At 37.8% G+C, this 115,343-nt stretch carries 127 protein-coding genes, 5 tRNA genes, 2 rRNA genes, 2 riboswitches and 1 other annotated feature (2 of these 137 cut by a window edge); of the genes, 19 read left to right on the top strand and 115 right to left on the bottom strand.

Going from position 1 to position 115,343, the window contains the following annotated elements:
- Nucleotides 1-1,348, bottom strand: partial view of a glutamine--fructose-6-phosphate transaminase (isomerizing) gene (glmS, locus tag NTHER_RS01350; RefSeq protein WP_012446731.1) — the 5' portion only. 476 nt of this gene lie to the left of the window's left edge; the window shows 1,348 of its 1,824 coding nt (coding positions 1-1,348); it begins with the start codon at nucleotides 1,346-1,348; the stop codon falls past the left edge of the window.
- A 426-nt stretch (nucleotides 1,349-1,774) separates the two neighbouring features.
- Here glmS and NTHER_RS01345 point away from each other — a divergent pair, with 426 nt between their 5' ends.
- On the top strand, nucleotides 1,775-2,836 hold the full coding sequence (locus tag NTHER_RS01345) for an IS6 family transposase (protein WP_012446527.1): 1,062 nt from the start codon (nucleotides 1,775-1,777) through the stop codon (nucleotides 2,834-2,836).
- 77 nt (nucleotides 2,837-2,913) lie between these two features.
- Here NTHER_RS01345 and glmM read toward each other — a convergent pair whose 3' ends face one another.
- The 8 genes from glmM to NTHER_RS01300 all read right to left on the bottom strand — a co-directional run bounded on the left by glmM (nucleotide 2,914) and on the right by NTHER_RS01300 (nucleotide 11,591).
- Nucleotides 2,914-4,242, bottom strand: a complete 1,329-nt coding sequence (gene glmM / locus NTHER_RS01340; RefSeq protein ID WP_012446730.1) for a phosphoglucosamine mutase — start codon at nucleotides 4,240-4,242, stop codon at nucleotides 2,914-2,916.
- 97 nt (nucleotides 4,243-4,339) lie between these two features.
- Nucleotides 4,340-5,587: a CdaR family protein gene (locus NTHER_RS01335; RefSeq protein ID WP_012446729.1), complete on the bottom strand. Its 1,248-nt coding sequence runs from the start codon at nucleotides 5,585-5,587 to the stop codon at nucleotides 4,340-4,342.
- Entirely contained in the window at nucleotides 5,584-6,402 is an 819-nt protein-coding gene (gene cdaA, locus NTHER_RS01330) for a diadenylate cyclase CdaA (RefSeq protein ID WP_012446728.1), read from the bottom strand. The genes NTHER_RS01335 and cdaA overlap by 4 nt, the downstream gene beginning before the upstream one ends.
- A 156-nt stretch (nucleotides 6,403-6,558) precedes the next feature.
- Nucleotides 6,559-7,635, bottom strand: a complete 1,077-nt coding sequence (gene amrS, locus NTHER_RS01325) for an AmmeMemoRadiSam system radical SAM enzyme (protein WP_012446727.1) — start codon at nucleotides 7,633-7,635, stop codon at nucleotides 6,559-6,561.
- Nucleotides 7,619-8,170, bottom strand: coding sequence for an AmmeMemoRadiSam system protein A (gene amrA / locus NTHER_RS01320; RefSeq protein WP_041366798.1), 552 nt, complete (start codon nucleotides 8,168-8,170; stop codon nucleotides 7,619-7,621). The genes amrS and amrA overlap by 17 nt, the downstream gene beginning before the upstream one ends.
- An 11-nt stretch (nucleotides 8,171-8,181) precedes the next feature.
- Nucleotides 8,182-8,988 carry a class III extradiol dioxygenase subunit B-like domain-containing protein gene (locus NTHER_RS01315; RefSeq protein WP_012446725.1) on the bottom strand — a complete coding sequence of 269 codons (807 nt, stop codon included), beginning with the start codon at nucleotides 8,986-8,988 and terminating at the stop codon, nucleotides 8,182-8,184.
- Between the two features lie 38 nt (nucleotides 8,989-9,026).
- On the bottom strand, nucleotides 9,027-9,920 hold the full coding sequence (rocF, locus tag NTHER_RS01310) for an arginase (RefSeq protein ID WP_012446724.1): 894 nt from the start codon (nucleotides 9,918-9,920) through the stop codon (nucleotides 9,027-9,029).
- A 387-nt stretch (nucleotides 9,921-10,307) separates the two neighbouring features.
- Nucleotides 10,308-11,591 (bottom strand): IS110 family RNA-guided transposase, encoded by a 1,284-nt coding sequence (locus NTHER_RS01300; protein ID WP_012446723.1) that lies wholly within the window; start codon nucleotides 11,589-11,591, stop codon nucleotides 10,308-10,310.
- A gap of 476 nt (nucleotides 11,592-12,067) precedes the next feature.
- On the opposite strand from NTHER_RS01300, the gene NTHER_RS01295 reads away from it, so the two are divergent.
- Nucleotides 12,068-13,354: a cyclic 2,3-diphosphoglycerate synthase gene (locus NTHER_RS01295; protein ID WP_041367280.1), complete on the top strand. Its 1,287-nt coding sequence runs from the start codon at nucleotides 12,068-12,070 to the stop codon at nucleotides 13,352-13,354.
- A 73-nt stretch (nucleotides 13,355-13,427) separates the two neighbouring features.
- On the opposite strand, the gene NTHER_RS01290 is transcribed toward NTHER_RS01295, so the two are convergent.
- Nucleotides 13,428-14,231 carry an N-acetylmuramoyl-L-alanine amidase gene (locus NTHER_RS01290; RefSeq protein WP_012446721.1) on the bottom strand — a complete coding sequence of 268 codons (804 nt, stop codon included), beginning with the start codon at nucleotides 14,229-14,231 and terminating at the stop codon, nucleotides 13,428-13,430.
- Nucleotides 14,232-14,443: 212 nt separating this feature from the next.
- On the opposite strand from NTHER_RS01290, the gene NTHER_RS01285 reads away from it, so the two are divergent.
- A complete protein-coding gene (locus tag NTHER_RS01285) occupies nucleotides 14,444-14,998 on the top strand; it encodes a chromate transporter (RefSeq protein ID WP_041366793.1) in 555 nt (184 codons plus the stop codon).
- On the top strand, nucleotides 14,998-15,516 hold the full coding sequence (locus NTHER_RS01280; protein ID WP_012446719.1) for a chromate transporter: 519 nt from the start codon (nucleotides 14,998-15,000) through the stop codon (nucleotides 15,514-15,516). Before NTHER_RS01285 ends, NTHER_RS01280 begins: the two co-directional genes overlap by 1 nt.
- Nucleotides 15,517-15,616: 100 nt before the next feature.
- Here NTHER_RS01280 and rpsI read toward each other — a convergent pair whose 3' ends face one another.
- The 45 genes from rpsI to rpoB form a co-directional block, all read right to left on the bottom strand.
- Entirely contained in the window at nucleotides 15,617-16,009 is a 393-nt protein-coding gene (rpsI, locus tag NTHER_RS01275; protein WP_041366791.1) for a 30S ribosomal protein S9, read from the bottom strand.
- A gap of 71 nt (nucleotides 16,010-16,080) precedes the next feature.
- Nucleotides 16,081-16,512, bottom strand: a complete 432-nt coding sequence (rplM, locus tag NTHER_RS01270) for a 50S ribosomal protein L13 (RefSeq protein WP_012446717.1) — start codon at nucleotides 16,510-16,512, stop codon at nucleotides 16,081-16,083.
- A 108-nt stretch (nucleotides 16,513-16,620) separates the two neighbouring features.
- The gene (gene truA, locus NTHER_RS01265) at nucleotides 16,621-17,382 is read right to left on the bottom strand and encodes a tRNA pseudouridine(38-40) synthase TruA (protein ID WP_012446716.1); all 762 of its coding nucleotides are present in this window, start codon (nucleotides 17,380-17,382) and stop codon (nucleotides 16,621-16,623) included.
- A 12-nt stretch (nucleotides 17,383-17,394) separates the two neighbouring features.
- The gene (locus NTHER_RS01260; RefSeq protein WP_012446715.1) at nucleotides 17,395-18,192 is read right to left on the bottom strand and encodes an energy-coupling factor transporter transmembrane component T family protein; all 798 of its coding nucleotides are present in this window, start codon (nucleotides 18,190-18,192) and stop codon (nucleotides 17,395-17,397) included.
- A complete protein-coding gene (locus tag NTHER_RS01255) occupies nucleotides 18,185-19,057 on the bottom strand; it encodes an energy-coupling factor transporter ATPase (RefSeq protein WP_012446714.1) in 873 nt (290 codons plus the stop codon). The genes NTHER_RS01260 and NTHER_RS01255 overlap by 8 nt, the downstream gene beginning before the upstream one ends.
- A complete protein-coding gene (locus tag NTHER_RS01250; RefSeq protein WP_012446713.1) occupies nucleotides 19,051-19,899 on the bottom strand; it encodes an energy-coupling factor transporter ATPase in 849 nt (282 codons plus the stop codon). The genes NTHER_RS01255 and NTHER_RS01250 overlap by 7 nt, the downstream gene beginning before the upstream one ends.
- Before the next feature lie 99 nt (nucleotides 19,900-19,998).
- Nucleotides 19,999-20,340: a 50S ribosomal protein L17 gene (gene rplQ, locus NTHER_RS01245; protein WP_012446712.1), complete on the bottom strand. Its 342-nt coding sequence runs from the start codon at nucleotides 20,338-20,340 to the stop codon at nucleotides 19,999-20,001.
- A gap of 13 nt (nucleotides 20,341-20,353) precedes the next feature.
- Nucleotides 20,354-21,301, bottom strand: a complete 948-nt coding sequence (locus NTHER_RS01240; RefSeq protein WP_012446711.1) for a DNA-directed RNA polymerase subunit alpha — start codon at nucleotides 21,299-21,301, stop codon at nucleotides 20,354-20,356.
- A gap of 48 nt (nucleotides 21,302-21,349) precedes the next feature.
- Nucleotides 21,350-21,979: a 30S ribosomal protein S4 gene (rpsD, locus tag NTHER_RS01235; protein WP_012446710.1), complete on the bottom strand. Its 630-nt coding sequence runs from the start codon at nucleotides 21,977-21,979 to the stop codon at nucleotides 21,350-21,352.
- 27 nt (nucleotides 21,980-22,006) lie between these two features.
- On the bottom strand, nucleotides 22,007-22,402 hold the full coding sequence (rpsK, locus tag NTHER_RS01230; RefSeq protein WP_012446709.1) for a 30S ribosomal protein S11: 396 nt from the start codon (nucleotides 22,400-22,402) through the stop codon (nucleotides 22,007-22,009).
- 77 nt (nucleotides 22,403-22,479) lie between these two features.
- Entirely contained in the window at nucleotides 22,480-22,845 is a 366-nt protein-coding gene (gene rpsM, locus NTHER_RS01225; RefSeq protein ID WP_012446708.1) for a 30S ribosomal protein S13, read from the bottom strand.
- Nucleotides 22,846-22,943: 98 nt separating this feature from the next.
- Entirely contained in the window at nucleotides 22,944-23,057 is a 114-nt protein-coding gene (gene rpmJ / locus NTHER_RS01220) for a 50S ribosomal protein L36 (RefSeq protein WP_041366789.1), read from the bottom strand.
- Nucleotides 23,058-23,095: 38 nt separating this feature from the next.
- Entirely contained in the window at nucleotides 23,096-23,314 is a 219-nt protein-coding gene (gene infA / locus NTHER_RS01215) for a translation initiation factor IF-1 (RefSeq protein WP_041366787.1), read from the bottom strand.
- Between the two features lie 35 nt (nucleotides 23,315-23,349).
- Entirely contained in the window at nucleotides 23,350-23,631 is a 282-nt protein-coding gene (locus tag NTHER_RS01210; protein ID WP_012446705.1) for a KOW domain-containing RNA-binding protein, read from the bottom strand.
- A gap of 76 nt (nucleotides 23,632-23,707) precedes the next feature.
- Entirely contained in the window at nucleotides 23,708-24,457 is a 750-nt protein-coding gene (gene map, locus NTHER_RS01205) for a type I methionyl aminopeptidase (RefSeq protein ID WP_012446704.1), read from the bottom strand.
- On the bottom strand, nucleotides 24,454-25,098 hold the full coding sequence (locus NTHER_RS01200; RefSeq protein WP_012446703.1) for an adenylate kinase: 645 nt from the start codon (nucleotides 25,096-25,098) through the stop codon (nucleotides 24,454-24,456). The genes map and NTHER_RS01200 overlap by 4 nt, the downstream gene beginning before the upstream one ends.
- 19 nt (nucleotides 25,099-25,117) lie before the next feature.
- On the bottom strand, nucleotides 25,118-26,377 hold the full coding sequence (gene secY, locus NTHER_RS01195; protein ID WP_012446702.1) for a preprotein translocase subunit SecY: 1,260 nt from the start codon (nucleotides 26,375-26,377) through the stop codon (nucleotides 25,118-25,120).
- Nucleotide 26,378: 1 nt separating this feature from the next.
- Nucleotides 26,379-26,819 carry a 50S ribosomal protein L15 gene (gene rplO / locus NTHER_RS01190; protein ID WP_012446701.1) on the bottom strand — a complete coding sequence of 147 codons (441 nt, stop codon included), beginning with the start codon at nucleotides 26,817-26,819 and terminating at the stop codon, nucleotides 26,379-26,381.
- Between the two features lie 20 nt (nucleotides 26,820-26,839).
- Nucleotides 26,840-27,031, bottom strand: a complete 192-nt coding sequence (gene rpmD, locus NTHER_RS01185) for a 50S ribosomal protein L30 (protein WP_012446700.1) — start codon at nucleotides 27,029-27,031, stop codon at nucleotides 26,840-26,842.
- Nucleotides 27,032-27,043: 12 nt separating this feature from the next.
- The gene (rpsE, locus tag NTHER_RS01180) at nucleotides 27,044-27,550 is read right to left on the bottom strand and encodes a 30S ribosomal protein S5 (protein ID WP_012446699.1); all 507 of its coding nucleotides are present in this window, start codon (nucleotides 27,548-27,550) and stop codon (nucleotides 27,044-27,046) included.
- Nucleotides 27,551-27,579: 29 nt separating this feature from the next.
- Nucleotides 27,580-27,945 (bottom strand): 50S ribosomal protein L18, encoded by a 366-nt coding sequence (gene rplR, locus NTHER_RS01175; protein WP_012446698.1) that lies wholly within the window; start codon nucleotides 27,943-27,945, stop codon nucleotides 27,580-27,582.
- A gap of 28 nt (nucleotides 27,946-27,973) precedes the next feature.
- The gene (gene rplF / locus NTHER_RS01170) at nucleotides 27,974-28,510 is read right to left on the bottom strand and encodes a 50S ribosomal protein L6 (protein WP_012446697.1); all 537 of its coding nucleotides are present in this window, start codon (nucleotides 28,508-28,510) and stop codon (nucleotides 27,974-27,976) included.
- A gap of 28 nt (nucleotides 28,511-28,538) precedes the next feature.
- Complete coding sequence (gene rpsH / locus NTHER_RS01165; protein ID WP_012446696.1) at nucleotides 28,539-28,937, bottom strand: 30S ribosomal protein S8; 399 nt, start codon at nucleotides 28,935-28,937, stop codon at nucleotides 28,539-28,541.
- Between the two features lie 26 nt (nucleotides 28,938-28,963).
- Nucleotides 28,964-29,149 carry a type Z 30S ribosomal protein S14 gene (locus NTHER_RS01160; protein WP_012446695.1) on the bottom strand — a complete coding sequence of 62 codons (186 nt, stop codon included), beginning with the start codon at nucleotides 29,147-29,149 and terminating at the stop codon, nucleotides 28,964-28,966.
- Nucleotides 29,150-29,176: 27 nt separating this feature from the next.
- Nucleotides 29,177-29,716, bottom strand: a complete 540-nt coding sequence (gene rplE / locus NTHER_RS01155) for a 50S ribosomal protein L5 (protein ID WP_012446694.1) — start codon at nucleotides 29,714-29,716, stop codon at nucleotides 29,177-29,179.
- Nucleotides 29,717-29,744: 28 nt separating this feature from the next.
- Entirely contained in the window at nucleotides 29,745-30,068 is a 324-nt protein-coding gene (gene rplX, locus NTHER_RS01150; protein ID WP_012446693.1) for a 50S ribosomal protein L24, read from the bottom strand.
- 21 nt (nucleotides 30,069-30,089) lie between these two features.
- Nucleotides 30,090-30,458 carry a 50S ribosomal protein L14 gene (gene rplN, locus NTHER_RS01145; RefSeq protein ID WP_012446692.1) on the bottom strand — a complete coding sequence of 123 codons (369 nt, stop codon included), beginning with the start codon at nucleotides 30,456-30,458 and terminating at the stop codon, nucleotides 30,090-30,092.
- A gap of 35 nt (nucleotides 30,459-30,493) precedes the next feature.
- The gene (rpsQ, locus tag NTHER_RS01140; protein WP_012446691.1) at nucleotides 30,494-30,751 is read right to left on the bottom strand and encodes a 30S ribosomal protein S17; all 258 of its coding nucleotides are present in this window, start codon (nucleotides 30,749-30,751) and stop codon (nucleotides 30,494-30,496) included.
- 29 nt (nucleotides 30,752-30,780) lie between these two features.
- Entirely contained in the window at nucleotides 30,781-30,978 is a 198-nt protein-coding gene (rpmC, locus tag NTHER_RS01135; protein ID WP_012446690.1) for a 50S ribosomal protein L29, read from the bottom strand.
- Complete coding sequence (rplP, locus tag NTHER_RS01130; protein WP_012446689.1) at nucleotides 30,968-31,402, bottom strand: 50S ribosomal protein L16; 435 nt, start codon at nucleotides 31,400-31,402, stop codon at nucleotides 30,968-30,970. The genes rpmC and rplP overlap by 11 nt, the downstream gene beginning before the upstream one ends.
- Nucleotides 31,403-31,419: 17 nt before the next feature.
- Nucleotides 31,420-32,109, bottom strand: a complete 690-nt coding sequence (rpsC, locus tag NTHER_RS01125) for a 30S ribosomal protein S3 (protein ID WP_012446688.1) — start codon at nucleotides 32,107-32,109, stop codon at nucleotides 31,420-31,422.
- A 4-nt stretch (nucleotides 32,110-32,113) separates the two neighbouring features.
- The gene (rplV, locus tag NTHER_RS01120; protein ID WP_012446687.1) at nucleotides 32,114-32,455 is read right to left on the bottom strand and encodes a 50S ribosomal protein L22; all 342 of its coding nucleotides are present in this window, start codon (nucleotides 32,453-32,455) and stop codon (nucleotides 32,114-32,116) included.
- A gap of 29 nt (nucleotides 32,456-32,484) precedes the next feature.
- Complete coding sequence (rpsS, locus tag NTHER_RS01115) at nucleotides 32,485-32,769, bottom strand: 30S ribosomal protein S19 (protein WP_012446686.1); 285 nt, start codon at nucleotides 32,767-32,769, stop codon at nucleotides 32,485-32,487.
- A 39-nt stretch (nucleotides 32,770-32,808) separates the two neighbouring features.
- Nucleotides 32,809-33,639, bottom strand: a complete 831-nt coding sequence (rplB, locus tag NTHER_RS01110; RefSeq protein WP_041366783.1) for a 50S ribosomal protein L2 — start codon at nucleotides 33,637-33,639, stop codon at nucleotides 32,809-32,811.
- Between the two features lie 54 nt (nucleotides 33,640-33,693).
- Entirely contained in the window at nucleotides 33,694-33,975 is a 282-nt protein-coding gene (gene rplW, locus NTHER_RS01105) for a 50S ribosomal protein L23 (RefSeq protein WP_012446684.1), read from the bottom strand.
- The gene (gene rplD / locus NTHER_RS01100; protein WP_012446683.1) at nucleotides 33,975-34,598 is read right to left on the bottom strand and encodes a 50S ribosomal protein L4; all 624 of its coding nucleotides are present in this window, start codon (nucleotides 34,596-34,598) and stop codon (nucleotides 33,975-33,977) included. The genes rplW and rplD overlap by 1 nt, the downstream gene beginning before the upstream one ends.
- Before the next feature lie 48 nt (nucleotides 34,599-34,646).
- Complete coding sequence (gene rplC, locus NTHER_RS01095; RefSeq protein ID WP_012446682.1) at nucleotides 34,647-35,279, bottom strand: 50S ribosomal protein L3; 633 nt, start codon at nucleotides 35,277-35,279, stop codon at nucleotides 34,647-34,649.
- Between the two features lie 39 nt (nucleotides 35,280-35,318).
- Nucleotides 35,319-35,630 (bottom strand): 30S ribosomal protein S10, encoded by a 312-nt coding sequence (gene rpsJ, locus NTHER_RS01090; RefSeq protein WP_012446681.1) that lies wholly within the window; start codon nucleotides 35,628-35,630, stop codon nucleotides 35,319-35,321.
- A 91-nt stretch (nucleotides 35,631-35,721) separates the two neighbouring features.
- Nucleotides 35,722-36,924 (bottom strand): elongation factor Tu, encoded by a 1,203-nt coding sequence (tuf, locus tag NTHER_RS01085; RefSeq protein WP_012446667.1) that lies wholly within the window; start codon nucleotides 36,922-36,924, stop codon nucleotides 35,722-35,724.
- A gap of 27 nt (nucleotides 36,925-36,951) precedes the next feature.
- Nucleotides 36,952-39,027: an elongation factor G gene (gene fusA, locus NTHER_RS01080; RefSeq protein WP_012446680.1), complete on the bottom strand. Its 2,076-nt coding sequence runs from the start codon at nucleotides 39,025-39,027 to the stop codon at nucleotides 36,952-36,954.
- Between the two features lie 67 nt (nucleotides 39,028-39,094).
- Nucleotides 39,095-39,565 (bottom strand): 30S ribosomal protein S7, encoded by a 471-nt coding sequence (gene rpsG, locus NTHER_RS01075; RefSeq protein ID WP_012446679.1) that lies wholly within the window; start codon nucleotides 39,563-39,565, stop codon nucleotides 39,095-39,097.
- Nucleotides 39,566-39,645: 80 nt separating this feature from the next.
- Nucleotides 39,646-40,014: a 30S ribosomal protein S12 gene (rpsL, locus tag NTHER_RS01070; protein WP_012446678.1), complete on the bottom strand. Its 369-nt coding sequence runs from the start codon at nucleotides 40,012-40,014 to the stop codon at nucleotides 39,646-39,648.
- A gap of 72 nt (nucleotides 40,015-40,086) precedes the next feature.
- The gene (locus tag NTHER_RS01065; RefSeq protein WP_012446677.1) at nucleotides 40,087-40,335 is read right to left on the bottom strand and encodes a L7Ae/L30e/S12e/Gadd45 family ribosomal protein; all 249 of its coding nucleotides are present in this window, start codon (nucleotides 40,333-40,335) and stop codon (nucleotides 40,087-40,089) included.
- Nucleotides 40,336-40,389: 54 nt separating this feature from the next.
- A complete protein-coding gene (gene rpoC, locus NTHER_RS01060) occupies nucleotides 40,390-44,046 on the bottom strand; it encodes a DNA-directed RNA polymerase subunit beta' (RefSeq protein WP_012446676.1) in 3,657 nt (1,218 codons plus the stop codon).
- 100 nt (nucleotides 44,047-44,146) lie between these two features.
- Entirely contained in the window at nucleotides 44,147-47,671 is a 3,525-nt protein-coding gene (gene rpoB, locus NTHER_RS01055; RefSeq protein WP_012446675.1) for a DNA-directed RNA polymerase subunit beta, read from the bottom strand.
- 203 nt (nucleotides 47,672-47,874) lie between these two features.
- On the opposite strand from rpoB, the gene NTHER_RS01050 reads away from it, so the two are divergent.
- A complete protein-coding gene (locus NTHER_RS01050) occupies nucleotides 47,875-49,266 on the top strand; it encodes an ISNCY family transposase (RefSeq protein ID WP_202943851.1) in 1,392 nt (463 codons plus the stop codon).
- A gap of 182 nt (nucleotides 49,267-49,448) precedes the next feature.
- Here the strand turns inward: NTHER_RS01050 and rplL are convergent, their stop codons facing one another.
- The 20 genes from rplL to cysE all read right to left on the bottom strand — a co-directional run bounded on the left by rplL (nucleotide 49,449) and on the right by cysE (nucleotide 60,656).
- Nucleotides 49,449-49,829, bottom strand: a complete 381-nt coding sequence (rplL, locus tag NTHER_RS01045) for a 50S ribosomal protein L7/L12 (RefSeq protein ID WP_012446674.1) — start codon at nucleotides 49,827-49,829, stop codon at nucleotides 49,449-49,451.
- A 47-nt stretch (nucleotides 49,830-49,876) separates the two neighbouring features.
- On the bottom strand, nucleotides 49,877-50,416 hold the full coding sequence (rplJ, locus tag NTHER_RS01040; RefSeq protein WP_238526104.1) for a 50S ribosomal protein L10: 540 nt from the start codon (nucleotides 50,414-50,416) through the stop codon (nucleotides 49,877-49,879).
- Between the two features lie 12 nt (nucleotides 50,417-50,428).
- Nucleotides 50,429-50,605, bottom strand: a sequence feature (ribosomal protein L10 leader region).
- Nucleotides 50,606-50,654: 49 nt separating this feature from the next.
- Entirely contained in the window at nucleotides 50,655-51,356 is a 702-nt protein-coding gene (rplA, locus tag NTHER_RS01035) for a 50S ribosomal protein L1 (RefSeq protein WP_012446672.1), read from the bottom strand.
- 128 nt (nucleotides 51,357-51,484) lie between these two features.
- Nucleotides 51,485-51,910 carry a 50S ribosomal protein L11 gene (rplK, locus tag NTHER_RS01030; RefSeq protein ID WP_012446671.1) on the bottom strand — a complete coding sequence of 142 codons (426 nt, stop codon included), beginning with the start codon at nucleotides 51,908-51,910 and terminating at the stop codon, nucleotides 51,485-51,487.
- A gap of 75 nt (nucleotides 51,911-51,985) precedes the next feature.
- The gene (gene nusG / locus NTHER_RS01025) at nucleotides 51,986-52,510 is read right to left on the bottom strand and encodes a transcription termination/antitermination protein NusG (protein WP_012446670.1); all 525 of its coding nucleotides are present in this window, start codon (nucleotides 52,508-52,510) and stop codon (nucleotides 51,986-51,988) included.
- A gap of 44 nt (nucleotides 52,511-52,554) precedes the next feature.
- The gene (gene secE / locus NTHER_RS01020; RefSeq protein WP_012446669.1) at nucleotides 52,555-52,746 is read right to left on the bottom strand and encodes a preprotein translocase subunit SecE; all 192 of its coding nucleotides are present in this window, start codon (nucleotides 52,744-52,746) and stop codon (nucleotides 52,555-52,557) included.
- Between the two features lie 105 nt (nucleotides 52,747-52,851).
- Nucleotides 52,852-53,001, bottom strand: a complete 150-nt coding sequence (rpmG, locus tag NTHER_RS01015) for a 50S ribosomal protein L33 (RefSeq protein WP_012446668.1) — start codon at nucleotides 52,999-53,001, stop codon at nucleotides 52,852-52,854.
- A 147-nt stretch (nucleotides 53,002-53,148) separates the two neighbouring features.
- A complete protein-coding gene (gene tuf, locus NTHER_RS01010; protein ID WP_012446667.1) occupies nucleotides 53,149-54,351 on the bottom strand; it encodes an elongation factor Tu in 1,203 nt (400 codons plus the stop codon).
- 253 nt (nucleotides 54,352-54,604) lie between these two features.
- A tRNA-Met gene (locus NTHER_RS01005) sits at nucleotides 54,605-54,681 on the bottom strand.
- A 4-nt stretch (nucleotides 54,682-54,685) separates the two neighbouring features.
- A tRNA-Thr gene (locus NTHER_RS01000) sits at nucleotides 54,686-54,763 on the bottom strand.
- An 18-nt stretch (nucleotides 54,764-54,781) separates the two neighbouring features.
- Nucleotides 54,782-54,858: transfer RNA gene (locus NTHER_RS00995), tRNA-Met, on the bottom strand.
- A gap of 17 nt (nucleotides 54,859-54,875) precedes the next feature.
- Nucleotides 54,876-54,949, bottom strand: a tRNA-Gly gene (locus NTHER_RS00990).
- A 19-nt stretch (nucleotides 54,950-54,968) separates the two neighbouring features.
- Nucleotides 54,969-55,056: transfer RNA gene (locus tag NTHER_RS00985), tRNA-Tyr, on the bottom strand.
- A gap of 170 nt (nucleotides 55,057-55,226) precedes the next feature.
- Complete coding sequence (sigH, locus tag NTHER_RS00980) at nucleotides 55,227-55,868, bottom strand: RNA polymerase sporulation sigma factor SigH (protein ID WP_012446666.1); 642 nt, start codon at nucleotides 55,866-55,868, stop codon at nucleotides 55,227-55,229.
- A gap of 103 nt (nucleotides 55,869-55,971) precedes the next feature.
- Nucleotides 55,972-56,484: an NYN domain-containing protein gene (locus NTHER_RS00975; RefSeq protein ID WP_012446665.1), complete on the bottom strand. Its 513-nt coding sequence runs from the start codon at nucleotides 56,482-56,484 to the stop codon at nucleotides 55,972-55,974.
- 32 nt (nucleotides 56,485-56,516) lie between these two features.
- Complete coding sequence (rlmB, locus tag NTHER_RS00970; RefSeq protein WP_012446664.1) at nucleotides 56,517-57,260, bottom strand: 23S rRNA (guanosine(2251)-2'-O)-methyltransferase RlmB; 744 nt, start codon at nucleotides 57,258-57,260, stop codon at nucleotides 56,517-56,519.
- Nucleotides 57,261-57,450: 190 nt separating this feature from the next.
- A complete protein-coding gene (gene thyX, locus NTHER_RS00965) occupies nucleotides 57,451-58,143 on the bottom strand; it encodes an FAD-dependent thymidylate synthase (RefSeq protein WP_012446663.1) in 693 nt (230 codons plus the stop codon).
- Between the two features lie 38 nt (nucleotides 58,144-58,181).
- Nucleotides 58,182-58,607, bottom strand: coding sequence for a Mini-ribonuclease 3 (locus NTHER_RS00960; protein ID WP_012446662.1), 426 nt, complete (start codon nucleotides 58,605-58,607; stop codon nucleotides 58,182-58,184).
- Nucleotides 58,604-60,001: a cysteine--tRNA ligase gene (gene cysS, locus NTHER_RS00955; RefSeq protein WP_041367276.1), complete on the bottom strand. Its 1,398-nt coding sequence runs from the start codon at nucleotides 59,999-60,001 to the stop codon at nucleotides 58,604-58,606. The genes NTHER_RS00960 and cysS overlap by 4 nt, the downstream gene beginning before the upstream one ends.
- Nucleotides 59,988-60,656 (bottom strand): serine O-acetyltransferase, encoded by a 669-nt coding sequence (gene cysE, locus NTHER_RS00950; RefSeq protein ID WP_012446660.1) that lies wholly within the window; start codon nucleotides 60,654-60,656, stop codon nucleotides 59,988-59,990. The genes cysS and cysE overlap by 14 nt, the downstream gene beginning before the upstream one ends.
- 257 nt (nucleotides 60,657-60,913) lie before the next feature.
- On the opposite strand from cysE, the gene NTHER_RS00945 reads away from it, so the two are divergent.
- Nucleotides 60,914-62,113 carry an IS110 family RNA-guided transposase gene (locus NTHER_RS00945; RefSeq protein WP_012446659.1) on the top strand — a complete coding sequence of 400 codons (1,200 nt, stop codon included), beginning with the start codon at nucleotides 60,914-60,916 and terminating at the stop codon, nucleotides 62,111-62,113.
- A gap of 462 nt (nucleotides 62,114-62,575) precedes the next feature.
- On the opposite strand, the gene gltX is transcribed toward NTHER_RS00945, so the two are convergent.
- The 6 genes from gltX to NTHER_RS00915 form a co-directional block, all read right to left on the bottom strand.
- Complete coding sequence (gltX, locus tag NTHER_RS00940; protein ID WP_012446658.1) at nucleotides 62,576-64,042, bottom strand: glutamate--tRNA ligase; 1,467 nt, start codon at nucleotides 64,040-64,042, stop codon at nucleotides 62,576-62,578.
- A gap of 190 nt (nucleotides 64,043-64,232) precedes the next feature.
- Nucleotides 64,233-64,709: a 2-C-methyl-D-erythritol 2,4-cyclodiphosphate synthase gene (ispF, locus tag NTHER_RS00935; protein WP_012446657.1), complete on the bottom strand. Its 477-nt coding sequence runs from the start codon at nucleotides 64,707-64,709 to the stop codon at nucleotides 64,233-64,235.
- Entirely contained in the window at nucleotides 64,706-65,464 is a 759-nt protein-coding gene (gene ispD / locus NTHER_RS00930; RefSeq protein ID WP_012446656.1) for a 2-C-methyl-D-erythritol 4-phosphate cytidylyltransferase, read from the bottom strand. The genes ispF and ispD overlap by 4 nt, the downstream gene beginning before the upstream one ends.
- An 11-nt stretch (nucleotides 65,465-65,475) precedes the next feature.
- On the bottom strand, nucleotides 65,476-66,576 hold the full coding sequence (locus NTHER_RS00925) for a PIN/TRAM domain-containing protein (RefSeq protein WP_012446655.1): 1,101 nt from the start codon (nucleotides 66,574-66,576) through the stop codon (nucleotides 65,476-65,478).
- A 164-nt stretch (nucleotides 66,577-66,740) separates the two neighbouring features.
- Nucleotides 66,741-67,226 (bottom strand): CarD family transcriptional regulator, encoded by a 486-nt coding sequence (locus tag NTHER_RS00920; RefSeq protein ID WP_012446654.1) that lies wholly within the window; start codon nucleotides 67,224-67,226, stop codon nucleotides 66,741-66,743.
- A 162-nt stretch (nucleotides 67,227-67,388) separates the two neighbouring features.
- Nucleotides 67,389-67,928, bottom strand: coding sequence for a folate family ECF transporter S component (locus NTHER_RS00915; protein WP_012446653.1), 540 nt, complete (start codon nucleotides 67,926-67,928; stop codon nucleotides 67,389-67,391).
- A gap of 73 nt (nucleotides 67,929-68,001) precedes the next feature.
- Nucleotides 68,002-68,100, bottom strand: a riboswitch (THF riboswitch).
- Between the two features lie 299 nt (nucleotides 68,101-68,399).
- Here NTHER_RS00915 and NTHER_RS00905 point away from each other — a divergent pair.
- Nucleotides 68,400-69,254, top strand: a complete 855-nt coding sequence (locus NTHER_RS00905; protein WP_012446652.1) for a methyl-accepting chemotaxis protein — start codon at nucleotides 68,400-68,402, stop codon at nucleotides 69,252-69,254.
- 223 nt (nucleotides 69,255-69,477) lie between these two features.
- Nucleotides 69,478-69,876 (top strand): nucleoside triphosphate pyrophosphohydrolase family protein, encoded by a 399-nt coding sequence (locus NTHER_RS00900; protein ID WP_012446651.1) that lies wholly within the window; start codon nucleotides 69,478-69,480, stop codon nucleotides 69,874-69,876.
- A gap of 165 nt (nucleotides 69,877-70,041) precedes the next feature.
- Here the strand turns inward: NTHER_RS00900 and pssA are convergent, their stop codons facing one another.
- The 4 genes from pssA to NTHER_RS00880 all read right to left on the bottom strand — a co-directional run bounded on the left by pssA (nucleotide 70,042) and on the right by NTHER_RS00880 (nucleotide 73,556).
- Nucleotides 70,042-70,698 carry a CDP-diacylglycerol--serine O-phosphatidyltransferase gene (gene pssA / locus NTHER_RS00895; RefSeq protein ID WP_012446650.1) on the bottom strand — a complete coding sequence of 219 codons (657 nt, stop codon included), beginning with the start codon at nucleotides 70,696-70,698 and terminating at the stop codon, nucleotides 70,042-70,044.
- A 21-nt stretch (nucleotides 70,699-70,719) separates the two neighbouring features.
- A complete protein-coding gene (gene disA, locus NTHER_RS00890; RefSeq protein ID WP_012446649.1) occupies nucleotides 70,720-71,811 on the bottom strand; it encodes a DNA integrity scanning diadenylate cyclase DisA in 1,092 nt (363 codons plus the stop codon).
- A 4-nt stretch (nucleotides 71,812-71,815) separates the two neighbouring features.
- On the bottom strand, nucleotides 71,816-73,195 hold the full coding sequence (gene radA / locus NTHER_RS00885; protein WP_083762611.1) for a DNA repair protein RadA: 1,380 nt from the start codon (nucleotides 73,193-73,195) through the stop codon (nucleotides 71,816-71,818).
- A gap of 169 nt (nucleotides 73,196-73,364) precedes the next feature.
- The gene (locus NTHER_RS00880; RefSeq protein ID WP_012446647.1) at nucleotides 73,365-73,556 is read right to left on the bottom strand and encodes a small, acid-soluble spore protein, alpha/beta type; all 192 of its coding nucleotides are present in this window, start codon (nucleotides 73,554-73,556) and stop codon (nucleotides 73,365-73,367) included.
- A gap of 178 nt (nucleotides 73,557-73,734) precedes the next feature.
- On the opposite strand from NTHER_RS00880, the gene NTHER_RS14970 reads away from it, so the two are divergent.
- The gene (locus NTHER_RS14970) at nucleotides 73,735-74,670 is read left to right on the top strand and encodes a M23 family metallopeptidase (RefSeq protein WP_012446646.1); all 936 of its coding nucleotides are present in this window, start codon (nucleotides 73,735-73,737) and stop codon (nucleotides 74,668-74,670) included.
- Between the two features lie 68 nt (nucleotides 74,671-74,738).
- Here NTHER_RS14970 and NTHER_RS00870 read toward each other — a convergent pair whose 3' ends face one another.
- Genes NTHER_RS00870 through mnmM form a run of 3 tightly spaced genes read right to left on the bottom strand, consistent with a single transcriptional unit; the run spans nucleotide 74,739 to nucleotide 77,589 of the window.
- Nucleotides 74,739-76,127 (bottom strand): RtcB family protein, encoded by a 1,389-nt coding sequence (locus NTHER_RS00870; protein WP_012446645.1) that lies wholly within the window; start codon nucleotides 76,125-76,127, stop codon nucleotides 74,739-74,741.
- On the bottom strand, nucleotides 76,114-76,968 hold the full coding sequence (locus NTHER_RS00865) for a deoxyribonuclease IV (protein ID WP_012446644.1): 855 nt from the start codon (nucleotides 76,966-76,968) through the stop codon (nucleotides 76,114-76,116). Before NTHER_RS00865 ends, NTHER_RS00870 begins: the two co-directional genes overlap by 14 nt.
- Before the next feature lie 48 nt (nucleotides 76,969-77,016).
- Nucleotides 77,017-77,589 carry a tRNA 5-(aminomethyl)-2-thiouridylate-methyltransferase MnmM gene (mnmM, locus tag NTHER_RS00860; protein WP_012446643.1) on the bottom strand — a complete coding sequence of 191 codons (573 nt, stop codon included), beginning with the start codon at nucleotides 77,587-77,589 and terminating at the stop codon, nucleotides 77,017-77,019.
- A gap of 140 nt (nucleotides 77,590-77,729) precedes the next feature.
- Between mnmM and NTHER_RS00855 the strand changes: the two genes are divergently transcribed.
- On the top strand, nucleotides 77,730-78,041 hold the full coding sequence (locus NTHER_RS00855) for an MTH1187 family thiamine-binding protein (protein WP_012446642.1): 312 nt from the start codon (nucleotides 77,730-77,732) through the stop codon (nucleotides 78,039-78,041).
- 32 nt (nucleotides 78,042-78,073) lie between these two features.
- Here NTHER_RS00855 and NTHER_RS00850 read toward each other — a convergent pair whose 3' ends face one another.
- Nucleotides 78,074-78,832: an SIR2 family NAD-dependent protein deacylase gene (locus NTHER_RS00850; protein WP_012446641.1), complete on the bottom strand. Its 759-nt coding sequence runs from the start codon at nucleotides 78,830-78,832 to the stop codon at nucleotides 78,074-78,076.
- A 54-nt stretch (nucleotides 78,833-78,886) separates the two neighbouring features.
- Here NTHER_RS00850 and NTHER_RS00845 point away from each other — a divergent pair, with 54 nt between their 5' ends.
- Nucleotides 78,887-79,648: an MBL fold metallo-hydrolase gene (locus NTHER_RS00845; RefSeq protein ID WP_012446640.1), complete on the top strand. Its 762-nt coding sequence runs from the start codon at nucleotides 78,887-78,889 to the stop codon at nucleotides 79,646-79,648.
- A 73-nt stretch (nucleotides 79,649-79,721) separates the two neighbouring features.
- Here NTHER_RS00845 and NTHER_RS00840 read toward each other — a convergent pair whose 3' ends face one another.
- Nucleotides 79,722-81,980 carry a vitamin B12-dependent ribonucleotide reductase gene (locus tag NTHER_RS00840; RefSeq protein WP_012446639.1) on the bottom strand — a complete coding sequence of 753 codons (2,259 nt, stop codon included), beginning with the start codon at nucleotides 81,978-81,980 and terminating at the stop codon, nucleotides 79,722-79,724.
- A gap of 222 nt (nucleotides 81,981-82,202) precedes the next feature.
- Here NTHER_RS00840 and NTHER_RS00835 point away from each other — a divergent pair, with 222 nt between their 5' ends.
- The gene (locus NTHER_RS00835) at nucleotides 82,203-82,526 is read left to right on the top strand and encodes a YlbF/YmcA family competence regulator (protein WP_012446638.1); all 324 of its coding nucleotides are present in this window, start codon (nucleotides 82,203-82,205) and stop codon (nucleotides 82,524-82,526) included.
- A 94-nt stretch (nucleotides 82,527-82,620) separates the two neighbouring features.
- On the opposite strand, the gene NTHER_RS00830 is transcribed toward NTHER_RS00835, so the two are convergent.
- The 7 genes from NTHER_RS00830 to NTHER_RS00795 all read right to left on the bottom strand — a co-directional run bounded on the left by NTHER_RS00830 (nucleotide 82,621) and on the right by NTHER_RS00795 (nucleotide 91,323).
- Nucleotides 82,621-83,655, bottom strand: a complete 1,035-nt coding sequence (locus NTHER_RS00830; protein ID WP_012446637.1) for a 3'-5' exoribonuclease YhaM family protein — start codon at nucleotides 83,653-83,655, stop codon at nucleotides 82,621-82,623.
- A 127-nt stretch (nucleotides 83,656-83,782) separates the two neighbouring features.
- The gene (locus NTHER_RS00825; RefSeq protein ID WP_012446636.1) at nucleotides 83,783-86,227 is read right to left on the bottom strand and encodes an ATP-dependent Clp protease ATP-binding subunit; all 2,445 of its coding nucleotides are present in this window, start codon (nucleotides 86,225-86,227) and stop codon (nucleotides 83,783-83,785) included.
- Between the two features lie 30 nt (nucleotides 86,228-86,257).
- A complete protein-coding gene (locus tag NTHER_RS00820) occupies nucleotides 86,258-87,328 on the bottom strand; it encodes a protein arginine kinase (RefSeq protein WP_012446635.1) in 1,071 nt (356 codons plus the stop codon).
- A gap of 11 nt (nucleotides 87,329-87,339) precedes the next feature.
- Nucleotides 87,340-87,867, bottom strand: a complete 528-nt coding sequence (locus tag NTHER_RS00815) for a protein-arginine kinase activator protein McsA (protein ID WP_012446634.1) — start codon at nucleotides 87,865-87,867, stop codon at nucleotides 87,340-87,342.
- A gap of 34 nt (nucleotides 87,868-87,901) precedes the next feature.
- Nucleotides 87,902-88,366, bottom strand: coding sequence for a CtsR family transcriptional regulator (locus NTHER_RS00810; protein WP_012446633.1), 465 nt, complete (start codon nucleotides 88,364-88,366; stop codon nucleotides 87,902-87,904).
- 371 nt (nucleotides 88,367-88,737) lie between these two features.
- A complete protein-coding gene (ltrA, locus tag NTHER_RS00805) occupies nucleotides 88,738-90,165 on the bottom strand; it encodes a group II intron reverse transcriptase/maturase (protein WP_012446632.1) in 1,428 nt (475 codons plus the stop codon).
- A 450-nt stretch (nucleotides 90,166-90,615) separates the two neighbouring features.
- Nucleotides 90,616-91,323 carry an MgtC/SapB family protein gene (locus NTHER_RS00795; protein WP_012446631.1) on the bottom strand — a complete coding sequence of 236 codons (708 nt, stop codon included), beginning with the start codon at nucleotides 91,321-91,323 and terminating at the stop codon, nucleotides 90,616-90,618.
- 39 nt (nucleotides 91,324-91,362) lie between these two features.
- On the opposite strand from NTHER_RS00795, the gene NTHER_RS00790 reads away from it, so the two are divergent.
- Nucleotides 91,363-91,566, top strand: coding sequence for a hypothetical protein (locus NTHER_RS00790; RefSeq protein WP_012446630.1), 204 nt, complete (start codon nucleotides 91,363-91,365; stop codon nucleotides 91,564-91,566).
- 40 nt (nucleotides 91,567-91,606) lie between these two features.
- On the opposite strand, the gene ligD is transcribed toward NTHER_RS00790, so the two are convergent.
- On the bottom strand, nucleotides 91,607-92,533 hold the full coding sequence (gene ligD, locus NTHER_RS00785; protein WP_158438186.1) for a non-homologous end-joining DNA ligase: 927 nt from the start codon (nucleotides 92,531-92,533) through the stop codon (nucleotides 91,607-91,609).
- 142 nt (nucleotides 92,534-92,675) lie between these two features.
- Between ligD and NTHER_RS00780 the strand changes: the two genes are divergently transcribed.
- The gene (locus NTHER_RS00780; RefSeq protein ID WP_012446628.1) at nucleotides 92,676-93,659 is read left to right on the top strand and encodes an ATP-dependent DNA ligase; all 984 of its coding nucleotides are present in this window, start codon (nucleotides 92,676-92,678) and stop codon (nucleotides 93,657-93,659) included.
- A gap of 3 nt (nucleotides 93,660-93,662) precedes the next feature.
- On the opposite strand, the gene ku is transcribed toward NTHER_RS00780, so the two are convergent.
- The 4 genes from ku to NTHER_RS00760 form a co-directional block, all read right to left on the bottom strand.
- Nucleotides 93,663-94,442, bottom strand: a complete 780-nt coding sequence (ku, locus tag NTHER_RS00775; protein ID WP_012446627.1) for a non-homologous end joining protein Ku — start codon at nucleotides 94,440-94,442, stop codon at nucleotides 93,663-93,665.
- A gap of 103 nt (nucleotides 94,443-94,545) precedes the next feature.
- Entirely contained in the window at nucleotides 94,546-94,869 is a 324-nt protein-coding gene (trxA, locus tag NTHER_RS00770) for a thioredoxin (RefSeq protein WP_012446626.1), read from the bottom strand.
- A gap of 26 nt (nucleotides 94,870-94,895) precedes the next feature.
- Complete coding sequence (gene trxB, locus NTHER_RS00765) at nucleotides 94,896-95,825, bottom strand: thioredoxin-disulfide reductase (protein WP_012446625.1); 930 nt, start codon at nucleotides 95,823-95,825, stop codon at nucleotides 94,896-94,898.
- Nucleotides 95,826-95,936: 111 nt separating this feature from the next.
- Entirely contained in the window at nucleotides 95,937-96,569 is a 633-nt protein-coding gene (locus NTHER_RS00760; RefSeq protein ID WP_414628109.1) for a YigZ family protein, read from the bottom strand.
- Between the two features lie 176 nt (nucleotides 96,570-96,745).
- Between NTHER_RS00760 and NTHER_RS00755 the strand changes: the two genes are divergently transcribed.
- Genes NTHER_RS00755 through NTHER_RS00745 form a run of 3 tightly spaced genes read left to right on the top strand, consistent with a single transcriptional unit; the run spans nucleotide 96,746 to nucleotide 99,280 of the window.
- Nucleotides 96,746-97,321, top strand: a complete 576-nt coding sequence (locus NTHER_RS00755; protein ID WP_012446623.1) for a flavodoxin family protein — start codon at nucleotides 96,746-96,748, stop codon at nucleotides 97,319-97,321.
- Between the two features lie 49 nt (nucleotides 97,322-97,370).
- Nucleotides 97,371-97,934 carry an RNA polymerase sigma factor gene (locus NTHER_RS00750; protein WP_012446622.1) on the top strand — a complete coding sequence of 188 codons (564 nt, stop codon included), beginning with the start codon at nucleotides 97,371-97,373 and terminating at the stop codon, nucleotides 97,932-97,934.
- Nucleotides 97,931-99,280, top strand: coding sequence for a hypothetical protein (locus NTHER_RS00745; RefSeq protein WP_012446621.1), 1,350 nt, complete (start codon nucleotides 97,931-97,933; stop codon nucleotides 99,278-99,280). The genes NTHER_RS00750 and NTHER_RS00745 overlap by 4 nt, the downstream gene beginning before the upstream one ends.
- Nucleotides 99,281-99,361: 81 nt before the next feature.
- Here NTHER_RS00745 and NTHER_RS00740 read toward each other — a convergent pair whose 3' ends face one another.
- Entirely contained in the window at nucleotides 99,362-101,143 is a 1,782-nt protein-coding gene (locus NTHER_RS00740) for a M3 family oligoendopeptidase (protein ID WP_012446620.1), read from the bottom strand.
- A 181-nt stretch (nucleotides 101,144-101,324) separates the two neighbouring features.
- Between NTHER_RS00740 and NTHER_RS00735 the strand changes: the two genes are divergently transcribed.
- A complete protein-coding gene (locus tag NTHER_RS00735) occupies nucleotides 101,325-102,635 on the top strand; it encodes an FAD-dependent oxidoreductase (RefSeq protein ID WP_012446619.1) in 1,311 nt (436 codons plus the stop codon).
- A 15-nt stretch (nucleotides 102,636-102,650) separates the two neighbouring features.
- A complete protein-coding gene (locus NTHER_RS00730) occupies nucleotides 102,651-102,944 on the top strand; it encodes a ferredoxin family protein (protein WP_012446618.1) in 294 nt (97 codons plus the stop codon).
- A 129-nt stretch (nucleotides 102,945-103,073) separates the two neighbouring features.
- Here NTHER_RS00730 and nrdD read toward each other — a convergent pair whose 3' ends face one another.
- The 12 genes from nrdD to NTHER_RS00670 all read right to left on the bottom strand — a co-directional run.
- Nucleotides 103,074-105,284: an anaerobic ribonucleoside-triphosphate reductase gene (nrdD, locus tag NTHER_RS00725; protein ID WP_012446617.1), complete on the bottom strand. Its 2,211-nt coding sequence runs from the start codon at nucleotides 105,282-105,284 to the stop codon at nucleotides 103,074-103,076.
- Nucleotides 105,285-105,412: 128 nt separating this feature from the next.
- Entirely contained in the window at nucleotides 105,413-105,952 is a 540-nt protein-coding gene (gene nrdG / locus NTHER_RS00720; RefSeq protein WP_012446616.1) for an anaerobic ribonucleoside-triphosphate reductase activating protein, read from the bottom strand.
- A 190-nt stretch (nucleotides 105,953-106,142) separates the two neighbouring features.
- On the bottom strand, nucleotides 106,143-106,610 hold the full coding sequence (ribH, locus tag NTHER_RS00715) for a 6,7-dimethyl-8-ribityllumazine synthase (protein ID WP_012446615.1): 468 nt from the start codon (nucleotides 106,608-106,610) through the stop codon (nucleotides 106,143-106,145).
- A complete protein-coding gene (locus tag NTHER_RS00710; protein ID WP_012446614.1) occupies nucleotides 106,603-107,841 on the bottom strand; it encodes a bifunctional 3,4-dihydroxy-2-butanone-4-phosphate synthase/GTP cyclohydrolase II in 1,239 nt (412 codons plus the stop codon). Before NTHER_RS00710 ends, ribH begins: the two co-directional genes overlap by 8 nt.
- A 78-nt stretch (nucleotides 107,842-107,919) precedes the next feature.
- Entirely contained in the window at nucleotides 107,920-108,639 is a 720-nt protein-coding gene (gene ribE / locus NTHER_RS00705) for a riboflavin synthase (protein ID WP_012446613.1), read from the bottom strand.
- On the bottom strand, nucleotides 108,636-109,778 hold the full coding sequence (gene ribD / locus NTHER_RS00700; protein WP_012446612.1) for a bifunctional diaminohydroxyphosphoribosylaminopyrimidine deaminase/5-amino-6-(5-phosphoribosylamino)uracil reductase RibD: 1,143 nt from the start codon (nucleotides 109,776-109,778) through the stop codon (nucleotides 108,636-108,638). The genes ribE and ribD overlap by 4 nt, the downstream gene beginning before the upstream one ends.
- Nucleotides 109,779-109,876: 98 nt before the next feature.
- Nucleotides 109,877-110,001: riboswitch (FMN riboswitch) on the bottom strand.
- A gap of 173 nt (nucleotides 110,002-110,174) precedes the next feature.
- A complete protein-coding gene (locus NTHER_RS00695; RefSeq protein ID WP_012446611.1) occupies nucleotides 110,175-111,116 on the bottom strand; it encodes a glycine betaine ABC transporter substrate-binding protein in 942 nt (313 codons plus the stop codon).
- Between the two features lie 54 nt (nucleotides 111,117-111,170).
- Nucleotides 111,171-112,016, bottom strand: coding sequence for an ABC transporter permease (locus NTHER_RS00690; RefSeq protein ID WP_012446610.1), 846 nt, complete (start codon nucleotides 112,014-112,016; stop codon nucleotides 111,171-111,173).
- Nucleotides 112,003-113,112, bottom strand: coding sequence for an ABC transporter ATP-binding protein (locus tag NTHER_RS00685; RefSeq protein ID WP_012446609.1), 1,110 nt, complete (start codon nucleotides 113,110-113,112; stop codon nucleotides 112,003-112,005). Before NTHER_RS00685 ends, NTHER_RS00690 begins: the two co-directional genes overlap by 14 nt.
- An 81-nt stretch (nucleotides 113,113-113,193) precedes the next feature.
- Nucleotides 113,194-113,844 (bottom strand): ABC transporter permease, encoded by a 651-nt coding sequence (locus NTHER_RS00680; RefSeq protein ID WP_012446608.1) that lies wholly within the window; start codon nucleotides 113,842-113,844, stop codon nucleotides 113,194-113,196.
- A gap of 231 nt (nucleotides 113,845-114,075) precedes the next feature.
- A 5S ribosomal RNA gene (gene rrf / locus NTHER_RS00675) occupies nucleotides 114,076-114,192 on the bottom strand.
- Between the two features lie 125 nt (nucleotides 114,193-114,317).
- A 23S ribosomal RNA gene (locus NTHER_RS00670) occupies nucleotides 114,318-115,343 on the bottom strand (it continues 2,105 nt past the right edge of the window).

The raw sequence follows: 115,343 nt of genomic DNA, 5'->3' as shown, positions 1-115,343 counted from the left end.
CCTCTTTGAAGATCGCTTCTATATACTGGGATAAGTTAGATAGAGCTTGAACAAGTTTTTTCTGGCGTTCTTCTTCTATGGTTGCTTTGGCCTGGGCAAAATAAATACTTAATAAAGAAAAGACCACTAGCTGAGTTACATAAGCTTTTGTTGAAGCCACAGCAATTTCAGGACCGGCCCAAGTATAAATTACTTCGTCAGCTTCTCTAGAGACTGAGCTTCCCACTACATTAGTAATGGCTAATACTTTGGCTCCTCGTTTCTGAGACTCCCTTAGAGCCGCCAGGGTATCGGCAGTTTCTCCCGATTGACTGATAACAATTACTAAATCGTCATTTTTAATTAAAGGATCACGGTATCTAAACTCCGAGGCTATATCCACCTCTACAGGTATATTTGCCAGGCTTTCTATCATAGTTTTACCTACCAAGCCAGCATGATAGGCTGTGCCACAAGCTACTATTTTAACACTATTTAGCTGACTGATCTTATCGTAATTTAAGTATTTAAGTTCTTCAAAATTAACTTGACCATCTTTGATACGGCCCCTGATAGTTTCTCTGACAGCTTTGGGTTGTTCATGAATTTCTTTCAACATAAAGTGGTCATAACCACCTTTTTCGGCTTCTTCTGCATCCCAATTTATCTGTAAAGGTTCTTTTTCAATTTCTTTTTTATCACTATTGTATAGAGTTATATTATCTTTTTCTACCAGGGCTACTTCTCCATCATCTAAGATTAGAGCTTCCCTTGTATAGTCCAAAATTGCTGGTATATCAGAAGCTACTACATTTTCTCCCTCACCTTGCCCCACGATCAAAGGGCTATCCTTTCTAGCACAGATAATTTTACCAGGTTCATTTTTGTGCATAATAGCTAGAGCATAAGAACCTTCCAATCTCTCGATCACCTTAAAGACACATTCAAGCAGATCATCCTGATAATATTCTTCCAGTAGGTGGGCAATCACTTCTGTATCTGTCTGGGATGTGAACTTGTGTCCCTTATTTTGTAGCTCTGCCTTCAAATGTTGAAAGTTCTCAATTATCCCATTGTGAACAACTGCTATATTTCCAAAACAATCACTGTGGGGATGGGAATTGTCTTCTGATGGTTTTCCATGAGTAGCCCACCGTGTGTGACCAATCCCTTCAGTAGATGTAAATTGAGTATCTATTCGTTCTTCAAGGTCCGTTAGACGACCTTTAGTTTTAATGGTCTTGAGGTCATCTTTTTCCACAATTGCCACACCAGCGGAATCATAACCTCTATATTCAAGTTTCTTTAACCCTTTGATAAGTTCATCTATTGCAAGTTTATCACCAATATATCCAACAATACCACACATATATCTGTTCCCTCCATTTCTACCGTTAATAAGCTATATTCAATTATTAAGTTTTCATCACCCGGCACTTTTTGTCCCGGGAATCGCTTCCCGGTTTTATTATGTGCCTTTAACGGTGGTGATGGCACCGGGAGGCATCCGCCGATTACTCGATTAACCTCCACCTCGTCAACACTTTTCTCTTTATATCGAATATGGCAAGAGAAAAGTGCCCTGGCGCTTTTAAGTCAGTAAAGAACATTAAAAATAAAAACTTTTGTTGTTTTTACTGACCCAAGTTTACTGAACAGAATTTTTCATAGACATCACCTCCTTAAAGTTACTATAGTTCTGTTAAGTTATATGATATTTGAATCAGTCTCCGTCCCGGAGTTAAGATAGTTTTAGACAGAAATCAAAACCCTCCGGGAGAAAGGAGACTGATCCATGACTAAAGTTGTATGCCCTAGATGCAATAATAACTGCTCTGACAAGTTTTATAGGTTTGGTTTTGATAATCATGGTCATCAAAAGTATCAATGTCAAGAATGTTTTAGTCAGTTTGCACCTAAGACACTTTCTAAAGGCGGGGATAAAAGAGGTCCTAATAAACCTCGTAAATATCCCTCTTGCCCTAAATGCGGTAAAGCTACATTTTTACATCACGACTATGAATTTTATTCTAATTTGAGGTGTTGGGACAAAAGCTGTAATCATTCTTTCTATGTCCCTAAACCTCAAAGTATTCCTGAACCTTCGCAACTTGATATTGACGGCAAAGTAGACTTCTCTAACATGAGACATTCTCTTCATACTGTTATTCGAGCTCTTTACCTGTACTTTATCAATGGTAGCTCTACTAGAGGTGTCTCACAGTTCCTTATTGATTGTGAAGGAATTAAAGTATCTCATGTTACTATTGCTGACTGGACTAAAAAGTTTGCTCCTCTGTTTCTTTATATCTCTAGATATCTAAAGCCAATAGATCTTGACTCTTCTGATGAGTGGCATGTCGACGAAACTGTAATTAAAATTAAAGGCAAAAGATTCTACGCCTGGACTGTTATTGATGCTGAAACTAGATTTGTGCTTGCATTTCATCTATCTCCTTACAGAGATAGCCAGGCTGCTTTTAAAGTGCTGAACTATGCTAAGAAACATTTTGGACAGCCTCATAGTATCGTTACAGATAGATACTGGGCTTACAATGCTCCAATTAAAGTTCTGTTTCCAAACTCTAATCACATCAGAGTCGAGTCTTTTCAAGATGATATCTCTAATAACTTAATTGAATCTTTTTTTCAGATTTTCAAAAGCTGGGTTAAGCAACGCAGAGGATTTGCTTCTTTCCAGTCAGCCAACAAGTTGATTGCGGTATTTGTGTTTGCTTTTAACTTTGTTAGGACAAGCAATGTTTTGAATCAGTCTACTCCTGCTCAAGTTGCTGGGATTAATTACTCTAATCGTAATAGGACTTTTTGGCTTTTACATAGTAATAATGCCGCTTGACTGCCAAATCTTTTGAAATCTTGCGAGCAAATGAGCTTATTTTTCATAACAACTTAACAGACTCGTTACTATTTCCTCTATTCAGCTGCTTTTTTAATCACCTGAGTTAAGTGATTAGCCACCTCATGTAAAGTCTCTCTGTTTTCACCTTCAACCATGACTCTAATCACTGGTTCTGTTCCTGAAGGACGAATTAGTACTCGGCCTTTACTGCCTAGTTGCTTTTCCACTTTAGATTTTTCTTCTTGAACTTTCTGTGAATTAATAGCAGAATCCTTGTTTGAAACTTTTACATTTACTAGTAATTGAGGAAGTTCTTCCATTATTGAAGCCAATTGCTTTAAAGATTGACCAGTGTCAATTAAGACCTTCATCAATTTCAGGCCAGTCAAGACACCATCACCGGTTGTGTTATCTTGGAGATTAATTATATGTCCTGATTGTTCTCCACCTAAAACACAGTCCTGCTCCCTCATTCGGTTAAGGACATTGCGGTCACCAACCTTGGTCTCTTCCAATGCTATACCTAATTCTTTTAAAGCTAATTTTAAGCCAAGATTACTCATAACAGTGGCAATTAATTTATCATTCTTTAATTCTCCACGACTTTTCATATCTTTGGCAAGAATAGCCATGATTTTGTCACCATTGACCTGGTTCCCCTCTTCATCTAGGGCAATAATTCTATCACCGTCACCATCGAAGGAGAACCCTAAATCTGCTCCTTCTTCCACTACTGTTCGAGAAGTCAGTTCTGGATTAGTAGAGCCACATTCCACATTGATTTTTTCTCCTCTATTTTCTGCATGTAAAGGTATTATCTCGGCACCAAGTTTTTTAAATAGACGTGGTGCTATCTGATAAGTGGCTCCGTAAGCACAATCCAGGACAATTTTATAATTACTCAAATCCAGTGGATATTTGTCAATTAATTCTTGGATATAATTTTCAATTAGTTTGTTGTTTTCGGGTAAAACTTTTCCTATATCAGTACCTGTAGGTCGTGATAATTCCTTTTCTAAATAATTTTCAATCTGCTCTTCGTGACTTTCAGCGAGCTTATATCCCTTATTATCAAAAAACTTAACTCCGTTATCAGGAACAGGGTTATGAGAAGCCGAAATCATAGCACCTCCGGCTACATCTTCTCTACTAGCTAAAAATGCAACTGCAGGAGTTGTAACTATCCCAAGGCGCTCTACTTTTAAACCTACTGAAGCTAAACCTGCTGAAAGGGCAGCTTCCAACATAGTGCCTGATAATCTAGTGTCTCTTCCAACCAAGACAGTGTCTCCGTATGATTTTAAATATTCCCCTGCTGCTCTACCAATTTTTAAGCAAAGCTCTGGGGTTAAGTCTTCATTAGCTACTCCTCTTACTCCATCTGTACCAAACAATTTTGGCATCAGTTTCACTCCCTTTCGTAGTAAATCAGTTCTCACAAGTTAAAAATCAGTTAAAACCCATAGATTTTTTGTACCAAAAAATATTTGTCATTATATTTTATTCTTCACCCTTAATTAGGTTGACTTTTAACGGATCTACTTTTACTAGTCTTAAATTATCGTTTTGTAACTGCACTTCTACATCCAATTCTTCTACTAGTTCCTCAACTGCCTCTGATTCCTCAACTGTCTCTAGATCCTCTTCTGGCACATCGTCCATTGTTAAATAGACTTCAATATCATTTTTATCTAGAGCGGTCATATCTTCTGGTTCACCAGCCACAGAAACTGTAATAATTTCGGGCTCAATTTCCCATTGGCTATTTGCTAGTTCATTCGCTAATTCCTCTGGTAAATCAACAGGGATTTCAAAGCTTTCCTCTTGTGTTTGTGAAATTTGTCCCTCTACTATCACATTTTGATCTGAAATTTCCTTTATACCTTCGGGACGTTCCAGTGAAGCTACCACTGTTTCTTCCTCTAGGAAACGATCTAAACCAATCGTCTCTGTTTTAATATATTCAAGTTCATTAATAACACTTTCCCATCCACCAACTTCAACTTGTTCTGGAGAAATTTCCACTGATTCCAAATAGAATTCCGGTAAATTATCCTCAATATCGACTTCTACAGGGACTTCTTTTTCAGGATAGTTCATGGGGATTTTAACTTCCACCATACCTGGACTAACTTCTAGTTCTTCCATGATTTCACCGTTTTCATCATAAATATCAACTACAATGCCCTTTTCCAAGTAGTCTACAGTTCCTGTAATATCAACTCGTGCCACAACCCTTTCAACCTGTTCAATATATGTTTTGGCTCCAGAAATAGTTACAGTTGAAGGATTAATTTCAGGCTCCAGTGCTTGCAACCCTTCATCAGGTGTTCCAATGACATCATGGTCGACTGCAAAGGTTTCCTCTATTCGTTCATCAAGAGTAATTTCAACTTCCGATGGTTGAATATCAGTTACATCAAATTGAGGCACACTGGAAGATACCGGGACTCGGTGCGTACCCGCTTCCAAACCCTCCAAATCAACATAAAACACCAGTTCATCTTTTTCAACTCGGTTCAACATGGTGCGAGTACCTCTCAATGACGCTGATACTGTCTGGGGATCACCTACTAAGATCAAATCAGGATCCTGATTGCGAACTGAAGGCTGGATACCATCATATCTTCTACTAATTTCCCTGGTGGCCATATCATCGGCATCGGTGCTTACAAACATCCATAACAATAAAGCTAGAGCAATTGATAATAACTTCAAAAGCCCGTTCTGTGAAAATAATTGTTTCAATTTCCTAACCTCCATTGCCAAAAGCTCTTAGATTGGTGTTCATGACCTCCCCACAACTTGATCAATAAACTTTCCAGTTCGTCTTCATCTAAATAACGCGTTAATTTTCCACCTTCCGCCAGGGAAATAGCGCCCGTTTCTTCACTTATGATCAAACTAATGGCATCAGAATTCTCTGTGATACCTATAGCTGCTCTATGTCGGGTTCCTAACTCTTTACTTAAGTCTGGTTTTTCTGTTAAAGGCAAATAACAACCAGCGGCTTTTACATGATTTTCTCTAAGCACCAGGGCACCATCGTGCAAAGGACTTAATGGCATAAAGACATTGATTATAAGCTCTGCACTGATTTTGCCATTTATTTGTATACCTGTTTCTGTAATATCTGAAAGTCCTGTTTTTCTTTCAATCACTATTAAAGCTCCAATTTTTCGGGTCTGTAATACTTTAGCAGCTTTTTTAAGTTCTTTGATAGCCTGAGTTCTGTCTTCATCTCCTGAAAACAAACCGTCTCCAAAGAACTTTCCTCGTCCTAATTGTTCTAAAGCTCTTCTCAATTCAGGCTGAAATACGATAGGTATGGCAACAATACCTACTGTCATGGCTTGTTCTAATAAAAAATTGATGGTAGTAAGTTGCATTCGATCACTGAGAACCATAGCTATTAATAATACAAATAGACCTTTTAACAGTTGAATAGCCCTAGTTCCTCTGATTAATAGAGTTAATCTATAAAATAAGAAAGCAACTAGGGAAATATCAAAAATATCTATAAAGGTAATTTGAGCAAATAAATTTGTAAGCCCCTCCCACATGAGATAGCCACTCCATTCTTTCCGGTGATATGCACATTCTACTTGATTACGCTTTGATTCTAAAATACAAGATTTTTATCCTAAATCTATCTGTTTTACATAATTACTCACAAAGTATTCGACATATTCCTTAAAAAACCTTTTAAATATCTAGAGTTAATAGTAAATAAAACATCCAGCAATTTTATACTGACAATAAGGACATTCGTCGCCTTTCAGTTTATTAGAAACAGCAAAAACGCTTCGCCGGATTACAACCCCTTCACATTCAGGACAATAAGTAGATTGATACTTTTCCTGACCCAAGTTTCCTAAATACACATAATTTATATATTGCTTAGCTATATTGTAAACTTCAATCATTTTTTCTACGGGAGTAGGAGATGCTTGAGCTTGATAACTAGGAAAATATCTACTAAAGTGTACCGGAATATCAGGGCTAACTTCAGAAACCCACTTTAAAAAACTTTTTATTTCTTGGTCTTTGTCATTAAATTCGGGTACAATTAAATATGTCAATTCGACGTGAATACCACTAGCATGTAGGTCTTCTACAGTTGATTTTACAGCTGTTAAAGAACCTCCTAAATGGCGATAATTTTCTTCAGAAAATGATTTAACATCAATATTAGCACCATCAAGGAGAGGGGACAGTTCTGATCTCACTTCTTCTGTCACCATACCATTACTTACTAATACATTTACAAATCCTTCTTTTTTTGTGTTTTTAGCAACAGGATAAAGAAATTCGAACCAAGTTATTGGTTCGGAATAAGTAAATGCTACTCCAATGGCACCACTGCTCTGTTTTTCTCCGGATTCTTTTAACAGGGATTTTGTCTGTTCTACTAGGGGAGGATTTTCCTCTTTCTCAATCTCCAAGTCTTTTTTAATCTCTCCGACCTCTTTAAAATCAAAGTTTTTATCCTGAGACAACTGGTAATTTTGACAATAAAAGCATTTCATATTGCATCCTCTTAATCCAAGGGAAATTACATTTTTTCCAGGATAGAAATGATATAAGGGTTTCTTTTCGATCGGATCTATATTTAGAGCTTCAATACGCTTAACTGTTCTAAAGACAGGCTGTAGCTCCCCCTGAAGGTTTTTTACAGCTTTGCGATTGCCACAAAATCCTAACTCACCTTCTTTTAACAAGCACCGACGAAAACAAAGATGACAATTTACAAATTCACCCTTTTTATCTCGAAACAGATTATGAGGCAGTTTCATGAAATCTAGTCACCTCAAACCTGTAAAGTGTTAAATTTGAATCACTTGGTGATAGTCCAGCTTTTTGGGCTGAGATGGCTAATTGTTCTTTAGGAGTATTTATTCCCTCAAGATCCGGTAATAGCACACCCCTTCGATAACCTTTTTCAACAACCAAACCATATTTACTAGGATCTAGCTGATCTAACCCTGAAACTTTTTCCAAGGGAGAGATTATGTCAACGGAAACCTTTATATCATCCAATTCTGTTAATTTTACAGGGGGAAATCTAGGATCCCTTACACCGGCACTTACAGCATTTTGAATTATCTCCTGGGCTAAGTTGTTTTGTGTAGCTTCTAAAGTACCAATACATCCCCTGAGATTATCATCTTTTTCTTTTAGTGACACGAAAGTGCCTCTTTTTGTATAAAAGAGGGGAGGCATCTCCTCTGGAGGTTCCAAATATTTTTCATACCTTAGATAATGTTTTAACCCTTCCCTGGCAAGATAAAGGGCCAATTGGCTTTCTTTATTGGAACTCACTGGCTTCATACCTCCTCGTTTTAAAATAATCTAGCAACCAAATATCCTACCCCAAAGGGGCCTTCATAAGATAAAACTTGTTTGTCGCTTAAATTTAGATTATCTAACATCCCGCTACCCAAGATCAAAGGACGATAGCCACATTCTCCTGCTGTACTAAGCAGTTGTGAAGAAAGCTTTTTCAATCGTGATAATGGGCCTTGCTCGATTATATCTTTTATTTCCTGATCGAATTTATACGCTTCTGGATGGTAGCCAGCAGGAGCTCCCTGAGTTAATCGATGGGAAAGATCCCCGCTGATAATTAAACCGATATCTTTTTTAGTATCTGCCAATTGGGACTGTAAAGCTTCACCAAACTGCCACAGTGCATCAATGGTTACAAATCCAGGATTTATAACTACTATTCTTGGGGTTGAAGTCAAGTTTTTAAGAGCGTAATACAAAGGTACATAGCTACCATGATCTAGTAGTTCTTCACTGAATTTTAAGCTATTTTTAGTGATCCAATTTACGTCTATATTTTGGTTATCAGCAGTTTGGTTAATCATTTCATTTAAGTCTTGATCTACAGTCAACTCAATGACAGGGCACCCCCCACTGAAATCTGTTAAAGCCCCGTTCAACATATCGGTCTGATAGCATGTTATGGCATTTTCACTTGCAAAACCGTGGGGGGTTATTACAATAATAGTATCTACATTATGAACCTTAGCAAAAACTTGTTCTAAACTATTTTTAGTCTTTTCGACTTGACTTAGCATTTGTTTACCTATTTCAGGAATTAATAGGGGAGGGTGAGGAGAAAAAATTGCCCACTTTAACATATAATTCCCTCCTACAAAATTAGTTAATAAACACAACTTTATAATACACGTTCACCTAAAGCCGAAGCTACTAACTCTACAGCCAAATCACCGGTCCGGTTGACACTGTCTAAAATAGGATTAACTTCTACTACTTCCATGGAGTTTATACATTGTGCCTCTGCTATCAGCTCCATGGCTAAATGCACCTCCCGGTAATTAATTCCACCTCGGACAGGGGTACCTACTCCTGGCGCTTCTACCGGGTCAAGTGCATCCATGTCTAAACTCACGTGAACTCCATCAGTATTGGAAGTGACAATTGACAATGCTTCCTCCATTACACGGTTCATTCCCATTTTATCCAAATCGTACATGGTAAATACAGTCACACCAGATTTTTCAATTAGTTCTTTTTCCGGTTCATCTATAGATCTAGTCCCAATTAATACTGTATTTTCAGGTTTTATTTTCTGACCTTTTTCCAGACAGTTAACCAAGTTGCTGTTTCCATAACCTAAAGAAAAGGCTAAGGGCATGCCATGAATATTCCCTGAAGGACTTGTTTCAAATGTATTTAAATCAGCATGAGCATCAAACCATAATACACCCAGCTCTCCAACGGCTTGTTTCATACCTGCAATACTACCAATTGCTATACTATGATCACCGCCAAGTATAATAGGAATTCTATTTTGGCTTGCTTCTTTTGAAACTTGCAGTGCTAGGGAATTTGTAACAGCTTCAATTTGTTTGGGATACTTAATTTCCTCTGCTTCCATGCTGTCTATTTCAGGCAGAGGAACAGAAATATTACCTTTATCTTTGGCATCAATTCCAATTTCCTCTAGTTTTGCTCTTAAATCAGCATACCTGATTGCACTTGGACCCATATCTACTCCTCTACGGTTGGCTCCTAAATCCATAGGAACTCCAATTATTGATGTATTCATTGGTAGATCATCCTCCCTCTATAAATTAATTATTTCTTCAATATACTCACTCATTCTCAAGATTTCACTACCATCCATTTTAAGGACTAGGAAGAAAATTTCATATAATGAAATTTTTGTAAAACAGGAGTGCCTTTAAATAAGGGTTGTTCCTGGCAAAATATGGTGGCACATTTAATGGATCTCCACTTGTTCCTTGGTGGTTTTACCTCCCATATCTCACTGGGTCCATTATGGCCCTTATAAATTCCTTCGTTCTACCTAGCCAAGGGTGGAGGCCAGTTTTGCTCCTTAGCAGGGTCAATGCCCGAATGGATTATTATGACTGGCTTCTCCGTGCTCCTTTTGTGGATGTAGTATAAATTCTTAAGACTCCAATTTGGCTGCTTATGCAGCATCCTGCAATAAATTTAATGAACTGTTCTTTAACATCATCCTGCCATTATAAGGTGTCTTTTTGGTACCTAGGGCAAACAAAACTCTGATCAATCTACACGCTAATGCTACAAGCGATTGTTTCTTTTTTAAGGGATTTTCTGGCCTTGTGGTATAATAATCGTGTAATAACTTAAATTCAGGATTCTTGGCTACTAATGGAATCACGCAGCGATATAAGAGTCCTCTCAAACGAGGTCGACCTCGTTTGGTTATCTTGGTTTCACCTTTGTGCTTACCTGAACTGTTCTCTTTTAGATTTAAGCCTGCCAGCTTCTTAATTTGATTTGGATGTTGATAATTAGAAAGATCACCCACTTCAGCCAAAAATCCTGCCACTGTTACCATCCCTACTCCAGGAATACTCATCATTTCTTCTGCTCCTGGAATTTCTTTTAAAATATTTTCTATCTGAACAAGTACTTGTTCTAACTCTTCTATTAAAGCGTCATACTGCGACAATAGGGTTTTCAATTCTTGTCTTGCCATTATTTCGCCTTCTGTTATACCAGTACTATTCTTGGCTGCTTCTTTCAGCTTTCTTGCTCTTTTTTTACCTACTGCTCGATTCACTTCTCGTTTCCAGCAACTTACTATCTCTTCTTCACTATGACCTAATATTTCTTTTGGTAAAGGGAAATTTTTTAGGGTTAATAGTGCTGCTTTTCCATCCCAGTTCTTAAACACTGTGCTGAATTCTGGGAAGTAACGATCTAACCAATTGTCTATCCTACCTTTTACACGCCTTAAGTCATCTGTTAGCCGATCTCGCAAATTCATCCCATTCCGTAGTTCTGCATATATTCCTGTAGGGATATTGGGTACTGAGTAACGGCCATCTTTTACTAACTGTGCTATCACTTTTGCATCTTTAATATCATTTTTAGTTGGTGAGTTGTCGTCTAGTTCTTTGCTCTTTTTTACGTGATTTGGATTTACTAAAATAGTTTGGATACCTGTTTGCTTTAAAAATTGAGCTAGAGTCAGCCAGTATTGGCCAGTAGGTTCCATACCTACTAAGACTTCTTCTTTTGCTTGTTCTTGTTTGATTACCTCTAGCCAACTTAAAAACTTCTTAAAACCTTTCCTGGTGTTTTCAAAGGTGATTGGTTTCGAAAACTCCACACCCCGAAAATCCTGAGCTCTTGCTACGTGTTCTGCTTTTGCAATGTCTACTCCGATAATCAAACTTGACTCTTTTACTTGATTAATTCTCTCATTTTGGGTATACTTCATGGTAAGTACCTCCTCTGCTTAAATTAAGGGTCGTCATTTCTAGGTGTAGCGACACCTCGTATATTAGCAGGAGGTACTTTTTTTATCAATCTTCATTTTAATTCATTACAGGAATGCTCCTTAATTTGTTTTTTAAATCACTGTTTTAAAATATTAATTTAATGATGATTCAAAAATTTGAAATATACAAATCAAAAATCATAGTGAAAAAATTTGCACTTTGCTATAGAACTCCGATTTAATTAGTTCTATATCGAAGACACTAATTCCTGTTGGGGATATCAGTAAACTATTGTCATTAGATGAAATAGTTCTTATTTTTAATTATTAATTATTTTGAGAATTTTTTAACTTTTATTGGTTATTTAGCAGGAAATTTTTTTCTAAGATATAATATAAGTATAGGAGTATTTTTATTAACACTATGGAATCCTAAAAAAAAAGGAGGATGTGTTTTGACTAAAAAAGTTTTGATCATGGGAGCAGCTGGACGAGATTTCCACAATTACAATGTGTATTTTCGCGACAATGATGATTACGAAGTAGTAGCCATGACAGCAACTCAAATTCCAAATATAGAAGGCAGAAAATATCCCCCTGAATTAGCAGGAGACAAATATCCAAATGGAATTGATATCTATGCCGAAGAAGAACTAACCAATCTAATATCTAAGCACAATATTGATGAGGTAGTATTCTCCTATAGTGATGTACCTCATGAATACGTAATGAACAAAGCTTCAGAGGTTAATTCAGCGGGTGCCGATTTCAAATTAATGGGACCTAATACTACAATGCTAGAATCGGAAAAACCCGTAATTTCTATTTGTGCTGTCAGAACTGGAATTGGCAAAAGTCAAACTACTCGCAGAGTCTGTGATCTATTGAGAGAAAAAGGTAAACAAGTGGTGGTAATCAGACATCCAATGCCCTATGGAGACCTGGCCAAGCAAACTTGCCAGCGCTTTGCTGATTATGATGATCTAGACAAACACGAATGCACTATAGAAGAGAGAGAAGAATATGAACCTCACATCGATCGTGGAATAATTGTTTATGCAGGCGTTGATTACGAAAAAATATTAAAAGAAGCTGAAAAAGAAGCTGACGTAATCATTTGGGATGGTGGAAATAACGATATACCATTTTACAAGCCAGATTTACACATGGTATTGGTAGATCCTCATAGACCCGGGCATGAACTAAAATATTATCCCGGAGAATCAAATCTAAGGATGGCTGATGTAGCTATTGTTAACAAAATAGATTCTGCCTCCAATGAAGGAGTACAGGAAGTAAGACATAATATTGAAAAATTAGCACCCAATGCCACAGTAGTTGAAGGAGTATCCCCTGTATTCCCTAGTGATATTGATCAAATTAAAGATAAGCGAGTACTTGTCGTTGAAGATGGACCTACTTTGACCCACGGAGAAATGACTTACGGAGCCGGTACCCTAGCTGCTCAAAAATTCGGAGCTAAAGAAATTGTTGATCCACGACCTTTCGCTGTTGGTAGTATAAAAGAGACATTTGAAACCTATACTCACCTAGGTAATTTATTACCTGCTATGGGTTACGGACGCGAACAAATGAAAGAACTTGAGGATACTATCAATAAAACTGAATGTGATACTGTAATCTTAGGAACTCCTATTGATCTTCGCAGGGTTGCAAATATAGAAAGACCAGCTGTCAGAATTAGATATGAACTTCAGGAAATGGGAATACCAACTCTTGAGGATATATTAAAAGATTTTTAAGATGTGATAAAAATTGTGAGTAACAAAATATTACTTAAAAATTGGGCTGTACCCTAGTTGTTGGGTACAGCCCTTACATATCTGTATGATGATATTTAATAATACCGAGATATATGGACCAGGCAATCAACTCCTGGTATTCTTCATCCTGGAGTAATTTCCTCTCGTGGGGGTTAGATAAGAATCCAACTTCTACCAAGACTCCCGGTTTTGATAATTCTCGCAAAATGTAATAGTTACCTATTCGTACAGGTCTGTCTGTATTGGCTAATACACGCTGCAGTTCATCTTGAATGCAAATAGCCAAATTAAAATTTTTACATTTATTATCGTTTTCTTCTGCTTCTTCTGTTTCTTCTGGATAGAAAAAAGTTTGCGCTCCCCTCCAAATAGGACTAGCTACAGTATTACCATGAATACTTACATATAAATCTACATCCTGGTTTAAAAATAATTTAGACCTTTTTCTAAGTTCTTCTCTTTGGGTTCCATTATCATTTTCCACCATTAATTCATCAGTTTCCCTAGTCATAACAACTTCTGCTCCGCCTTGTTCTAAGAGCCTTCTTAATTTTAATGAAATATCCAGGACAATATCACTTTCTCTCACTCCCTCAGTAAAAAAACCCGGATCATAGCTTCCATGGCCGGGATCCACTCCAATCACTAATCCCTGTAAAGGTAATTCTACATTTTCGATAGTTTCAAAGGGTTCGGTATAGTCATCAGTAGATATATTAATTTCCTTACCATGTTGAACTTCTGTTCTGGAGTTCAGAAATTTAAATCCAATTATCGCCGTTAATATTAACAAACAAATTATAGCTGAATATTTCACATATTTGACAAGTTTATTCTTATCCATTATAAGAATCAAATCTTAGTCCCCCTAGCTTATATATATGTACAGCCGGAGGAGATATCACTGTTTATTGATATTACTGTTTACTTGTGAATTAGTTGTTTTTATCTTATACTGATAAGGTAAATATTTGTTTTTTAATAACTTGTATCAGTTAGATGCAATGACTCAATTTTTAAATGCAATGATTCAATTTAACGTAGATCTGAAGAGTGGTGTTAATCTATATGATACCTTTCTCTGTTAATAACATATATTTAAAATTATTTTTAGTTTTTTTTCGTTTGGGTGCTTTCACCTTTGGTGGAGGTTATGCTATGCTCCCTTTAATCAAAAGAGAAATTGTTGAAAAAAATTCATGGCTTGATGAACAAGAATTTTTAAACACTATAGCGATTACTCAGTCTATACCTGGAGCTCTGGCTGTTAATACAGCAATCTATATCGGTTATAATATCAGAGGATATAAAGGTGCTATTTCTTCACTTCTAGGAGTAATATTACCTTCTTTTTTGATCATCTTAACAATAGTAAGTTTTTTGTTTAGATGGCAAGACCATCATGTAGTCGAAAGGGTTTTTCAAGGAATTCGGCCAGGTGTTGTAGGATTAATAATTGCAGCTGTATATAAAATTGGGAAACCACTGTTAGCAAAAAATAAAGTTGCTATTCCCATCTTTATTTTAGCCCTTGGTTTAGCTTTACTTGGAGTGCATCCAATTATATTAATTTTATCATTTGGATTGATAGGGGTACTAGTATATCGTAAAGGAGAGAGTTAATGCTTCTCTTAGATCTTTTTATAACTTTTGTTAAAATTGGATTATTCAGCTTTGGTGGAGGCTATGTGATGATTCCCCTGATTAGGGAAGAGATCATTAATACTAAAGGGTGGCTTTCGGAAACTGTATTTCTGGATGTTATCGCCATTGCTGAAATGACTCCAGGACCTATTGCAATTAATTCGGCTACCTTTGTAGGTTTTCAAGTAGCTGGTTTTTGGGGAGCTGTTGTTTCTACATTGGGTGTTATCACCCCTTCGATTATTTTAATACTTATATCGGCTAAATTCTTACAAAAATACTATCACAAAGTGCAGATAAAAAATTTTTTTGCAGGAGTCAGACCAGCAGTAATAGGTCTTATTCTATCTGCCGGAATCGTAATTGCGCAATCGGCTGTGGTAGATCTGAAAGGTTTATTTATAGCAGTTCTTGTTTTAATTATCATGATAGTTAAACAACCCCATCCAATATTAATGATCCTAGTTTCGGGAGTTTTAGGACTAATACTATATTAAGGATAGATATCCAATAAAGAAAACTGAATCAATAAATAAAACCTCCAAAGAATTTGGAGGTTTTATTATTATATATATGACATAAATATATGGCAAGGAGTTACCTCTTGGAGAATTGAGGCGCTCTACGGGCTTTTCTAAGTCCGTATTTCTTCCTCTCCTTCATTCGAGGATCTCTTGTTAGATAGCCTTCTTTTTTCAGTACCGGACGTAATTCTCCGTCAGCTTTAACTAATGCCCTTGCAATTCCATGTCTGATAGCTTCAGCTTGGCCTGAATGTCCACCACCGCGAACATTGACAAGTACATCAAATTTATCTTCCATTTCTACGGTCTGAAGAGGCTGCTTAATTATTGCTTTTAGAGTTTCCAGTCCAAAATAATCGTCCATCGCTTTATTGTTAACTACAATTTTCCCGTTCCCAGGCACTAATCTCACTCTTGCCACGGAAGTTTTTCGTCTCCCGGTACCAAAGTATTGTACTTTAGCCACTGCCATTAGCCTCCCTTCTGTAAGCTTTTTCTTAAATAGAACAAGCTCGTTATTTTTAAAGTAAGTTTAATTTACCCTTCCCAAGGTTCAGGCTGCTGTGCCTGATGAGGATGTTCATCCCCTGCGTAAACTTTTAATTTCTTAATCATTTTTCTTCCTAATCGATTCTTAGGAAGCATACCTTTTACAGCAAGCTCAATAGCTTTTTCGGGTTTGGTGTTTAACAGGGTTTCATAATTTATCGCTTTCAGTCCCCCTGGATAACCAGAGTGACGGTAATGATGCTTTTGAGTTCGTTTTTTACCAGTTAACAGTACCTTTTCAGCATTCAATACAATCACGTAATCCCCTGTATCTACGTGGGGAGTAAAGGTCGGTTTGTGCTTACCGCGTAAAATTTCAGCTATTTCACTGGCTAGTCTCCCCAAAGGCTTGTTAGTAGCGTCTATAGTATACCATTTTCTTTCGACTTCGTGAGGTTTAGCCATATATGTGGTACGCATTGTCTTTTTCCCTCCTCATATAAAAATCTCAAATCCTTAAATCATGTATTTCCGGGGCTTATACACATAAATCCATGCATGTATTTTATTACAAACCAGCTTACAATGTCAAGGATACCAAATTTGCTGTAATACCAGTCCCTGAGGACTGGCAGTTGGCCCTACAAACAAACGGTCTCCCGTCTGGAGTGCCTTTTTGACTGCATTGATCTCTAGTTTTCCATTACCAATTTGTAGTAAAGTACCTACTAGTATTCTCACCATTTTATATAAAAAGGCATTTCCGATTACTTTAAAAATTATCAAATTACCATCTTCCCCGGCATTTACATCGATATCAAATTCATAAATTTCTTTCACAGGGTCAATCGATGGGTTTGATCCTTGAATAGCTCTAAAGGGGGAAAAATCATGCTTCCCTATAAAGTCATTTGCCGCCTGTTGAAGTTTTGTGTAATCCAAATTTTGTTCCCGATAATGTAAAGCATAATTTCTCCAAAAAGGGTCCATATAAGGTGCATGGTAAACATAATAACGATATTCTTTTTTGATAGCATCTCTACGAGCTCGAAAATTAGAACCCACTACCTCAGCATTAATAATAGCAATGTCATTGGGTAAGTTAGTATTTAAAGCTAAAGGAATTTTGTGAATTGGGATCTGTTTAGGAGCGAAGAAATTGGCTACCTGTCCTTTTGCATGTACTCCCGAATCAGTTCTCGAAGCACTGTAAGGGGTTATTTTATATGGATAATAAACTGTATTTAAGGCCTTTTCTAGCTTTTCTTGAACAGTAACTGCATTTTCTTGTAATTGATATCCATGATAATTTGACCCATCATAGGCAATTGTAAGCTTAATGTTGTCCACTGAATCACCCCATCAAATTCCTGAATACAGAATAAAGGCCATTAAAGTTACCAGGATAATTATGGCGAAATAATCTCTAATTTGCGTCTGTAATTGCTTAAACCTGGTTCTACCTTCTCCTCCACGGTAACAACGTGATTCCATGGCTAGTGCCAGTTCATCCGCCCTTTTAAAAGCACTAATAAATAAAGGAACTAGTAATGGGACTAGATTTTTGGCCCTATCCCATAGACTACCCGATTCAAAATCAGCGCCCCGAGCTTTTTGTGCTTTCATTATTTTATCTGTTTCTTCCATCAAAGTGGGGATAAATCTCAATGCAATAGTCATCATCATGGCGAGTTCATGAGCCGGTACCCCGATTTTTTTAAATGGTGATAATAGGTGCTCAATGGCATCTGTCAAAGCTATTGGAGATGTAGTTAATGTCAGTAGCGACGTGGTTAAAACTAAAAGTACTAGTCTCACAGCCATAAAAGCTCCAGTATAAACACCTTCACTTTCGACTGTTAGAAAAGCTATACTAAATAAAACATCCCCGCCCGTAGTCATTAAAGAGTGCAGAATAAAGGTAAATGTAATGATGAAAAATATTGGTCTAAGTCCTTTCAAAATCAGCTTAATGGGCAAACCATTACCAAAAATTGTTGTCAGCACGAATGCACCCATTACACCATATCCCACAAAGGTATTTACTAAAAATAAACCAGCAATAAAAAAGATGATCAGGATTATTTTGACCCTGGGATCCAATTTGTGTAACAAGGACTCTCCTGGAAGATATTGGCCAATAGTTACTCCTTTAAACATCGCCATCATCCCACTTTCTTTGCAGCAAAGGCAGCAGTTCCTGTTTAGCCCTTTCTAGAGTAAATACGTCTGCCGGAACTTTGTAACCTTGTTTTTGTAACGTTTGCATTAAACTAGTAACTTCAGGCACTCCTAGTCCCAAACTTTCTAAAGTATCTGCCTTCATGAATATTTCACCTGGTGAATTATCAAGATGGATCTTACCTTGATGCATTACGATTAATCGTTCAGCCAGGCGTGCTACATCTTCCATACTATGGGTAACTAAAATGATTGTTAGACCTAGTTCTTTATGAAAAGACCTAATTTGGTCAAGTATCGCTCTGCGTCCTTGAGGGTCAAGGCCTGCCGTTGGTTCATCCATAATCAATACTTCTGGTCTCATGGCTAATACGCCAGCAATAGCTACCCTGCGCATTTGTCCTCCGCTGAGTTCAAAGGGAGAGCGGTCCTTAAATTCTTCATAAGGTAAAGCAACAGTCTCCATTGCACTTTTAATTCGCTCTTCTACTTCTTGTTCTGATAGATTTAGATTTTTGGGACCAAAAGCTATGTCTTCTGCAACTGTTTCTTCAAATAATTGATGTTCAGGATATTGAAAAACTAGGCCAACTTTTTGTCTGATATCTTTCAATTTATTTTTGTTTTGTGCGGTATCTATACCATCAATAAGAACACGACCTGCAGTTGGATAAAGTAGAGCATTAAAATGCTGGATTAAGGTAGACTTCCCACTACCTGTGTGACCAATTATTCCAGTAAATTCACCTTTTTCAATGGTCAAATTTATATCATGAAGGGCTTTTTGTTCCATGGGTGTTCCTGGCGAATAAACATAGCTTAAATTGTCAGTTTTTATCAACATAGCATCCTCACCAGCGATTCCACTGTCAAAACGTTATTAGGGATTTCTACCCCTTCTTTGCGCAGTTCATGGCAAAGTTCTACAATTTGTGGGGCTTCAAGTCCTGTTTCTTTTAATTCATCGACTAAACTGAAAATCTCTTCAGGAGTACCTGTGTACTTAATTTGCCCTTCATCCATAATAATCACTCTATCTGCTTTTACAACTTCTTCCATAAAGTGAGTTACATAAACAACAGTAATTTTTTCTTCCTGATTTAATTTTAAAACTGTCTTTACTACTTCATTTCTTCCTCTAGGATCTAGCATTGCTGTAGGTTCATCTAAAATTAGAACTTCTGGACGCATGGCAATGATTCCTGATATGGCTACTCTTTGCTTCTGACCACCGCTCAATAAGTGTGGGGGATAATCACGATACTGCTCCATGCCTACTATTTTGAGTGCTTCTGCAATTCGAGCCTTCATCAAATCTGGTGAGACACCTAAGTTTTCTAAGCCGAAGGCAACATCTTCTTCAACTGTTGTAGCTACTATTTGATTATCGGGGTTTTGGAAGACCATACCGGCTTTTTGTCTAATATGCCAAATTTGGTCTGATATGCTTGTATCCAAATTATCAACCAACACGCGTCCCTGTGATGGTAATAGCAAACCATTCAATAGTTTAGCCAGGGTTGATTTACCCGAACCGTTTTTTCCAATCACAGCCAAAAACTCTCCTCTAGAAATGCCTAGAGATATATCTTTTAAAGCTTCTTGGCCTGGATCATCATCCTGGCTATAACTAAATTTGACATTTTGTAATTCTATAAGTTGCTTGGCCTTTTCCTTTTTCTCCATTTAATCCCCTCCCCTTTGGAGGAACACATAAAAAAGGACAGGAAGATGGCCCACCTAAGGGCCTACCACTTCTTGTCCCCAATTGTTATACCAACAGTATTATTCAACGAGTTCCAGTATAGCCATGGGAGCACCATCACCCTGGCGCGGCCCTTTTTTTAAAACTCTCGTATAGCCTCCCTGGCGTTCTTGGAACTTAGGACCAATATTTTCAAATAACTTTGTTACCACATCTTCATCAGTTAGATATGAGAGTGCTTGCCTACGAGACGCCAGGGTATTCTTCTTAGCAAGTGTAATCATTTTTTCTGCTAGCCTGCTGACTTCTTTAGCTTTTGCTTCAGTAGTTTCGATTTTTTCGTCCCTCAGAAAAGCAGTTGTCAGGTTTTTTAAGAGGGCTTTTCTCTGGTCTTTATTTCTTTTTAGCTTTTTGTAAGACATCTTCTCCCCTCCTTTACTCTTTAGAGTCCTTCAATGACAGGCCTAGCTCCGTCAATTTATTCTTAACTTCTTCTAGTGATTTTTTACCCAGATTCCTTACTTTCATCATATCTTCGGGCGTTTTTTGTGTCAGTTCTCCTATAGTATTGATGCCCGCTCGTTTTAGACAGTTATATGACCTGACAGATAAATCGAGTTCGTCTATACTGAGTTCCATGATTTTCTCTTTGTTGTCCTCTTCTTTTTCAACCATAACTTCCATATCAGTAGCTTTTTCTGTCAGATTAATAAACAAGTCTAAGTGTTCCTGCATTATCTTGGCTGACATACTAACAGCTTCATCAGGTTTTAAACTTCCATCAGTCCAAACTTCTAAGGTTAGACGGTCATAGTCTGTTACTTGACCCACTCTTGTATCATCTACATAGAAGTTGGCTTTAGTTACAGGTGTGAACACAGAATCCACCGGAATCAACCCAATAGGCTGTTCTGGTTCTTTGTTTCTCTCTGCTCTCACATATCCTCTTCCATTTTTAGCTGTTATTTCCATATAAAGTCTAGTGTCTTCAGAAAGTGTGGCTATATGAAGTTCAGGATTAATTACATCTACATCGGAACCGGCTTGAATATCACCTGCAGTCACAGGACCTTTACCCTCTTTTTCTAAGGTTAACACCTGATTTTCATCAGAGTGAATTTTCAATGCCAGTCTTTTCAAATTTAACACAATTTCCGTAGTATCTTCCACAACTCCTGGGATTGAAGAAAATTCATGTAGAACACCATCTATTTTAACAGAAGTAACGGCAGCTCCAGGTAGGGAGGATAATAAAATCCGTCTCAATGAATTCCCTAGTGTTGTGCCATAACCTCTTTCTAAGGGTTCTATCACAAATTTTCCGTAAGTGCTCTCTTCATTCATCTCATGACATTCGATCTGAGGTTTTTCTATTTCAATCAAAGTTAACCCTCCTTTGTTTGAAACTACAACTATCCAGTTGAGGGTTTATTAACGGGAATAAAGCTCAACAATTAGATGCTCTTCCACAGGTACGTCTATTTCTTCTCGTTCTGGATACCTTACTACTCGACCAGTAAAGTTTTCATGATCTGCCTCTAACCATTCAGGCACACGATAACCTTCAGCAAGCTCTTTTAGCTCTTGTACTCTTGGAATATCTCGACTTTTTTCCCTAACAACTACCTCATCACCAGGTTTAACTTCATAAGAAGCTACATTAACTCTTTTGCCATTGACCATAATATGACCATGGTTTACAAACTGTCTTGCTTCCGCTCTACTAGCTGCAAAACCCATTCGATAAACAACATTATCTAACCTGGTTTCTAATAGTCTTAACAAAGTTTGTCCGGTAATACCTTTTTTCCTATCTGCTTCCCTGAAATATCTTCTAAATTGATTTTCAAGGACTCCATAAATTCGACGAGCTTTTTGCTTTTCTCTCAGCTGCATACCGTATTCACTTTGTTTGCTCCTTCTAGTAGGACCGTGCTGGCCTGGTGCATAAGCCTTTTTATCTATTGCACATTTATCAGTATAGCACCTTTCGCCTTTTAAAAATAACTTGGTGCCCTCTCGCCTACATAACCTACATACAGGGCCTTGGTAACGAGCCATATCGCATAAACACCTCCTAATTTTAAGTTATACTCTACGTCTTTTGGGTGGTCGGCATCCATTGTGAGGAATTGGAGTTATATCTTTGATAGCGTTAATTTCCAATCCTGCAGCCTGTAAGGAACGAATTGCAGCTTCTCTTCCTGACCCTGGGCCTTTAACGCGAACTTCCACCCCTTTTAAGCCATCTTCCATGGCTGTCTTGGCAGCTGTCTCAGCAGCAATTTGCGCGGCATATGGAGTTCCTTTTCTGGAGCCTTTAAATCCGCAAGCACCTGAACTAGACCATGCCATGGTATTGCCATCACTATCAGTGATGTTAACTAGAGTGTTGTTAAATGTTGAGTTAATAGTGGCAATCCCCGACTCTATATTCTTTTTAACTTTCTTTTTTCGAGCTGCTGCCCGTTTTCTTCTAGCCATTCTTTTCCCTCCTTAAAGAGTTTTTGCAAAACCTCTTTTTTATTAAAGATAACAATTCTGGGAGTCTTTAATTTTCGTTATCTCTTTGCGCCAACTGTTCGCTTAGGTCCTTTTCGGGTCCTAGCATTGTTTTTAGTACTTTGTCCTCTAACTGGCAAGCCACGTCGATGTCTCAGACCGCGATAGCAACCTATCTCCATTAGTCTTTTGATATTCATGGAAATTTCTCGTCTAAGATCACCTTCTACAGTATAATCATTATCAATCGTACTGCGTAGCCTGTTAACTTCATCTTCAGTTAGATCTTTTACCCGTGTATCTGTTGAAACGCCGGTTTGTTCAACAATTTCTTCGGCTTTGCTGTGACCGATTCCATAAATATAAGTCAAGCCGATAGCAACCCGTTTGTTTCTCGGCAGATCAACTCCAGCTATTCTGGCCATTAACTTTCCACCTCCTGTTAAACTAATCTAATATTTTACCCAGAAAAATTAATTTTTACTCAGCTATGCTAAATCCCTTTAAAATTTAAATTTGGTTATTACCCCTGTTTCTGTTTGTGTTTGGGATTAGAGCATATAACCATAACTTTTCCTCTTCGTTTAATCACTTTACAACGCTCGCAAATTGGTTTTACTGAAGGCCTGGTTTTCATCATTAAACCTCCTTCTGGCTCTTTTTAGTCTGCTATCACTATTTATATCTGTACGTAATTCTACCACGACTAAGATCATAAGGAGATAATTCTACTTTCACCTTATCGCCAGGTAAAATTCTAATATAGTTCATTCTAATTTTTCCTGAAACATGGGCTAATATTTTGTGCCCATTTTCCAACTCTACTCTAAACATGGCATTAGGTAACGGCTCTACCACCGTACCTTCAACTTCAATCGCCTCTTTTTTTGACATATAGCTGAGTTCTTCCCTCCTTTTAGTTAAAGAAATCATTCAGCTTCAATCTGGCTTTTGAAATCTTCTACTTCAAATCTTAACTCCCTATCACTAGCTTTTTTGTTGGTCAACTTTGCTATTAAGTCTTTTGAAATAAATTTGTTATATTTCTGCAAATGCTTGATATTCTTTTTTTTAGACCGAGATAGGGGCTTTTTTTGGCCATCGGAAACTCTCACAAATTCTTCATCTAATATTTCTACTACTATATATAGCCGTCCAGCATCTCGCCCTTGATTGGAACACACAAGCTGGCCCACCTGTAATTTCTGCAAAGTATTCCTCTCCTTTCTTAAACAATTTGGAGAGAAAGTCCCCTCGCTATTAATAATCCCTGATCCCTTACACTTGTTAGGTCAGTTTTGTTAAAATTTCTGGTTCTGAATCAGTTATGGCCACTGTATGTTCAAAGTGAGCCGAAGCGCTTTCATCCGCTGTTATAACCGTCCAGTGATCATCCAAAGTTTTAACTTCAGAAGTACCTATATTTACCATAGGTTCGATGGCAAATACCATCCCTGCTTTTAGTCGAGGTCCTTTTCCAGGAGGCCCAAAGTTAGGTATTTCAGGTGCTTCATGCATAGCACTACCTATTCCGTGTCCTACATATTTTTTTACTACATAGAAATTATGATTGTTTACATGTTTTTCTACAGCATGGGAGATATCACTCAATCTATTGCCAGGAACCGCCTGCTCAATACCCTTAAACAGTGATTGCTCTGTTACGTCTATGAGCTCTTCTAGTTGACCATCGACGGCTCCCACTTTGTAAGTTTTTGCTGCATCACCATGATAACCTTTATAATTAGCACCAATATCTATACTGATGATATCTCCTTCCTGCAATTTTTTAATGGCAGGAATTCCGTGCACAACTTCATGATTTATTGAAGCACATATGCTCGCCGGAAACCCGTGGTAGCCTTTAAAAGAGGGATGAGCATTTTGCCTTTTTATATAGTCTTCCGCTATTTTATCCAATTCTACAGTGGTTATGCCTGGAGTAATTGCTTCAGCAACTTTTTGATGGGTTTCTGCTACGATTCTTCCTGCTACTCTCATCAATTCTAGCTCTTGGTTACTTTTTTTAATAATCATTGTTTTGCTTGCACTGCCTTTAGTATATCGCGGAAGACCTCTTCAGGCGACTTAGTACCGTCAATTTTCTTTAAAATCCCTCGATCCTGGTAATACTCCACCAGGGGTTGGGTATTTTCTAAATAAACTTCCAGTCGCTCTTTTGCCGTTTCCTCATTATCGTCGTCTCTCTGATATAGTTCGCCTTCGTCCTCATCACAGACTCCCCGAACTTGAGGAGGATTAAACTTAATATGATAACTTTTACCGCATTTTCTACAAATCCTACGACCTGAAAGTCTATCTATCAATTCATCCTTTGATACATCGATATATACTGCCGCTGTCAAGGGGTTGTCACTCAACACTTTATCAAGGGCTTCAGCCTGAGTCACTGTACGAGGGAAACCATCTAATATAAAACCTTCATGACAATCCGGCTTTTTTAATCTTTCTTCAACAATTCCTATTACAACATCGTCAGGAACCAACTGTCCAGCATCCATGTAAGATTTAGCTTCTTTGCCAAGTTCAGTTCCTTCGGATACAGCTTTTCGAAAAATGTCACCTGTTGCAATGTGTGGTACATCCAATTCTTTTGATAGTTTTTCAGCTTGTGTTCCTTTTCCTGCTCCTGGAGGTCCCATTAAAATTATGCGCATTTCTTACCCCCCTAAAATATCACTTCTTCATAAAGCCTTGATAGTGTCTCATCAACATCTGGCTCTCGATTTGCTTCATTGTCTCCAAAGCCACACCTACCATAATGATCAATGCCGTTCCACCAAACATAATGTTCATCTCTACTACACCATCGAGTAATATTGGTAAGATAACAATACCCGCCAGGGCAAAAGCTCCGGCAAGAGTAATTCTATCCATGATTTTACTTAAATATTTGGCTGTGGGTTTACCAGGTCTGATACCGGGTATAAAACCACCGTATTTTTTCATATTGTCTGCCATATCTTGAGGGTTAAACTGGATTGCTGTATAGAAGTAGGTGAAGAAAACTATTAAAACAACATACAGAACTGTATTCAGTGGTGTTCCAAATCCTATCGCATTTGCTATACTAACAGCAATGGGGTGTTGTATGAATTGCGCTATAGTTTCCGGAAACATCAGAATTGATGATGCAAAGATTACCGGGATTACCCCTGCTTGATTTACTTTTAATGGAATGTGAGTTGACTGACCACCGTACATCTTTCGACCTACAACTCTTTTAGCATATTGTACTGGAATCTGTCTACGACCTTCCTGTAAGGCTACAACTCCTACAATTACACTCAAGAGTATAGCTAGTAATACTAGCACCAGTAAAATATTAATTTCTCCCACTCTTACCATTTCGTACATTGTAGTAATAACCTGAGGTATCCGGGATACTATTCCAGCAAATATAATGATGGAAATTCCATTTCCAATACCTCTATCATTAATCTGTTCACCAAGCCACATAAGAAAAGCAGTTCCTGCCGTAAGAGACAGAATTATTACCATATAAGATGTAAAGCTCGGGTCTACTACTGCAGGCCTTAATAGACCTAAAGTCATACCTATGGCCTGCAGAAAAGCAATTATTACTGTCCCGTAACGAGTATACTGGGCTAACTTTTTCTTTCCTTCTTGACCTTCTTTGGACCATTGCTCAAATTTTGGAACAACTACAGTTAACAGTTGCATGATAATTGAAGCATTGATGTATGGGGTAATACTCATGGCAAATATTGACAACTGGCTCAAGGCTCCACCAGCTATTACATTTAAAAACCCGAATAAATCTTGCCCTTCAAACAGCTGTTGAATTTGTGTAGCATCTATTCCAGGAACCGGTACGTGAGCACCTAATCTAAAAACAAACAACATAGCCAAGGTGAAAATCAACTTTTGTCTCAGGTCCTTAATGCGCCATGCATTAACGAGAGTACCAAGCACCCTAAATCACCTCTACCTTTCCACCGGCTTCCTCAATTTTTTCTTTTGCTTGTTTAGAAAATTTATGGGCCTTTACTGTTATTTTTTTGTCAATCTCACCTTTGCCTAGAACTTTTATTCCGTCTTTAACACCTTTAATTACTTTACTTTCTAGTAAAACTTCAGGAGTTATTTCGGTTCCTTCTTCAAAATCATTAAGAGTTTCTACATTAACGATGGCATATTCTTTTTTGAAGGCATTAGTAAAACCTCTTTTAGGCAGTCGCTCTTGTAAAGGCATTTGACCACCTTCAAAACCTGGACGAACTCCACCACCGGTTCTTGCATTTTGACCTTTATGGCCCCGGCCTGCCGTTTTTCCCAGACCGGAACTCATCCCACGTCCTTTTCTCTTTCGTGACTTTTTATAGTTAGTTTTAGGTCTTAATTCATGCAATCTCAACTGTTCCCACCTCCTTAAAACTAAGCTTCCAATTCCTCGACTTCAACAAGGTTGCTAACTTTATCAATCATACCTCGAATTTCTGGAGTATCATTTTTTATAACGGAGTGACTCCGTTTTTTAAGTCCTAGTGCTTTAATAGTCCTTATCTTTCCATCTGAAACTCCGATTAAACCGCGTTTCAGAGTTACTTTTAATTTTTTATCAGCCATTCCAAATCCCTCCTAACCCTGTAGGTCTTTAACAGATATACCGCGTAGTCTGGCCACTTGTTCTGCAGTTTTTAATTGGTTTAAACCTGCAATAGTTGCATTTACCATACTTTTGGCATTATTGGAGCCTAAGGACTTGGTTAAAATGTCTCTGATTCCAGCCTGTTCTAAGACGGCACGAACGGGTCCACCTGCAATAACTCCTGTACCTTCATAAGCAGGCTTTAATAGGACCTGGCCACCTCCATCTCGACCAACAATTTCGTGTGGTATAGTAGTTCCTACCATTGGCACTTTGATGAGGTTTTTCTTAGCATCTTCAATACCTTTTCTAATAGCTTCAGGTACTTCGACGGCCTTACCGTTTCCGGCTCCAACATAGCCATTTTCATCCCCAACGACTACTAGGGCACTGAAACTAAAACGGCGACCACCTTTAACAACTTTAGTAACACGATTTATTTCTACTACTTTTTCACTTAAATCAAGTTTGTTTGGGTCAAAGTCTTTTCTGCGCAAAACCTTTTCCCTCCTTCTCGTCGATTATCTTAAAAGTTCAGTCCTTCTTCACGTGCTGCTTCCGCCAAGGCTTTCACCCTGCCGTGATATAAATATCCACCTCTGTCAAATATCACATCTTCTATTCCTTTATCTTTAGATCTCTTTGCAATCAACCTGCCTACAGCAGCGCTAGCTTCTTGGTTGTTCTTGCCCTGATAGTCATCTTTAATTTCTGGATCCAGGGTAGAAGCATGCACTAAAGTATGCCCTCTATTATCATCTATCACTTGAGCGTGAATGTTTTTGGCACTTCGATAAACATTTAGTCTAGGCCTTTCAGAAGTGCCATATATTTTTTTTCTTACCCGTCGATGACGTTTTTTACGTGCTTGTTTTCTATCAAAACGCGGCATACAACTTCACTCCTTTCTCACTTAAGACCTATTTGCCAGTTTTACCGACCTTACGAATAATTTGTTCCTCTGCGTATTTAATACCTTTACCTTTATAAGGTTCAGGTTTGCGTACAGCTCTAATTCTTGCAGCCACCTGTCCAACAACTTCTTTATCAGTACCTTTTACAATAATTTGGTTGTTTTTGGGTACTTCAATCTCCACACCTTCAGGTGGTTCTATTGTAACAGGGTGTGAGTAACCTACATTTAATACAAGGTTTTTCCCTTGCATCTGCGCTCGATAACCAACCCCGACTATTTCCAAATGTCTTTCAAAGCCATTGGTTACACCTTCAACCATATTGGCAATTAAACTTCTGGATAGACCATGAAGGGATTTATGATGGTTACTGTCCGTTGGCCTTTTGACTAACAATTGTCCTTCCTCTTCTTCTAGGATAATTGACTGGTCAACAACTTGGCTCAACTCACCCTTGGGCCCTTTTACTGTAACTTCATTATTGTTTATACTGATATCAACGCTATCAGGTATTTCTATAGGCTTTTTACCAATCCGGGACATTCCTTACACCTCCATTTCCACCTTGTTCTTACCAGATATAACAAAGTATTTCGCCACCGATACCTTGATCTCTGGCCTCTCTATCTGTTAAGAGGCCACTAGACGTAGATACTACGGCAATTCCCAGACCACCTAGGACTCTTGGGATTTCATCTTTTTTGGCATATACTCTTAAGCCCGGTTTACTAATTCTTTTTAAACCACTGATCACCTGTTCGTCATTATCGCTATACTTAAGCTCAATTCTTAAAATCCCCTGTTTGTTGTCATCTATATATTCAAAGTCGTTAATATAACCTTCTCTTTTCAAAATATCAACAAGTTCTCTTTTTAATTTCGAAGCCGGTATCTCAACTTGTTTGTGATACACGGATTGGGCATTCCTGATGCGAGTTAACATATCTGCAATAGGATCTGTCATTGTCATCGTTTCGACCTCCTTCCTTCCTCGTTTTACCAACTAGCCTTTCTTACACCTGGCAATTTGCCTTCATGAGCCAGTTCTCTAAAGCATATTCTACACATGCCAAATTTCCTCAAGTAAGCATGAGAACGACCACAAATTTTGCATCTATTGTAAGCTCGTGTTTTAAATTTAGGCCGCTTTTTAGCTTTCGCTATTAAAGACTTTCTAGCCATCAGTCACCCTCCTTTGTCAGTTTCAATTTAACCGCTAAAAGGCATGCCAAGTCGTTCTAACAGTTTTTTGGCTTCTTCGTCAGTTTCAGCGGTTGTAGCAATGATGATGTCCATACCCTGAACTCTTTCGATATCGTCATACTCTAGTTCAGGAAACACCATTTGCTCTTTTAATCCGAGAGAGTAGTTCCCTCGTCCGTCAAAAGCTTTGGGTGAAACACCTTTAAAGTCTCTAACACGAGGTAATGCTACATTAATAAGTTTATCCAAGAAGTGATACATGCGCTCACCTCTAAGAGTTACCTTACAACCTACTGGCATACCTTGTCGTACTTTGAAGTTTGCGATAGATCTTTTAGCTTTAGTAACAACGGGCTTTTGCCCGGTAACTTGTTCAAGGTTTTCAACAGCGTTGTCAAGAATTTTAGGGTTATCTTTAGCATCTCCAATTCCCATATTAACAACTACTTTTTCTAGTTTGGGAACCTCCATGATATTTTTATAACCCATTTCATCTTTTAATTTGGGTTTTACTTCTCCACGGTAATGTTCTAATAAACGCGCCAATTATCTCGCCCTCCTTTCCATAAACCTGTTACAGTTCCACACCGCATTTCTTACAAATTCTACTTTTATTACCTTTATCATCGATTTTCGCACCTGTTCTTACAGGTTTTTGACATTTAGAACAATAAACCATCACTTTATCTGCGTAAACAGGGCCCTCCTGCTCAACAATTCCACCTTGAGGATTTTCCTGTGTTGCTCTGGTGTGTTTATTAATCATGTTCACACCTTCTACCAAAACTTTTTGTTCAGATGGGAAAGTTCGAAGAACTTTTCCTCTTTTACCTTTATCTTTTCCAGAAATAACAACTACAGTATCTCCTGATTTAACATGCAGTTTTTGTTGTGGCATTCTAGGTCACACCTCCTTCGTCTACAGTACTTCAGGAGCCAGTGAAATAATCTTCATATATTTCTTCTCTCTCAATTCACGTGTAACGGGTCCGAATATTCTTGTACCACGAGGATCTTTATTTTCATCAATTATAACACAAGCATTTTCATCGAACCTGATATATGAACCATCAGGTCTTTTGATTCCCCGTTTTGTTCGAACTATTACAGCCCTGACAACCTGACCTCTTTTAACAACCCCTCCTGGCGTTGCTTCTTTGATAGTTCCTACTATAACATCGCCAACATTGGCGTATTGCTTTTGGCCTGCCCCAATAACTTTTATGCATTGGATCTCGCGTGCTCCAGTGTTATCGGCTACTCGAAGGGTAGATTCTGTTTGGATCATCTAATTAGGCCTCCTTTCTCCGCGCAATATTCATTTTACAATTTAGTTCTTTCGATAATATCAACTATTCTCCAACGTTTATCTTTGGATGTAGGACGAGTTTCCATAATTTTAACTACATCACCTTCACGAGTTTCATTTGCTTCATCATGGGCTTTAAATTTTTTAGCCTGTTTGACAGTTTTTTCGTAAAGAGGATGTTTAGTTCTGCCTTCTACAAGTACTACTCTGGTTTTATCCATTTTGTCACTTACCACTCGTCCTGTTCTTACTTTTCTATTACTTCGTTCCATAAGGATAATCCCTCCTCTCGTGACCACTGTTAGCTAATATTCAATTCCCGTTCTCTCAATATAGTTTTGACGCGGGCAATGTCTTTCCTAACCTGTTTTAGACGCATAGGATTTTCGATCTGTCCTGTAGCCACTTGAAACCTAAGATTAAATAGTTCTTCTTTCAGTTCATCTAGCTTGGCTTCTAATTCACGATTAGTCATTTCTCTTATTTCTTTAGCTTTCATTGGCGTCACCACCCATCTCTTCACGTTCTACAAATTTAGTTTTAATAGGAAGTTTATGGGAGGCCAGTCTCATCGCTTCTCTGGCTGTTTCCTTAGGTACTCCAGCAACTTCAAATAAAATCCGTCCTGGTTTAACTACAGCTGCCCAGAACTCTGGAGAACCTTTTCCGCCACCCATTCTTGTTTCTGCAGGTTTTTGGGTAACGGGCTTATCTGGAAAAATCTTAACCCATACTTTTCCACCACGTTTTATATACCTAGTCAAGGCAATTCTAGCGGCCTCAATTTGTCGACTGTTAATCCAAGCTGGCTCTAGGGCCTGAAGGCCAAATTCACCAAAAGCTATCTCTTTACCGCCCTTTGCCTTGCCCTTCATACGTCCTCTCATTTGGCGCCGGAATTTTGTCCTTTTGGGCATTAACATAGTTACCTGCCTCCTTTTTACTCACTCTTTTCCTCACTTTTTTCTTTATTCTCTTCTTTGGTTTCCTCATTTTCATCAACTTCTGGTAGTACTTCACCTTTGTTAATCCAGCACTTAACCCCAATCTGTCCATAGGCAGTATTAGCTTCAACCATGCCGTAATCAATGTCAGCTCTTAGCGTTTGTAGGGGCACATTACCTTCTGTATACCATTCAGTCCGACTCATTTCTGCCCCTCCAAGTCGACCACTACACATTACTTTGATTCCTTTAGCTCCTTGTCGCATTGCTCTGCCAACAGCCTGCTTCATCGCCCTTCTAAAGGCTACACGCCTTTCTAATGCAATAGCGATACTTTTAGCAGCTAGATGTGCGTCCAACTCTGGTGTTTTAACTTCCATTACGTTAATGTGAACCTTTTTACCTGTTAAGTTTTCAATATCAGATCTTAACTTCTCTACACCACTACCGCCTTTACCGATTACCATTCCCGGCTTGGCTGTATGAAGTGTAACTTTAATTCTATTAGCAGCACGATCTATTTGAATGGCACTAACATCGGCATTGAATAATTTGTTTTCAATGTATTCTCTGATTTTTATATCTTCATGAACAAGTTCTGTATAATTCTTATCTGCATACCAGTTTGATTGCCAATCTTTTATAACTCCAATTCTTAAACCAATAGGATTGATTTTTTGACCCAAGTTTTTATCCCTCCTTTTGTTCTTTTACAACTACAGTCAAATGACTCGTTTTTTTATTTATAGGAGTAGCTCTCCCCATAGCTCTTGGACGAAACCTTTTTAAGGTAGGTCCCTCATCAACGTAACATTCCGAAATATACAAGCTGTCAGGATTCATTTCAAAGTTGTTTTCTGCATTTGCTTGAGCTGATTTAACTACTTTCTCAATAGGTTTAGTAGCGCCTTTCGGCGTCAACTGTAAAATCCCTAATGCTTCTTCTATATTTTTCCCCCTGATCATATCTATAACTTCACGGGCCTTGCGGGGGGATATTCTCACATACCTGGCGGTTGCTTTAGCTTCCATATGAACGTAACCTCCCTTCTTCCCTTAATTTACTTCAACGAGGTAGAACGCTCCGTATGATCTCCGTGACCTCTGAAAGTCCTAGTTGGAGCGAATTCACCTAATTTATGGCCAACCATATCCTCTGTAATAAAAACTGGCACGTGTTTTCTACCATCGTGTACAGCAATGGTATGGCCAATCATATCTGGCAAGATAGTTGATCTTCTGGACCAGGTCTTGATAACTTGTTTTTTATTACTTTTATTCATCTCTTTAACTTTTTTAAGCAAGTGATCGTCCACAAAAGGCCCTTTTTTAATTGATCTAGGCACTGAAAACTACCTCCTTTCAAGAGAATCTCGACTCAGTACTTACTGATTTCTTTTTTTCACTATATATTTATCTGATTTCTTGGCTTTTCGCCTGGTTTTATATCCAGCTGATTTTTGGCCCCAAGGAGTATATTGAGTTTTTCTACCAACAAAGGCTTTACCTTCACCACCACCATGGGGGTGATCCACCGCGTTCATGGCAACTCCTCTAACAGAAGGTCTTTTTCCTTGCCAACGTGCTCTACCAGCTTTGCCCAAGTCTATATTCTCATGTTCAACATTGCCCACCTGTCCTACGGTAGCACGGCAATCTAAGTGAATCATTCTCACTTCTTCGGAAGGTAGTTTGACGTGAGCATATTTGCCTTCTTTAGCTACGATCTGACAGTAAGTACCCGCAGATCTTGCAAGTTGTCCACCTTTTTCAGGTTTAAGCTCTACATTGTGTACTATTGTACCAACTGGAATATTTCTAATAGGTAAAGCATTTCCTGGTCTTATTTCAGCTTTAGAACCGCTTTCAATTTTGTCTCCTGGTTTGATACCAAGTGGTGCAAGGATATATCTCTTTTCTCCATCGACATAGTTTAATAAAGCTATATATGCAGTTCTGTTTGGATCGTATTCAATTGATGCCACCTTGGCAGGCACACCATCTTTATCTCTTTTCCAATCGATAATACGATATTTTCTTTTATGTCTACCACCCTGGCGTCTTGTAGAAATACGACCTTGATTATTACGTCCTGATTTGTTTTTTAATGGTGCCAGTAGAGACTTTTCAGGCTCTTCGCGTGTTATTTCCTCCTTGCTAGCAACCGTCATATAACGTTTTCCAGGAGAAGTAGGTTTAAACTTTTTTATAGACACCTTATTTCCCTCCTTCTTCATGAGCGTCTTTCCTCAAGCTAAGTCAATCTATTTTTATTCAAATAAATCAATAGCTTTGGAATCGTCAGTTAAAGTAATAATGGCTTTTTTCCAGCTTGGTGTTTTACCCTGGTAAATGCCGAGTCTCTTAGGTTTACCTTTCATGTTCATGGTATTAACCTGTTTAACTTTAACACCGAATAACTTTTGAACAGCATCTTTTATCTGCGTTTTGTTAGCATCTTTAGCTACAACAAAAGTATATTTGTTCTCTTCCATTTGGTCTGTGGACTGTTCTGTGATCCACGGTTTAATAATTACATCCCGAGGGTCCATTAGCAGAACACCTCCTCTATAACAGATACAGCGTCTTTAGTCAATACAAGATAGTCGTGATTTAAAACATCATACACATTTAGGTTATTAGCCAAGGCTGAGCTGACACCCGGAATATTTCTTGTTGAGCGATACACATTCAAGTCTGAAGCACCTGTTACTATCATAGCTTTGTGGTTAATGCTAAGGTTTTCTAGCATTTCAATAATCTTTTTAGTTTTAGGTGCTTCCATTGTCAACTCTTCTAAAATCACAATTTCGCCGTTATTTAACTTTGTTGTCAAAGCTGATTTGATAGCTTTTCTTTTAGCCTTTTTAGGCATTTTATATGAATAGTCTCTAGGCTTAGGTGCAAAGGAAATACCTCCACCAACCCAAATTGGAGACCTAATACTTCCATGCCTTGCTCTACCTGTACCTTTTTGTCGCCAGGGTTTTCTGCCCCCACCTCTGACTTCGCTTCTTGTTTTTGCCGAAGCAGTTCCCCTGCGCTTAGAAGCCAGGTGCATATTGACTGCCTCATGCATCAATGTTTCGTTGATATCTGTGGCAAAAATTGAGTCATCTAAAGTGATTTCTCCTACCTGGCTACCTTCATTATTGTATAACGCCACTTTAGGCATGACAATTCCTCCTTTCTCAGCACATTCCTTTCAGTCTTATCCTGTCGCTTACGACTTGGCTTTTACTGAATCAACAATCTTTAAAAGCCCTTTCTTAGGTCCGGGGACGGCTCCCTTAACTAAAAGCAGATTGTTTTCCTTGTCTACATCAACTACTTCAAGTCGTTGAACAGTAACTGTATTTCCACCCATACGTCCTGGTAAGGTTTGGCCTTTAAATACTCTTGAAATATCCATTGACCCCAGAGATCCAGGAGCTCTGTAGAATCTTGAACCGTGTGTTTTAGGTCCTGTTGAGTGTTTGAACCGTTTAATTGTACCCTGGAACCCTTTACTTTTTGAGGTTCCAGTTACATCTATTTGGTCACCAACTTCAAACTGTTCAACCGTGAGCTCTTGACCTACTTCCAGGTTTTCCATGCTTTCTAACTCAAATTCTGTTAAGTGTTTTTTAGGGTTAACTCCTGCTTTTTCAAAATGTCCCTTTTCGGGTTTCTTAGTTTTATTTTCCTTTTTATCTTCAAACCCAATTTGTACTGCATTATAGCCGTCGGTATCTTCAACTTTCTTTTGAACCACCGAACAAGGACCGGCTTTCACTACAGTTACGGGCATAACTTCTCCTTCCTCGGAGAAAATCTGAGTCATACCAACTTTTTTGCCTAAGATAGCCTTTTTCATTGTCTATTGCCACCTCCCTTATAAAACTCACCAAGCTAATTACAGCTTGATTTCAATATCTACACCCGACGGTAAGTCTAATCTCATTAAAGAGTCTACTGTTTTTGATGTTGGGTCTAGAATGTCTATTAAACGCTTGTGAGTACGCATTTCAAATTGTTCGCGCGAATCTTTAAATTTATGCGGGGCCCTAATAACAGTATAGACATTTTTATCAGTAGGCAACGGCACCGGGCCACTAACATTTGCGCCAGTTCTTTTAGCCGTTTCTACAATTTTTTCCGCCGACTGATCTAAAATCATATGATCAAAAGCTTTGAGACGGATACGAATTTTTTGCTTATTGGCCATTAAGTTTCCCTCCTTGCACAGCCTTTTCGATATATATCACATAAAAAGATGAGGAGAGATAGGCCCTTGAGGCCTAACTCCTCATGTCATGTTACTCAATGATGCCAGTAACAACACCAGCACCTACTGTTTTGCCACCTTCACGAATAGCGAATCTCAATCCTTCTTCTATAGCTATAGGCGTAATCAAGTTGATTTCCATCTGTACGTTGTCACCAGGCATTACCATCTCTACTCCTTCTGGTAACTCAATAACCCCGGTTACGTCTGTTGTTCTGAAGTAGAACTGAGGTCTGTATCCTTGGAAGAATGGAGTATGACGACCTCCCTCTTCTTTCTTCAGTACATATACCTCTGCTTTAAACTTGGTATGAGGATTGATGCTGCCTGGCTTGGCTAGAACTTGACCTCTTTCGATCTCTTCTCGGTCAACTCCTCGTAGCAAGGCTCCAATGTTGTCTCCTGCTTCACCATAGTCCATTGACTTTCTGAACATCTCTACCCCTGTGACTACTGTCTTCTTAGGACGATCTGCCATACCTACAATTTCTACTTCGTCTTGTACATTGATATTTCCTCGCTCTACTCTTCCTGTCGCTACTGTACCTCTACCTGTTATGCTGAATACGTCCTCTACTGGCATCAAGAATGGCTTATCTACATCACGATCTGGGGTTGGAATGTAGTCATCAATGGCATCTACTAGTTCCCAAATCGGTCCACAGTTTTCACACTCTCTGTCTCCACAACCACACTCTATTGCTTTTAAAGCTGAACCTGTTACTACAGGTGTGTCGTCTCCTGGGAAGTCATATTCGTTCAACAAGTCTCTTACTTCCATCTCTACTAGCTCTAGTAGCTCTTCGTCATCTACCATATCTGCTTTGTTTAAAAATACTACTATATGAGGAACCCCTACCTGACGACTCAACAAAATGTGCTCTCTCGTCTGTGGCATTGGACCATCTGCTGCACTTACTACCATGATTGAACCGTCCATCTGAGCTGCTCCGGTGATCATGTTCTTTACATAGTCTGCGTGTCCTGGACAGTCTACGTGAGCATAGTGACGATTATCTGATTCATATTCTACGTGAGCTGTACTGATCGTAATACCTCTCTCTTTCTCTTCAGGCGCTCGATCAATACTGTCGTATTCCATCTTTTCTGCACCACCTGCTGTGGATAAGCAAGTAGTCATCGCTGCTGTCAACGTTGTCTTCCCGTGGTCTACGTGACCTATCGTACCTATGTTGACATGCGGTTTCGTCCTCTCAAACTTCTCCTTTGCCATGTTAAAACCTCCTTACAAGTTTTAAGTTTAGACATCCATAAGCTCTTTTGCGATACTGTCAGGTACTTCATCATAGTGGGAGAACTCCATAGTGTAAGTACCTCTACCCTGTGTAGTTGAACGTAATTGTGTTGCATAACCAAACATTTCAGCAAGAGGTACATAAGATCTGATTAATCTAGAACCGGACCGCTCTTCCATTCCTTCAATGCGGCCTCTTCTGGAGTTAACGTCTCCCATAACATCACCCATATATTCTTCCGGTACAACTATTTCAACTTTCATTATCGGTTCTAGAATAACAGGGCTAGCTTTTTTGGAACCATCTTTAAACGCCATAGAACCTGCGATTTTAAAAGCGGACTCATTGGAGTCAACTTCGTGGTAAGAGCCATCATACAAGGTTATTTTAACATCCACCATAGGATAACCTGCTAAGACACCATTCTGCATTGCTTCTTGGATTCCATTATCAACGGCTGGAATATATTCCTTAGGGATTACTCCTCCAACAATTTTATCTTCAAATTCATATCCAGCACCTCTTTCAAGAGGTTCCATTTCAATGAGTACATGTCCGTATTGTCCTCGGCCACCTGACTGGCGGATAAATTTACCTTCGGATTTAGTTGGTGCTTTAATAGTTTCTTTATAAGCAACTTGTGGTTTACCAACATTTGCTTCAACTTTAAACTCTCTCAGTAATCTATCTACTATAACTTCCAGGTGTAGTTCTCCCATACCTTTGATAATTGTCTGACCTGTTTCATCATCAGTATGAGTTTGGAAAGTCGGGTCTTCTTCCGAGAGTTTTTGCAATGATGTAGCCATTTTTTCTTGATCTGCTCTTGTTTTAGGTTCAATTGCGACTGATATTACAGGTTCTGGGAACTGCATGGATTCTAGGACAATCGGCTTTTCAGGTGAACATAGAGTTTCACCAGTAGATGTGTTTTTCAAGCCAACTGCTGCTGCAATATCTCCTGTATAGACTACATTTCGTTCCTCTCTGTGATTAGCATGCATTTGTAGTATTCTTCCAACACGTTCTTTCTTACCTTTTACCGGATTATATACATAAGATCCGGCTTCGATCTTTCCTGAATAAACTCTAAAAAAGCACAGTTTTCCTACATACGGGTCAGTGACTATTTTGAAGGCCAGTGCGCTAAATGGTTCGTCATCACTGCTGACTCGCTGTTCTTTTTCTTCTTCGTCTTCTTTACCCGGTACTACACCTTCTATTGGTGGAACATCGGTTGGTGCAGGCAAGTAATCGATAACTGCATTTAGTAGCATTTGCACCCCTTTGTTTTTATAAGAAGAACCACACAATACCGGTGTCAGTTCGGTTTTTAGACAACCCTCTCTAAGGGCTAGCCTGATTTCCTCAGAAGTGATTTCTTCACCTTCCAGGTATTTCATCATTAATTCTTCATCGTATTCAGCGGCCATTTCTAACATTTTGTCACGGTATTCTTCAGCTAGCTCTTGCATGTCTTCTGGTATTTCGACTTCTTCCCACTCTGTTCCTAAATCATCTTTGTAAATAACTGCTGTATTTTTAATCAAGTCAACGATTCCCTGAAAGTCATCCTCTTTACCTATAGGGAGTTGAATAGGGACTGGATTAGCCTGTAGACGCTCATTCATCATATCGACTACATTATAAAAGTCCGCTCCCATAATATCCATTTTGTTTATATAGGCAATTCTTGGTACATGGTACCTATCAGCCTGGTGCCAAACTGTTTCTGACTGAGGTTCAACCCCTCCTTTGGCACAAAAAACACCAATAGCACCGTCTAAGACTCGCAGGGAGCGCTCCACCTCAACGGTGAAATCCACGTGCCCTGGCGTGTCAATGATGTTAACCCTAGTATCTCTCCATTGACAGGTCGTAGCTGCAGATGTGATAGTAATACCGCGCTCCTGTTCCTGATCCATAAAGTCCATAGTAGAAGCACCGTCATGCGTTTCTCCCAGTTTATGAACACGTCCTGTATAGAACAAAATTCTTTCAGTAGTAGTAGTTTTTCCTGCATCAATATGGGCCATGATACCAATATTTCTTGTTTGTTCTAAAGGAAATTTCCTTGTCATTTGACACCCCCCCTTTCATTGCTGCATAACTAGCTGCAATTAACAGCCTAGTTCTTGTTTTTCTTTTTTACCATCTGTAGTGAGCAAAAGCTTTGTTCGCTTCAGCCATTTTATGAGTATCTTCTTTCTTTTTAATAGCACCACCAGTGTTATTGTAAGCGTCGATTAATTCACCAGCCAGACGCTCACTCATGGCCCGTTCGCCTCTTTCTCTGGCATAATTAACTATCCACCTAATGGCAAGCACTTGCTTCCTATTAGGCTCAACCTCTACCGGTACCTGATAGGTCGCACCACCTACACGGCGAGCTTTGACTTCCAATACCGGCATAACATTTTTTACTGCTGTTTCAAATACTTCCAATGGTTCTTCATTAGTACGCTCTCCTACGAGTTCTAAAGCCTTATAAAAAATCCTTTGAGACAATCCTTTTTTACCATCGAGCATTAATTTATTTATAAATTTAGTGACCATTTTACTATTATAAATTGGATCCGGATTTACGTCTCGTTTTGGAGCTGGTCCTTTCCTGCTCATAAACTTACCTCCTTTCATGCGTCCACTTTGTTGGAACATTACTAATAAGTTACAATCAGTTCTATCCTAATCAAATTAGGTTAACCCTTCTTAGTTCCATATTTGGAACGTCCTTGTGCCCTGTCTTCAACACCGGCAGTATCCAAGGCGCCCCTTACTACCTGATATCTAACACCTGGTAAGTCCTTAACCCTTCCGCCTCGAACTAAAACTACGGAGTGTTCTTGCAAGTTATGGCCGATTCCTGGTATATATGCTGTAACTTCCATACCATTTGTTAACCTTACCCTAGCAATCTTCCTAAGGGCAGAGTTAGGCTTTTTAGGAGTTGTTGTAGAGACTCTTGTACAAACACCTCGTCTTTGAGGGCATTTTTCTAATGCCGGGGCAGTTCTCTTTTTACCAGTGCTTTTTCTCTTCTTTCTAATCAACTGGTTTATTGTTGGCACTCAATACACCTCCTTTACTATCTGCTAAACACAATTCCCGGGAGGGATATATACCCCTCCCGAGTTTACCTTTTAGTCAATTATACAAGCTGATGTAGCATTCACTTCAATACCAGCTGCTTGACCTAGCTCTTTCATGGTAGTTACATATTTGATATCAAGTTGCAGTTCATTACATTTTTGTTTTAAGGGCTCAACTATATGATCATCTGCGTCCTGCGCTATAAATACCATTTTGGCCGCACCCTCTTCTACAGCTTTTAAACTTTCATTTACACCAATAGCTGTTTGGGAGGCCTTTTTTAGTTTACTGAGGGACATGGAGACCCCTCCTTAAATGCTGTCCAAAATACACACTTACGTATTTTAGCAGTATTATTCCCCCATGTCAACTGTTATTTCTCCAATTTCTTGTTCGTCTTGTGATTTATCACTTTGGGCTTCATTCTCTTCATCGTTATAAGCTAGGTCGATATTTCTATAATGGGGCATTCCAGTACCAGCAGGTACCAATTTACCGATAATAACATTTTCTTTCAATCCAATTAATGGGTCGACTTTTCCTTTGATTGCTGCTTCGGTTAACACCCTAGTAGTTTCCTGGAAAGATGCAGCAGACAAGAAGCTGTCTGTTGCGAGAGAAGCCTTAGTAATTCCTAGGAGTAAGGATTTAGCTTTAGCAGGCTCTCCCCCTTCTTCTTTTATTCTTTCATTAACCTTTTCAAAATCAAAGAAGTCTACATAACTGCCTGGTAACAATTCTGTATCTCCTGCTTCTTCAATTCTTACTTTCTTTAGCATTTGACGGATAATAATCTCGATATGCTTATCACTAATATCAACGCCCTGCATTCGATAAACTTTTTGAACCTCTTGAAGAATATAAAGTTGTACTCCTCGGACTCCTTTGATTTTCAATAAATCATGAGGGTTAATCGAACCTTCGGTAATTTCATCTCCGGCGTTGATTTCATCTCCATCCTTTACTTTCAACCGTGCCCCATAAGGGATATTATAACTCTTTTGTTCGCCTTTTTCAGGGGTTACGATTACTTTTCGTTTATTGTGCTCAGTTTTAACTGTAATACGACCATCAATTTCACTGATAACTGCCAAACCTTTTGGTTTTCTAGCTTCAAACAGTTCTTCAATCCTTGGTAGACCTTGAGTGATGTCGTCTCCTGCAACTCCTCCTGTATGGAAAGTACGCATTGTCAACTGAGTTCCCGGTTCACCAATTGACTGGGCGGCAATAATTCCTACAGCTTCTCCCACATTGGCAACTGCACCAGTGGCCAGGTCTCTTCCATAACATTTGACACAAACTCCATTTTTAGTTTTACAAGTTAGAACTGACCTGATAGGAACTTGATCTAGCTTGGCTTCTTGAATTTGCTCGGCTGCGTCTTCAGTTATTAATTCATTGCGATTGACTATCATATTGCCCTGACGATCTCTAATGTCCGCTGCTGCAAAACGACCGACTACTCTATCTCCTATACCTTCTATAATTTCATTTCCATTGGTTATAGCTCCTACTTCTACTCCGTCAGTCTCGCCACAATCTTCTTCTCTTACGATGACATCCTGACTTACATCAACCAAACGCCTGGTTAAATAACCTGAATCGGCTGTTTTTAGGGCTGTATCTGCTAGACCTTTTCTGGCACCGTGGGTAGAATTAAAGTATTCTAGAACTGTCAATCCTTCCCTAAAGTTTGTTTTAATTGGTAGGTCAATAATTCTACCAGTAGGATCAGCCATCAAGCCCCGCATCCCAGCTAACTGGGTAATTTGTGAAATGTTACCTCGTGCACCCGAGGTAGCCATCATATAGATGGGATTGAAAATATCCAGGTTATCCATAACAGCACCAGTTACACTGTCTTTAGCGTTGTTCCAAATATCAATAACCCGAGTATATCTTTCTTGTGGAGTGATTAAACCGCGATGATGTTGTTTTTCAACCTCATCTACTTTCCCTTCAGCATCCGAAATTATCTCATGTTTTTTCTCAGGTACTGCCACATCAGTGATTCCTATGGTAACTCCTGCTTTAGTTGCATAAGAGTAGCCTACTTCCTTCATTTTATCTAGGATGCTAGCTGTTTTTGTACTACCGTATTTGCGATAACAATGGCCAACCAAATCTCCTAGAGATCCTTTTTGAATAGCCTCTCTTGGTTCGCGTTGCTTAAGTTTATCCTCAATTCGTTCCCCTGATTTCAACCAGTCATATTCGTTTAAACCTGGCTTTTCGCCATTTACGTAAGGAAAGTCTTCGGGGAATATTTCATTAAATATGATCTTTCCAACAGTAGTAATTAACAGATTACTATCCGATGGTTTGTTATTTTCTGGTAAGCTGAAATCCTTCTTCTCGTAGTTCCTAACATCAACAGCAATTGGCTCTTGCATGTCGATATCTTTTTGTCTGAAAGCCATAACAGCTTCTGCCGGACTGCTGAAATAGGCATCATTTTTAAAGTCTGAAGTGTTTTCTAAAGTCAAGTAGTAGCTACCCAATACCATGTCTTGGGTAGGTGTAGCCACAGGGCTACCATCTTTTGGATTCAAGATGTTCTGACTTGCCAACATCAATATACGAGCTTCAGCCTGGGCTTCAGCTGATAACGGTAAGTGGACAGCCATCTGGTCACCATCGAAGTCCGCATTATAGGCAGGACAGACCAGTGGATGTATTTGAATTGCTCGACCTTCTATTAAAACTGGTTCAAAGGCTTGGATCCCCAATCGATGTAGAGTGGGTGCCCTATTTAACAGAACAGGATGTTCTTTGATTACTTCTTCTAGAACGTCCCAAACCTCTGGCCTTACTTTTTCAACCATTCTTTTGGCGCTCTTAATGTTATGAGATAGTTCTTTTTCTACAAGCCTTTTCATTACAAAAGGTTTAAACAGTTCTAAAGCCATTTCTTTAGGAAGTCCACATTGATATATCTTGAGTTCAGGACCAACAACAATAACAGACCTTCCAGAGTAATCAACACGCTTACCCAATAGGTTTTGACGGAATCTACCTTGTTTACCTTTAAGCATGTCACTCAAAGATTTGAGTGGTCTGTTGCCTGGCCCGGTTACAGCTCGACCTCTACGACCGTTATCAATCAATGCATCAACTGCTTCTTGGAGCATACGTTTTTCATTTCTTACAATAATATCTGGTGCCCCTAAATTCAGAAGTCTTTTGAGACGGTTGTTTCTGTTAATTACCCGACGATATAAGTCGTTAAGGTCTGAAGTTGCAAAACGTCCACCATCCAACTGTACCATAGGGCGAAGATCTGGAGGGATTACTGGAATGACATCGAGAATCATCCATTCTGGTTTATTACCAGATTTTCTAAAGGATTCTGCAACTTCCAAACGACGAACAGTCCTAACCTTCTTTTGCCCTTTTGCAGTTTTTAAGTCATTTCTCAATTCTTTTGTAAGTGCTTCTAAATCAAGTTCTTTTAAAAGCTCTTTAATGGCTTCAGCACCCATCATGGCTTTGAAGCCTTTGCCCTTTTTGAATTGGCTTTCAAATTTATCGTAATATTCCCGGTATTCTGTTTCAGTTAATAATTGCTTTTTAGCCAGAGAAGTTTCCCCTGGGTCAATGACTACGTATGATGCAAAGTACAGTACCTTTTCTAAAGCTCGTGGGGACATGTTTAACAATAGTCCCAATCGACTTGGAATGCCTTTAAAATACCAGATGTGGCTGACAGGTGCAGCCAATTCTATATGTCCCATTCTTTCACGTCGTACCTTAGACTGGGTAACTTCTACACCGCACCTGTCACAAACAATACCTTTATAACGAACTCGTTTGTATTTTCCACAATGGCATTCCCAATCTTTCTGGGGACCAAAAATCTTTTCACAAAACAGTCCTTCTTTTTCTGGCTTCAGAGTTCGATAATTTATGGTCTCAGGTTTTTTAACTTCACCTTTAGACCATGATCTGATTTGTTCAGGTGATGCCAATCCAATTTTTAGGGCATTAAAACTATTGACATCTATCAAGGGCCATCTCTCCCTTCTTTACCAATAATGGTAAACAAATTCATGAAAAGTTGCAAACTAAGCTTAAGCTTCAAGGGAATTCTTTCTTAAGTTTGTTGTGCTATTCATCACGCTGACTTGAACTATCTTGGTCTGCGTCTTTTAAATCCAAATTCAAATCTTCTACCGATACAACCTCTTCATTTCCTTCACCATCTTTAATAGATACTAATCCTTGTTCTTCATTAAGCACTTTGACATCCATTCCTAAACTCTGTAACTCTTTGATTAGTACTTTGAATGATTCAGGTATTCCCGGTTCAGGAACATTGTCGCCTTTGACAATTGATTCGTATGTCTTAACTCTACCAACGACATCGTCACTCTTAACTGTGAGCAATTCTTGTAGACTGTAAGCAGCACCATAAGCTTCAAGGGCCCAAACTTCCATTTCTCCAAAACGCTGACCACCAAACTGTGCCTTACCACCTAGAGGCTGCTGAGTAACTAGTGAATAAGGACCTGTTGAACGAGCGTGAATTTTGTCGTCAACTAAGTGAGCTAGTTTCAGCATGTAGATATATCCAACAGTAACCTCATTGTCAAAGGGCTCTCCTGTCCTACCGTCAACCAATTGAGTCTTACCGTTTTCAGGTAGGCCTGCTTCTTTGAGAGTTTCAAGGATCTCATCTTCATCCGCTCCATCGAAAACTGGTGATGCCATTTTTAATCCTAAGGCTTTGGCAGCCCAACCTAGGTGGGTTTCTAGAACCTGACCTAAGTTCATCCTTGAAGGAACACCTAGAGGACTTAGAATAATTTCTAAAGGAGTTCCATCAGGTAAAAAGGGCATATCTTCTTCAGGTAAAATTTTGGCAATAACACCTTTATTTCCGTGGCGCCCTGCCATTTTGTCACCTTCTGAAATTTTACGTTTTTGAGCGATATAAACCCTAACTAGTTGATTTACCCCTGGGGGTAACTCGTCCCCATCATCTCTATTAAACACTTTCACATCAACAACAATACCATGTTCACCATGAGGTACTTTCAATGATGTGTCTCTAACTTCTCGTGCTTTCTCACCAAAGATAGCTCTTAATAAACGCTCCTCAGCTGTTAGTTCTGTTTCACCTTTAGGAGTGACTTTACCTACTAGTATATCTCCTGATTTGACTTCAGCCCCAATCCGAACTATTCCACGCTCATCTAAGTTCTTAAGAGCATCTTCACCCACATTGGGAATATCTCTAGTAATTTCCTCAGGACCTAATTTAGCATCTCTTGCCTCAGCTTCGTATTCTTCTATATGAATGGAAGTAAAGGTATCGTCCTTTACTAATTTTTCGCTAATCAAAATAGCGTCCTCGTAATTATAACCTTCCCATGGCATGAAGCCTACCAGGACATTTTGACCTAAAGCAATTTCACCATTGTCAGTAGAAGGACCATCTGCTAGTATTTGATTTTCTGTGATTTGTTGGCCTTCCTCAACAATGGGTACTTGATTCATACAAGTCCCTTGGTTAGAACGTTGGAATTTCTGCAGTTTATAAATATCGTAACCTGCTCTTACCTCTCCTGTTTCGCCTTCAAAAACCTCACCAGTTCGTCCGTTAACAACACGGCCCTTAGCATTATCATTTCTTCTAACCCATATTTCGTTAGATTGCACCTTATCAACTGTACCATCGGCTCGGCTTTTAACAACTGCTCCAGAGTCATAAGCTGTTCTATATTCCATTCCAGTACCCACCAAAGGTGACTCTGTTTGTAGCAACGGAACAGCTTGACGCTGCATGTTACTTCCCATCAAAGCCCTGTTCGCATCGTCGTTTTCTAAAAATGGTATTTGTGCTGTAGCAACACTTACTAACTGTCGAGGAGACACATCCATGTAATCAATTTTGTCGGGAGTGGTAATTAAAGTTTCATGACGATAACGAGCAGTAATTCTATCGGAACTAAAGTAACCATCGCTATCTAAAGGAGTGTTTGCCTGGGCGATTACATATTTATCTTCTTCATGAGCAGATAAATACTCAATCTTTTCTGTGACCAGTCCATTTTCTTTATCTACTTTTCTATATGGAGTTTCAATAAAACCAAACTCATTAACCTTTCCGTAAGATGACAGAGAACTGATCAAGCCGATATTCGGTCCTTCTGGAGTCTCGATAGGACACATTCTTCCATAATGTGAATGATGTACGTCTCTAACTTCAAAACCGGCTCTTTCACGGCTTAGTCCACCGGGACCTAATGCACTTAATCTTCGTTTATGGGTAAGTTCTGCTAAAGGATTAGTTTGGTCCATAAATTGTGAAAGCTGACTGCTTCCAAAGAATTCTTTAATTGATGCGATTACAGGTCTAATGTTTATCAGGGCTGAGGGGGTGATGGAATCCACATCTTGAATAGTCATTCTCTCTCTTACTACTCTTTCCATTCTAGAAAGACCTATTCGGAATTGATTTTGTAACAATTCCCCCACACAACGCAATCGCCTATTACCCAAGTGATCAATATCATCAACAAAGCCTAATCCATCTAAAAGGTTTAGCATATATCCAATTGATGCTACAATATCATTTCTTGTCAGGTTCTTTACATTTTTATCCACATCACCATTAGTTAGGACAACACAGTCCCTGTCTTCCTGATCATCTTTACCAATACGAATACTAGTGATGCCTGATTGCTCAAGTTTTTCCAAATCTTGAGTGTCAATAACTGTTCCTTCTTCTATAATTACCTCACCGGTTTCATCATCTGTGATTGTTTCCCGAGCTGTTTTGCCAAGAAGTCGATCGCCTAACTCTAATTTTTGATTAATCTTATGGCGCCCAACTTTAGCTAAGTCATAACGCTTGGGGTCAAAAAATAGGGACTCAAATAGACTCTTAGCATTTTCAACATTTAGAGGCTCTCCAGGTCTTAAGCGTTTATAGATCTCAAGAATACCAGCCTCGTAGGAATCGGTATGATCCTTCTCTAGTGTGGCTTTTATTCTAGGATCTTCACCGAATAGATGGAAAATATCGTCGTCTGTACCATATCCTAAAGCTCTTATTAGTACTGTTACAGGTAATTTCCTAGTGCGGTCGACCCTAACGGAAATAACATTTTGGGCATTCATTTCAAATTCTAGCCAGGCACCTCGATTAGGAATAATAGTGCCCGAGTATAGTGTGTTTCCATTTGAATCAATTTCACTACTAAAATATACTCCTGGAGAACGTACTAGCTGACTGACTATAACTCGCTCAGCCCCATTTATGATGAAAGTCCCATTTTCAGTCATTAAAGGAAAGTCTCCCATAAAGACTTCTTGTTCTTTGACCTCGCCAGTCTCTTGGTTCACTAGTCTTACTTTCACCTTTAAAGGTACTGAATAAGTTACATCTCGTTCTTTACAATCCTCAACAGAATATTTAGGTTCTCCTAAGGAATAATCCACAAATTCCAAAACTAAACCACCGGTAAAATCTTCTATCGGTGATATGTCATCAAACATTTCTTTAAGTCCTTCATCCAGAAACCATTGATAAGAACTTTTTTGAATTTCAATTAAATCAGGTAATTCAAAGACCTCATCAAGCTTTGAATAACTTCTTCTTAGGTTTTCAGATGCAGGTTTAGCCATAGATACGTATCACCCCTCACACCCAAATTTTTAACAATTTTACACCAACACCTATCCAATTTATTATGCCCTAGTAAAAAAAAAATATTCTAACTTGATGTATAATTATAAGTTAGAAGATACTTAGTCCGATTGTCTCATAGCATCTTAAAATATTAACATAATATCTCTATAAAGTCAATATTTTTTAAAGAAAAATGTAATTGTTCTGTGATATTGTCACCCCTAGAATGTTCTGTGAAAATGTCACTATGACTAAAAAGGTGACATATCAAATGACCCAAGAAGAAATTAAAAAACTAAATATTATCAATCAAACAATTGATGGCTACTTAACCATTAGAGATGCAGCACGAGCTTTGAACCTCAGTGATCGACAAATTAAACGACTGAAGAAAGGAGTGCAACTAGAAGGACCCAGTTTTGTCATACATAAAAGCCGAGGTAAAAAGCCTGATCATTCTGTTCCTGAAAGTACTGAAAAACATATCATTTCTCTAAAGTTAGAAAAATACCCAAATGCAAATTTCACTCATTTTACAGAACTTTTAAACGAGCGAGAAAAAATCTCTATCAGTAGGCCAGTTGTTCATAGAATTCTTAGTAAAGCTGGAATTTCTAGTCCTAAAAAACATAAAAAGAGTAAGAGTCACCACAGACGCAAACGCAAGGACAGAATGGGACTTTTAGTACAAATAGACGCCTCACCTTATGACTGGTTTGACACTGGCTTTGATTGTGATTTACACGCTGCTATCGATGATGCCACAGGAGCTTTGCTAGGATTATTTTTTGTTGAAAATGAATGTCTTGAGGGATACTTTCAGATTATGCATCAGTTAATTTCAAACTATGGTATTCCTGCAAGTCTTTATAGCGATAAGCACACTATTTTTAGATCACCTAAATCGGACAAGCTTTCGATTGATGAACAGCTCGCAGGTAAACAAGTTAAGCCTACTCAATTTGGTGCAGCTATGGAAGAGTTAGGAGTCACTATTATACCTGCTAACTCTCCACAAGCAAAAGGACGAGTTGAAAGGCTTTTTGATACTTTACAAAGCAGACTGCCCACACTTTTTAAGCTACACAATATAACTACCATGGAGAAAGCTAATGAATTTTTACAAAAAGATTTCTTGCCTGATTTTAATAAAAGATTTGCCCTAAAGCCCGAAAATGAGCTATCGGCTTTTACCTGTTTAAATCAAGATATTAATCTTGATCATATACTTTGTTCTAAATTCAAAAGAACTGTGGACAACAGTGCCACTTTCTCTTTTGAAGGAAGTTACTATCAAATTTTAGATAAAAATAGTCAACTGGTTCCTAAATCTAAAGTTACTGTCCTATCTAATCCTAAATTTGGAGTTAAAGTAAAATATAAAGATATGGTGTTTGAAACTCAAATTGTGGACAAGCCTTCAACTACTAAAATGACCAAAAAAGTTAAAACAACGCAATCACCTAAAAATAGAATAGTCCCAGATGAAAATCACCCTTGGAGAAAACAAAGTGAAAGAACAAATCTTAACTACGACCTGACTGATCAAGAACTTTTAGATACTATACTAAATACCAGGGACCGAGTTTAAAACTCGGTCTACCTTCCTGGGGGGTGACATTTTCTCTGAACAAATTTATGCGTTTTTAGGTGACATTTTCAAAGAACATTGACATATTTTTTAAAGAAAAAACAGAGCACCCCGCTCATTCTGCCAAGGTGCTCTTTCTCTCCAACAATCATAATATCCAAATGGTAATGGATCTATGGCTGTTACTTAATCTCTACATCGCCACCAGCTTCTTCGATTTTTTCTTTCAATTCTTCTGCTTCTTCTTTACTTACTTTCTCTTTAACAGCTTTTGGCAATTCGTCAGCCAGTGCCTTAGCTTCTTTTAGTCCCATTCCAGTAGCTTCTTTAACTGCTTTGATTACCTGGATTTTCTTCTGTCCAGCGTCATTTAGTACAACATCAAATTCTGTCTGTTCAGCCGCCTCGGCTCCACCTTGGTCTCCGCCTGCTGCGGGAGCTGCTGCTGGAGCAGGTGCTGCAGCACTAACTCCAAATTCTTCTTCCATAGCTTCTACTAGCTCTGAGAGCTCCAATACACTCATTTCTTTTACAATATCCAAAACTTCTTGTACTTTAGACATTATTTATACCTCCTCATAATAATTGTTCTTTGTAGTTAATGATTTATCTAGCTTGCATCCTCTTTCTCTTGTCTAACTGCATCAACAGCATAGACAAACTTTCTGATAATACCTTGACAAGCACCAGCAAATCCAGCGATAGGAGCTTGGAAAGTGCCTGCCACTTTTCCAAGTAGTTCTTCCCGGCTTGGAAGCTTGGCTAAATTCTTTACTTTTTCTTCTCCAACTACACTTTCGCCCAAAATTGCAGCTTTAAATTCTAATTCCTCATTTTCCTTAGAGAAATCATTTAGAATTTTAGCTGGTACAACAGGGTCATCATAACCAAAGGCTATCCCCACTGGACCTTCTAGGTATTGATTTATTTCATCAATTCCGGCATTTTCAGCAGCAATGCTTGTTAAAGTGTTTTTAACAACTTTAAAATCCACATTTGAATCTCCTAGCTGTCTTCGCAGTTCATTCATTTGAGCTACATCTAGGCCTCGATAATCAACTAGTACAGCACTTTCGGCCTGGGATAGCTTTTCCGTTAATTCTTCAACCATGCGTTCTTTTTCCTGGCGAGTCTTTTTCAAAGTTTTCACCTCCCACGCTACTTTAAAACAAAAAAAGGTCTCAACCGAGACAGGTAGAGACCTTACAGGCGAATAGACATAGTTTAGCTTAAGTATAAGCTAATATTGAATACATTTCACCCATGTCGCTCTCTAACCTCGGTAGGTTATTAAGCCTGTAAAGGCACCTACTGTCTACGGTTAGCAGACGGATTTTATGCTATTGTTTAATCACAGACATACTAACACACAGGGGTACAAATTGCAACTACTTCTGAGTCACTTTTTGATTATTGATTTTTATACCGGGTCCCATGGTTGTAGAAACAGCCACCCCTCTTAAATACTGTCCTTTTGCTGCCGCAGGGCGTGCCTTCAAAATAGCATCCATCAAAGCATCAAAGTTCTCCTTCAATTTATCTGCTTCGAAAGACTCTTTCCCTATTGGAACGTGCACGTTTCCTGATCTATCAACACGGAATTCAACTTTACCTGCTTTAGCTTCTTCAACAGCTTTACTAATATCATTGGTAACAGTTCCAGCCTTGGGGTTAGGCATCAAACCTTTAGGTCCTAGTACACGACCTAGTTTCCCTACCATGCTCATCATGTCTGGAGTAGCAATAGCTACATCAAAATCAAGGAATCCTCCTTCGATTTTGTTTACTAACTCTTCTGCTCCAACTATATCTGCACCTGCATCTTCTGCCTCTTTAGCTTTATCACCCTTGGCAAATACAACTACTTTGGCGGTTTTACCTGTTCCATTAGGCAAAACTAATGCCCCTCTTACTTGTTGATCGTTGTATTTAGGATTAACACCGAGCCTACATGCAACTTCCACAGTTTCATCAAAATTGGCTACTCCTGTTTCTTTAACAAGTTCAAGGGCTTCTTCTGGGTCATAAAGCTTTTCCCTGTCAATTTTCTCAAGTGCTTCTAAATATTTTTTGCTTTTTGCTTTTGCCATTGTAATACCTCCTTGTGGTTTAGCGGGAAATTCCCTCCCACATATTTAAACTCGTCTTGGATTAAAAAGATCAAAAAATTTTATATGATCAAAATTATTAGCTCGCAAGATTATGAGCTCGCTTTTACTTATCCTTCAACAATAATACCCATGCTTCTGGCAGTACCTTCAACCATTTTCATGGCTGCGTCCAAGTCAGAAGCATTCATATCTTGCATCTTCAGCTCAGCAATCTCTTTCACTTTATCTTTACCTACAGTTGCAACCTTATTTTTGTTAGGTTCACCACTGGCTTTGTCAATCCCAGCAGCCTTTTTCAACAATACAGCAGCTGGTGGCGTTTTAGTGATAAAGGTAAAAGATCGGTCTTCATATACAGTGATTTCCACCGGTATTAGCATGCCTTCTTGATTAGCAGTTTGTTCATTAAATTCTTTACAAAATGACATTATATTGACACCATGCTGGCCTAAAGCGGGGCCAACAGGGGGAGCAGGCGTTGCTTTGCCGGCTGGAATCTGAAGCTTAATAACCTGAGCAACTTTTTTGGCCATTATCCACACCTCCTATTTCAAAACTTAAACTAAAAATTCTAAATAAGTCAACTTAACTATATACACATATAACTGTTACACTTTTTCAACTTGTTCAAAATCCAATTCAACAGGAGTTTCTCTCCCAAACATGGAAACAGTGACTTTAACTTTTTCCTTGTCCGGATATACTTCTTCGATTTGTCCACTGAAATTCTCAAAAGGACCTTCTAGGATTTTAACTTCTTGGCCAGCTTCCAAATCAACTTCTTTTTTGGGCTCTTCATAACCCATTTGCTTCATAATACTAGCTACTTCATCTTCATTAAGGGGAACAGGTTTGGCTCCTGAACCCACGAAACCTGTGACTCCTGGAGTGTTCCTCACTACATACCAGGAATCTTCATCCATAACCATTTCTACTATCACATATCCCGGAAAAACCTTCTTTTCTTTCTCTTGTCGACGCCCATCTTTAATATTTATCTGCGTTTCAGTAGGCACAACAATACGAAAGATCTTATCATCCATACCCATAGAAGCCACGCGTTTTTCCAGGTTCGTTTTTACTTTGTTTTCATAACCCGAATAAGTATGAACCACAAACCATTGTTTTTCCATAATACCTCGAGGATCTACGAGATCCTTTCCCTCCTGTTATAAGTTTATTGAATCATCAATTGGATAATACCTATAAAGGCAGTGTCAAGAATCCAGAAATAAACTCCAACTATAGCAACAGTCATCAGTACAACGCCTGTATAAGTTATTAACTGTTGCCTATTAGGCCAATTGACTTTTTTCAATTCTATCTTCGTCTCTCTTAAAAATTTAAGCGCCTTGCGAATTAAGCCCATACCTTACCCACCTTTTAAAGTGAAGTTTTCACTTAATTTCAAATTACTATACTCTTTTGTTAATTGTTAGTTAGTCAAGCACTTTCTTTGTACTTACTTTCTTTGTTACTTACTTTCTTTGTGTAAAGTGTGTCTGTTACAAAATTTACAATATTTCTTGAGTTCAATTCTATCTCTGTCGTTTTGTTTATTTTTAAAACTTTTGTAATTCCTCTGTTTGCATTCTGTGCATTCAAGAGTGATTTTTTCCCGCATTTTTTCGCACCTCCCGCTTGTGCACTCGTCTCAGTCAATTTGTCACTTCTAAAAATCTATCACAACATATAGTCAATGTCAACATCTTAAATTATATATAAAAATGTATCAAAAAAGCCAGGGACTAAGCCCTGGCTATGCTACTCCCTACTCAATGATGCCAGTAACAACACCAGCACCTACTGTTTTGCCACCTTCACGAATAGCGAATCTCAATCCTTCTTCTATAGCTATAGGCGTAATCAAGTTGATTTCCATCTGTACGTTGTCACCAGGCATTACCATCTCTACTCCTTCTGGTAACTCAATAACCCCGGTTACGTCTGTTGTTCTGAAGTAGAACTGAGGTCTGTATCCTTGGAAGAATGGAGTATGACGACCTCCCTCTTCTTTCTTCAGTACATATACCTCTGCTTTAAACTTGGTATGAGGATTGATGCTGCCTGGCTTGGCTAGAACTTGACCTCTTTCGATCTCTTCTCGGTCAACTCCTCGTAGCAAGGCTCCAATGTTGTCTCCTGCTTCACCATAGTCCATTGACTTTCTGAACATCTCTACCCCTGTGACTACTGTCTTCTTAGGACGATCTGCCATACCTACAATTTCTACTTCGTCTTGTACATTGATATTTCCTCGCTCTACTCTTCCTGTCGCTACTGTACCTCTACCTGTTATGCTGAATACGTCCTCTACTGGCATCAAGAATGGCTTATCTACATCACGATCTGGGGTTGGAATGTAGTCATCAATGGCATCTACTAGTTCCCAAATCGGTCCACAGTTTTCACACTCTCTGTCTCCACAACCACACTCTATTGCTTTTAAAGCTGAACCTGTTACTACAGGTGTGTCGTCTCCTGGGAAGTCATATTCGTTCAACAAGTCCCTTACTTCCATCTCTACTAGCTCTAGTAGCTCTTCGTCATCTACCATATCTGCTTTGTTTAAAAATACTACTATATGAGGAACCCCTACCTGACGACTCAACAAAATGTGCTCTCTCGTCTGTGGCATTGGACCATCTGCTGCACTTACTACCATGATTGAACCGTCCATCTGAGCTGCTCCGGTGATCATGTTCTTTACATAGTCTGCGTGTCCTGGACAGTCTACGTGAGCATAGTGACGATTATCTGATTCATATTCTACGTGAGCTGTACTGATCGTAATACCTCTCTCTTTCTCTTCAGGCGCTCGATCAATACTGTCGTATTCCATCTTTTCTGCACCACCTGCTGTGGATAAGCAAGTAGTCATCGCTGCTGTCAACGTTGTCTTCCCGTGGTCTACGTGACCTATCGTACCTATGTTGACATGCGGTTTCGTCCTCTCAAACTTCTCCTTTGCCATGGCTTACTCCTCCTTACTTAAATTTTTTATTCACTTTTATTCACTTCCATATCTTTTACTAGCTTTCACTTATTTCTTCCAGTTTAATGCAAAACATTTTAATTTTCTGAACATGTCCAATCGAAATAAACATTACTGCATATAATTATAATTGATAGCTATAAAAAAATCAAAACTGAAATTTGCAGTTTAATATTATAATAGTTTAGACAGTAAAACAAAAAAAATATGTATAAAAACATATTTAAAGTAATGGTGGCGGCGCAGGGATTTGAACCCCGGACTCTGCGGGTATGAACCGCATGCTCTAGCCAACTGAGCTACGCCGCCATAATGGAGCTCACGACCGGATTTGAACCGGTGGCCTCATCCTTACCAAGGATGCGCTCTAACCTAGCTGAGCTACGTGAGCTCGCTTAAATTTAAATCTTGGTTGCGGGGGCAGGATTTGAACCTGCGACCTCCGGGTTATGAGCCCGACGAGCTACCAAACTGCTCCACCCCGCGTCGATTATTGGTGAAACTGGAGCGGGCGATGGGAATCGAACCCACGCGACTGGCTTGGAAGGCCAGGGCTCTACCACTGAGCTACGCCCGCTCGGTCATCTTTACATAATTGGTGGAGAGGGGAGGATTCGAACCTCCGAAGGCTTGCGCCAGCAGATTTACAGTCTGCCCCCTTTGGCCAGACTCGGGTACCTCTCCGTATAGAGCTTTTGTAAACGCAGCGATACTGCACTGCGCCCTGTTAAGCATGTGTAATTATACATCAGACTCCCTGCAAAAGTCAACCCTTATTGTTAAAAAGTTTTATGATTTTATTTTAGCTGATTAGAATTGCAAAATGCCTTACTTGATATTTGATAGAGTCGTTGCTATTCACTTCTAATATTTAGATATCTCTCTAGTTTTCTTTTTACTCTCTGTAATGCATTGTCGATAGATTTAACATGCCTATCTAATTCCTGGGCTATTTCCTGATAACTTTTGCCTTCCAAGTACAGCATCAACACCTTCCATTCTAAGCTACTCAGGATTTCAGTCATCTTTAGCTCGATATCATTGTATTCTTCCCTATTAACCATCAAATATTCAGGATCGGTAATTCTAACACCTGAAATGACATCTAGTAAAGTCCTATCAGAATCCTCATCGTAAATTGGTTTATCTAAGGAAACATAAGAGTTTAAGGGGATGTGTTTTTGCCTGGTTGCCGTTTTGATTGCTGTAATTATCTGTCTTGTAATACATAACTCGGCAAATGCCTTAAAAGATGACAGCTTGTCCCCGCGAAAGTCCCTGATAGCTTTATAAAGGCCAATCATACCTTCTTGAATAATATCTTCTCGGTCAGCTCCTATTAAAAAGTATGACCTCGCCTTAGCTCTAACAAAATTTTTATATTTCCCAATCAAAAATTCAAGAGCCTCATGACATCCCTCGCGGGCTCTTTTAGCAACTTCTTCGTCACTATTGAGATCATACTTTTCAAAAATATCTTGGGCACTTTGACTCACATGAATCGCCTCCGCTTTAGTTTTCTACGGGAAACAAGCCCCCCTATGCATAAACATATTATACCGCATATTAAAATATACCGTCAAGCTAAAGAAGGAACTTTCACTTTTTATGTCGAAGAATATTGAGTTTCTCTTTAACTTGCTGATCGAGGAGATTATCGAGAGTATTTCGTTTACCTTCTTCTTTTTCAATGAAATTTTTACGTATTTTTTCCTTAGTCTCCCTAATGAGCTTTTTTAAATCACGAGCCGAAAGTCGGACAGCACCTTTCCCCATAATTACACGTTGTTCTTGCCAGTCGGAGGTGGCTACATCAACATTGCCTTTATCGACCAAATCATACACTAAAGCCTCAATCAAACTATCAGCCGTTTCCCCTTCCTTAGTGTATATAACCAAAATTCCATTGATTTGTTCAGTATGGCGGTTTTTTTGCTTGGCTGAGTGGGCATCGAAAACCACAACGATCTTTCCCCACAAAATCCCTTTGTACTCGGATAATTCGTCTATTAGTTCAATTCGACTAATTTCTAAATTTTCTTCGGCAGATTTTTTTAAATGGTCCCAAGCATTAATAATATTATAACCGTCTACAATTAAATAATCTGTCATTTAGATATCACTCCGATCTGGCTCATGCTTCACTAATTAGTTTTTTGGCGGTATATTTCATAAAGCACTACAGCTGTTGCTACACTTGCATTAAGGGAATTCACCCGGCCAATCATAGGAATATTGGCTATAAAATCACATTCTTTCTTTACCAATGGACTCATACCACTGGCTTCGTTTCCCACCACAAGGGCCAGGGGAATATTATAATTTTCTTCGAAAATTCCTCTATCACCATCTATATCAGTTCCCAAAATCCAGATCCATTGCTCTTTTAATTTTGAAATAGTTTGTCTTAAATTTGATACCTTTATTATAGGAACATGTTCAGCTGCACCACTGGATGCTTTCATCACGGTTGGGTTAACATCTACGCTTCTACGTTTCGGAATAATTACTCCATCCACTCCCACCGCATCAGCCGTTCTGATAATAGCGCCAAAGTTTTGAGGATCTGTCAAATGGTCTAAAATCAATAAGGTGAGTGGTTTTTGATTATTATAATCAAATCCTTTAAGAACTGTGTCTAACTGGGAGTACTTAAAGGGTTCGGTTTCTGCAACTATCCCTTGATGTTCAGTAGTAGGCACCATTTTATCCAATCGGTCTAATGGAACCTTATCTAAATTAATATTATGCTGTTGAGCCAATTTTAGCATCTCATCCTGAAAATTTTTGTTAGAATCTTTAGAAATATAGATACGAAAAACTTTCCTATTTCCTCTTATGGCTTCAACCACTGGATTTTTCCCGGGTACAAGGCTGTCAGTCCGCATTTCCTATAGCACTCCTTTTACTCTTGACATATATAAATATGTTTGCCTGTTTTCACTTTAATAGTAGCCATATTACCAAAATTGCTATCCAAAATTACTGTTAATCGTAGTATTTAAAGTTATAACAAGCCATTGACAAACTGTTTTGAAAACAGGCAAACATTTGTCTAGCACAAAAATTTCACAATCTTTACTTTAAAGGTTGAAACATTTCATCAGTATATATTACACTAGCATAATGTTCTTGATCAAAAGATTTATCATAGTCTATATCCTGAAACAGGACAGGGAATTTATTTTTAAACTCTTTTAACACAGGAATAGCAATTTGCCTAGCTTGTGGGTGGGCCGCCTTATCACATCTTAATTTAAAGAAATGTCTCCATTCCCTCATATTAAAAGTAACTACAATTTCCGTCTTAAGTGAGTTAGGTAAAATTGAACGGGCTTCCTGAGGTGTTGAACCTGTTTCAAGTAATTCAAAGTACTTTTGTTCTATTTCTTGACAGCTTGATTCCCACAACTGATACTCTTTATCTCTATGAGAATAGAAATACGGTCTTATAAGTGTGATCTCATTTCCAAACTTATCTTTTTGATAGTTGCAGTATCTTGTGGATTCTTGACTATAACTAGCTAGGCGGTGACGCACAATTTCATGGGATAAACCCCTGTCAATAATCATCATAACAGTAACCTTTTCATGTTCAATAACTGATTCGTGGCCCTGTTCTACCAAAAACTCTAATAAGCTCTGATTATAATTCCCTTTCATTTTGTCTTCGGATTTATAACAAACCCTGGCATATCTTTCGATTTTTTTCAATTTGGCTTCATCCATTTCTTTCTCTGGTATTAGAACTTGTGGATCAATAACTTTCATTATATCAACTCCTCCCCTTTAAAAGATATTTGGTGTTTTTATTTACATTCTTCATTTGACAGTTCCCTGTTAACTTCATTTATTAGCAGCTCTTCTATTCTATCTTCTCTTTCTTTTAGGTAAAGATATCCAACAAGAGCTTCAAAGCCCGTTGCCAGACGGTACTCGTAATACCTCACACCCTTAGGAGGTTGATGAACCTTGGCGTTTTTGCCTCTTCTTACTATTGCCTGTTCTTCTTTGGTTAGTTTGGGATAGATTTTATCCAACAAAACAGCTTGGGTGGGAGCAGAAACTAGTCTAACAGTATTTTCATGTAGATTGCTCACTGAATTATACGGAGTTGCAGTACTTTGTAGCCTGACATATAACTCATAAACAGCATCCCCTAAATAAGCTAAGCTTTGAGGTGAAAATTGACCCGTTTTTGTCTTTTGTTCTATAGTTTTTTCAAATGCTTTCAAGTTCGTTTCCACCTCACTCCTTCAGGAGTATCCTCTAAAATAATTCCTCGGTCACGAAGTTCATCTCTAATTGCGTCTGCTCGTTGAAAATCTTTTTGTTTGCGAGCTTGCTCTCGTTCTTGAATTTTTTGCTCTATTTCTTCCGGTAATATTTCATCTGTTTCTGGCAGGAGCCCCATAACTTGATCAAATTCTAACAACAGGTCATAAGTGTTTTTGAAAACTAGGGCATTCTCTCCTCCATTTCCAATATAGCTGTTAATTTCTTTTGCTAATGAAAATATAACAGCCAGTGCACTGGCCGTATTGAAATCATCATCCATAGCTGCTTCAAATTCTGTTCTAGCTTGTTTTAGATATTCCATAATATCTTGCTCTTTATCCGTAAGTTCTTGTTCTCGACTTTTTTCAAGATAAAACTTAAGATTATTGTAAAAGTTATCCAATCTGTCTAAGCTGCTTTTTGCCTGTTCAATTAATTCATCGGTAAAATTAAGAGGACTTCTATAGTGAGCACTCATTAAAAACAATCTTAAAACACGAGGATCATACTTTTGTCTAAAGTCACGAACAGTTAAAAAGTTCCCCATAGATTTCGACATTTTTCGGTTATCAATCTCTAAATAACCTACATGCATCCAATACTTGCAAAAGTCTTGTCCTGTAGCGGCCTCACTCTGAGCCACTTCATTTTCGTGGTGTGGGAAAACTAAGTCGGATCCCCCAGCATGGATATCCAGGGGCGTATCCAAGTATTTCATGCTCATAGCAGAACACTCTATATGCCAACCTGGCCGACCTTGACCAAAGGGGCTGTCCCAGGCCGGTTCCCCTTCCTTTTTGCTTTTCCATAAAACAAAGTCTGCAGGATTTTTCTTACGATCATCCACTGCCACTCTAGCACCAGACACCAGCTCTTCAGGGTCTTGTCTGCATAATTTTCCGTAATCGTCAAAGGCTGCTGTATCAAAGTAAACGTCTCCTCCTTGACGGTAGGCATAACCTTTATCCAGAAGATCCTGGATAATTTCAATAATTTCGGCTATATGCTCAGTAGCTTTCGGATGATGGTCTGCATCTTTAATACCTATAGCACGAGCATCATCAAAGTACTCACTAGTGTATTTCTCTGCTAACTCAGCAACAGTTATCCCGTCTTCATTAGCTCTATTAATCATTTTGTCTTCTATATCAGTAATGTTTTGAACATAAGTCACTTGATAACCTTTGTAATCTAAATATCTGCGTACCACATCGAAAATTAAAAATGCCCTGGCATTTCCGACATGAAAATAATCATATACTGTTGGACCACAAACATACATATCAACTTTTCCTTCTTGTTTGGGGACAAATTCCTCTTTCTTTTTTTTCATTGTATTAAAGAGCTTTATGCTCATTTTCATGATCACCTCTCTTGATATCTTCTATTTCAAAACGCAACTTTTCAATTTTTCTTTCCAAATATTCAATTTGTCTAGCAACAGGGTCTGGAAGCTCGTGATGATTCAGATCCACATTATTGAGTCTTTTCCCCTTTCTCACCACAATTCTTCCAGGTACTCCTACCACAGTCGAATCGTTAGGTACATGATCTAATACTACAGAACCCGCCCCAATTTTTACATTATCTTCAATGGTAATTGGTCCTAGCACCTTGGCTCCAGCTCCTATTACCACGTTATCCTTTAAAGTAGGATGTCGCTTACCTTTTTCTTTACCTGTACCTCCTAAGGTGACTCCTTGGTATAAAGTGACGTTATCACCGATTTCAGCAGTTTCGCCTATGACAATTCCCATTCCATGATCAATGAAAAAACTCTTTCCAATTTTCGCCCCTGGATGAATTTCTATACCTGTCAACAATCTATTGATCTGAGATATGAATCGCGCAATTAAATACCCTCTCTTATTATATAAAAAATGAGCCATTCTGTGTAGTAAAATAGCATGAATACCGGGATAACACAAGAGGATCTCTAATAAAGATTTGACTGCAGGGTCACGTTCAAAGACTGCCCTGATATCACTCTTGATTGTTTGAATCATAATAACACCCCTTGTCTGTTATAGTTATTTATAGAAGGGCAGGAAAGCCCCTCTTGGATCACGTAATAATAAAGTAAAGGTGGCCATCCGGGGAAAGACCAAACACCCCTAGTTAGTACGACTACTTAAAAAAGAACTGTCTTCCCCGGATACCATAAGTAGCAGTTACGGACTATAGAGAAGTTGTGCCTCGAGCACTGATGCTAGACAAGGCTTACCTCTGCTACTAAATACCATCACCTTAAGGAGGTCTTAGAATGTACTTTGTTGGGATTGATTGGGCTGATACAAAACATGATATCCTGGTCATGAGTGGCGATGGTAGAGAACTAGATAACTTCACTATTCAACATTCTAAAGATGGTTTTGAAACTCTAAAAAACAAGCTATTAAAACATGATGACGATCCTGAAAACTTCTATTGCTTAATTGAAACTAAACATGGACTTTTAACCCAATATCTTTTAGAAAATAACTTCACTGTTTATTCTGTTAACCCCAAACTAGTTGATGCTAGAAGAAAAGCTTCTGGGGCTAAAACTGACTTTATTGATGCTAAAATACTAGCTAATATGGGTAGATCAGAGCTCCATGACTTACATAAGCTAGAGCCTGATTCTGAACACATCCAAGAACTTAAAGTACTCACCAGAGATCAAGAAGCTCTTATACAAGAAAGTGCTAGGTTAACAAATAGACTGATTTCAACCCTGAAAGAATATTACCCTGTTGCTCTTGAATTGTTTTCTAAAATAACTCTACCTGTTTCTCTAGCTTTTTTAAGGAAATATCCTACTCCAAAACAGGCTCGAAAAGCTAGTAGAGATGAGATCTTTAAGTTTTTAAAAAAGCAAAAACATCCTAACCCTACGTCTAAAGCTAATGAGATCTTCACAAAGCTTCAAAAACCTAATTTAGAAGGAAACAGAGCCATTTGTTCTGCCAAGTCTAAGTTTTTATTTACTATCCTAGATCAGCTAGAGCCTTTATTAGAACATATTGATGAGTACGACAAGGAAATCGAGAAACTTTTTAAGTCCCACTCTGACAGTAAAATTTTCGACAGCATACCAGGTGCCGGTAAGCGAATTGCACCGAGGCTGCTGGCAGAGTGGGGAGACGATCGCAGCCGTTATGCTGACGCCTCGGTGGTACAGGCCCTTGCGGGAACTTCACCAGTACTCCATCAAAGTGGCAAAATGCGTATTGTAAAAAGGCGACACTCTTGTATTAAGCCTTTTCGAAACGCTTTACATCAGTTCGCTCTACAAACTACAAGGTGGATCCCCTGGGCCAAAGACTATTACTACAAAAAGCGCAAAGAAGGTAAACAGCATCATGAAGCTGTAAGGACTCTAGCTAATATTTGGGTTAGGATACTCTTTGCTATGTGGGTAAACAAAGAGCCCTACAACGAAAGCAAGTTCATAAAAGCTAGAGAAAAACACGCTGCTTAATTTAGTTTTAAAAGAGCAAAATTTCAAATTTGGATTACTGTATCCTGTGTTTCCAAAATTTTACAGAGTTTTATCCTTTACATAGAGAATCTTTTCGCAAAGTGATTCCAAAAGCTATAAGTAACAGTTTTTTATAAACTTTTGATTATCAAAAAAACCGCCTCTGATAAACTATACAGAGACGGTTTTACCGCGGTTCCACTCTGTTTACGCATAATGCGTCAACTTTGGCATGATAACGGTCTCTAACCGGCTTTTCATACTAATGGCAAAACCCACTTTCAAAAAAGCATTTGGAGGGGCAATTCGCTGGAAACAATATCCTTTCAGCCCATGGGATATCTCTCTGTAGGACCAGCTACTGATTCCTCCGCATAAAATTATCTTAGATTCAGTTCGTTTTTATGTCAATAATAATTATTATTTATGAATATAAACTATTACATACCTCTTGTCAATATTTTAACTTTGAATTTGTGAAAGAGTGCTATTCACTCTATTAATCGCTCGTTCTCGGCCCAATAAAGAAATTAGCTGATCAAGCTCAGGGCCGTGCATTTGTCCACTCACTGCAATTCTTACAGGCATAAAAAGCTGCTTACCTTTGACACCAACCTGCTTACCGGCTTTATTAACTGCTTTCTTGATAGCTTTAGGATCCTCAAAGGAGTCTAAATCATTAAATTGATTAATAACTTCTGAAAGTAATTCAGGAACGTGGTCCTTCTCTAAAAATTCTACTTCCTCACCTTTAAGGTCTACATCGTCTCCATAAAAGATTTTTAACTGTGGAGGTAATTCCGATAGCATATCAATTTTTTCCTTGACTAAATCCACAGCAGAAACGAACCATTCCCAATCGTGCTCTAACTGTTCTTGCGACACTAGGTCGGAATTAATTAAATATTCTTTAGAAAGGTTAAGCAATCTTTCTGTATCCGCCTCTTTAATATAGTGTGAGTTCATCCAATTTAATTTATCCACATCAAAGACTGCGGCACTTTTCGAAACTCTACCTATATCAAATAATCTAATTAGTTCATCTTGGGTAAAAAGTTCATCTTCTCCAGGCGGAGACCAACCTAATAAAGCTAAAAAGTTTACCATTGCTTCAGGTAGATAACCTTTTTCTCGATATTCCCCTATAAAGGTGTCACCATGACGTTTACTTAGTTTTGCTTTATCAGGACCTAAAATCAAAGATAAATGTCCAAATTCAGGAGTCTCAAAGCCCAGAGCCTCATAAATCATTACTTGTTTGGGAGTATTGGAAAGGTGATCTTCTCCCCTTAAAACATGGGTAATGTTCATTAAGTAATCATCAACTACACATGCAAAATTATATGAAGCCATGTCATCACTTTTTATTAATATAAAATCTCCGATCCCATCACTTTCAAAGTCTACTTCACCTTTTACCAGATCGTTTACACGAATAGTCTGATTTTCTGGAACTTTAAATCTAATCACTGACTTACGCCCTTCATTTTCTAATTCTGCTCGTTCCTCGGAGCTGAGATCGGCACATTTGCCGCTATATCTAGGCATTTCACCTCTAGCCCTCTGAGCTTCTCTCATCTCTTCCAGCTCTTCTTCGGTACAGTAGCAATAATAAGCCTTTCCAGCTTCTAATAATTTATTGGCATATTTGTGATAAATATCTTTTCTCTCACTCTGTCTGTAGGGACCGAAATCTCCACCTTTTTGGGGGCCTTCATCCCAATCTAATCCCAGCCAACTTAACGCTCTAAAGATTATCTGTTCGTATTCTTCAACTGATCTGTTCATATCAGTATCTTCTACTCTTAATATAAATTCTCCATCAATATGTCTAGAGTACAACCAGTTAAATAATGCGGTACGAATGTTGCCGATATGGATCTGTCCAGTAGGGCTTGGAGCAAATCGCAACCTCGCTTTATTAGTCAATTGGTATTCCCCCTCTTTTTCAATTTGGCGCTGTTTAGTTTTGAAATTGAAATTTCAGTTATCAACATTCAACTTTAATACAGCAGCCATCAATTTAAAAACTTCTATGTTAATGTGTGTTATCAATTCAAATCAGTTCTTGTAAATTATATCAAAGCTACTATTTATCTACAATAGCCATGAACAGGCTTTAATACAGTCTTTCCATTAACACCACTGCTTGTGCCATAATACCTTGACCCGAACCCACGAAGCCCAATTTTTCAAAGGTAGTGGCTTTAATTCCAATCTGACTAGGGTAAAGATCTAAAACATCACTAATAGTAATTCTCATTTCGTCAATATATGGTGCCAGTTTTGGTTTTTCTGCCATAATTGTACTATCTAAATTTATCAACTGATAGCCATAAGAAGTAATTAATTGATAAGTTTTTTTAAGTAATACTTTGCTATCTATCTGATGATAGCGAGGGTCGTCATCTGGAAAGTGTTTACCGATATCACCTAGAGCCAGTGACCCTAACATAGCATCCATAATTGCATGAATTAACACATCTGCATCGGAATGACCTTTCAAGCCAAGGTCTGATGGAATCTGAACTCCACCTAAAACTAAGTCTTCACCTTTAACCAATTTATGTACATCTACTCCATGTCCTATTCTCATATTTGCTCCTCCCGTTTTTTCAATATCTCTTCTGCCATAAACAGGTCTTCTGGAGTTGTTACTTTAATGTTTTCAAAACTTCCTTGAACTACAGACACCTGATGACCCATTTTTTCTACTAAAGAAGAATCGTCTGTAGCTGTAATGTTTTGTCGAAGCGCCCACTGATATGCATCTTTAATCAAAGTAGATTTAAAGGTTTGAGGAGTTTGAACTTCTATCAAGGTATTTCTGGGAAGAGTTTCTTTAACTTTAGGAACTTCATCTCCGTTACTTAAACTCTTGACTTTTAATGGGTACTGCAAGCTTTTAATAGTATTTTTTACAGGGACCGCGACAATAGAGGCACCTGACTCTTTAGCTTGAATCAGACTGTTTTCAATATTTTGTTGTGTAATTAAAGGCCTAGCCCCATCATGAATTATTGTATAGTCGCTTTCTTCAGAAACCCGTTTCAATCCTTCATAAACAGAGTCTTGACGTTCTTTACCCCCTGAAAGGACCTGGATATTAACAGTATTTTCAAGATCTTTATAGGGGTAGACTACATTTTCCCAACAGAATCTTTCTTCTCCCGATGCTACAACTAAAAAAATTTCCTTAACACAAGGAAGGCGGGTAAACACCCGCCATGTTCTTGCCAAAATCGGTTGACCTCTCAAATTAAGGTACTGTTTATTTATAGACTGACCCATTCTCGACCCTTGACCGCCTGCTGGTAAAATCACTGAAACATTTAAGTTTGAATTACACAAGCTTTTTCACCTCATGCATGACTTTTATCCAATTGATATTTAGGCTTTGCAAATATCATTCTTCCTGCAGCTGTTTGTAGTACACTTGTTACCATAACTTCCAATTTTTCTCCAATATGTCTCTTTCCGCCATCAACTACTATCATAGTTCCGTCATCTAAATAAGCAACACCTTGGCCGGCTTCTTTGCCATCTTTTATAACTTTGACGGCCATTTCCTCGCCTGGCAATACCACAGGTTTAACTGCATTTGCCAGTTCATTGATGTTCAAAACCGGCACCCCTTGTAATTCCGATACTTTATTTAAGTTATAGTCATTGGTGATAACTTTACCACTCATCACCTTGGCTAGTTTCACTAGTTTGCTATCAACTTCGGATTCATCCACATCGCCTTCATAAATTTCTACATCAATAGAGTCTTCCTTTTGCATCTTATTTAAAATATCTAAGCCTCTTCTCCCACGATTGCGTTTAAGTAGATCCGAAGAGTCAGCTATGTGACGCAATTCTTCTAACACAAACTCAGGTATCATCATGGTCCCCTCTAGAAAACCAGTTTTACATACATCGTAGATTCGGCCATCAATGATCACCGAAGTGTCAAGAACCTTAATAGTGGACTTGTTCTTCTGATCTTCCTTAGCAAAATATTCGTTTTTACCTGACTTAAGAAAAGTCATCAAAGTTAATAACTCTTCTTTGCGATTAAAAGTAAGGATAATTCCCAAATAACCCATGAACAAATTAACAGCCAGGGCCAGATAAATTCCAACCCAAGGAATTCTGTATATAGGAATACTAATCAAATATCCAAGTAACAAACCCAACAACAAACCAAAGGAACCCAGCAAAATGTCTCTAGTAGGTATTGGACGCATTTTTCTTTCTATCCATTTAGTTAGCTGAATTACTCGTTCCATCATCATAGGGGCAATAAAATAAAATATCAGTCCTAAAACAGCTCCACCTAATAATGTTATCCCCAGGACAGTAGATTCACCAAGGTCCATTCCGCTTACAGCGTCTAGAGTAGTCAGTCCATAGGAAAGTTGATAGCCTGCCACAAAGCCTATAATTGTCATTAATATTCTAACCGTACGACGAATCACTCAAATTTCACCTCCTTTGCCTTGTCTAGTTATTATACCCTAAAAACTAATCAGCTTTCAATATTTCGAGTAAATTCAGTTAAGTTTGTTTGAATAAGCTTTTTTAACTTGATAATTTTTTGGCGGTTAAAATGATAATACCCCTGTTAATCACTTTAATATGATTATGAAGTTGTTAATAAAGTATCATTTATAATTTCATGAGCTTGTTCTTCTTCAATATCCTTAGCAAGAACTAATTCACTAACTAATATTTGCTTGGCATTTTCAAGCATTTTCTTTTCACCTGTTGAAAGACCTTTCTCATCATCTAAAAATACCAGGTTCCTAATAACTTCAGCGACTTGGTAAATATCACCGCTCCTGATTTTTTCTAAGTTAGCCCTGTATCTTTGATTCCAGTTGTGATTTACATTAGTTTCCTCAGCTTTTAAAATAGCCAAAACTTTTTTTACACTATTTTTATCAACGATTTCTCTAAGTCCTATAGCATCAACTCTTTCTTTGGGAATCATAACTTTCATATCTCCCACAGGAATCTTCATAATATAATACATGTGTTTTTTACCTAAAACTTCCCGTTCTTCAACCCCTTCAATAACACCCGCGCCATGCATGGGATAAACCACTTTATCCCCTTTTTTAAACACATGAATCCTCCTCTCAGAACACCAGTATATAAAATATGATAACACATTGGCATTTGTAAGTCAAATTAAAATAGTATATCACACGACTTTTTTATTGTCAACAAATAATCATATAATAAGACAAGCGTAGCTAATTATGTATTAGCTACGCTTGTCTTATTTTTAACTATGATTATGAGCAAAGATTGTATTCCATTTTAATGCAATCATCTTAATGAGAAGAGAGTACAAGGGAATATTAATGGCTTGGCTAATTAATCTAGCAGGTATTGTTACTGCAAAGGGAATTCCAAATAAAGTGTTTTGAAAATATGGGGTCAAAAGTAGACTGGTCACAACTTGGCCAACACCTATTGCAAGAATTAATTTCGGAAATGTTAAATTATCTTTCTCACATTGATATAGTAATAATCCTGGTATAAAACCTGTTAAAAAAGCACTTAAAGTGAAGTGGGGCATATATGCTCCCATGGGAAACATCATAAAACCTACTACATCTCCAATTCCACCAACTATACCACCAGCTATTGGCCCAAAAAACACCCCTGTTAGAATAACCGGTAGAGCTCCTATACCTATACGAACAGCTTCTACACCGCCGAAATTAATTCTTAGTGAACCATAACGGGTAAGGATTACATTTAAGGCAATCAACAAGGCCATAAAAACCAGATCTCTTGTGGTAAACTTTTTCTTAAACACTCTTTCCCTCCTTTCTCTTTTGTGTGGCGGCTTACTGCCACACTAAGAGAAAGGGGGCTTTCTCTTAAAATGTGGCAGCGAACGCGAGATCTTATCGCAAGTCCTTTCCAGGACTTTCGTCTGGAGGCAACGTTCCATCCTCCAGCACTTAACGCAAGACCCCTACTCTGCCTTAAGTTTTATAATAACACAGAATTATTTTTGCGGCTAGTAAAAACAATTTGTGATTTTCTTAACTTTATGACATTTCGACAATCTTTTGATATATCAGGAGGAAATATTTACTAAATATAGAATTGTTTTTTGTAGTTGCAATACAGGGTTGTATTTAAAGTTAAAAGCTGATTCTGTAAAATTTGAATTTATTCACTCAATAGAAAATTTTACAGTACAACAACTAACTAAATATAACAGCACCTTTAATAATAGATAATTAAATAATGACTTAATTTAAGCCTAGGGGGGGGTTGAATGAATGTAGGAATTGTTGGCGGTGGCAATGGTGGTGAGTCTTTACTAAAACTTTTTCGTGATTTAGATGATGTTAATATCTTTTGGGTCTGTGACATTAATACAGAGGCACCTGCCATTGTTCTCGCAAAAGATATGGGTATAAGAACAATTTCGGATTTTAATGATTATATTAACACGGATTTAGATGTAGTTATTGATGTGACGGGAGTGGCTAAAGTAAATGAACAACTGAAAGAGCTAGTTCCCCATGGAGTCAGCATCATGGATCCATCAGCTGCCAATCTTTTGATCTACACTGTAGAAGATAGGGAGCAAATGAACGAAAATCTAAAGGCTCAAGCCGATCAATTGACTGATGTAGCTAACACTCTTAGTTCCAATATCCAACAAATAAAATCTTCCATGGAAGAAATTACTACAGGAGCAGAAAACTTGGCAAATTTAGGACAAGATTTAAGCAAACGAGCTAAGGATGCTGAGTCCGATGCTAACAGTATTAATGAAGTTTTAGAGTTTATACAAAAAATAGCGAATCAAACAAGAATAATTGGCTTGAACGCCGCTATAGAAGCTGCAAGGGTTGGCGAAAAAGGAAAAGGCTTTGGAGTTGTCGCCACTGAAGTGAAAAAATTAGCCGATGACAGTAGTAATTCTATCCAAGAAGTTGAAGAAACTATAACAAGGGTTGTAAATCATATCAAGGAAATGAATAGTGAAATCCAAACCAGCAGTGATGTAGCTGAAAGTCAAGCTGCTTCCACCCAGGAAATTCTTGCAAGCGTTCAAGAAATGACGGAAATATCAGAAAATCTTATTTCAACAGCACAAAATCTCTCGGAATCAAACACATAGTCTGATTTGGGATTGATTTGATCTTATTTTAGCCATTAAGCTTAACCCTCTAATCATCTGTCAATATTTTTACTTTGCCACAAATAGTAACTTACATCAATTATTGTCACACACTGACTGCATTATAATGGGCCTGTTCATTGACAAAGGTTAAACTTATTTTTATAATGTTGTTACATTACTTTTTATAGCATTAATAATGCAGAAAGTGTGGTGACATAAATTGGGCACTCAAAATAATTGTCAAGATCTTCAAAAGCAAGTCTCTCAATTACTCTTACGACATAAAAGTATTCTAGACAATATTACTAAATTCCAAGAATCTAACGCAAGAGTCAATCGAGCTGTGATTAAGTCCGTAACTAATTGCGGGTGTTTACAAGTAGATGCTGATAAACAGGTGATTCCTGAAAGTGCTACCATTGAAGATTTTCATAAACACCTGAGTACACACTTAAAAGGCGATCTCTGCGATAACTGCCATGAAGTTTTGACCAACGAAATTGGTAATCACTTATTTTATATGGCAGCATTGGCTAATACATTGAATATTAATCTCAATGATGTCATTGACAATGAAAGCGATAAAATTTCTACTCTTGGTTTTTTTAATCTTACATAAAAATATTGATTTAAAAAGCTAATAAAAATAAACCGGCCTTTATCCGGTTTATTTTTATTTACAACAGTTTAGATGTACCAACCTGAAACATTGGATGTGAAATTGAAAAGTTCAACTATCAACATTCAACTTACACATCCTAAATTTATTTTAATACCACATTCATTAAATAATTAATTTGACAAAACCACTTATAAAATAAATACTCAATAAAAATAAAAACAATAAAGGAAATAATATAAACAAGATAATAATCCCTAAAAAAATAAGATACCACCAGTACTCATTTGGCAAAGTTACCCCTTTAAAAGAAGGATAAGGTACTTCACTAATCATTAAAAGTGATAAAATCACAGCTAACATTATTACCAATATAGCACTAAACGGGGCAATGTAAAAAGAACCTAAAACCAAAATTCCTCCTGCAATTGTAATAGGTATTCCTGTAAAGTCTTCACCACTGGTTGTTTCCACATTAAACCTGGCCAAACGATAGGCACCACATATCAAAAATAAAAGAGCTGTAATTGTAAATAAAGTTGTTATCAGTGGGCTTGTCTCAGAATTATTTGCCCACATAAAATAACCAGGTACTACTCCAAAAGATACCACATCACACAGGGAATCAAGTTCTGTTCCAAAATCACCTGACACCTGAAATTTGCGAGCCACTTTTCCATCTAAACCATCAAGAACCATGGCAATTATCACAAAAGAAACAGCTGTACTATAATATTCGCCAGAAATCAATAGGATGGCGGCAAAACCCACTGTCAAATTGGCTATAGTCAATATATTTGGTAGTATTTTTTTAATATCCAAGAATTAACCTCCTCCTACAACTTATACATATCTATCTATTAAAGCTTGCTCTCTAATCCTTCGTAAACCATCCTTTATCACTCGCGCTCTAATTTCCCCTATACCTTCTACGTCATCTAATTCTTCTATTGAAGCATTTAATATTCCTCTCAAATCGCCAAATCTTTCAACCACATTTTCCACAATATTTATAGGTAAACGAGGAATTTTATTCAAAATTCTAAAACCACGGGACATGACCTTTTGATCTAAATAACTAGCTTTCTTTGGATATCCTAAAGCTTCTAATATTTTTTCAGGCTCTAATAATTCATCTGATTCGATCTCCGAAATTTTATTTGATATTTCCGCAGGCGAATAATGCCCCTCTGAATTATAATAATCCTTAATCAACAGATAACTGTCATCTTCAACATTCACAATTAGCTCATCTAGCTGCATCTTCACCAAACGTCCCTCAGTCCCCAATTCGGTAATGTATTTTTCTATTTCCTTTACTATCCTCATAACCATTTCAGATCTTTGAATCACTTTCACCACATCAGCTAAAGTCACTGATTCTTCAAATTCTAATGCCGAAAGATTAGTCAAATCTTGATCCAGTACAGATCGGTATTTATCCAGAGTTTGCACTGCTTGATTTGCCTTTGTTAAAATCACACCAATATCACTCATAGCATATTTCCAGTTATTATGGTAAATAGTAATAATATTTCTCCTTTGGGATATTGCAACTACAGTCTTTTGAGTTTGTTTAGCCACCCTTTCAGCTGTTCTATGTCGAATTCCAGTCTCACTGGAAGAAATATTGGAATCAGGGTTTAGATGAACATTGGCGTAAACGATCTTTCTTGCATCACTACTCAAAACTAAAGCCCCATCCATTTTGGCTAACTCATACATATTACTGGGAGAAAAGGTGGCATCAATTTTAAAGCCCCCTGTAATGAGCTCACGCACCTCTTCATTGTCACCTAATACAATCAATCCCCCAGTTTTTGCCCTTAAAACATTTTCAAGTCCTGCTCGAAGCCCCGTCCCGGGAGCTAGCATAGCCAGAGTATCTAAAAACTCCTTATTATCATGTAATTTTGATAAATATGTCAAGCGCAATCACCTACCCTGATAATATTTCTAAAACATCTTTCAAATAGGATACCGGATAAATCTCAATGTTTCCTTGATGATGATTTAAACGGCAAGCTTCGGGTAATATTGCTTTTTTAAAACCCATTCTTTCTGCTTCTAAAAGGCGTTTTTCTGGTTGATTACATGATCGTATTTCACCTGTTAAACCTATTTCTCCCATGACAACTAAATCTCCCGGAAACCCTTGTTCTTTAAAGCTAGAGATCAAACTTAGAGCCACAGCCAAGTCGGCTGCAGGTTCAGCTACTTTAGCACCACCAACCACATTAATAAAAATATCGTCACCTACTAAGTGCAAACCGGATTTTTTCTCTAAAACGGCAGTTATTAATGCTGCTCGGTTACTGTCAATACCTGTGACAACTCTTCTGGGAGTGCCTAGTTGACTGGTACTGACCAGAGCTTGAATCTCTACCAAAAAGGCCCTTGTTCCTTCTAAACTGGGTAAGATAGCAGAACCTACGGTGTAGTCTGGTCTTTTCCTTAAAAACAATTTGGACGGGTTAGTAATTTCCTGTAATCCAGTTTGACGCATTTCAAAAACACCAATTTCTATGGGGCCGAATCTATTTTTTATGCTTCTCAATATCCTATAGTCTTGATGATGATCTCCCTCAAAGTATAAAACAGTATCTACTATATGTTCTAAAACTTTAGGGCCGGCTATTTGGCCTGCCTTAGTAACATGCCCAACTATCAAACAAGCAATTTCATTTTCTTTAGCAACTGAGTGTAAAACTGCTGCACAGTGCTTAACTTGGGATAAACTTCCAGGCGGGGCTTCAATTTCAGGAGTATATAATGATTGAATAGAATCAATTATTAATATTTGTGGTTTTTGTTCATTTAATCTATTTTCTAGTTCCCTGAGGTCTGTGATAGAAGCAAACAATAAGGATTCAGAGTTTAGTCCTAGTCTTTCACATCTTAGTTTTAATTGAGACAGTGATTCTTCACCAGAAACATAAAGGGTACTGAAATTTAATGTATCCAAATTATGAGAGGCTTGCAACATCAGGGTACTTTTACCTATCCCAGGGTCTCCTCCAAAGAGAACTACTGAGCCAGGTACAATACCTCCACCTAAAACTCTATCAAGTTCATCGATGCTTGTACTCATACGAGGTTCTTTTTCTAAGTCAATCTCTGACAAGGTGATTACTTGAGAAGATTGTTCTGATTCAGATGAACCAATGTTAGATTTATGCTTATTATCGCTCGGTTGTTGATATTTTTTTTGAAATGTATTCCAATTAGAACATGCAGGACACTTACCTAACCACTTTAATTCCGTATGTCCACAGTCTAAACACATGTAATATATTGTCGATTTTTTCAATTTTTCCACTCCCCTTGTTAATAAAATTATATCACTATTTTAGCCATAAAAACAACAAGCGACGACCAAGATTTGGCCGCCGCTTGCCTGGGAAGGCATGATATTGTTAAAGGGAGAGGAGTTAACCTGCCTTCATTACTATCTTAACCCAGTTCGTCTGGGTTTATTCATCCTTGCCTTAAAACCCTTGATTTTGATCTCGCATCATCTGTTCAGCTTTTTCAATGGCCAACTTGGTTAAGTTCCCACAATCTCGAGATGGAACACTTCCCCAACCTTCTCGGGCCACTGTATCAAAAACTCCCAGCTCTTTGGCCAGTTCATACTTCAGCTCTTCACTCATGACACCTCTATTTCGCCTACGTGCCATTAGAGCGACACCTCCATTAAATTTAAAGGGTTTTAAGGCTATTTTTAGTTTGTGCTGAACAAGCTCAGGATAATATAGGTAATTTTACGCTATAGAGTATTGTTTTACATTTGAATTTAAAAATATTATAATTTAAAAAGTACAAGTAAATAATACAAAAGAAGTGGAGGAACTAGAGATGAAACCAAAATTTGTAAAAAATACCAGAGGGAGCTCTCAAAAGCAGTTTCGACATTTATTTATACCCATTTTGCTTGTTGGCATTATCCTGACAGCTGGTTGGATTTATTTGGATATTGACGATATCCAAGGAACGAACCCAGTAGCAGGTGATAATGGAGAAAAAGTTAAAGATGAAGAAAACAAAGACAGTGAAGAAACTAAAGACGTGGTATCAGAAGGTGATGAAGAGGAAGTAGTTAACGGTCAAAAAGACAAAGAAAAACAAGAAACGGAAAATGGTAAAGAAGAAACCGATCAGGAAGATGCAGATCAAAGCGCAGAAATACCACCTTCAGAAGAATGGGACCGAGACTTAATCGTATCTAAATTAGACCATTTTATCTCACCTATTGAAGATGCTGTAATTACTTATGCTGATAGTCACTTACCGGGTGCGGATAGAGCTTATCGTAATGGTGTCCACGAAGGAATAGATTATTTTAATGAATATGTAGGCGTTCCAATAGAAATTGATACTCCAGTTAAGTCTGTCGCTGAGGGAGAGGTAATCAGAGCAGATCATGATTTTAAGGAGCTAGAAAAGTCTTATCGTGATGAATTACTTGAAGAAACAGCAGAACTTGGTAAAACACCAGAAGATACTTTGGACAAGCTCAGAGGAAAGCAAGTTTGGGTGGAACACGAACATAATATTGTCGTCAGATATGCCCATTTAAACAGCATTGAAGCACACATAGAGGAAGGTTACCAAATAGAGCAAGGAGAAGTTCTCGGTGGTGTAGGGAATACGGGGACTGGAGCTGCAGCAGAAGGAAGAGATGACGGCCCACACCTCCATATGGAAATATGGTTGGGAGAAGATCAACGCTTTTTAGGAGAAGAAAAATCCATTGACGAAACGCGAGAGATACTTGTAGAAATCTTTGAGTAAAACTACAAGATGAACTCTGAGGAGTTATTAAAATAAATAAAAAGCCAGGTCGCCCCTGGCCCTTGATATTAACCTTTTATCACACCGATGGGGCGCAACCTGGCTATTTTTTTAGTTAAACCGATATCGCAAAGAGTATTAACCACTTCATCAACATCTTTATAAGCTTGAGGAGCCTCATCTATTACATTTTTAACCCCCGGTATACTCATTTCTATCCCATTCATCATTTGTTTGAATTGTTTTTTGGTGATACTTTTTTTGGCCTGCTTTCTTGATAGCTGACGACCCGCTCCATGATTGACCGAATAAAATGTACGTCTCAGATTTTCTGTACCAAGCATAATATAAGATCCGGTACCCATAGTTCCTGGGATAATGACTGGTTGTCCCGTGTTTTTGAATTTTTTAGCTAAGGCAGAGTGACCTGCCGGGAAAGCTCTAGTAGCTCCTTTTCTGTGTACAAGTAATTTTTGATTATCTATTGTTTCGAACTTAGCTATATTATGGGGAACATCGTAAATTAAATTCGTTTTGCAACCAATGGCTTCTTCTATAGCTGTCGTCAATAGCTGTCTATTAGCAAAAGCAAAATTACTTGCAGCTGCCATAGCACTAAAGTATTCTCTACCTAAAGGGCTCTTAATTTCGGCATAGGCTAGCCCTTTTGTTGGAAGTGGCTGTCTATCTTTTTTTAAGGCTTTTTTCATTCTGTCCATATATTCCGTACAAACTTGATGCCCGATCCCTCTACTACCTGTATGAATTAAAAAGCAAACCTTCCCGTAATTAATTCCTAAATCATTGGCTTCTTTTTGATTAAAATCAGTTTCAAGCAAGCAGATTTCAATGAAATGATTCCCAGAACCTAGAGTAGCAAGTTGCTCTTTAGCCCTCTTAACAGCTTCATGACTCAGAACAGAGCTGTCTCCTTCTGATATAACACCACCATCTTCAATGTGATCTAAATCCTCCATATTACCAAAGCCCTGACGAATCAAATAAGGCACGCCCTGTTCCAATACATTTTGGATATCCAAGCTTTTTGCTTTTAAGTATTTTGTTTTACCACCGACTCCAGGAGAAACCGATGAAGTGATTTTTTCCAATAACTTGGGAAGCTCGTCCTTAATATCTCCATAATCAATGTCTGTATTTATCAGCCTAACACCACAGTTAATATCCATCCCCACTGCCCCTGCCGATATTATACCGTCATTACCATCAGTTGCTAACACTCCACCGATAGGTAATCCAAAACCCTCATGGATATCAGGCATTCCTATCACAGGTGGAATCACACCAGGTAACTCACTGGCATCTAACAACTGTTTTAACGAACTCTCTTCTAAGTACTCAAATAATAGAGGTGATAAAAACACCTCCACTTTAATATTATCGGGGGACATATATGAATAAATATTCTGTTCTGTCATTTTAAAATCATTCTTCTTCATGCCTGCCAACCACCTTTTTTAATCGTTGTAAGTTTATTTGGTCACAGTCTGTACCATTTTTTGGTGTTTCCATAATAACTGCCTTTGGTGTAAATGAATCATGAGTTAACAAAGCACCGAATCCCTCATCTGTGATATTACCTTCACCAATATGTTGATGCCTATCTTTAGTAGATCCTAAAGGGACATTGGTATCATTGGCATGGCAAACTTTGATCAAATCCAGGCCCAGCTGTTCATTAACCAGTTCCAGAGTGGTCTCTACCTCCTTGACATTTGAAATGTCGTAACCGGCACCCCAAGCATGAGCAGTATCAAAACAGCACCCGAGCACCTGGGTTCCTGAAAATTTATCTATAATTTTTTTAAGTTCGGTTAAACTACCACCTAGAGTAGATCCAGCTCCTGAAGTGTTTTCCAGTAGTAATTCTACCCCCTCAGGCCAATCCTCCATAATCTTTTCTAAACTATAACTCACCAGATCAATTCCCTTTTCAACTCCTTCACCCACATGACTACCGATATGAGTTACCACATAAGGAGCATCGTAAGCTTTGGCTTTTTCCAAGGCAGCATTCAATAAGTAGATTGATTTTTCCCTAATATCATTTTTAGGAGAAGCCAGGTTAATCAAGTAGGGAGTATGAAACACTAAAGGTTTTATCTGTAATTCCTCCTGTTTTTTTATAAATAAATCTCGAGATTTTGGTGTGATTTTGCCTGGCTTCCAGCTAGTTGGATTCCCTGAAAAAATTTGTATACATTCCATACCTAATTCACTAGCACGATTTAATTGTTTACCCACACCACCCGAAAGGGGCATGTGAAAACCCAATCTCATAACTTTCCCCCCTATCGTATGTTCAAACCGCAATTCACTGTCTAGTTTTTACTTGTTTTTTAAAACTGCCATTAGATACGGTGGATTGTTTTTAAAATTTAAAGATATAATTTTCTTTGTATGGAATTTAGTCTGATCTAGTCTCATAAGGTAATCTTGAACCACTTGAGATTCTATCATTCCTGTCTCATGACCTGGATATAATACTATTGTCAATAATCCACCGGCCTTCAATAAACTTAAAGCTCCTTCAATAGCTCGGATAGTATTCTGAGGTTCTGTCACTACCTTCTTGTCACTACCAGGCAAATAACCTAAATTAAACATAACACAACTAACCGGCCCTTCCACATCCTCAATCAATTTTTCGTGACCTTTATTAAGTAATCTTACTCGCTCATGCAGTCCCTCCTGCTGTAAACGTTTCCAAGTAGTTTCAAGAGCTTGCTTTTGAATATCAAAAGCATACACAAGCCCCTGATCACCAACTCGATTGGCTAAATATTCAGTATCGTGTCCATTCCCACAAGTTGCATCAACTACTCTATCACCTTGTGATATCACACCGTCCAATAACTGTTTATCTATTTCTGTAGGTTTATTAAAAGGGTTTATTTGCACCTTGTTCACCTCACCTATGAAATTAAATTACGGGATTAGCCATATTAACAACAGGAAAATAACGGCTAAAGCGCGAACTTATAAAGAGATACATGTAATTTCAATTATTTAATAAACTATACCACAAGGAGGGATAAGCTTTGGCCATTGTAGAGGTTAGTGTAGCTCCACTGGGAACTGGCTCTCCAAGCATCAGCCCTTATGTGGCTGACTGTCATCAAATACTGGAATCTCAATCAAAGGTTAATTACAAACTAACACCAATGGGAACCATTTTAGAAGGTGATCTGAACGATTGTTTGGATATTGTTAAACAAATGCATCAAGTACCCTTTGATTCAGAAGCGCAGAGAGTCGTGACAAACATTAAAATAGATGATCGCAGAGATAAAACAGCAAGTATGAACCAAAAAGTCAGTTCTGTCACTTCAAAAATGTCCCAAACTGAATAATATTGATTTGTTATATTAACTACTGGATTTCATTATTGTGATAATTCGTCTTTCATATGATCCCATAGTTGTGACAGAGTCTCTCCACATTTACCCTGTATAACTACTTCTGCCTGTCGATCAAAGGGGGTTTCCTCAAGATTAATTATACCCATGGGAATACCTAGTTCAGCTAGGGCAGCCACAGGGTACACCTGTAAACTGGTACCTATAACCAATAAAAAGTCGCACCGTTGTTTCAAAACTGTGGTAACTTTAAAAAATAGATCTGGCATTTGATCACCAAATAGTATGATATCAGGTCGTAACATACCTCCACATTCCTTACATTTAGGGACATCTTTTTGTTCTTTTTCTAATTGATCGCTTAATTCTTGGAAAGGATACTCTTGATTACATCCTAAACAATAGCACTTTCTGGTATTACCATGGACTTCAAATACTTGTTTTGAACCTGCTTTTTGATGAAGACCATCGATATTTTGTGTGACTATACCACTTATCACACCATGTTTTTCTAAATCAGCTAAAATCTTATGACCCTGATTGGGTTCTTTGTTGGCCAGTTGCTTAAATCTTTCGAAACCATATTCATAAAATTTTTCCGGCACCGACATCAATACTTCTCTAGTAGAATATTGCATAGGATCAATTTTGGTCCACAAGCCATCTTTGCCTCTAAAATCTGGTATACCACTTTCTGTACTGATTCCGGCTCCAGTTAGTACATAAGGTTCCTCGGAAGACAATAGTTTTTCTTTTAGATCTTGAAATTTTTTGTTATCAGCCATTAATAGGCCTCCTTTCGCAGTAATTAGTATTAAAAGAAAATGAGGGATGAATATATGAAAGTAACATTCTTAGGTACAGGGCCATCTCACGGGGTCCCGGTAATTGGTTGTAGCTGTTCAGTGTGTTCAAGTAAAGATTCAAAAAACACCAGGTACCGGTCGAGCGTGATCATCAAATATGAAAATAATCACCTGTTAATTGATACTCCACCGGAGTTTCGGTTGCAAATGATCAATAACAATATACACAGGATAGATGGAGTGCTTTTTACCCATCCCCATGCTGACCATGTTCACGGTTTTGACGATTTAAGACGCTTCAATGAAATTCAAAGGGAATCTATTCCTTGTTTTGCCAGTTCAGAAACTGTAAAGAATCTAAAAAACATGTATTCTTATGTCTTTAGAGGTGGAGATCCCTATACTAGTAGTCCCAAAGTTACTTTACATTCAATCTCGAGTAGTTTTGAACTCAATGGCTTGACCATCAACCCAATTCCAATATATCATGGGAAGTCTTTAATCCTGGGTTATCGTATCGGTAGGTTCGCTTATCTTACAGATTGTTCTCAGATTCCTCCCGATTCATATAAATTTTTACAGGGTCTGCATACTCTAGTGATCGGTGCTTTGAGGTATCGTTCTCACCCTAACCATTTAAGTGTTGATGAAGCTGTAGAGACTGTAAATAAAATAAATCCTGAAGTTGCTTACTTTACACATATGACTCATGATCTAGACTACTATCAGTTAAATGAACAATTACCAGTTAATATAAAACCGGCCTTTGATAATTTAACTATCCAAGTCGAATGATAAAATTAAGAAAATAACAAAGTGTCAAAAAGAGGCAGTTTAAGCTGCCTCTTTTATTTGAAATATCTATTAACTAGCTACATTTAGAGTATCCACAATAATAGCATGTAATGCACCCACTTTCATGGGAAACTGGGCTACCACAATCAGGACAAGCACCCATTAACATATCTAATTTGTCTATACCATTATTAGATTGAACCGGTTCTTCTCCTTGTTCTTTTCTAATAAGATAACGGTCTAAGACGATGCCAATGGCATCTGGACAGCTTAGTACCATTCCCCCTCCTTTGTTCCAGGCAGGGCTTGGGCACCGAATACCTCTCAATTCTTTTACTATGGATTCACCTTTTAAACCGGACCTCAAGGCCATACTTACCAGCCTGGCAGTAGCTTCGGATTGACTAGCAGCACAACCTCCGGATTTACCCATGGACGCAAAAACTTCACAAAGACCTTCTTCATCTTCATTAATCGTAACATATAAATTACCACAACCAGTTTTTATTCTCTCAGTCCGGCCGATAGTGGCATCGGGTCGTTTTCTGGGAACAATTTCACCGGCTCGGCCTTCTTTAGGTTCACTTTTTTGTGGTTTTTGTTGTTTTTGTTCTTCTTGCTTTGATTTAGCTTTACTTGTCTGCAGTACTTGGGTATCACGACTACCGTCTCTGTAAACTGTAACGCCTTTACAGTTTAATTCGTGAGCCAGATTATAAATTTCATAAACATCTTTTAGGTCAGCTTCATTAGGCAGATTAACAGTTTTGCTTACCGCATTGTCGGTTGCTTTCTGGAAAGCTGCCTGCATCTTCAAGTGCCATTCTGGGGATATATCATGAGATGTTACAAATACCTTTTTGATACTATCCGGAATTTCATCAATATCCTGTATACTTCCCTTATCTGCCACTTTTTCCATCAATTCAGAACTATAACAACCCGCTTCTTCAGTTGCCTCTTTAAATACAGGGTTTACTTCCACTAGTTTATCATTATCGAGCACATTTCTTGTAAATGCCAGGGCAAATAATGGCTCTATTCCGCTAGAGGTTCCACATAAAATGGAAATGGTTCCAGTGGGAGCAATGGTAGTAGTTGTTGCATTTCTAATGGGTTCTTCACCTTTTTGATCATATATACTGCCTTTAAAGTTGGGAAAAGCTCCTCTTTCTTTAGCTAGTTCTTGAGATTTGGCTTTTGATTCTTGATCAATATAACCCATGACTTTTTCGGCTAAATCCAGGGCTTCTTGAGAGTTATAAGGTATTCTTAGTTTAAACAACATATCTCCAAAACCCATTACTCCTAAACCAATTTTTCTATTTTCCTTTGACGTCTTTTCAATCTCTGGTAAAGGATATCTATTGGCATCAATTACATTATCAAGAAAATGAACTGCAGTATGGACAGTTTCCTTTAATAATTGATAGTCCACTGCACCATTGTTTACCATCTTTGAAAGATTGACAGATCCCAAATTACAAGATTCAAAGGGCAATAAAGGTTGTTCACCACAAGGGTTTGTTGATTCAATTTCACCAATATGGGGAGTGGGATTATTTTCATTCATCTTGTCAATAAAAACTATCCCGGGTTCGCCATTTCCCCAAGCCATTTCTACTATTTTATCAAAAACTTCTCTTGCCCTGAGAGTTTTAACTGCTTGACCATTTTTGGGGTTTTTAAGGGAGTATTCACCATCTTGTTTTACGGCTTCCATAAATTCTTCGGTTATTCCAACAGAGATATTAAAATTATTGATTTCATCACTGTCACGTTTGCATGTAATAAATTCCTGTATATCTGGATGATCCACCCTGAGAATACCCATATTGGCTCCACGTCTAGTACCACCTTGTTTTACAGCTTCAGTTGCCGAGTTAAAAACTTTCATAAAGGATACAGGCCCGCTGGCTACACCACCTGTAGATAAAACTATATCATTTTTAGGGCGTAAGTTTGAGAAGGAAAAGCCTGTACCTCCTCCACTCTTATGAATTAACGCTGCATTTTTAATCGCTTCAAATATACTCTCCATAGAATCTTCTATAGGTAAAACAAAACAAGCAGCCAATTGTTGCAATTCTCTCCCAGCGTTCATCAAAGTAGGAGAGTTTGGCATAAAATATTGATTGTCCATAAGGTCAAAAAAATTCTGGGAAACTTTCGATACTTCCTGTTTATCTTTTTGATAAACATCTTTTTCAACTTGAGCAATATTATCAGCTACTCGTTTCAGCATATCTTCTGGATTTTCAGTTTCACCTTTCTCATTGGTCTTTAAGTACCTCTTTTCAAGGACCATTTTGGCGTTCTTTGTCAATTCCATTCATTCATCCCTCCTGTGTATTAAATTTCCTCACAAAAATCTATTATTCTGTTGTAGAACCTAAGTTTATTGGTAAAAATAATAATTAGATATTAATTAACTCAGTATCATATACAATTCAATAAGATCAATTTGATTTCCTACTTTACAATTGATATCTATTTAAGCTACAATAGTAAAGGTATCCATATTACTTAGGGAAAAATTTTGGAGGTGTGTTTTTTGAGTGTAGAGCAAAAAGCCAAAGAATTGGCTGAAGCAATTAAGGAAACTGAAGAATTTGAGACTTTGAAAAGTGCTGAAAACAAATTAAATCTTGATGTTACAGCTCAAGAATTGTTGCAAAAATTTCAGGACAAGCAGCAAAATCTTCAACAATCACAACAACAAGGACAAGAAGTCAGTCAAGAAGAAATTCAAACATTGCAGTCCTTGCAGCAAGAAATGCAAAATAATGAAACCATTAAAACATTAATGGATGCTCAACAGCAATTTGACAATTTGCTGCAAGAAGTTAACCAAACTGTACTAACTTCCCTTAAATAAACATACTAACGCAGAAAACCATGAACTTTTAGATAGCAAAACCCCGTTTTAAAGCGGGGTTTTGTTATTTTTTTATTTTATCACATAGCTTATTTTAAGATTCAGTTAAATTATCAAGACTTAGCTGGCTTCCTTCTATCTGTTCACTAGTTTCTTCTTGAGGCAAATAAAAAGCTCTACCCATTAAAGGATCAAAATTAGTCCAATTAAAGTTTTCTTCTTGCTCTCCAGTCTCAGCCTCAAAAAACAATTTATCAACCTGATTTAGCCGACTGCTAATCAGATCTCCATAAAATAAACATAAAGCGTTAAAGGTTTTTGGGACTTCTGGAGAACCCCATTCTTTCTCTCCGTGATGGCTTAAAATCATATGCCTAATCTCCACAGCCAGTGATTCGGGAAAATACGATAATCTATCAATTTTAGACCTTATCAACTCTTCTCCCAATGCAATATGTCCCAATAGTTTTCCTCTATCAGTCATTTGAAAACTAGGACTATTTAAATCATATTCGTAAATTTTACCTATATCATGGAGTAAGCTCCCTGTAACAAGAAGATCCCAGTTAATTCTATCTTGATACAGCTGATACATTGATGAAACTATTTTGATAACTTCTAAACTGTGTTCCGCCAAGCCCCCCAGATAATTGTGATGCACTTTCTTGCCTGCTGGGGCCTTGAGATATAAACTAAGAAGTTTTTGATCTTCAAATATTGTATTAAGTAGCTCGGTCAAGTATTTATTATTGATATTTTTGATAGTTTTTCGTAATTCTTTTTTAAGCTCTTCACTTCCTATAGAACTGGAGGGGACAAAGGGAGTCAGATCAATATCTTCAGCTATAGCTTCGATTTCATCAATTATTATTTGGACTCCTTTATATTCCTGAGTTTTTCCCTTCACCCAGACAATAGTATCTTCATGCACATAATTAGCTGTCTGTTCAGCCCGTTCCCACAAAACGGCCTTAATGGTGCCAGTATTATCTCGTAAGCGCAGTAACATAAACTTTTCCCCAGTTTTTTTCTGGGTATTAAAATCCATCATCTTTTTTTCAACGACTACAAAAGGAGCATCTATTTTATCTCCAACATTGATATCTTTTACAAATTGTTCTTTTTTCATTAGATTCACCTCCATTGACCTTCCACCATGATTCGACAAAAACTAATACTATTCCTTCAAATAGTCAATAAAAATAAAATAATAAAAAACGGGGCATTTGCCCCGTTTTTTATTAATATTTCATTAGTTACTTCTTTTTAAAGCTTAGTTCATTGTCTTCGGCATCGATAACAACTGTTTCACCGTGGGCAAACTCGCCGCTTAGCATTTTCTCAGATAAGACATCTTCTACTTGCTTTTGAATTACACGGCGTAAAGGACGGGCTCCGTAGGTAGGGTCATAGCCCTGCTCTGCCAAATGTTTTTTAGACTCTTCCGTAAACTCTAAGTTCATGTTAAATTCGGCCATTCTTTCCTTCAATTCTTCTAGCATTAGTTCCACAATGTCAGATAAATGTTCTTTTTCAAGTGCATGGAAAACGATTACTTCATCTACTCGATTTAAAAACTCTGGTCGGAATGAGTTCTTAAGTTCACTCATAACATTATCTTTCATTTCTTTATATGAATCTTCACTGGTTTGAGGTTTGAAACCTACCTTGCTTTCATTTCTAATTAAGTTTGCTCCTACATTGGAGGTCATAATTATAACAGTATTTCTAAAATCTACAGTTCTACCTTTAGCGTCAGTTAAGCGACCATCTTCTAGAACTTGCAACAATGTATTAAAGACTTCTGGATGGGCCTTTTCTATCTCATCAAGTAGAATAACCGAATAAGGGCGGCGACGAACTTTTTCCGTTAGCTGTCCAGATTCTTCGTGGCCTACGTATCCCGGTGGTGACCCTAGTAGTCTCGAAACCGTGTGCTTTTCCATATACTCTGACATATCTAATCTAATCATAGCATCTTCATCGCCAAATAACACATCAGCCAGAGCTCTGGCAAGTTCAGTTTTTCCTACCCCTGTAGGCCCAAGGAATATAAAAGAGCCAATAGGTCTTTTGGGATCTTTTAGACCAGAGCGTGCTCTTCTAATAGCATTTGATACCGACTGGACCGCCTCTTCTTGACCTACAACTCGTTGGTGGAGAGCGTCTTCCATATTCAACAGACGTTCGGTTTCTTCCTGGGCCAAGCGCTTTACAGGTATTCCAGTCCAATCCGACACAATTCTAGCTATATCCTCCTCAGTTACTTGAGCTTCGTCGGACAACTGTTTTTTCTCCCAGCTTTTTTCCATATCTTCTAACTCTTTTTTAATTTCTTGTTCTTTATCCCTTAATTTGGCTGCCTGTTCAAAATCTTGACTTTTAACTGCAGCTTCTTTTTCTTTTTCTATTTCCTCAAGATCTTCTTCCAGTTTCCTCATATCTGGCGGTGCAGTATTAGTTTTAAGTTTAACATTAGAAGCAGCTTCATCAATTAAATCTATAGCTTTGTCAGGTAAATATCTATCAGTAATATACCTGTCTGACATTTTCACACTAGCTTCAATGGCGTCATCTGTTATTTGAACTCTATGATGAGCTTCATAACGATCTCTTAAACCTTTAAGTATTTCAACAGTTGCTTCTTTACTAGGTTCATCAACGGTAACTGGCTGGAAACGACGCTCTAGGGCCGAATCTTTTTCAATATATTTTCGATATTCATCAAGGGTAGTTGCACCTATGCATTGTAGTTCCCCTTTTGCTAGAGCTGGTTTGAGAATATTTGAAGCATCGATAGCTCCCTCAGCGGCACCTGCGCCAATCATAGTGTGGATTTCGTCAATGAAGATAATAACTTCACCACTATCAGTTAATTCATCAATCAATTTACGTAATCTTTCCTCAAACTCACCTCTATATTTTGTTCCTGCAACCACTGCAGACAATTCAAGAGTGACAACTCGTTTGTTTTCGAGTATCTTGGGTACCTCACCTTCAATTATCTTTTGGGCTAAACCTTCAGCAATAGCAGTTTTACCTACTCCTGGTTCACCTATTAAACAAGGATTATTCTTTGTCCTTCTGCTTAATACCTGGATAACCCGTTCAATTTCCTTTTTACGTCCAATCACCGGATCTAGTTTGCCTTCTTCAGCTAGTTTAGTCAGGTCTCTTCCAAAATTATCTAAAGTAGGTGTTTTGTCTCTATTTGCCATTTTGGGATTTTGAGCCTGACCAAAATTGGCTTGACCTTTTGGCTGCTGACTACCACCAATTATTTTTAGCACTTCTTCCCGGGCTTTATCTAAGTCAACACCTAATTCTTGAAGTACCTTAGCGGCTATACCTTCTCCTTCTTTAACTAATCCCAACAATAAGTGCTCGGTTCCTATATAGTTGTGACCCATTCGCCGTGCCTCTTCCATAGATAGTTCAATTACTGTTTTGACCCTGGGTGTATAGCCCACATTTCCACTAACTTGTTCTTCACCCGGTTGTACTAAATTCTCCACAGCTTCTCTAACTTCTTCCAAATCAACTCCTAAGTTCTTGAAGGTCTGGGCAGCAATTCCTTCACCTTCTCTAATAAGACCCAGTAGTAAATGTTCAGTGCCTATATAATTATGATTTAGTCTTTTCGCCTCATCTTGTGATAGAGCCATGACTTTTTGGGCTCTTTGAGTAAATCTAGCAAACATACTATCACCCCGCTTTAAATAGTAATTTCCTTATTCTTGTTTATCTGTATTCATATTTATTCTTTTCTGTATAATTTCCGCTCGTTTGGTATCCCTCTCACCTGATTCTAGTTCCTTACCAGCTATTTTCTGTAAGTTGGCCGGTCTGATTAGAACCATTAGATCATCTAAAATTGTAGCATCTACTTCTTTTAATAAGCCCATATCCACACCTAATCTTACTTGGCTCAATAGATCTAGGGCTTCTTTTGTGGTGACAATTCTAGCATAACTCAACTGCCCAAAGGAACGTCCTGCTTTATCGGCAACTTTTAACTCACTATCTTCTTCTAATTTTTTCCTGGCTTGCTCTTCTTGCTCAACTATTTGTTTCGTAACTCCCAGCAAATTCTCAATCATATCTTGTTCAGATTGTCCCAGGGTTATTTGATTGGATATCTGAAATATGTTTCCAACCACTTCAGACCCTTCACCATATAATCCTCTGACTGCTAGGCCTACTTGCCCTACTGCTGACAAGATTCTGTTAATTTGACCGGTTATAGCTAAAGCTGGTAAATGTAGCATAACTGAAGCCCTCATTCCCGTGCCAACATTGGTAGGGCATGCTGTCATAAAACCCAGTTCTTCGTCAAAGGCGTAATCGACCGATTCTTCAATTAAATCATCAATATGATCAGCCATTTCAAAGGCTTTCTCTAGTTGTAATCCAGGAAACAGGCACTGAATTCTAATATGATCCTCTTCATTGAGCATAATGCTAATGTCTTCATCCTGGCTGAGAATTACAGCACTATTTCTATCTTCTTTTGCAAGTAACGGACTGATTAAATGTTTTTCAACCATAACTTGTTTGTCAATGGAACTTAAATCTTTCATCTTAATAGTTTTCGGTCGTCCTAAGCCACTTTCTCCTCTTTTTAAACTTTCCTGAACTGAATTTATTACTTGTTCTGTTTCTTCATCACCTGCTAAGGAGGGGAACGGTACTTCCCGAAAATTTCGCGCTAATCTAATGCGACTTGATAGGACGATATTGTGATGGGGTCCTTCGCCTTCCATCCATTTTGCACCCGTTTCCCTAATATATTTATCAAGCATCGTCATCCCCCCTACTCAAGCTCCTTTTCCAGTTTCTTTATTTCATCTCTAATTTCGGCTGCACGTTCAAATTCTTCACGGTGTATACTTCTTTGTAATTCCTCTTTTAATTCACTAATTCGCTTTTTCAACCTAAGAGTTCCACCTGCGCGTTTAGGTACTTTACCATGATGACCTGTGCTACCATGAATTCTTTTTAGCATTGGTTTTAAGCGTTCACCAAATTTTTCGTAGCAATTACTACATCCAAACCTTCCCATTTTACCAAATTGCTGATAAGTTAAACCACAAGTTTCACATTGCCCTTGTTGATCAGCACTCACATGAAAGCTTTGTGCACTACCCTCTCCCGCTGTTTTATCGAATCCCATTAACCCGGACAAGAAATTTTGAAGAGGGAAACTGTTTTCGAAGTCGAATTCAATCTGTTCAGATTCTTTGGCACATTTTTCGCATAAATGTACTTCGGTTTTCTTGTTATTGATAATTTTAGTCCAATGTACAGTGGCAGGACGTTTATTGCAATTTTGGCACATCATAATAATCACCTCCTAAACAGGCCTTAACAATTTACTATTCCTTGAATTTTAGTATCTCCAGCAATACATTTTTAAACAGAGCGGCCCTTATTTCGTCTCTCCAAGGTAGAGGAACAGGAATACTTTCCCTTTTTACACAACTTTTAAGTAATCCTTCCTCGCGTTCCTTGATAATTCCCTCATCTGCCAATCGAGTAATTAAACCATTAGCCTCTTGTTCAGAAATAGAGTTTCCAATTAAATCAGTTAGTTTGTAAAGAGGAGTCTCACCAGCTAATCTCAATCTTCTGATTTCAATATATCCACCACCACCACGGCGACTACTCACTAGATATCCTTTATCTTCCGTGAATCGTGTACTCAATACATAGTTTATTTGAGATGGAACACAATTAAACTTATAGGCCAGGTCACAACGTTTAACTACGATTGCTTTATTAGGACTTTCTTCGATTAAATTTTTTAGGTATTTTTCTATATTATCTGAAAGACTTCCCATTCCATCTCACCCCTGACCATTTTTGACCTTTCAATTCTTATTATAAAATTTTTTTCCTTTTTTTGCAACATTATTAAATAAAAATTGAGCTCTACACACTTATTTTAACCACATATTAGTGAAAAGATTTAAATATCAAAATTTAAATTTCAACACTAAAGTCATAGTTGATAACTGTAAAATTTCAATTCGAAGAAAATTTTTACAATATCAACAACTAAAAATAACAATGCCTAAGTGAAAGGCTGTGTAAGAGACAACTATCAACAACGGACTATAACAGAACCAATCGAGTAGGAGGTAGATAATTATTTTATCTACCGACCTCTCACACCACCGAGCAAACCGTTCGGTACACGGCGGTTCCTAGTTTACGCTTTAACTTGTCGATAATATTCCGAAAAGAATAGGAAACCAAATCCTTTGATTACATCATTTCCAAGGGATTTGGATAAGACGGGGCTATTGGAAATTCTCCAGTAGCCCTTTCTTGTGTTTGCATATTCCCATGCTTTGTATTTATTGGCTCCAAAGAACTTGAGCATTTTAAATTTTGTTCTCACTTTCTTCCATTGTTTCCAGTAAATCATGCGAATACGCCTTCTCATCCAACTGTCAGTATTTATTAACAGATTCTTCATATCAGCTGGTTTAAAGTAGTTAACCCAACCCATAATGTATCGGCTAAGTTTCTTTGCTCTGGCTTCGTTGCTTATTCCATAACTTCTAGATGTGAGTTCTTTTATTCTCGTTCTCATCTTTGTAACTGATTTAAGATGAACTCTTAATCTGGCTTTTCCTTTATGTCTGTAAAAGCCAAACCCAAGAAATCTTACCTTTCCTACATAGGCAACTACAGTTTTATCTTTATTTACTTTGAGAAATAGTTTATTTTCGATGAAGGGTAGTATGTTCTTCAAGGTGCGTCCGGCACTTCTTCTGCTTTTACAAAAGATTAGCAGGTCGTCCGCATAGCGGACGAATTCGTGCCCCCTTTTCTCAAGTTCTTTATCCAATTCGTGGAGCATTATGTTACTGAGGATAGGGCTAAGAGGCCCGCCCTGGGGCACGCCAACTTCTGTATCCTTATAGGTGTGTTTGATCATTACTCCTGCTCTTAGATATTTGTTGATAAGAGATATTACTCGACCGTCTTTTATTGTCTTAGATAGCACTTCTATCAATTTGCTCTGGTTTACTGTGTCAAAGTATTTCTCCAAGTCCATATCTACTACATATTTGTATCCTTCATTTATGTTTTGTTGACTTTTCTTAATTGCATCATGAGTACTGCGTCCAGGGCGAAAACCATAGCTGTTATCTGAGAATTGCTCCTCATATATTGGAGATAGTACTTGGGCTATTGCTTGTTGGATTACCCTGTCTACCACTGTAGGTATGCCTAATTTTCTTTTCTTCCCATCTTCTTTAGGTATCTCTACCCTTCTGACGGGATTAGGGCGGTATTTACCGTCCAGGACTCTTTGCCTGAGGTGGTCCCCGTTTTCTTTGAGATATTGTAGAAGTTCATCTACTCCCATCCCATCAATCCCGTGAGAGCCTTTGTTGGATTTTATTTTCTTGAATGCTTTATTCATGTTGTCTCTATCCAAAATTTCCTCTAGCAAATTCCCCTTCGACAAGTTTGCATTGGAGATGTTGTTTTCAGTTATCCTTAAAGAACTGTGCACTCCCGCATATCCTTCGTGTTCCGCACTATTCTTCTGCGGTGAGCCTTCTTTGCAGCTTTCGCCTGTCAGAAGTTGGCGGCACTTCATTCCTTTATTGGTAACAGTCATTTACTGATCTCCTCCTAGGTTCATCCCTTCCTTAATGATGTCGACCTCATCAAGTACTATGGAGTCTGCTGACTTCTCATGACAAATCTTATTTCAACCGTGGTTCGAAGTTCATCTTGCCACGTCCATGAGACCTCCCACGGTAAGACGATTAACTTTCATTCCATGTACCCACATCATTTACACTGGTATGTCCGTGTAGTTGATTGGACTTCGTTTTGTATTGCAAACTCATCCCATACCTTATGCCTGATGATGTTCGTGTGCCTTGGGTCGGAATTTTGCCTTAAGCTTCCTTCAGATCCCACCTCACGATGGGCACCCTTGCTCTTGGCTAATGGTTGGTAACTACAAACCCCCATAGTGGACTTACACCACCTAGCTAATCGTCATGCATGGCGCACAATGAAAAAGCAGGTAGTCGTAAAACTACCTGCTAGGGTCACCATCTTATCCTTCATTAACGTTCTTTCCTTCCCAACTGAGCTCAAGAACACCTTCCATTTCCATAATTGCAGATAAAAATTCATTGTCATCCAACCTGGTAGGTACTTTTAATAATAATGTGATATCAATAGCTTTTACCTGATATCCTTCCATGTATTCGGGTTCTGTCATTTCTACTTTGTGAATATTTACATTTCTCTCTGCAATAAGACTAGAGATTTTAGCTAATTGACCTGGACGATCGATTACCCTGACCCACAGTTCTTTTAAGCGTCTTTTCTGTGCTAAAAATCGTTCCACATTCCCTAAAATGTACAGACTAACCATTACCACAGCTGTAGCAGTAAAGGCTCCTAAATAAAAACCACCACCAACTGCTAACCCAATACCGGCGACCACCCAAAGACTAGCCGCAGTGGTTAAACCTCTTATGGTACTTCCTTGTCGCAAAATAGTACCTGCACCTAGAAACCCAACTCCACTAACCACCTGGGCGGCTATACGCGCCGTATCAGCACCTCTGCTTATTTCACCTTCCGGACCTGTAAAAGTATATATTGAAACTAGCATAATTAAGGTAGCTCCTACACACACTAAAATATGAGTTCTAAATCCTGCAGGCCGGTTATGTTGTTCCCTTTCAAAACCAACTACTCCTCCCAGTATTCCGCCCAAAACTAATCGAAGTACTATTTCAAAAGGTGATATCATAAAATTCCCCCTTATTCTCTATATGGAGGTGTATTAAATATGTATAAAAATATGTTGCATAAACACCCCCCGTTCAAAAATATGAAACCTCCTTATAAACATGAGGTTGACAGCTTTTTTCTGGATAGAGTAGATGAAATTGAATTAGCTTACCATCCTTTTGATTTGCCTATGAAAGGTTGGTGGTCAAATAAATGGTCACCTGAAGAGGGTAGCAATATTAGCCAGGATAATTCAAGATGATATGTCAGATTATAACATATAATCTTCTCACAAGAATATATTAGCAAAAGTTTAATTTTTGTTTATTCTCTAAGATGGTTTTAAATACATCGCCGGTATTTTTCATCCGAGCTCCTACAGATAGCACATCATACTGTCGGGATGTTTCAATATTCGCCAGTTCCTCCCAGTTAACCGGAACCGACACATGAGCGCCCTTGTTGGCTCTAGGGCCATAAATAGCAGAAATTGTTTTACCTTTTGCATTTTGCAAATAATCCAGATAAACCTTATGAGAGGGACGCTGATTTACTTTGCGCTCAATCGTTGCAATATCAGCATGGTGATCCAAAACCTGCAAACATACTTTATGAATGAATTCTCGGATTTCTTGATAAGTATATTTGGGATAAAAAGGTACAAATATTTGTAAGCCACTAGAGCCTGTCAGCTTGGGATAACCTGTTATCTCAAGCTGATTTAAAATTTTTTTGATACTGAAAGCTAGAGTTTTAACTTGATAAAAGTCAGCTTGGGGCATGGGATCTAAGTCAAAAACACCAAAATCCGGATAATCTAAAGACTCTACACTTGATAACCATGGATGAAGTTCTACAGCCGCTAAATTCCCCAGCCATACCAAAGTTGCTGGATGATCTACAACTAAATAGTCTATAACTTGTCTTTCTCTTTCTTTATTTTTAGTCGGAATTGTAATTGTTTTTAACCAGGAAGGTGAATTACCTGCTTTCTTAATATCTTTCTGATAAAATCCTTCCTTATGCACACCTTCAGGGAACCTAGTTATAACCAAAGGACGATTTTTTAAATGGGGCAATATATAAGGTGACATATCAAGAAAGTATTTGATTAAGTCATATTTTGTAATATCTTTTTCTGGCCAGATAGGTTTTAATAAATTAGTTAACACAACTTCGCGTCCGTGGACATCTAAGGTTTGACTATTGACCATATATCTCAAATTCACCACCTATTTCTACTATTAATACCTGAATCCAAGTCCAAGATATATCAAACTTAAGCATTTTTTAGTGAAATGAAATTTAACAGTTATCAACATTCAACTTTAATATAGCTATATTAAAACTATATCACTAGGGGTGGTAGCAATGGAGTTTTTTCAAATCCAAGCTATGGAGCCAATACCTAGACAATCAGTACCTACAGGAGATGATTGGTTCTATCAAATAAAATGGGATGGAATTAGAATCTTAACTTTTTTTGATGGAAATTCCATTAAACTTAGAACTAAAAAAGGCTTTAAAAGAACAACTGAGTACCCAGAATTAAATGAACTAACTAAAGAGTTCGGAAATACCACTTGGTTATTAGATGGAGAAATAATTGTCGCAAATCAAACAGACAAATCAGACCACCCCAAATTTATTACAACCAATGAATCCTGTGAGGAAGTTGGAGCTAATTTTTTTCATGTCCTTAAAAGAGATAGAACCAAGAATCCAACCCAAAAGCTTTTAAAAACTTTCCCCGTGCGGTATAAAGTTTTTGATCTATTAATGATTGATAATCAGTGGCTAGTAAATGAACCCTTTATAAAAAGGAGAGAATTACTCAACAAACATTTTAATAATAACAAGTTCTTACAAATAATTCGTTCTTATTCAGATGGATTAAGTCTTTTTAATATTACTAGCCAACAAAACCATGAAGGTATTGTGGCAAAAAAAAGTAATTCAATTTATCATCCAGGAAAAAAACACAGTGAGTGGTTTAAAATAAAACACCTCAAGTATTTACAAGCTTATTTAGGAGGCGTAATAGTCAAAGAAAACCAAATAAAAAGTTTATTACTAGGACAAAAAAGTGATCTGGCTGATTACAAACTAAACTATATAGGAAGGGCTAGTACTGGCCTTACTCAAAAAGAGTTAAATATGTTAAAAGATTTTGCTTTTAAGAATAGAGTCTCTAACTCTCCCTTTGGCAACCTATCTAAGGTGGATTTAGAACTAGCTGATTCTAAAGAATCTGTAGTTTTTTTGTCTCCACAATTAAAGCTACAGGTAAAATATACTAATTGGACTCCAGGAGGAAATCTACGGCATCCTGTTATAAATGGTTTTATAATTTGAGCTCTATCCGGATTTTTCTTTGACTAAGTCAACACTTTTTTCTAATGCCTCCATCAAATTGACAACACGTTCGTCTTTAGGTCTCTCTGGAATTGTTACATCTTCATCATGAATTTTAGCCTTAATTAAATCCATGAGATGCTCACGGTATTCGTCCTGATAGTTCTCTGGTTGAAATTCCCCTTCTAAACTGTCAACTAATTGTCCAGCCATCTCTAATTCCCTTGACATGACCTCTGGCTGCTCTTCAATCTCTAGTTCTTCTTTAGGATTTCTGACTTCATCAGGGAAATACATAGTTTCTAAAGTCAAAACTTCGTCATAAATTCTAATACAAGATAAATTAGACTTGGATCTAATTACAACTTTACAAACTGCAACTTTTCCCTTTTCTTTCAACACTTGTTTCAATAGTTGGTATGGTTTTTCACCTGTTTCTTGAGGTGTCAAATAGTAAGTTTTATCATAGTAAACTGGATCTATTTCTGATAAATTTACAAATTCAACAATGTTGATAGAACGTGCTTCCTCCTGGGGCAATGCCTCAAAGTCTTCATCTTCTAGTACTACAAACTTACCTGGTTCATATTCATAACCTTTGACTATTTCTTCATAAGGCACTTCCTTTTTACAGTTTGAACAAACTCTTTTATATTCTACGGGAGCATTACAGTCCCTGTGGAGGTATCTAAATTTTACATTCTTTTTTTCGGTAGCAGCGTACATTTTCACAGGAACGTTAACTAAGCCGAAACTAATTGCTCCTTTCCATAAAGGTCGCACTATCTTAAACCTCCAATTTTTTAGTCTTACTGTTAGCATTCAACGTAACTAATAAAATAATACAAAAAAACCCGTCCTAAAGACGGGTAAGTCAATTAATTGATTAAATATTTTCTTCTATTTTGTTTTGCAGTTCTTCACGTGGTAAGTAACCTACTACCTGTTCCTGAACTTCTCCATCTTTAATCAATACCATTGTTGGAATACTCATAACACCGTAATCACTTGCAGTATCTGTGTTTTCATCAACATTTACTTTACAAATTTTAATTTTTCCATCCATTTCTTCTGCAAGCTCTTCTAATACTGGGGCAACCATTTTACATGGACCGCACCAAGGAGCCCAAAACTCAACTAATACAGGTTTATCAGCTTCCAGTACCTGCTCCTTAAAGTTTGTATCATTCACTTCTAAAATTTTTGACATATTAATCTCTCCTTCCATTTTTAAAATTATGATAATAATTTTTCAGCGTGAAAAGCAGCAATTGCTCCATCAGAGACAGCAGTAACTATCTGTCTCAATTCTTTTTTTCTGACATCACCAACAGCAAAAACACCCTTCAAATTAGTCTCCATTGTTTCACTTGTAACTAAATAGCCATCTTCTAAATCTAATTGATTTGAAAGAAAATCTGTATTAGGATGAGCGCCTACATAAACAAATATTCCTTGACAATTTAGTGTCTCACGAGCCTGGGTGTTTACATCCTCCACCAATAGAGATTCCACTTTTTGCTCGCCTTGAATTTCCTTAACAACTGTATTATATTTTATTTCTAAATTTTCACAATCAATAGCTCTTTTCTTAAGATACTCTACTGCCCTCAACTGATCCCGTCTGTGAATTAAAGTGACTTGACTGGCTAGTCTACTGAGATAAAGAGCAGATTCTACTGCCGAATCTCCGCCTCCAACTACAGCAACATTTTTGTTTTTAAAGAAAGCTCCATCGCAAATAGCACAATAAGAAACCCCTCGACCCTTTAGGTTCTGTTCCCCAGGAGCCGATAATTCAGTAGGGCTTTCACCTGTGGCAATAATTACAGATTTTGCTTTATAGACTTCATCTCTTGTTTTGATCATTTTTTCAGATCCAGAAAGATTTGTTTCAATGACTTCTCCCATTTTTAGCTCGGTCCCGAACCTTCGGGCTTGTTTTTCTAATTTTTGTGCCAATTCTACTCCAGTAGTTCCGTCCGGAAATCCGGGAAAATTATCTACCTCTTCAGTGTTTAATAATTGTCCTCCTGGAGCCATGCGTTCAATCATCAGAACCTTTAATCCTGCTCTTGTGGCGTAAATTGCAGCGGTCAGACCTCCGGGGCCACTACCAATGATTGCTACATCATAAATATTTTCCCGATCAAATTGATCCGTCATTACATGCACCTCCTGATACCCCTGGGGGTATTTTGATTGTAACTGTATTTTTTCCTATTGTCAAATGCTATGCTAAAAGTTAGGCGATTCAATTCATATGTAAGCGACAATTTACAAGTATAACTGTTTTGTTTCCCAAATTCGGCCTTGACCAGCTGTCATATTTTCAACAAAGTTTGTAAATTCTTGAACCTGATTTTCTGGAACTGCTACCATTAAGCTGACTTTTTCCATAAATTCTGTATTTCTCAAGAGCCAGTTTGTCCTTTCACCAATTTCATTTTGAATTTTTCCCAATTGTGAGTAATCAACTTCTATTTTAAGTTCACTATGTAAACTCCTTGTTACAATACCGGCTTGTTCTACACCCTCTTTAGCACTGTTACTATACGCTCTAACCAATCCACCAGCCCCTAGTTTGATACCTCCAAAATATCTTGTGACTACTATTGCCAAATTCTTTAGATTTTGATTTTCTATTACATCTAAAACTGGTTTACCGGCAGTACCGCTTGGCTCCCCATCATCACTTTGACGCTTTATATCTGACTTTAAACCCACTCGATAGGCGTATACGTTGTGGGTAGCATCACTGTGTTGTTCCTTAATAGTATTTACAAATTCTTGGGCCTTTTCTTCGCTATCAACTGGGGCAACATATGAAATGAACCTTGATTTCTTAATATATAATTCAACTTCGGAGTTTGATTTTACTGTGTTATAACTCGTTACCAATTTTATCACCTATCTTTTATTTTTCATTTTATTATAATTAATTTTAACATTTTGATAGAATTCCGTCAGTCTGAGATGCTAATTTATATATTCCATATATAAAAATGTTTTCCTTTAATTCTCTGAAAAGAATTCTTTTTATATTATATAACATGCGTTATACTTTAAATGGGGGTGTAGAGGATATGCAAATCTCTATTTTCTCAGGAAGTCCTAGAAAGACGGGAAATTCTAGTATTATAGCATCAAAATTAGAACAGGAATTTACAAATCTTAATAATAAAGTTACCTGTGATATAATTAAAGTATCAGATTTAAATATTTACCCTTGTACAGGCTGTGAAAGTTGCAGCAACACTAGCCGTTGTGTAATCCAAGATGATATGCTTGAAATTTATAAAAAAGTGCAATTAAGTGATGTGATTGTTTTCGTAAGTCCTATTTATTTTGGAAGTATTACAGGACAATTAAAAATTCTTATCGATAGATTTCAGCCTTTTTTTGCCGCTAAATATCTTAGAAAACAACCTATTATTCCTTCTTCAAATAACAAAATAGCTTCTCTGATTGCTGTCTCAGGTATGGATAAACAGAGATTTTACGAAAACGCACAGGAAATTATTAAGGTCTTTTGTATAAACTCTAACATTAAATTAGGACCTGGCCTATACCTGGGCGGGGTAGACTATGCCGGTGAAATTAATGATAAACCACTCTTAAAAAATAAAGTATCGGAGTTGGCACAACTTTTAATAGATTAGTGTCGTCTTATAATGATGCCAGCTCCTTGTAAGAAAGGATGATTTCCAATTGAAGGAGCTGTCAAAACAACAATTGGCGGAATTAATATCAAAAGCTAGTCATAATGAACAAGCTTTTGAACAGCTATACAATTATTTCTTTCCAAAAATTTATCAATACATTTATTATCGAGTAAATAATAAAGAAGTAACAGAGGATCTTGTATCTGATATTTTCCTTAAAGTTTTACGAAATTTGAAATCTTTGAAAAAGCCCGAAGATTTTCAAAGCTGGATATATTCTATTGCACGTAATGCCCTGATAGATTACTACAGAAAAAAGGGTAGAAAAAAAGAAGAGGCTTCTGAAGCTATATCCGATGATGAAACAGTTCTGATAGATACACCCGAAGATCATGTATTACTAGAAGAACATTCAAAAGAAATTTTTAAACTCCTTGAAATTTTATCTATAGAACAACAGGAAGTTATTCAATTAAGATTTGTAGATGAATTGAAAATTAAAGAAATTGCCAAAGTATTAGATAAAAGTGAAGGAGCTATTAAAGGTCTTTTATATCGCGGACTAAATAAACTATCCCGCCACCTAGACAGTAAGGAGGTGCAATCATGAGCACCGACGGTAAAAATAATAACAAAAAGCAAGATTTAAATACACAAAATAACTGTGACATCATCACCAATGAAATCAAAGAAGAGATAAAAGATTTAAATGAACAAGAACTTGAATTAGTCAAGAATTTATCGCAAATAACTCCGTCCCAATCTAGTCCTGACTCAGATTTTCAGGAACAATTAAAACAACAATTACTTGAAGAACATAGAGCATTAAATAAGCACCGTAGTTCTACTAATTTTTTCTCTTCTATTTTACATTTCCATAAGTACAAATTTATTGGTGCTACTGCGGCAGCTTTTTTAGCTTTTATTATCGGATTCGGATTATTTGCTCAAGATAATTACAACGATTTTTATTTTACCGCTCAAGAAGAAGAAAAAGAATCCATGGAGTTAACAAAAAAGGATGATGAAGAAACAGAAGTAAAAGAAGAAGCTGATGATGAGGGAAAGTCTCAATTAGAATTTGATAAAGATGATGAAAAAACTGACATAAATATAGCACGTGATACTAAGGACCTTCCTGAGACCAAAAAAACAGAACAAGAAACTGAACAATCAACTGTAGAGCCCAAGGAAAAGGATAAAGAAAAAAACATTGCCGAAATAGAAAAAAGCGAACAAGACGAAGCTGAACAAGAGTTTCACATTACCAAGGAAGGAGATAATAAAGAGAAGGAAAAATCAGAGGAACAAGAAACTGAACTTTTCACAGCAAAAACAGATGATCAATTAACACAAGAGTTGGAATCAATACTAGAAGAAATGCCAGAATCCTTCCCTATTTATGAAACAGATAAACAATCAATAGAAATTAAGGATTTGAAAGATAATTTTTCGTATATAGTAGCTAAAGAAGATTTCCCTCTAACCCGAAAAGCAGTCGAAAATTCTGTGGAAAACTTAGTGCAAGATTATCAAGAAAGTGATAATCTACAAATGCATGTTTCGGTAGAAAAAGTGGACATTGAGAAAACTGATGATAAAGAAAAAAACAGTCTAAAGAACGAATCAGAGTTAAAAATTTTCAATTTAGCTATTGAACACAAGACAAAGGACAATTTTTCTATTATTCTCGATCGAGATAATTATCTAGTAGTTACTTCAGACGGTGATATCACTGATGGGTACTTAACACAATTGGCTGATTTAAACAAAGTATCAAGAGAATCTACCAAAGAATTAAAACAATTAAAAGAAAAAATCACTGATAAAGGGTTTGCTGTAGGACAAATCAAAACGGGTTATCAGTTGAAAGATGGTCATAAATTAGTTCCTATTTTATACGAAGAAGCTAACGGTAGACCCAGGGAAGATAAAATAATTGCACTTGTTCCATAAAAAATCAACAATTATAAAAAGTGGGGGTCCATTTTAATGGACCCCCACTTTTATTTGATGGACATTTAAAAGATTAATTTATCAATCTTTTAAAATTGAATTTAATTTGTCAACATCAGCAATACAATTAGCAACTGCTTCTTCCCAAAAATCTGGTTTAGTCAGATCAGTACCCATATGTTTCCAAGCTAGCTCTTCCACTGTCATACTACCCGTATCTTTTAACAATTTCTTATAAATTTCCGGAAAATCTTCAGGCGAATTCTTGTATAGAGCATAAATTCCCATACTGAATAAATAACCAAATGTATAAGGAAAATTATAGAATGGAACCTTGGTCAAATAAAAGTGTAGTTTAGTAGCCCAAAACCTGGGATGCCAGTGGTCAAGGGAGTTCAAGTATGCCTTCCTTTGAGCTTCAACCATTAATTGATTTAGCCTATCTACATCTACCGGGCCAGCTTCCCTTTCCCGATAAAAAGAAGTTTCAAATAAAAATCTGCTATGAAGATCCATGAAAAAAGCACAACTTCTGCTTATTTTATCATCTAACAAAGTTATCATTTCTTCTTTACTCTGGCTAGCCTCTATTGCAGCATCTGAAACCACCTGTTCAGCAAAAGTAGATGCAGTTTCGGCCAGGGTCATGGGATATTTGGCAGAAAATGAAGGTAATTCCTTTAATGTCCATTGATGATAAGCATGGCCTAGTTCATGGGCTAAGGTTGCTACATTTCTAGAAGTACCTGAATAAGTCATAAATATTCTGCTTTCACCACTCATAGGGAAAGTAGCACAGAAGCCTCCCGGACGCTTATTTGCACGATTTTCTGCTTCAACCCATCTGTTAATTAAAGCCATTTCTGCAAAATCAGCCATTTCCTGGCTCACTTTTTCAAATTGATCAATAATAAATTGAGCACCTTCCCCGAACTCTATCTGAGAGTCATCACTAGAAAGAGGGGCATTTCTATCAAACCAGCCGAACTTTTCCAAATTTAAAAACTGCTTTTTATTCTCATAATAATCAGTGAAAGTTTCTTTGTATTTGGAAATAGTATCCCACATAGTTTCAATGGTTTTTTGGGAAACTCTATTAATAGTCATAGCTTCATACAAAAAATCATCCCAATGACGGTGTTTATACAAATTTAAGCGATAACCGGCAAGGTGATTTAAAGTATTGGCAATTAAGTGTTCTTTATTTTGAAAAGCTTCCTCTATTTTTTGCCCTATTTCAAATCGTACATTTTGATTAGGGTCAGACAATAAATTATGGGCTTGGCCTACAGAAATTATTTGGTCTTGATATTGAATTTCTATATCGCCTATTATAGTATGATATAATTGTCCCCATCCATGGTAACCGTCTACAGCCAGGTCAGCTGCTAATTTTTCTTTATCTGGTGCCATTTTATTCTTACCTTTAGCTCGAAGTTCTTCCATAAAGAATTTAATAGGATTAATTTCTTGAGAGTTTATAAGTTTTTGCCAATCTTCTTCCCAAAACTCTTGTACAATGGATTCTAAATCAATCATAACTGCCTCTAATTTGGCCTCAAGCTGGCCAAGATATGCTTCTAGTCGCTGGGCTTCTTTATCTGTTTGGTCTTGACTAACCAAACATCTAATAAAAGCTCCAACTTCTCTCAATTTATCTCGAGTATCCTGACATGATTGTACTAGATTGGAAACTGATTTGGTATCAACTATTAATTCTGAAGATTTATTGGCTAAATCTTTTAGTTCCTGTTCTAATTCAGACATCATTTCTTTTAATTGGTAAGAGTCGCTTCCTCCTGAGAAAATTTTATTTAAATCCCAGGTTAAACTTAATTTGTCATGATCATCTAGCCTATTCATAGCTTATACCTCCTGGAATAAGTATATAATTCATAATATTGTTTAAATTCTATAATTATAGCTGCAAACCTTCATAAGTTGGTGTTAAAATTTAATCTTATGTACACACTAATAATGAAGATGAAATCTCAACACAATAACAACTACAACTAATCAAAAAATTGGCAGGTGTTTAGTTACTATGAAGGAATATTACGATGCTATAGTAGTAGGAGCAGGTCCAGGAGGCTCTAGTGCAGCTTATCATATGGCTCAACAGGGATTAAATGTAGCTTTATTCGAAAAAGGTAATAAACCTGGTGACAAAAATGTTTATGGTGGTACAATTTATCGCAGATCAACCCAGGAAGCTTTTCCGGGTTTTTGGGAAGAAGCTCCCCTAGAAAGGACAGTCATCACTGATGAAGTCTGGTTTTTAGAACATGATTCAGCTGTCAAAATGGGATTTACTGGTTTAGAATTTAAAAAACCGCCTTATAATAAATTTACTGCTCTTCGATCCAAATTTGATAATTGGCTAGCTGAACAAGCTAAGGATGTAGGAGCAGAATTATATACAAACACTTTAGTAACTGATCTATTATATCAAAAGGGTTTCTTGGCTTCAGGAAAGCGTATCAAAGGCGTCAAACTTTATGATGGTACACAAATAAAAGCTGGTGTTGTAATATTAGCTGAAGGCGTGAATGCTCCTCTAGCGCATCAGGCGGGTTTAAGAAAAAAATTACCCACTAATGCCTTTACTCTTTATACATGTGAAACTCTTGCTTTATCTCCTAAAACCATTGAAGAACGCTTTGAATTGGAATCAGGTGAAGGAGCCACTATTGGTTTTGCAGGATTCCCTACTAGTGGTAGTTCAGGTAAAGGTGGTTTGTGGACGAATCATGATAACCTTTCGATTATCGTTGGTGGGCGTTTAAACGAAATGGTTTCAAAACAGCTCAATCCTCACCATATGCTAGAGCGCTTTAAATCACATCCTCTCATAAAACGCCTACTTCATGGAGCCGACTCTTTGGAATACAAAGCTTATATGATACCAAAAGGTGGTTATAGTCTGATGCCTAAACTTTTTAGTGATGGAGTACTTATTGTAGGAGATGCAGCTATAATGATTAGTGGTCGTCGAGGTACAGATTTGGCTATGATATCAGGTAAAAAAGCCGCGGAAACGGTAGTTCAAGCTAAAGCTCGGGAAGATTTTTCAAAAAAATCTTTAGCAAATTACAGCCATAAACTTAATCAACAATTTTTTATGAAAGACATCAAAAGTAAAACCAAGGAAAAAGATTACTATCTTAAACATCCTGATGCAGATTATCTTGTTAACAGTCTCATGAATGAAATAGCTTATGAGTTTTTCACTGAAGATCTCAAGGAACAAAATGAAAAACAAAAATTACTTTTTAGTAAAGTTTATCAAAAACAGCTACCTATAAAATCTTTTGTAGATTTAATTCAGGGTATCAATCATTGGAGATTTGGTTAATTGGAGGTTTATTGCATGGATTCTCGCAATTTAAATTTAAGAGATATGGTACAGTTTGTTACTATAGTTCCTGATAGTCAAACCCATATTTATTTAAAAGAGCCAAATTTATGTGCTGATAAGTGCGACCTTAAACCTTGTACTTATATTTGTCCTTCCCATGTTTACTACTTTGATGATGATAATCAACAAACATTAATTGATTATAAACGATGTATAGAATGTGGCGCATGTATCTATGCCTGCCCCCTTGAAAATATTGATTGGCACTTTCCACGCCCGGGATATGGTATCTTTTACAAATATTAATGCTATTAAAGTTAAGTAATTTACTTTTAAGAAAAATTAAAACCAGATAACAGAATGGGTTTTGTTTTGCTAAGCCTACTAAATTAATAAGGTTCCCCATAGAGTTTCTGGGGAACCTTTCACTAGTTTTTAATTTTGATCATCTTTTGTTTGAAAACCCTGTAGATGACTGACTCTATTTAAACATTCATGATATTTACCATCATTAAAACCAGAAGTTTTTCCTTCCCCCTCTTCATCGGGGATTTCTTCTAAAACACCCAAATAACCTGTAACTCTTCTTACTCTTTGAATTCTACGTGAACCACAAACAGGGCATGTCTCCGAATCTATCACTCCATTATTTGCACAATTTAAGCACTGATCTACAGGAAAGTTAACAGAAAAGTATCCACAGTCATTATCCATAGCAGCATTTACTAGCTGTTCAAAGGCATCTATATTGCCTTTAGGAGCAGCATCTAATTCTACGTAATTAATATGACCTGCAGGAGTATATTTGTTAAAAGCTGATTCCTTTCTAATTTTTTCATAAGCGCTTATAGAATACTCAACAGGAATATGGAATGAATTAGTATACCATTCTTTATCAGTAACCCCTTCTATCTCTCCAAAGGTCTCTCTGTCAAGCTCTGTAAACCTGCCGGACAGTCCTTCGGCTGGAGTAGCTAAGAGACTGAAATTAAGGTTGTACTGTTCAGACGCTTTTTTACAAATATTGTCCATAAATTCAACAATTTGCAATCCCTTTTTAAAGGCCTCTTCGGATTCACCATGGTGCTCACCTATCATGGCCTTTAATGCTTCTGCGAGTCCAATAAAACCAATGGATAAAGTCCCATGTTTCAAAGCTTCTTCTAAAGTCTCTTCTGACTCAAAGTCTTCACTATCCATGTAAAGTCCTTGCCCCATAAGAAAAGGAAATTCTTTGGCCTTTTTATTTTTTTGGATTTTAAATCTATCATATAATTGATCTGCAACCAACCAAATAGTGTCTTCTAACCGTTGATAAAAATCACTCGGACAGCTTGTTTCCAAAGCTATCCTAGGTAAATTAATAGAAGTAAAAGAAAGGTTACCTCTACCTTCAGTAACTTCAGGGCCTCTTCTGTTTGATATCACCCGAGTCCTACAGCCCATATAAGCTACTACTTGAGGATCTTCTTCCCTATAATAAAAGGGTGCATTATAAGAGGCATCCTGATTAGAATAGTTTGGGAACAAACGCTCACAAGAAACTTCATGAGCCAAGCGGCGCAAATCGTAATTTGGATCCCCTGGTTCTTTGTTCACTCCAGTTGCCAAGGAAAAAATTAAATTAGGGAAAATTGGTGTTTCCCCTCTACCCAAACCTTTCTTATATACTTTCAGTAGCATTTCGCTAATCAAACGACCCCATGGGCTAGTATCAAGCCCAAAATTAACAGAAGTAAAAGGCACTTGAGCACCTGCTCGACTGTGCATAGTATTAAGATTAAACACAAAAATTTGCATAGCCTGATAAGTCCGCTTTTTCACCTGTTCCCATGCCTTATCATCGATATTTTCTGAGATTCCTAATTGGGAAAGCTCATTTTTAATCTTATCAAAAGTAATTTTTACATAAGGTGCCAGAGAAGAGTCAAAGGTGGCAAATGATTGCCCACCATGTTGATCATTTTGATTGGACTGGAACACTATACAACTAAGAGATGCCGCTGATTCGATTGATTTTGGCGTGGTAATCCAACCATGTCCTGTATTAAATCCTTCTGCTAACAGTCTATCTAATGGAATTTGAAGACATGTGGTTGTTCCAATAGCAGCAAAATCGGCATCATGTATATGTATATACCCATTTCTGTGAGCTTGAGAGTGTTCATTTTTGGCAAAATGATTTAAATACACTTCTTTCATGGCTTCAGAGCCACCTTTTAACATTTTGCCCATGGGAGCATCGCCATTCACATTGGCGTTTTCTTGGTCCCTGGTTTCTAATACTTTTAATAGCTCTTTCATTAATTTGGTATCTGCTTCTCTAATTCTATCCCGGTCGTTTCTATAAATGACATAAGCCCTAGCAACTTCATAGTGACCGGTATCCATAAGTGAATTTTCCACCATCTCTTGGATTTGTGGTACTGTGGGCTTGTCTACTCCATGTTTAGTTAATTTATTGATAACTTGATATGTCAAAGAAAGGGCAAGGGAATGATCTTCTTTGTCAATAGCCTTAAGAGCTTTTTTGATTGCATTGGTTATTTTTGAAGGGTCAAAGGGTTGTTCACGGCCATCCCTTTTCACAACCTTTGTAGGCATCTTAGAAACTTCAGTAACTAAAGCAACATCCTTATGTTCCATTAATACATCTCTCCTTTATTTAGTTAACTTATCTAAATCTATTTTCTATGTGTCCAATGAATTCTATCATATTTATATATACCATTCCCATTTCAAAAAAACCTTCAAACTATTGTCTCATAAAATTACTAGGACTTTTCGTAGTATTTATTCAAAATAACAGGATTATTTTCAATAATGCTATTCTTGACATCTAGTATCCTTTGATTGAGGGAACCTCTGAAATTTAAATCTCTTTGTTTTTGCTCTTCTAGATAAGGTCCATCAATTAGAATATCTACATGAGATAGTAAATTCTTCTTATCCATGTCATTTTTAAGTTCTTCAAAATAAAAACCAGAATAAGCTACTATAGTATAGTTCAACTCCTTTAATTTAACTGCCAATTTATGAAAGGATTTAGCTTGAAAAAAGGGATCTCCCCCTGTAAAAGTAACAATTCCAGACAATGGATAATTTTTTAAATCTGTTAGTATTTCATCAATCCTCCACTCTTCTCCGGCATTAAAGTCGTGAGTCTCTGGATTATGACATCCAGGGCATTTATGGGCACAACCCTGAGCAAAAATAACATAACTAATTCCTCCAGGGGCATTGACCACACATTCAGGAATTATTCCTGCTATTTTTATTATGTTGTGATTTTCTTGGTCTATATTTTCATCCATTATATTTACTCCTTTCATGTATAAGCTAACACATATATAATGATACGCTTAACTCACATTTTAATCAAGAAGAGGAACTAATCTTCCTATCTTTGGAAGACTAGTTCCTCTCATTCAATACCTGGCTTTCCTTAAAACATATTATATTAGCTAAAATATCGAAAAATCTACTGTCTTTAATGGTTTCTCTTTAATATAACTGCTTATACAGGTTCGCCATTTCTATAGCCGAACAAGCTGCATCATATCCTTTATTTCCAGCTTTTGTACCAGCTCTTTCAATGGCTTGGTCAACAGTATCAGTAGTCAACACACCAAATATCACAGGTACATTACTATCTAAACTTATTTTAGCAACCCCTTTACTAACTTCACTGGCTACATAATCAAAGTGGGGTGTATCTCCTCTGATAACAGCCCCTAAGGAAATAACAGCATCATACTTGCCAGAATTAACAACCATTTTCGTAGCTCCTGGTATCTCAAAACAACCCGGGACCCAAATTACTCCTACATTATCTTCATCTCCACCATGTCTTTTAATGGAATCCATGGCGCCTCCCAGTAGTTTATTAGTAATTAATTCATTGAACCTAGATACTACTATTCCGATTTTAAGACCTTCAGCTTTTAGTTGACCTTCATAAATTTTACTCATAATAATTTTCCTCCTTGTTGTCATTTTGTTGCTGGACATTTAATATATGTCCCAGTTTGTCTTGCTTAGTTTGTAAATAACATTTATTGTGAGGTGTAACCTCAGCCTCCAAGGCTAATCTCTGTTCCACTTCTAGGCCATAGCCTTTTAAACCAATAATTTTCTTGGGGTTATTAGTCATCAATAAAATCTTGGTTAGTCCTAGATCTTTTAAAATTTGAGCACCAATTCCGTAATCTCTTAAATCAGCAGGAAAACCTAACAGTTCATTGGCTTCCACAGTATCCTTCCCCTGATCTTGAAGTTCATAGGCCTTTAATTTATTTGCCAGACCAATGCCACGACCTTCCTGACGCATATAAAGTACTACTCCTACACCTTCCTCTTCTATTTTCTGCATAGCGCTAGCCAATTGATCTCCACAATCACATCTCATTGACCCTAGAACATCACCGGTCAAACATTCCGAATGCACTCGAACCAAAACCGGCTCCTTTTCTTTATCAGGTTCACCTTTAATTATTGCCAAGTGATGCTCTCCAGAAATTGTATCTTGATATAATTTTCCTTGAAACTCTCCGTACTTTGTTGGTAAATTAATATCAGCAACTGCTTCGATAAGCTGTTCTGAGTTTCTCCTGTAAGAAATTAAGTCGGCAATTGATATAATTTTAAGGTCGTGCTCTCTAGCAAATTGTTCTAATTCAGGTAACCTGGCCATAGTTCCATCATCAGACATTATTTCACATATAACACCAGCGGGGTAACAACCTGCTAAATAAGCCAAGTCAATAGCAGCCTCTGTATGGCCGGCCCTCTTTAGAACACCACCCTGACGAGCCGCAAGAGGAAATATATGCCCAGGCCTATTAAAATCCTCTGGTTTGCTGTCTTCTTTTATTAATTTAGTAACTGTCATTGCCCTTTCGTAGGCAGATATGCCTGTATGACAATCTTTATAATCTACCGATACTGTGAAAGCCGTTCCCATTTCATCGGTGTTGTCATTTACCATCAAAGGAATGTCGAGCTCCTGTAACCTTTCCTCCTTCATCGGCATACAGATAAGGCCTCTTCCGTACTTAGCCATAAAGTTAACTGCCTGGGGAGTTGCTTTTTCTGCGGGAATTACCAAGTCACCTTCGTTTTCTCTATCCTCATCATCAACTACGATGACCATTTTTCCATTTTTTAAATCTTCCAGTGCTTCTTTAATGGTACTTAAAGTCATTTATATTCACCCCTCTTGTATCAAGGTTAATTAATTATTCTAGAACTCAATTGCCTCTTGAGTTTGATAGTGGAACTGTTAATAACCAAGCTCTCTTAAGCGATTAATATCAATCTTGGAATCAATTTTGGCTTTTTTATCAGAAGTACCAGTTGTGCTGGCAGAGCCATTATCTTGTTTTTCCTGAAACAGTAATTTTTCTACATACTTTCCAATAATATCTACTTCAATATTTACATAATTACCCACTTGTCTTGTCTCTAAGATTGTATTTTCTTTAGAGTGCGGAACTATACTTACAGAAAAGCCATCACCTTCACAGGCCACTATGGTTAAGCTAATTCCATCCACCGCTATAGACCCTTTTTCTACGAGATACTTTTGGATATTTCGTTCATTTTCTTCAACAACTTGAAAGTTAAAAATTTCAGCATTTCCTTCGTGTTTTCTAGAGATCACTTTCGCTACACCGTCAACATGACCTGATACAAAATGACCACCTAAGCGATCACTGAGTCTAAGTGCTCGCTCTAAATTAACCCAACTATTAGTTGTAAGGTATCTTAGATTGCTTCTACGCAGAGTTTCGGGCATAACATCAGCCACAAAGTTATTTGTTCCTACTTTAGAAACAGTTAAACATACACCATTTGTGGAAATACTATCACCTAATTTAATATCATCCATTATTTTTTCAGCTTGAATATTCAAACTAATAGAATTTGGGCCTTGATTAACAGACAATACTTTTCCAACTTCTTCTACAATGCCGGTAAACAAGTTACCACCTACTTTCATCTTTGGTTTTCTAGAAATGGATACGCTTCAATCCTGATAGAATCACCAAAATATTCATATTCCATATTATTTAACATCACGCTGTCTTTTAGCGCTTGAAAACCTTTTCCACCAACCGGTGTAGGTGAGTTAGTACCTCCAATTACCAAGTTCCCGAGATAAACAATATACTTATCATAGTAATTAGCTTCTATTAAAGATCCATGAAGAGTTTCTCCACCTTCAACAAGCACGCTATCTAGCCCTCTTTGACCCAAAAGTTTCACCAGTTCAAATATATCCACTTTTCCTGTAGAAGTTTGGGGCAAGTAAAGTACTTCTCCTCCTAAATTTTCAATCTGTTTAGCAATTTCCATTTCTTTTGATTTGTGCTTGATTTCTTCTGAGGTAGCTATAATAGTTGGAGTCTCAGAAATTTTTTCTAATACTTTGCTTTGTAAAGATAATCTGAGATGAGAATCTACAACGATTCTTACTGGGTGCTGTCCAGGGTAATTAGGATGCCTACATGTTAGGAGAGGGTCATCAGCTTTTACAGTTCCGATTCCCACCATAATAGCCGCTACTCTCGCCCTAAGTCGATGAGTGTCAAATCTGGCTTTTTCCGATGTAATCCAACGAGAATCACCGGTATGAGTAGCAATCTTTCCATCTAAACTCATCCCCCATTTGCCAATCATATAAGGCAAACCTGTTACTATATATTTTCTGAATATTTCATTTTGCTTCTCAGCTTCAGCTTTTTTTAGTCCAACTTCTACTTTAATTCCTGCTTGCCTTAATTTTTTAACACCTTTTCCTGCCATTTTTTCGTGTGGATCTAGAGAAGCAATTACAACCCTTTTAACACCAGCTTCAATAATTTTATCTGTGCATGGAGGTGTTTTCCCGTAATGACAACAAGGTTCAAGGGTAACATACATTGTCGTTCCCGAAGCTTCTCTACCGGCTTTTTCTAAAGCAACAGCTTCTGCGTGAGGCCCTCCTAATCTACCATGATAACCTTGGGCAACTATATCATCGTTCTTTACTAGTACTGCACCTACTAGGGGATTAGGATTAGTTTTCCCCCAACCTTTCCAAGCTAAATCCAGCGCCCGATCCATGTACTGGCGGTCCTTTTTTATCCAGTTATCCATTTATCGCACCCTTTCTTATAAAATAAAAAATCTTCCCTGTACCCCCAGGGAAGATCGGTTACTGATCGTACTAAGATGCTAATCAGCAGTTTCCAATCTTAAACCTTCTCCCATCCAGACTTTTACTGTCGGCTTCGGAATTTCACCGAATCAACCTCTTAACATCAAGAGGCTCGCGGGCTCTACCGCCGGTCGGGAATCTCACCCTGCCCTGAAGGTATCAGATATTCATTCATTTGTTTTTTTATTTTACTCTATTTACATCAAAATGTAAAGGGCTATTCCACTTAGGAATAGCCCTAATCTTTTAATACACTTTTTAGAGTTGTATTAAAGTTCCATGTAAGTTTTACAGTATCAACAAATAAATTTAACAGCGCTTAATTTAAAAATTCATTATTCGGAAATCAAACCCTCTTCAACTAAATATTCTTCGGCTGCTTCCTCTGGTTGATAGCCATCAATATCAACCTTAGCATTTAATTGTTGCATTGTTTCATTATCAAGACGTTCAGTCAATTTTGCTAAAATATCTTCTAACTCCGGATGTTCATCCAAGACTTCTTCTCTTACATTAGGTGCCGCATTATAAGCCGGATGAAAGCCTTTATCGTCTTCTAAGGTTATCAAATCATATCCATCGATCCTGCCATCAGTCATAAAACCCATACCAACAGGTGCTTCCCCATCTCGTACAACTCCGTAGATAATGCCCGGTTCCATGATATCCACATCTTCAAATTCAAATCCGTATGTTTCTTCGACTCCTTCCATGCCATCATCTCGAGTGGCATATTCCTCATTACTAGCTAAAACCCATTCTCCTCCAGTGGGTGGGGTTTCTCCTTCATTAACAGCTTCAGCTAAATCGCTCATAGATTGGATACCGGCTTCTTCAGCATAATCTTCTCTCATAATTAATGTATAAGTATTATCAAGTCCCGCATAATCAAGCCAAACGACTCCGTTCTCTTCCAGATCTTCTTCTTTAACAGCTTCATAGCACTCTTCACTGTCTGTGATAGCCTCATCGTGACCCAGGTGAGAAATTAAAGCTGTTCCCGTGTATTCCCATTTCACATCAACTTCACCATCTAAAAAAGCATCTCTCAATATTGCAGTACCAGATAAACCTGTATTGTCAATCACATCATAACCTTCTTCTTCCAATAGTTGAATAGTGAGCTGACCTAGTATCAATTGCTCTGTGAACTCCTTGGAACCTACGGCAATAACAGCATCTCCGTCTTGCTGAACCTCCCCATCTTGACCACAACCTACACCAACCAACATCATACTTAGGATAACTAAAGTTATCGCTAGATTCTTCATTTTCATCCTTTTCCCCCTTATCCATTTTTAATGTTTGAAAGAAGTTGAAACAAATTGTAACTAATTTTCGTCGACCTCGTCCTCATCATAAGCTTCTTGAGTTAAATATCTTTCTAAGGTCCCTATCAAATTATCAAGCAACAAAGCAAATAGTGCTGCTAATACTGCCCCTTGATAAACAAGTTGAATACGCCTCATGGATAACCCAGCATTAATGATTTCTCCAAGAGCCCCGGCTCCAATAAAGGTGGCCAGGGTAGCTGCTCCCGTACAAATGACTACTGAAGTCCTTATCCCTGCCATAATAACAGGTAGCGCTAAGGGAAATTCTATTTTTATAAAAATCCTATAAGGTGTCATACCCATTCCCCTAGCGGCTTCCAAGATTTCCGGATCTACACTTTTAATTCCAATAGAAGTGTTCCGAAGTATAGGCAGAAGCGAATATAACCATAATGCAAATAAAGCTGTAAGTAATCCTGTCCCCATAAAGTAATATGCTAAACCTAAGATAGCTATGCTAGGAACAGTTTGACCCACATTGACAGGGTTATCTACAAAAGGAGTGAGCCATCTAAAGGTGGGCCGGGTAATTAAAATACCTAAAGGAACACTTGTTAAGATAGCTCCTAAAGTAGCAAGTCCAACTAGAATTATATGTTCATAAAGTAATCCACCAATTCTTTCATATGACAACCACCCTTCTGCTAAACTATCAACAGGATTTTGAACATTAATAACCGTATAAACAGTTCCCAAAGTTATATACAAGATCGGAATAAGTATATGAGAGTACTTTGTTAATATTACTTTAATCTGTCGAGATCGAGTCCTACTTTCACCTTTATCTTGGATTTCGACTTGACGGTGGTTAAGTTCAGATTTTGTGTTTTTATTGACTGTCATTAGAACTCACCGCCTTAAAAACATCGTCAACAGTAATAACCCCCAGGCATTCATTTTGCCCATCCATTACCGGAACGTGATAGACACTCTGATTAAGCATTACTGATAAGGCTTTACTTAAATCATCATTTTTATTTAATACTTGTTCATAAGGTTTTTTAAAATCTTTTATCTTACCCGAATTTACCCCTCTCAAATCGAGATCAGTAACATAACCTGTAACATGACCATTATAATCTTTTAATAAAGCTATATTAATATTGCTATCAAGATGTTGTTTTATTTCCTCAATATCCGAATTCTCTTCTAAGGAGACTACTTGATTAATAATAGCGTCGTTTATTTTTACTAAAGATAAACTTTTAACCGCTCGATTACTGCCAACTAATTTTTCAACAAACTCGTCTCTTGGATTTTGTAATATTTTTTTTGGAGAATCATATTGAACAATTTGTCCTTCCCTCATGACTGCAATCTTATCTCCCATTTTTATTGCTTCATTAATATCATGGGTCACAAAAATAATTGTCTTTTTCATTTTTTCTTGTAATTCTAAAAATTCATTTTGTAACCTGGCACGGGTAATTGGGTCAACAGCAGCAAAAGGTTCGTCCATTAACATTATCGGTGGATTAGCAGCCATTGCTCTGGCAACTCCCACCCTCTGTCGTTGTCCTCCGCTAAGTTTAGAGGGACGTCTTTGTTTATAAATATCAGGATCTAATCCCATTAAGACCATTAGCTCATTAACACGTTTATCAATTTCCTCTTTTGGCCACTTTTTTTCATAAAGAACTGTGGCGATATTATCTGCAATTGTCATATGAGGAAACAACCCAATTTCCTGAATTACATAACCAATATTCAATCTTAGTTCAATAGGGTCTAGGTCATAAATATCTTGATTATCTACGTAAATATTTCCTTTAGTAATTTCATAAATTCTATTAACCATTTTCATAGTTGTGGTTTTTCCACATCCTGATGGACCGACTAACACAGTAATTTCACCTTCAGAGACTTCCATGTTTAAATTTTTTACTGCAGGATTGTCTGCATTCGGGAAAGTTTTGCTAACATCCTCAAATTTAATCATATAACCAAACCTCCTGTACCTTCTCCTATCTCTTTTTCAATATAATTCCTTTAATTCAATTTTCACTATCAGCGAAAATTATTAACTTTGTCTCGCTATCACCTTTTGTTCTAGCCAACTAAGGAGTAAATCTAAAGCTATTGCCAATATTGATACTCCAATAGCACCAGCTAAAATCATAAACGGGAAATCCCTAGATATACCTCTAAAAATAAAATCACCTAATCCTCCAGCACCTATCAAGCTAGCGATTGCTCCAATACCTACTACCATTACAACAGCTGTTCGGATTCCTGCAATTATTACAGGTAATGCTAAAGGTATTTTGATTTTCAGTAATATTTTTCTCTCCGACATCCCCATACCTTTAGCTGCTTCCAATACGTTAGCATCGAGTTCGTTTATACCAGTATAAGTATTTCTAACTATAGGTAATAAAGAGTAAAGCACTAAGGCTACTATACCTGTCGTTGGACCTATACCAAACAATGGGAAAATAATAGCAATCATAGCCAAACTAGGAATTGTCATTAGAATTTGAGTTACAGTCAAAATTATGTTTGCTAAACTTTTATAATAAGTAGAAACCAACCCCAAAATAACACCAATAATTATCGATATAATAGCAGTAATTAAAATTAATCGAGTGTGCTCGTAAAATAAATTCAAAAACATATCCTGCCGGTCAACTAAATACTGCCAAAACTCTAATATAGAGGTGCTAATCCCCATAAATCCACCTCCGATAATAATACTTTACTTTTTATAACATATTTTATCATTTTACGACATTTATCGCATGATCCGATTACCTCTTTGACTAACAATTTATCACTTTTTTAAACTTCTGTCAATTTATTTATATGCTATTACATTTTTTGCGAGACTTCTCACTAACACGTCTATGTATAAAAAAAGCAGTTTATTAAAACTGCTATCCTATAAAAAACAACATATAAAAAAGCCCGGCAAAGACCTACTCTCCCAGGAGCTCACGCTCCCAGTACCATAGGCGCTGGAGGACTTAACTACTGTGTTCGGCATGGGAACAGGTGTGGCCCCTCCGCAATTTTCACCGGGCTTACTTTAGACTTTAATCAAATTTAAAATTTTAATCTCAAGCTTAAGTAAATATTCCAGTTGTAAACCTAGAACTATTTATTTAAACTTAAGTTTGTTCTTTGAAGACTGCACATTGAGAATAGAGGGTCAAGGCCTCGACCTATTAGTACCGGTCAGCTAAAGGGATTGCTCCCCTTACACCCCCGGCCTATCGACCAGATCATCTATCTGGGGTCTTACCCTGGACGAGCGCCAGGCTGGAGACCTCATCTTGTGGAGGGCTTCGCGCTTAGATGCCTTCAGCGCTTATCCCGTCCGGACGTGGCTACCCAGCGGTGCCCTTGGCAGGACAACTGGTACACCAGGGGTCCGTCCGTCCCGGTCCTCTCGTACTAGGGACGGCTCCACTCAAGTCTCCTACGCCCGCGACAGATAGGGACCGAACTGTCTCACGACGTTCTGAACCCAGCTCACGTACCGCTTTAATGGGCGAACAGCCCAACCCTTGGGACCTACTTCAGCCCCAGGATGCGATGAGCCGACATCGAGGTGCCAAACCTCCCCGTCGATGTGGACTCTTGGGGGAGATAAGCCTGTTATCCCCGGGGTAGCTTTTATCCGTTGAGCGACGGCCCTTCCACACGGAACCGCCGGATCACTAAGCCCTACTTTCGTACCTGCTCGAGATGTCTCTCTCGCAGTCAAGCTCCCTTGTGCCTTTGCACTCTGCGCGCGATTTCCAACCGCGCTGAGGGAACCTTTGGGCGCCTCCGTTACTCTTTGGGAGGCGACCGCCCCAGTCAAACTGCCCACCTGACACTGTCCCGGAACCGGATTACGGTTCGCGGTTAGAATTTCAGTACTGGAAGGGTGGTATCCCACGGATGGCTCCACCGAGGCTTGCGCCCCGGCTTCTACGCCTCCCACCTATCCTGTACATCCAATACCAAAACCCAATGTCAGGCTGCAGTAAAGCTCCACGGGGTCTTTCCGTCTAGTCGCGGGTAACCTGCATCTTCACAGGTATTTCAATTTCACCGGGTCCCTTGTTGAGACAGCGCCCGAGTCGTTGCGTCTTTCGTGCGGGTCGGAACTTACCCGACAAGGAATTTCGCTACCTTAGGACCGTTATAGTTACGGCCGCCGTTTACTGGGGCTTAGGTTTGAAG

This window comes from Natranaerobius thermophilus JW/NM-WN-LF (genome assembly GCF_000020005.1).
GTDB classification, from domain to species: Bacteria; Bacillota; Natranaerobiia; order Natranaerobiales; family Natranaerobiaceae; genus Natranaerobius; species Natranaerobius thermophilus.
Note: the sequence above shows the minus strand (reverse complement) of the source record. Positions and strands in the feature narration are given on the sequence as shown.

Coding starts and splice junctions, on each gene's coding strand:
- nrdD (WP_012446617.1), bottom strand. CDS start 105,284: ATGGAACATAAGGATGTTGCTTTAGTTACTGAAGTTTCTAAGATGCCT.
- NTHER_RS01315 (WP_012446725.1), bottom strand. CDS start 8,988: ATGTTAAAGTGGGCAATTTTTTCTCCTCACCCTCCCCTATTAATTCCT.
- rpsH (WP_012446696.1), bottom strand. CDS start 28,937: ATGACAATGACAGATCCTATTGCAGATATGTTAACTCGCATCAGGAAT.
- rpsD (WP_012446710.1), bottom strand. CDS start 21,979: ATGGCTCGTTACCAAGGCCCTGTATGTAGGTTATGTAGGCGAGAGGGC.
- rplV (WP_012446687.1), bottom strand. CDS start 32,455: ATGGAAGCTAAAGCAACCGCCAGGTATGTGAGAATATCCCCCCGCAAG.
- NTHER_RS01345 (WP_012446527.1), top strand. CDS start 1,775: ATGACTAAAGTTGTATGCCCTAGATGCAATAATAACTGCTCTGACAAG.
- rpsK (WP_012446709.1), bottom strand. CDS start 22,402: ATGGCTAGAAGAAAACGGGCAGCAGCTCGAAAAAAGAAAGTTAAAAAG.
- rocF (WP_012446724.1), bottom strand. CDS start 9,920: ATGAATACATCAATAATTGGAGTTCCTATGGATTTAGGAGCCAACCGT.
- NTHER_RS00755 (WP_012446623.1), top strand. CDS start 96,746: ATGCAAATCTCTATTTTCTCAGGAAGTCCTAGAAAGACGGGAAATTCT.
- NTHER_RS00735 (WP_012446619.1), top strand. CDS start 101,325: ATGAAGGAATATTACGATGCTATAGTAGTAGGAGCAGGTCCAGGAGGC.
- rpmD (WP_012446700.1), bottom strand. CDS start 27,031: ATGGCTGATAAAAAATTAAAAGTAACTCTGAAACGCGGTTTAATCGGA.
- rplC (WP_012446682.1), bottom strand. CDS start 35,279: ATGAAAAAGGCTATCTTAGGCAAAAAAGTTGGTATGACTCAGATTTTC.
- NTHER_RS00840 (WP_012446639.1), bottom strand. CDS start 81,980: ATGGAATTGACAAAGAACGCCAAAATGGTCCTTGAAAAGAGGTACTTA.
- rpmJ (WP_041366789.1), bottom strand. CDS start 23,057: ATGAAAACCAGGCCTTCAGTAAAACCAATTTGCGAGCGTTGTAAAGTG.
- NTHER_RS01295 (WP_041367280.1), top strand. CDS start 12,068: ATGGGAGCAGCTGGACGAGATTTCCACAATTACAATGTGTATTTTCGC.
- NTHER_RS01255 (WP_012446714.1), bottom strand. CDS start 19,057: ATGTTGATAAAAACTGACAATTTAAGCTATGTTTATTCGCCAGGAACA.
- NTHER_RS00780 (WP_012446628.1), top strand. CDS start 92,676: ATGGAGTTTTTTCAAATCCAAGCTATGGAGCCAATACCTAGACAATCA.
- NTHER_RS01260 (WP_012446715.1), bottom strand. CDS start 18,192: ATGTTTAAAGGAGTAACTATTGGCCAATATCTTCCAGGAGAGTCCTTG.
- NTHER_RS00945 (WP_012446659.1), top strand. CDS start 60,914: ATGTACTTTGTTGGGATTGATTGGGCTGATACAAAACATGATATCCTG.
- NTHER_RS00680 (WP_012446608.1), bottom strand. CDS start 113,844: ATGGGGATTAGCACCTCTATATTAGAGTTTTGGCAGTATTTAGTTGAC.
- NTHER_RS00830 (WP_012446637.1), bottom strand. CDS start 83,655: ATGAAAAAAGAACAATTTGTAAAAGATATCAATGTTGGAGATAAAATA.
- NTHER_RS00845 (WP_012446640.1), top strand. CDS start 78,887: ATGAAAGTAACATTCTTAGGTACAGGGCCATCTCACGGGGTCCCGGTA.
- ribD (WP_012446612.1), bottom strand. CDS start 109,778: ATGGATAACTGGATAAAAAAGGACCGCCAGTACATGGATCGGGCGCTG.
- NTHER_RS00695 (WP_012446611.1), bottom strand. CDS start 111,116: ATGAAAATGAAGAATCTAGCGATAACTTTAGTTATCCTAAGTATGATG.
- NTHER_RS01285 (WP_041366793.1), top strand. CDS start 14,444: ATGATACCTTTCTCTGTTAATAACATATATTTAAAATTATTTTTAGTT.
- rplP (WP_012446689.1), bottom strand. CDS start 31,402: ATGTTAATGCCCAAAAGGACAAAATTCCGGCGCCAAATGAGAGGACGT.
- NTHER_RS00740 (WP_012446620.1), bottom strand. CDS start 101,143: ATGAATAGGCTAGATGATCATGACAAATTAAGTTTAACCTGGGATTTA.
- ribE (WP_012446613.1), bottom strand. CDS start 108,639: ATGAAAGTAGGTGGTAACTTGTTTACCGGCATTGTAGAAGAAGTTGGA.
- rplQ (WP_012446712.1), bottom strand. CDS start 20,340: ATGTCTTACAAAAAGCTAAAAAGAAATAAAGACCAGAGAAAAGCCCTC.
- trxB (WP_012446625.1), bottom strand. CDS start 95,825: ATGACGGATCAATTTGATCGGGAAAATATTTATGATGTAGCAATCATT.
- NTHER_RS00815 (WP_012446634.1), bottom strand. CDS start 87,867: ATGATGTGCCAAAATTGCAATAAACGTCCTGCCACTGTACATTGGACT.
- rpsG (WP_012446679.1), bottom strand. CDS start 39,565: ATGAGCAGGAAAGGACCAGCTCCAAAACGAGACGTAAATCCGGATCCA.
- NTHER_RS01250 (WP_012446713.1), bottom strand. CDS start 19,899: ATGGAGAAAAAGGAAAAGGCCAAGCAACTTATAGAATTACAAAATGTC.
- NTHER_RS00790 (WP_012446630.1), top strand. CDS start 91,363: ATGTATAAAAATATGTTGCATAAACACCCCCCGTTCAAAAATATGAAA.
- NTHER_RS00690 (WP_012446610.1), bottom strand. CDS start 112,016: ATGACAGTCAATAAAAACACAAAATCTGAACTTAACCACCGTCAAGTC.
- rpsJ (WP_012446681.1), bottom strand. CDS start 35,630: ATGGCCAATAAGCAAAAAATTCGTATCCGTCTCAAAGCTTTTGATCAT.
- NTHER_RS00865 (WP_012446644.1), bottom strand. CDS start 76,968: ATGAGATTGGGTTTTCACATGCCCCTTTCGGGTGGTGTGGGTAAACAA.
- ltrA (WP_012446632.1), bottom strand. CDS start 90,165: ATGACTGTTACCAATAAAGGAATGAAGTGCCGCCAACTTCTGACAGGC.
- rplA (WP_012446672.1), bottom strand. CDS start 51,356: ATGGCAAAAGCAAAAAGCAAAAAATATTTAGAAGCACTTGAGAAAATT.
- NTHER_RS00730 (WP_012446618.1), top strand. CDS start 102,651: ATGGATTCTCGCAATTTAAATTTAAGAGATATGGTACAGTTTGTTACT.
- NTHER_RS01160 (WP_012446695.1), bottom strand. CDS start 29,149: ATGGCTAGAAAGTCTTTAATAGCGAAAGCTAAAAAGCGGCCTAAATTT.
- rplL (WP_012446674.1), bottom strand. CDS start 49,829: ATGTCTAAAGTACAAGAAGTTTTGGATATTGTAAAAGAAATGAGTGTA.
- nusG (WP_012446670.1), bottom strand. CDS start 52,510: ATGGAAAAACAATGGTTTGTGGTTCATACTTATTCGGGTTATGAAAAC.
- rpoB (WP_012446675.1), bottom strand. CDS start 47,671: ATGGCTAAACCTGCATCTGAAAACCTAAGAAGAAGTTATTCAAAGCTT.
- rplX (WP_012446693.1), bottom strand. CDS start 30,068: ATGCCACAACAAAAACTGCATGTTAAATCAGGAGATACTGTAGTTGTT.
- tuf (WP_012446667.1), bottom strand. CDS start 36,924: ATGGCAAAGGAGAAGTTTGAGAGGACGAAACCGCATGTCAACATAGGT.
- NTHER_RS00745 (WP_012446621.1), top strand. CDS start 97,931: ATGAGCACCGACGGTAAAAATAATAACAAAAAGCAAGATTTAAATACA.
- NTHER_RS00850 (WP_012446641.1), bottom strand. CDS start 78,832: ATGGCTGATAACAAAAAATTTCAAGATCTAAAAGAAAAACTATTGTCT.
- cdaA (WP_012446728.1), bottom strand. CDS start 6,402: ATGTGGGAGGGGCTTACAAATTTATTTGCTCAAATTACCTTTATAGAT.
- tuf (WP_012446667.1), bottom strand. CDS start 54,351: ATGGCAAAGGAGAAGTTTGAGAGGACGAAACCGCATGTCAACATAGGT.
- NTHER_RS00810 (WP_012446633.1), bottom strand. CDS start 88,366: ATGGGAAGTCTTTCAGATAATATAGAAAAATACCTAAAAAATTTAATC.
- NTHER_RS01200 (WP_012446703.1), bottom strand. CDS start 25,098: ATGCGCATAATTTTAATGGGACCTCCAGGAGCAGGAAAAGGAACACAA.
- glmM (WP_012446730.1), bottom strand. CDS start 4,242: ATGCCAAAATTGTTTGGTACAGATGGAGTAAGAGGAGTAGCTAATGAA.
- amrA (WP_041366798.1), bottom strand. CDS start 8,170: ATGAAGCCAGTGAGTTCCAATAAAGAAAGCCAATTGGCCCTTTATCTT.
- NTHER_RS01300 (WP_012446723.1), bottom strand. CDS start 11,591: ATGAAGTATACCCAAAATGAGAGAATTAATCAAGTAAAAGAGTCAAGT.
- NTHER_RS00870 (WP_012446645.1), bottom strand. CDS start 76,127: ATGAAGAAGAATGATTTTAAAATGACAGAACAGAATATTTATTCATAT.
- rplW (WP_012446684.1), bottom strand. CDS start 33,975: ATGGACCCTCGGGATGTAATTATTAAACCGTGGATCACAGAACAGTCC.
- infA (WP_041366787.1), bottom strand. CDS start 23,314: ATGTCAAAAAAAGAGGCGATTGAAGTTGAAGGTACGGTGGTAGAGCCG.
- rpsM (WP_012446708.1), bottom strand. CDS start 22,845: ATGGCCAGAATAGCTGGAGTTGATCTGCCGAGAAACAAACGGGTTGCT.
- secE (WP_012446669.1), bottom strand. CDS start 52,746: ATGGGCTTAATTCGCAAGGCGCTTAAATTTTTAAGAGAGACGAAGATA.
- amrS (WP_012446727.1), bottom strand. CDS start 7,635: ATGAAACTGCCTCATAATCTGTTTCGAGATAAAAAGGGTGAATTTGTA.
- rpmG (WP_012446668.1), bottom strand. CDS start 53,001: ATGCGGGAAAAAATCACTCTTGAATGCACAGAATGCAAACAGAGGAAT.
- fusA (WP_012446680.1), bottom strand. CDS start 39,027: ATGACAAGGAAATTTCCTTTAGAACAAACAAGAAATATTGGTATCATG.
- NTHER_RS00905 (WP_012446652.1), top strand. CDS start 68,400: ATGAATGTAGGAATTGTTGGCGGTGGCAATGGTGGTGAGTCTTTACTA.
- rplF (WP_012446697.1), bottom strand. CDS start 28,510: ATGTCCCGGATTGGTAAAAAGCCTATAGAAATACCTGATAGCGTTGAT.
- NTHER_RS00975 (WP_012446665.1), bottom strand. CDS start 56,484: ATGACAGATTATTTAATTGTAGACGGTTATAATATTATTAATGCTTGG.
- ribH (WP_012446615.1), bottom strand. CDS start 106,610: ATGAGTAAAATTTATGAAGGTCAACTAAAAGCTGAAGGTCTTAAAATC.
- NTHER_RS00685 (WP_012446609.1), bottom strand. CDS start 113,112: ATGATTAAATTTGAGGATGTTAGCAAAACTTTCCCGAATGCAGACAAT.
- rplR (WP_012446698.1), bottom strand. CDS start 27,945: ATGCCGCGTTTTGATAGAAAACAAGCACGTAAAAAACGTCATCGACGG.
- NTHER_RS00795 (WP_012446631.1), bottom strand. CDS start 91,323: ATGATATCACCTTTTGAAATAGTACTTCGATTAGTTTTGGGCGGAATA.
- NTHER_RS14970 (WP_012446646.1), top strand. CDS start 73,735: ATGAAACCAAAATTTGTAAAAAATACCAGAGGGAGCTCTCAAAAGCAG.
- rlmB (WP_012446664.1), bottom strand. CDS start 57,260: ATGCGGACTGACAGCCTTGTACCCGGGAAAAATCCAGTGGTTGAAGCC.
- NTHER_RS00825 (WP_012446636.1), bottom strand. CDS start 86,227: ATGTTTGCTAGATTTACTCAAAGAGCCCAAAAAGTCATGGCTCTATCA.
- NTHER_RS00880 (WP_012446647.1), bottom strand. CDS start 73,556: ATGGCACGTAGGCGAAATAGAGGTGTCATGAGTGAAGAGCTGAAGTAT.
- thyX (WP_012446663.1), bottom strand. CDS start 58,143: ATGAAAGTTATTGATCCACAAGTTCTAATACCAGAGAAAGAAATGGAT.
- NTHER_RS01065 (WP_012446677.1), bottom strand. CDS start 40,335: ATGTCCCTCAGTAAACTAAAAAAGGCCTCCCAAACAGCTATTGGTGTA.
- ispF (WP_012446657.1), bottom strand. CDS start 64,709: ATGAGAATAGGACATGGAGTAGATGTACATAAATTGGTTAAAGGTGAA.
- NTHER_RS00710 (WP_012446614.1), bottom strand. CDS start 107,841: ATGACTTTAAGTACCATTAAAGAAGCACTGGAAGATTTAAAAAATGGA.
- nrdG (WP_012446616.1), bottom strand. CDS start 105,952: ATGGATGAAAATATAGACCAAGAAAATCACAACATAATAAAAATAGCA.
- rplM (WP_012446717.1), bottom strand. CDS start 16,512: ATGCGTACCACATATATGGCTAAACCTCACGAAGTCGAAAGAAAATGG.
- map (WP_012446704.1), bottom strand. CDS start 24,457: ATGATTATTAAAAAAAGTAACCAAGAGCTAGAATTGATGAGAGTAGCA.
- rplD (WP_012446683.1), bottom strand. CDS start 34,598: ATGCCTAAAGTGGCGTTATACAATAATGAAGGTAGCCAGGTAGGAGAA.
- trxA (WP_012446626.1), bottom strand. CDS start 94,869: ATGTCAAAAATTTTAGAAGTGAATGATACAAACTTTAAGGAGCAGGTA.
- rpsQ (WP_012446691.1), bottom strand. CDS start 30,751: ATGGAACGAAGTAATAGAAAAGTAAGAACAGGACGAGTGGTAAGTGAC.
- rplN (WP_012446692.1), bottom strand. CDS start 30,458: ATGATCCAAACAGAATCTACCCTTCGAGTAGCCGATAACACTGGAGCA.
- cysE (WP_012446660.1), bottom strand. CDS start 60,656: ATGATTCAAACAATCAAGAGTGATATCAGGGCAGTCTTTGAACGTGAC.
- rpmC (WP_012446690.1), bottom strand. CDS start 30,978: ATGAAAGCTAAAGAAATAAGAGAAATGACTAATCGTGAATTAGAAGCC.
- rplK (WP_012446671.1), bottom strand. CDS start 51,910: ATGGCCAAAAAAGTTGCTCAGGTTATTAAGCTTCAGATTCCAGCCGGC.
- NTHER_RS00820 (WP_012446635.1), bottom strand. CDS start 87,328: ATGCTTGATAAATATATTAGGGAAACGGGTGCAAAATGGATGGAAGGC.
- NTHER_RS01280 (WP_012446719.1), top strand. CDS start 14,998: ATGCTTCTCTTAGATCTTTTTATAACTTTTGTTAAAATTGGATTATTC.